Below are 104,043 nucleotides of genomic sequence, written 5' to 3' on the forward strand. Positions count from 1 at the left end.
ACCAGCCGCTGCAGTCGCTCGACGAGCTGCGCTATCTCTTCGCTTTCAAGGACCTGTTCTTCGACGAGAGAGGCGTGCCGCTACCCGTCTTCCACGAACTGGAGAACGCGGTCACGGTGTACGAGGTCAGCGAGTTGAACCTCAACGCCGCCTCTTCGCTCGCCTTGCGAGCGGTGGCCGATATGGACGAATTCGACAAGCAGGCCATCGACCAGTTTCTAGCAGGCCTGGATGGCGTGCTGGGCACCGCGGACGACGAGTATTTCTCCAGTTCCGAAGATCTATCCTCGGTGCTGGTGGATCTGCCGCAAGGAGCGCCCTTGGGCTACCAGATTTCGGTGCTCACCATCAAGGTCACGGTCAAGGAAGCTGGCTACAGCTACAGCCTGATCGGGACCGTGAACACCCGTTCGGAAGCCCCGGCCATGCAGGAGAGCGATGGGAACCTGAAGTATCCGTTTCATTTCCTCGAGTTGCGCGAGGAGCCGGGAGCTAATAATGCTCGACCCCTGTAATGTTTGCCTAGAGATTCTCGAAAGCTGTGTCCCTACTAACGAAACTTAAACCCAAACCCCAAGCCTACGCGCTCGACGCGCATTTCGTGCCCGGCCACTGGTTTTTCTGCCGGCGGATCGAGATCCCGGCCGACTTGGAAAAAGGCGAGGAAGAAGGCTTCCTGATGCTGGAGCTGGAAGGCATGTCGCCCTTTCCGCTGGAGCACCTCTATTGCGGTTACCGCCTTGATTCGGAGCGGCGCTACGCCTTTGTCTTCGCCGCCTACCGACGGCGGTTCGGAGGTGTGGATCAAGCCGCGTGGCGGCGCCTGGACGCGGTGCTGCCGGATTTCCTGATTGGGCTGAGTTCGGACGCGCGTGTGAGCGGCCCGCTGGTCCTTGAGACGGAGTCCTCGTACGTGGCTTTCCGATACGATGGAAATTCGGACTTGCCGGTCGCGTTCTTTGCCGAGCCCAAACCCAAGAACCAGGACGGCGAGGAGCAGCAGGGCGAAGAGGGGTTGAGCGCCTTCCTTCGCCGCGCGTCGGATTCGATCGGCGTGAAGGGGCCTTGTGTTTGGAAAGTGAATACAAGAAAGGAGTGGGTGGGCTCGCAGGCGTGGCTGGGAGTCGACGAGCCCAGCAAGGGATGCGAGCATGTGGTTTCCTTTTCCCGCGGAGACATATGGAAGGCGGACGTCCGGGACCCCGAAATGGTGGAGCAAGCTCGCAAGGACGAGCGTCAAAACGCCATCATCTGGAAAGGCGTGCTTGGCATCGCGGCCTTGGTCGGGCTGCTTTTCATCGGAGAAATCTATTGGGCGGGCAGCGAGGCCTATCTCGCTCTCCGGCGAAGCCAGAACGAAAAGCGAGCTCCGTTGGTGGAGGACTTCAACGAGCTGAACGACACTACGCGAGCGCTGCAGCTCTTCCAGGAGTCGAACTTGGTCCCGTTCCAGATGATCGAGTCCTTGGCTCCCTTGCAGAACTATCCCAAAGTCGTCTACCGGAAGTTCGAGACCAGCGATCCCAACGTGCTGGTCATCGAGGCGCGATCGCAGAACAGCTCCGAGGTGACGGCCTTCAAGAAGCGTTTGGAAGCCTTCGGCAAGATCAGTTCGGTGGAGCTTTCCAATCAGGTAAACAACCCCAGCGGCTCCACGTTCACGGCGACCATACGGTTCGTGCCGGGCGCGTTTTTCGAACTAGCGGAGGTATCCACAAATGAATGACTACAAGGATAGCCTGGATGTGAAGATCGCCGCGGGGCTGGTGAAAGCCCGGCGGGCCTTCTTCAAGCTGAGCTTGCGCGAGAAGGCCCTGCTTTCACTGTTTCTGCTGGCCTTGGTCGGGGTGTGGTTCTCCTGGCAGGTGGATCGCCATGGCGAGACCGGCGCCGCGCTGCGCAGCGCCAAATCCACGGCGGAGGAGCAGCAGCTCGCTCTCTCTTACCTCCCGGGAATCGAGGAGGACTACCGGCGCTTGATCTCGCAGATCAATCTCAGCGAACTGCCCAGCAAATACGAGGTGAGCAGCCGGGTGGACGCCTTGGTGCGCCAGGCGGGATTTTCGGACTTCGACCTCGGACAGGCCCGCACCGAAAGCGGTACCGGTTTCAACTTTCACACGATCCAGCTGTTGGTGGAACGAGCCACCTATAAGCAGATCAAGTCCTTCACCCAAACCCTGAAGCGGGAGCTTCCGTACGTGAGCCTGGAGCGCATCATCATACAGGCCCAGAATCGCGACGACCAGTTCTTGAATGTCAGATACGTTTTGAAATCAATCGAGAGTACCGGAAATGAGAATTCGTAAGCCTAACACAACGCTCTTCGCCGCAGTCCCGCTTCTGCTCGCCCTCGCGGGCGCTACGCTCTTCGCCCAGCAGCAGAGCCCTTCGGGACTGACGGCTCCAGACCCGGACGCGATCATCGACGACTACAAGATCATCGGCCAGAACATCGAAGGCGTGCTGGAGATCCTCTCCCAGCTCACCGGCCGCTCCATCCTGCGACCCCAGGCCTTGCCCACGCCGGAGATCACTTTCGACAGCGGAGGCCCCATCACCACCGGCGAGCTCATTCTGGCTCTCGAGACTTTGCTGAGTCTCAACGATATCGGTATCGCCCCGCATGGAGATCGCTTTCTGAAGGTGGTGCCCATCAATGAGATCCGCACAGAAGCCCCGGAGCTGGTCACGGAAAGCCTTTCCCAGCGCTCGCCCAGCGGGCAGGTGGTGAGCAAGCTCTTCCGCCTGCAGCATTTGGATTCGCAGACCTTCCAGCAGCAGATCCAGCCCTTTCTCAGCCCGGGCTTCAGTTCCATCATTCCCTTCAAGAACTCCAACGCGGTGATCGTCACCGACACCATCAGCAACCTGCAGCGCCTGGAGTATGTGGTGGGCGAGGTGGACAAGCCCTCGCGTCTGAACGTGGAGCCGTTTTTCTACACCCTGCAGTTCGCTCAGGCGGCGGAGGTCGCCCAGCAGATCCAGCAGATGATCGACGATGCCCGAAACCGCTTCGGAGACCAGACCGGAGGAAGCGGCAACAGCGGCAACCGGCGAAACGCCAGCAACAACACCGCCACCGACGTGGCTCCACCGCCGCCCAGCGGAGATGGCGAAGGCAGCATCTCGCAGATCCTCTTCGGCTCTAACACGGCCATCTCCTCGGACGATCGCACCAACCAGATCATCATCATGACGGCGCCCTCCAACCTGGAGTTTTTCGAAGGCATCATCCAGAAGCTCGACGTGAAGGCCGACCCGTCGACGCGCATCGACGTCATCCCTCTCAAGCACGCTGACGCGGCGGAAGTGGCGTCGCTGCTCAGCCAGTTCGTTTCCGGGAAGACCAAGCAGGACTCCAGCGATCGGTCAAACAGCAGCCAGCGCTCGAGCAACCGTCGCATCGGAGGCAATACGCCCACCTTTCCCAGCGCCGAGGAGCCCGTCACCCAGTCGCCTCGCGAAAACGCCATTTCGAACGTCTTGAACACGAGCGAGGAGCGCGACAGCCAGTTCAGCAATTTCATGACCATCCTGGCGGACGAGCGAAGCAATTCGCTGGTGATCTCCGGCACCCGCAACGACCTCGAGCTCATGAACGCCCTGGTCGACCGGATCGATGTATTGCTACCGCAAGTACGCATCGAAGTGATCATCGCCGACGTGAGCTTGAATCGTCGAAAGGGGCTCAACCGCGGCATGGACGCGTTCTCCGTCTCCTTCGAGGAACAGGAAGATGGCTCAGGCGACTACACGTTTCCTGGAGTCAACTTCCTCGGTCTGGGCTTGGAAGGAAGCTTCAACTACAACGATGGCGTGTACAGCAACCTGACGATCGACGCGGTGCTCAATCAAGCCCGCACCAATTCCGATGTGGAGCTGCTGTCAGTGCCCACCTTGGTGACGACGCACAACAAGGAAGCGACTATCATCGAAGCGAAGTCGTACCCCATCATCACCAGTTCTCAGACCTCGACCATATCTGATTCGGTGCGACAGTCCGTGCAGTACCAGAACATCGGTATCGAAATGACGGTGACACCGTTGATCGGTCCGAACGACGTGATCCAGCTGGAGATCGATCAGACTATCGACGACATCGCGGACTTCGTGCAGATCGGCGATGATTCGCAGCCGATCATCAGCAAGCGTCAGGCGACTTCCTACGTGAGCGTTGCGAACGGGGAACTCGTGGTGTTGGGAGGATTGCAGCGCAATCGGGTTCAGACGGACAAGGCCCGGGCTCACCTGTTGGGCAACATCCCGCTGCTCGGAAAGCTTTTCCGCACGCGCCAAGTCGACAATCAGAAGTCCGAACTGATGGTGTTCATTCGTCCCCAGATTATTAGGACAACGGACGAGGTGAACTTCGATGCCCAGCGAAAGCTCGATTCCTTGAAGACGCAGGAGTCGCTCAATCGGTTCCTGGAAACCGGCGAGCTTGAAGTGGAGGTATCGGAGGAAGAGCAGGAAGGCTCTCGCCCGAAGACGAAAGGAGCGAGGAACTAGCGATGAAGATGGGAAGGGCATTGGCTATGGTTTTTTCTCTGGGACTTGGCGTGTTTTCCTTGAGCGCTCAGGATTTCAATCCGTTCGAAACGCCAAAGGCGAATTCGGGAGGCGAGCCCACGCCACCTCCCCAGAGCACCACGCTGGATACCTATGAGTTCAACGGGATCATTAGCATCGATGGAGTGACTCGTATCAGCGTTTTCGATACGAAACAGAAACGGAACTTCTGGTTGGAGGTAGGGGAGCAGGCCGAAAACGGGGTGGTCCTTCGTCGCTACGACCCGCAGGCGGAAACGGTGGTGATCTCCATCGGCGGTACCAACAAGCAGCTTGCAATGAAGAGCGCCAAGATAACGCCTCTGAAGATCGCTTCGCCAGCGGTGGCGTCTGGCGACCAGACGGTGGCGCCTCAGGTGCCGGCGGACGTGCGAAATGGTCAAAACGAACGCGTGGGCGAGAGCGACGAGGAAGTACGCGAGCGCATGAAGCGCGTCGCTGAGGAAATCCGTCGTCGCCGAGCGGAGCGAAGAGCTCGATTGCAGGAGCGAACCACGAGCAACTAGAATGCGAGTACCATGCAGGTAGCTGACACTGATTTTTTGCAGATCTTCTCATTGGATGAGGAGCAACGTCGCGAGTTGCTGGCGTCCCGTCGATCCGAACGGCTGGTGACGCTGTCGCGATTCCTCAACCGTAGCCTGAACGAGCTGGTCGCCGAGTTGGGTCGTTTCAGCGGCAGCGACGTGGTCGATCCCAGCCGGTTCGACCTCAAAGGGCTGCAAGGCATTCCCCTGCGCATCTTGCACGAGTTTCACTGCGTGCCGATTCTGCCAGTGGCCGAGGCCTTGGATGACGAGAGCGAGTATCTCGAGGCTCTGCCGCCGATAGAGGAGCGGGAAGATCTGGTGCTCGCCACCGCATGGCCGGTGGATGTGGTGATGGAGGACTGGGTCTACGCGGCCTGCGGCAAGCGGGCCAGGTGGGTGATCGCTCATCCAGAGCGTATTTCGAATTTCATTACGCAAAATCTGGGCGTTGGGGCGGAGAGCCTCGACGACTCCTTCGATATGGAAGCGGAAGCGGCGGTGGCCACCGTCGAGGAAGAGGAGGACGAAGACGCGGCCATCATTCGTTTCGTGAACGAAGTCTTCAACCAGGCCATTTCAGGCGGGGCCACGGATATTCATTTCGAGCCGATGGAGGACCACTTGCGCATCCGCTATCGCATCGACGGATTGCTCGTGCCGGTTCCTGTACCCGAAAACCTGAGACGGTTTCAGGACGCCATCGTCTCGCGTCTCAAGATCATGGCGAAGCTCAATATTTCCGAGCGCCGCCTCCCTCAGGACGGCCGTATCAACCATCGGGTCGGCGACACCACGCTGGATATCCGACTTTCCACCATGCCGGTCATGTACGGCGAGAGCATTTCGCTGCGCTTGCTTAACAAGAAGAACAAGCCGCTCAGCATGGCGCAGCTCGGCATGTCCGATCGGGACGAGGCGGTGGTGGAGCGCGTGCTGAATCTCCCGCACGGAATCATTTTGGTCACGGGTCCGACGGGTTCGGGAAAGTCGACCTCGCTCAACGCTTTCATTCGGTCCATCAACTCAGAGGATCGCCGCATCATCACGGTGGAGGACCCTATCGAATACGAGGTTCCAGGGGTGAACCAGATCCAAGTGAAGCCCGATATCGGCTTCGGTTTTCCCGAGGCGTTGCGGCACGTGCTGCGTCAGGATCCGAACGTGATCATGGTGGGGGAAATCCGCGACAGCGAGACCGCCGACATCGCGGTGCGCGCTTCGCTCACGGGGCACCTGGTGTTCTCCACTTTGCACACCAACGACTCGGCCGGGGCCATCACGCGGCTGATCGACATGGGAATCGAGCCGTTTCTAATCGCCTCCAGCGTGGAGATGGTCATCGCCCAACGCCTCTTGCGCCGCTTGTGTCCAAGTTGCTTGCGGGTTCGGGCCACTGAGCCTCAGGAACTGCAGGATGCGCTGAAGGTTCTGGATCTGCCGAGCTCCCTGGCGAACGGGATAACGGAGCTGCCGGAGTCCCCGGGCTGCGAAACGTGTCGAGGTATTGGATACAAGGGTCGTATCGGCATCTACGAAATTCTTCGCGTCACCGAGAAAATGCACGATCCAATCGTGCGGCGCGAGGCCGCTCCGGTGATTCGCGACATCGGCCTGAAGGCGGGCATGGTGACGCTCGGCCGTTCCGGCTGGGATCTGGTGGGCAAGCGATTGACTACGCTGGAAGAGGTGGTTCGAACGATTTCCGTGAAGGAAGGGGAGTGAGATAACGTGAACATGAAGATGGAAAAATTGAAAGTTGGATACGCGTCCCCGCGTCGCGCGAGGCCGGTTCTTCGTCTTTTCCGTTCTGCCCCTTAAACGAGATAGCGGTGCCGGTTTATAGATACAACGCAAGGGACGAATCGGGAACGCCCCATCGTGGGGAGCTCGAGGCTGCCAATCGCAAGCTGGCTTTGAGCCGGCTGGCGGCCCAAGGGCTGAAGCCCATTTCGGTGAGCGAAAAGGGCGCGAAGGAATCGAGCGGCTTGAGCGATCGACCGTTCTCGGGAATATCCGGACTGTTCACCCGCCAGCGGAAGGTGGAGCTGGGCCGCAAGGTGACCTTGCCCTTTCTCAGCGCCCTGAAGGAGCTGCTCGCTTGCGGCATTCAGGCGGGCGACGCTCTCCAGCTGATGAGCGCCCGCCTGAACGATCCTATGCAGAAGCTGCTGGCGACTCGGCTTTGGGAGGACGTGCGGCAAGGGCGTTCGCTGTCCGAAGCCTTCGCCAAGCAGAGAAAAGTGTTCGACGACAGCGTGGTCAGCCTGATCGAAGCGGGTGAAGCCACGGGAAACCTCAACAACGTGCTGGGTCGATTGGTGACGAACATGGAGGAAAGCAAAGCGATTCGCTCGAAGCTGATCTCCGCTTTGGCCTATCCGGTCTTCTTGCTGGTGGTCGCGTTCGGGCTGGTGCTGCTGTTTCTGTTTTTCCTCATGCCGCGCATCGAAGGTCTGCTCACTTCGCTGGGAGGGGACCTGCCGGCCTCCACCCGCCTGCTGATCGCCTTCGCCGAATGGCTGCTCGCCTACGGCTGGCTGGCGGGGATCGGGGCGATCGCGGCTGTAGTGATGATCGTATCCTGGCGGCGCAGCGCAGCTGGCCGGCGCAGGTTTGACGAGCTGATCCTGAAGGTGCCTGGTCTGGGGGCCTTTTTGCGCGATTTGCAGGTGCTCAAGCTCTCCCAAGTGCTTTCGCTGCTGTTGGAAAACGGCATCACCATGGTGCAGTCTCTTGCCATGACGGAGCGCTCCTTGAGCAACCGCGCCATGAGAGAGCGGTTTGGGGAAGCTCGTTCCAAGGTGACGGAGGGAGCCACGCTTTCCAGCTCTTTCAAGGCCACTGGCTACTTCGATGGCATGGCCCTGGACATCTTTACGGTGGGCGAAAACACCGGAAACGTGGTGCCCGGCCTGAAGCAGCTGTCACGGCAGTACGGGGAGCGCGTGGACGCGGCGACCAAGGCCTTTCTCGGCTTCATGTCTATCGGCGTGCTGATTTTCGTGTTCGCTTTCGTCAGCCTGGTGGCGCTGGGCATCATCCAGGCCGTTTTCCAGTTGAGCAGCAGCCTTTCGGGGTAGGCGGCGATCGAAACGCGCCTGTCGACTGGCGGGCGAGGATTGGACCGCCGAGTTGCCCGGCTAGGGCTTGTCTCCTCTTGTTTCGCTGGCATTGAGGGTAGCTATCTAGGAAGTACCGCTAGGCGAGGGGTAGGGAATCGCTGCTAGGCGGTTCTTTTTCTAGATTCGAGAGGAATTGCAGCTACACTTCCGCCTTTCTCTTCATTCTTCGTTTTTCCCTTTCGAATGAATTCCTGTTTGCTTGGAGGCTCTCGAGCCCTGTGGATGCTGTCGATCGTCCTGTTCGCGCTTGGTCAGGCATGGGCGAAGATCGGCGATCGGGAGCTCGATCGGCTGAAGTTCAGTCCTTTGGAGGGGTTGAGCTCCGGGCCGAGCGGCCAGGTCAGCGCCATCGTCCAAGGATCGAATGGCTTCATCTGGTTCGGAACCCGCGAAGGGGCCCATCGGTACGACGGATACGATTTTCGAACCTATTCGAACCGAAAGGACGACCCGCTCTCGCTGGTCAACAGCGTGGTGCTGGCCTTTCAGATCGATCACTTGGACCGGATCTGGATCGGCACGGAAAAGGGAGTCTCTCGCTACGTGCCGGAGACCGATTCGTTCGAGAACTACCTGCTGGATCCGGAGGAGCGCAACAGCAACTTGGCCAATCATAGCAACGCCTTCGTGGTCGACAGCGAGAATCGGCTCTACGTGAGCTCCGAGTCTGGGTTCGTGTACCGCTACGAAGAGGCCCGCGATCGGTTCGAGCCTATCAACGCGGTTCCCTTGGGAATCATCAAATCGATGGTTATCGACGGAGAGGATCGCATATGGGTCGGAGCGGATAGCCGTCTCCATCGTTTTGATACGCGAGAGGGTGGGTTGGTGACTTACGAGGAGCCGTTTCGCTCGGACGATCCTTCGTTGGATAACTTTATCGAAAGCATCGCGTATGTCGACGACGAGACGATCTGGCTGGGTACGGCCGCCGACGGCGCCGTCCGGTTCAATAGCGTCAGCGAGGTCGCCGAATCCATGCCTCGGGCGTTCGAGGGAGAGTCTTACGCTCACACCTTGCTGATCGATGATCAGAAAAACCTTTGGATTGGCCACTCTTCAGGGATCACCTTGTATCCAAATGGTCAGGACGATCCTATTCGCTATCACTCGGACCTCAAGGAAGGGCCTCTTCCTCGCAGCGGGATCCACTCGCTGCTGATCGATTCGCAAAGCAACATCTGGGCTGGCTCGGCGTATCATGGGATCTTCGTTTCATCCAACAACAAGCGCTTTCATGCCTTGCCCCAGTACGCAGGGCTCAGTGGCAGCGACAAGGCGGTGATTTCGGCCCTGCTCGAGGATCGGGAGGGCAATCTCTGGATCGGTCGCAATTCGCAGGGTGTCGACATCCTGCCTGCGTCGGGCGGTGCGATGATCCGTTTGCGAAACGATCCGTCCGATCCGCGCAGCATACCGCTGAATACGGTTTTCGATCTGTTTCAGGATAGCTTTGGCGAGATTTGGCTCGGGATATATCGTGGCGGATTGAACAGGTACGATCCAGAAACTGGATACTTCGAACGCTTCGTGCACGATCCCGATGACCCGTCTAGCATTGGTTCGAACGACGTGAGAGGGATTCAGGAGGATGAGCTCGGAAACCTCTGGGTGCTCACCCATGGGCGTGGCGTTTCCTACTTCGATCGGGATTCGGAGACCTTTGCGCGCCTCAGGCAGGACCCGAGCGACCCTGACGGGTCGCTGATAGACGACTGGGCGAACGACATCCTCTATCTCGATGGCGACTTGTACGTGGGCACGTCGATCGGTTTTTCCATTTTGGATACCAGAACGGGCCAAGTGGAGAATTTCGATTCGGATCCCCAGGACCCGGAGTCGCTCTCCAATCCGGTTATCAACACCTTCTTTCTGGATTCCAAGAATCGGCTATGGATCGGCACCGGCGACGGAATCAATTTGTTCGATCCGCTGACCAAGCGGTTTCGCAGCTGGAGTGTGGAGGAGGGGCTGCCGTATCGCATCGTCAACGCCATCCAAGAGGACGACGCGGGGCAGTTATGGATCGGCACTGACAACGGACTTGCCCGCTTCGATCCCGAACGCGAAGGGATGGACACCTACGACAGCGGCGATGGCCTGTCGGACAACGCGTTCTACGCGCGCGCCGCCATCAAGAGCAGCGATGGCAGGTTGATGTTCGGGATGAAAAACGGCGTCACCTACTTCCGGCCGGAGGAAATCGAGGACAACACCTATGCTCCGCAGGTTTGGATCACGGACTTCAAGGTGTCGAATCAGTCCCTGAAGGTAGACCCTGATGGTGAGGGGAATGGGACCATCCAGCGCAGCATATGGGAGTTGGACAAGGTGACCTTGGACTACGATCAGAAAGTGATATCGATCCATTTCGTCGCTCTGAATTTCATCCAGTCTCATAAAAACGAATACGCATATCGTCTTCTGGGGTTCGACGATGATTGGAACCTCGTAGGGTCTCGGCGGGAGGCGACTTATACCAATTTGAATCCGGGGAACTACGTCTTCGAAGTGAAGGCCTCGAACAACGACGGGTATTGGAATGAAACGCCGAGGAGCTTAGGCATCGTCGTGACGCCGCCGTTCTGGGGCACGCTTTGGTTTCGCTTGTCATCTGGAATCATGGTGGTGGCGCTGCCGATCTTCCTCGCCATGCTGCGGCTTCATCGGGTCAAGCGTCAGCGCGCGAAGCTCGCTTCGATCGTGGAGGAGCGCACTCGGGACCTCCGATCCTCCAATGAAAAGCTTGAGAGCGCCTACCAGTTGCTGGAGAAGAACCAGCATCAGATCACGGTGCAGAACCAGGAGCTCATCACTCACCGGGAAAACCTGGAGCTGATGGTTTCGCAACGTACCCGCGAGCTGGAGGATGCGAAGGAGAAGGCGGAGCGGTCGGATCGCTTGAAGTCCGCCTTTTTGGCCAACATGTCGCATGAGATCCGAACGCCAATGAACGCGATAGTCGGTCTGCTGGAGATCCTGCGCCTGGAGAGCATCGATGACGAGGAGCGCCGCCGCTACAATGATGTGATCAAGCAGAGCAGCAATACCTTGCTGACCTTGATTGACGATATCCTCGACTTGTCGCGCATCGAGTCTGGGGAGGCTACCATACAGCTCAGAAACTGCGACATCGATGAAATATGCGACGAGCTGTATTCGCTATATAAATACGTAGCTGAAAAGGAGTCGGAAGGCGCCATCAGGCTGGAGCTCATCCGAAACGGAGAGTCCGGGCTCAGGAGGGACGAGGGCGAGCGATTGATCGCGAGCGGCTTTGATCCCGTGCGTCTGAAGCAGATCCTCACCAATCTGCTCTCAAACGCCATAAAGTTCACCGAGAAGGGCGTCGTTTCCTTTGGATACAATTCCCAGGTCGTTGACGGGACGCTTCGGCTGGAGTTTTTCGTGTCGGACACAGGTATTGGCATTCCGGATATGCACTTGGACAAGGTTTTCGATCGCTTCCACAAGGTGGAGGACTACGGGGACAAGGTTTATCGCGGGACGGGACTTGGACTCACCATTTCCCAGCGGCTTGTCGAGATGATGTCGGGACGAATTTTCGTCGCTTCCAAGCTCGGCAAGGGCACGCGTTTTTCCGTGCGTTTCGATCGAGCTCTAGAGGAGGGGCGACCCTTGGATTCCCCCGCGTCTACGAGCGTGGTCCGCCCGGCGTCCTTGAGGGAAGGCGGCGCAGAGTCGATCGACGGATCGCTGAGCGAGGTGTCGCTGCTGGTGGTGGAGGACGAGGAGCCGAACTACCTGGTGATTTCCAAGTTTCTGGAGCGTAGCGAAGCGAGACTGGACTGGGCTAGAGACGGGGAGGAGGCGAGGCGCCTTTTTTCGGAGCGCTCCTACGACCTGGTTCTTCTGGATGTCAAGATGCCGATCATGGACGGCTACGAGGTCCTGGAGTATATCAGATCCACGGATACTGAAATCCCGGTGGTGATGCAGACCGCCTACGCCATGGAGTCCGACCGGCAGAAAGCGTTTCGCGAGGGGGCGAGCGATTTCATCGCCAAGCCGTTTTCCGAGGACTCTCTCGTCGCGAGCATCCAGCGTTGCCTGAGACAGCGTTCCGCCTGAGAGGCAGGGCTTTCCGGTGGGCGAGATTTGTAAAGTTGTAGTTGAAGCGTGGGAACAAAATGGCCTAGCGTCTGCCATTTGGTTTCCTAGTCGATGCACCCGAACATTCAAATAGCGATCCGATTTCTTCTAGCCAAGAAGCGCTCGATGTTGATGAGCCTTTGCGGAATCGCGTTCGGCGTCGGATTCTTCATCGTCACCCAGGCCCAAGTGCGCGGCTTCGAGGAGTTCTTTATCAAGACCATTCTCGGCACCGACGGAGCGATCCGCATCGAGGACAAGTTTCAGAACACGCTGGCCCAAGTTGAGGCGGCGTCGAGCCGGGGAGCGTCGACCACATTCTTCGTCGCCGACCGATCGAATCGTCGCTACGTGGAGGGCGTGGAGTATCCTGATGAGGTGATCGAGGGGATTCGCCAGCTGTCCAATGTGGCGTCCACCTCCTCGGTTCTGAAAGGGCTGATTTCGGTGCAGAGCCCGCTGCGCACCGAGTCGGCCCAGGCCTACGGCATCGTTCTCAACGACCACCTTTCGGTCTCCGACCTGGAGGAGCAGATTCTGTTTGGGGATATCGAAACCTTTCGCGACACGCCGACGGGCTTGCTGATAGGACGCAAGCTGGCTGATCGATTGCAGGTGCGGGTAGGCGATTCCCTTATCATAGAGCGGCAAGGGGTGAAGAATCGGTTTCGCATCAGCGCGGTCTACGAGACTGGCGTCTCCGACATCGACCGGGTGCGCCTGTTCATGCACCTGGATCAGGCCCGTTCCATTTTGCGCAAGCCCCATGGAGTGAGTTTCTTACAGGTCTCGCTTTTCGATCGCGATCGCGCTCCCTACGATGCCGCTCGCATCGAAAGCATCACCCAGCACAGCGCCGCTCCGTGGCAGGAGCGCGAAAAGGTTTGGCTCGATGTCTTCAAGGCCCTGCAGGTCTCGGCGGTGATCACGGTCTCGACCATCATCTTCATCTCGGGCCTCGGCATGTTCAACACGCTGGTCATGATCGTGATGGAGAAGACGCGCGAAATCGCCATCCTGCGCTCCATGGGATACAGTCGCGCCGACATCTCCTCGGTCTTTCTTTGGCAGGGGGGCATCGTGCTTGTCCTAGGCGTTTTGATCGGCTTCGCCCTAGGCGCCGGAGTGACCTATGGCATCTCCAACCTGCCGCTGCGCATTCGCGGCATCTTCTCCACTGACAGCTACGTGGTCGAATGGTCGCTGGCCCACTATTTCTGGGCGGCGGTGACTGCGATCATCATCGTCATGTTCTCCAGCTTGGCTCCCGCCCGCCGAGCGGCGCGCTTGGTGCCTGGCGATGTTATTCGAGGGACCTCAGCATGAGCGCCACCAAAACGAGCGCCGAAATCGCGATGGAATGCCGATCGCTCCATAAGTACCTGGGCGAAGGCGAAACTCGAGTGCACGTGCTGCGTGGCGTGGACCTCTCTCTAGAGCGAGGGCAGGTGAGCGCGGTGGTCGGACCTTCGGGCTGCGGCAAGAGCACCTTGCTTTATCTGCTCGGACTGCTCGATCGGCAGGATGGGGGCACGATCCATGTGAACGGGCAGGAGGTTCCGCAGGACCGCGACGGCACCCATACGCGCCTTCGCTGCGAGCACATCGGCTTCGTTTTCCAGTTCCATTTCCTGCTTCCTGAATTCTCCGCTCTGGAAAACGTCATGCTGCCCATGCGCAAGCTCGGTCGGCTCTCGGAAGAGGAAATGGTCAGCCAGGCCCGCGAGCTGCTCAGCGAAGTCGGTCTGGGGCAGAAGACCCATCGCCGTCCTTCGCAGCTTTCCGGAGGGGAGCAGCAACGCGTGGCCATCGCTCGCTCCCTCGCCAACCGGCCCACCGTGCTGCTGGCGGACGAGCCCACCGGAAATCTCGACCTGAAGAACTCGCTCATGGTCTTCGACATGCTCACCCGGCTGGCCAAGGAGCACCAGCAAGCAGTGCTGATCGTTACGCATAATCCCGAACTCGCCAAGCTTTGTGACCGAATCCTCCGCATGGAGGATGGTCTTTTCGTTGAGTGAGTTGCGTAAGCTCGGATGTGGGGTATTAGAAAAGCAACTAGCCCGAAATACCGCGTCTTATAAAGCCCGACGGCGTTTTTGGTGAGGCTAACATTTTATTTGCTTTTCAAGGACGCAACCTTTCACTGCGAGTCTCCTAATCGTCTAACCTTCTGCTCAGTGAGTTCCGAAAATTCCCGCAAATCTTTCGTTTTTGCGATAGCCACGCTTGTTGCTGGCGTAGTCGCATTGCCTAAGCTGCTTACTCGAAGTAAGCCTAAGGACGGTACTCGCACGTCGAGTTCCGCGATTCAGCTCAGGCAGGATCCTCGCTCGGTGAGCCGAGAGGATTCGCGGTTCGCGTAACTCTGCGTCCGACAGTTAAACGGCAAACCCTTTCGCGCTATGTCAAAAGTGTTCCCTAAGTGGTCCAATGCGCTGCCACTGAAGATCGTTGTATTTCTCATCATCTTCGTGACGACGCTGCTTGCCGGCATCACCTATTATGTGACGCCTAAGTACACTCGGGTCGGGTACGAGCCGAGCCAGCCTGTGCCTTACGATCACAGCTTTCACGTCGGCGAGCTCGGCTTGGACTGTCGCTATTGCCATGACAAGGTCGACCAATCGGATGTGGCCAACATTCCAGCGGCGGACACCTGCATGAAGTGCCATAGCATGATCAAGACCGACAGCCCGTTGCTGGCGCCGGTGCGCGAGAGCTACGAGTCCGGTCTGCCTATCGCGTGGAAACGTATTCACGAGGTGCCGGACTACGTCTATTTCAGCCACCAGGCTCACGTGACGCGTGGCGTTTCCTGCGTGGAATGTCATGGTCAGGTCAACGAAATGGCGGTGGTGAAGCATGCCGAGCCCATGAGCATGGGCTGGTGTCTCGACTGTCACCGCCACCCGGAAGAAGTTCTTCGGCCCGTCGACAAGGTTTACGATCTCGATTGGGAGCATCCCGGCGGCAAGGTCGCCCAGATCAGGGACGGGCTCAAGCTCGTTGAAGAACGCAACATTACACCTCCTCAAAGCTGCACAGGCTGCCACCGATGAAACGCGCACCTTACACTCATCCTGAAACAGCGGAACTGTCAGGCCCGCGCTACTGGCGCAGCCTAGACGACCTGTCGCAAACCCCGGAATTCCTCGAGCAAGTCGAGCGCGAATTCGGACCGGAAGCTTCGGAAATGAACGAAGTGGATCGTCGCCACTTCTTTAAGATCATGGCGGCGTCCTTCGCTATCGGAGGCATCGGCTTCTCCGGATGTCGCCGCCCGGAGTCGCATATCCTGCCGTATTCCAAGATGCCGGAGCATCAGGTGCCTGGTCAGGCGCTTTATTACGCCACCGGCTTTCCACTGCGTGGGGAAACCTTGCCGCTTTTGGTGGAAACGCATACCGGGCGTCCGACTAAAATCGAAGGCAACGCCGATCACCCGGGCTACCGAGGGGGCACCACCCGCAAGGCCCAGGCGGCCATTCTCGACCTTTACGATCCCGACCGCGCCACGGCCCACGCCAAGGGAGCGGCCAAGCTCAGCAACGCGGACGTCTACGATCTGCTCGCCAAGCTGAACAAGGACTACGCCGCGAACGAAGGGCAGGGCCTGGCGGTGCTGACCGAAAGCGCCAACTCGCCGACGCGTCGCCGCTTGAAGAAGGCGTTTCTTCGGGCCTTCCCGAAGGCTCAGTGGGTCGAATACGACGCCGTCGAAGTCAAAAGCGGAGCCATCGCCGCGGCGCGCTTGACGGGCAACGCTGCCGCTCTGCCCAAGTACGACCTTTCCAAGGCCGAGCGCGTGCTTTCCGTCGATGCGGATTTCCTCGACGAGGAATTGGGCTCGGTCCAGTTCTCCAAGCAGTTCGCCGACGGGCGTCGTTTGCGCTCGAGCTCCGATCAGATGAACCGGCTCTACGCGGTGGAAAGCAACTTCTCCCTCACCGGTGGAATGGCCGATCACCGCAAGCGTCTGGCCTCCAGCCAGATGGTGGCCTTCCTCGCCGCTCTCGCTCTGGAGCTGGAGCTCGGAGTGGAAGGCAACGCGCTCACACCCGTTCTGGAGCCGCTTGCCGCTAAGCTCGACGCGGAAACCAAGGAATGGATCGCCAAGTGCGCCGAAGACCTGGCCGCCCACAAGGGCAAGAGCTTGGTCTTCCCCGGTCAGCACCTCGCTCCGGAAGCCCATGCCTTGGCCCTGCTGATCAATGAAAAGCTGGGCAATCTGCGCCAGACGGTATCCATCGCATTGGTGGACAATGGCCAAGCCGCCAGCATTCGCGATCTCGCCTCGTCCATCGAAGAAGGTGGCGTCAGCTCCCTGCTCATCTCTGGAGGCAATCCCGTTTACAACGCTCCTGCGGACCTCGATTTCGTCGGCTTGCTCGGCAAGGTGGATCAGGTGATTCGTCTCGGCTACTATTTCGACGAGACCTCCGAGGCGTCCACCTACCATATCGCGCAGGCCCACTTCCTCGAAGCTTGGGGCGACGGCGAGACCTACCATGGCGACGTCGTGGCCCAGCAGCCCATGATCCTGCCACTTTTCGACGGGCTTTCGGAAATCGAGACTTTGGCTCGACTCGTCGGCTCGGCCAACGCCGACGGCTACAGCCTGGTTTACGAAACCTTTCAGACCGCCAACGGAAGCGCCGGCAAGCGCGGCTTCGACAAGTTTCTCAACGAGGGATTCCTGACCCGCGGATTTCGCGCCTCGAACGCCAACATCTCAGGTGTTGAGCTGGCGGGCATGCTGCGCGGCTACCAGGCGCCAGCGGCGCCCACCGAAGACTCCTTGGAGGTTCGCTTCCTCAACGACGCTTCGGTGGACGATGGCCGCTACGCCAACAACGGCTGGCTGCAGGAATGCCCCGATCCCATGACCAAGCTGACCTGGGACAACGCCATCATCGTCAGCCCGCGTTTGGCCAAGAAGCTTGAGATCGTGGCCCCGGATTCCATGATTCAAGTGGCTCGCAAGAACCCGAACAAGGTTCGCGACGGACGTCAGTTCGCCCCCGTGGCCACCCTCAAGGTGGGCGGTCGCGAGATCACTGGCGCCATCCACATCCAGCCGGGTCTGGACAACTACACGGTCGTCTTGCCGCTTGGTTACGGACGCTCCAAGACCGGCCGTGTCGGCACGGGCTCCGGCTTCAGCGCCTACAAGCTGCGCACCGCTTCCGCCTTCGTTTCCGGAGCGAGCATGGACCTGACCGGTGACACCTACCAGTTGGCCGAAACGCAGGAGCACTGGTCCATGGAAGGTCGAGCCATCGTTCGCGAAGCCAACCTCGACACCTACGCGAAGGATAGCGAGTGGGTTTCCCACATGGGAATGGAATCCCATTCTCCTGCGGTTTACGGCGACGCGAAGGATGAATCCACGCAAAAGAAGGTAACCACCACCCCGCGTGGCGGCTCCATCTACGAGCATCCGAATCTCACTGGAATCCACCAGTGGGGCATGAGCATCGACCTCAACGTCTGCTCCGGCTGCAACGCTTGCGTGATCGCCTGTCAGAGCGAGAACAACATTCCCATCGTCGGCCGAGACCAGGTACGTCGCGGGCGCGAGATGCACTGGATCCGTCTCGACCGCTACTTCTCGTCCGGATCCTCCGACAATACGGAGATCCCCGAGGACCCGCAGGTTTCCCTCCAGCCCATCGCGTGCATGCAGTGCGAAACCGCGCCTTGCGAGACGGTTTGCCCGGTGAACGCTACGGTTCACGACGAAGAAGGCCTCAACGCCATGGCGTACAACCGTTGCATCGGCACCCGCTACTGCGCCAACAACTGCCCGTACAAGGTTCGCCGCTTCAACTTCTTCGATTACCAGCAACGTCAGCTCGACAAGCTCTATCTGGGGCCGCTCGCTCCCAAGGGCATGCCGGAGCTGGTGCAGATGGCTCAGAATCCGGACGTATCCGTGCGCATGCGCGGCGTGATGGAGAAGTGCACCTTCTGCGTGCAACGCATCAACCAGGCCAAGATCGCCCAGCAGGCCAAGGCCGGAGACAGCGGCGACGTTCGCGTTCGCGACGGAGCGATCAAGGTGGCATGCGAGCAAGCCTGCCCGACGGACGCTATCGTTTTCGGCGATCTGCTCGATACGGAAAGCCGCGTCTCGGTGCAGCGCGACAACGAGCGCACCTACTCGCTGCTCGGCTATTTGAACACTCGTCCGCGCACTACCTTTATGGCGCGAGTCCGCAATCCGAATCCGAAGATGCCAGACTACTTCGACCAGCCGCTTTCCAAGGTGGAGTACAAGAAGAAGGCCTACGGTGACAAGAAGCGCCCAGTGACGGGCATGGATGAAAGCTACGACGCCCATCAGGGCGGTATTTCCAATGATCAAGGCAATGACGGAGGACACCACTAATGGCTAGCGCTAGCTCCCATTCTCACGAAGCGAGACCCGCCATCCTCGAGGAGGTGAATCCGGTCGACATCCCGCGCCAACCGTGCGTGGCGAACGACCGCAGCTTCAACTGGATCACCGAAAAGGTCTGCGGTATCATCGAAGAAAAGACGCCGACTTGGTGGTGGGTGTGCTTTATCATCGCGTGCTGCATCGCCAGTTTCACGGTTGTCGGTCTCGTGTACCTGACCGCCACCGGCGTCGGCGTCTGGGGCTTGGCCAATCCGGTGAACTGGGGGTGGGCCATCGTGAACTTCGTTTTCTGGATCGGCATTGGTCACGCGGGAACGCTGATCTCGGCGATCCTCTGCTTGCTCAGACAGAAGTGGCGCACCTCGATCAATCGCGCCGCGGAGGCCATGACCATCTTCGCGGTGGTTTGCGCGGGCCTGTTTCCCGTCTTCCACGTGGGCCGCGTCTGGTTCGCTCTTTATCCGGGCTACCTGTTCCCATTCCCGAACGCCAACGCCATCTGGCCGAACTTCCGTTCGGCCCTGCTGTGGGACGTGTTCGCGGTCTCGACCTACGGTACCGTATCGGTGCTGTTCTGGTACATCGGTCTGATTCCCGACTTCGCCACCGTGCGCGACCGGGCGAAGAGCAAGATCCGCAAGATCGCCTATGGCATCGTGGCCATGGGCTGGCGCGGCTCGAATCGCCACTGGAGCAACTACGAAATGCTCTACCTGCTCTTGGCAGGTCTCTCCACGCCGCTGGTACTCTCGGTGCATACCATCGTATCCTTCGACTTCGCCATCTCTCTGGTCCCGGGCTGGCACACCACCATCTTCCCGCCTTACTTCGTGGCAGGGGCGATCTTCTCCGGTTTCGGCATGGTTTTGACGCTGATGCTGCCGCTGCGCGCCGTTTATGGCCTGCAGGATCTCATCACGCAGTACCACATCGATTGCATGACCAAGATCGTTTTGGCCACCGGCACCATGGTCGGCTACGCCTACGGGATGGAGTTCTTCATCGCGGCGTACGGGGCCAACGACTTCGAAATCTTCGCCTTCGTGAACCGCGCCTTCGGCAACTACGCCTGGGCTTATTGGATCATGATCTCCTGCAACGTCATCTCGCCGCAGTTCTTCTGGTTCAAGAAGATCCGCGAGAACACCACGCTGGTTTGGGTGATTTCCATCTTCGTGAACGTGGGCATGTGGTTTGAGCGCTTCGTCATCACCGTGACCTCGCTCTCTCGCGACTTCCTGCCATCCAGCTGGGGCTACTACAGCCCGACGGTGGTGGACATCTTCACCTATCTCGGAACCTTCGGTCTGTTCTCGGTGCTGTTCCTCCTGTTCCTACGTTTCGTGCCATTGATGGCCATGGCGGAAATCAAGGCGGTCACTCCTCAAGCTGACCCTCACCACCACTAATCTCTAACGTCGACTCCTCTATCAAATGGCGGACAAATTTGGAATACTCGCTAAGTTCGACACCCCGGCCGACATCATGCATGCGGCGGAAAAGGTGAGGGACGCCGGCTATAAATGCTGGGACGTGATCACGCCGTTTCCCATCCACGGGATGGATGCGGCCATGGGCTTGAAGCGCTCGCTGGTCCCGCGTTTCACCATCTGCGGCGGTACGCTCGGATTCATCACCGGGATGAGCATGATCTTCATCACTAACGCGTCTAGTCTGGAACTCCCGTTCTACATCAAGGGCTATGAGATCCTGGTTGGCGGCAAGCCGCTGTTCAGCCCCTTTTTCGCGTTTCCGGTTTCCTACGAACTCACCATCCTCTTCTCGGCATTCGCGTCCATCGCTGGCATGTTCATCCTGAACAAGCTTCCGATGCACTACCATCCGGCGCTGAAGATCGACAAAGTGGCCGAAGCCTCGGACGACAAGTTTTTCCTCTACATCGAGAAGAACGATCCGCAGTTCGACGACGCCAAGACGCGCGCCTTCATCGAAGGCCTGCATCCGGTGGAAATTTCCGACATGGAGGACTAACGCGATGCGCTACGTATACCTGACATTTATTCTCATCGTCGTGGCGGTGGTTTCCGTTCTCGGATTCCGCGGCACGAAGTTCACCAAGCCGCCGATCGAGGTCTTTGACGACATGGACCACATGCCGAAGTACCAGCCTCAAGCGGAAAGCGCTTTTTTCGCGGACGGACGCGTCGACCGTCTCCCAGTGCCGAACACGGTGGCTCGCGGAACCTTCATCGAAAACGAGTTCATGGCGACCGGAAAGGTCGACGGCGCGTTCGCCAACGGTTTCCCCATCGCGGTCGACAACGCGGCCATGGAGCGCGGGCAGGAACGCTACAACATCTACTGCACCGTCTGTCACGGGGCGACGGGCGATGGCGCCGGACGTACCGCGGACTATGGCATGACTGCGATCGCGAATCTCACTGCCGCTCCCTATACCGATATGAAGGACGGAGAGATCTTTCACTACATCGGGCATGGCAGCCGTAGCGGACGCATGTATGGCTACAAGGAAAAGCTTTCGGTCGAAGACCGCTGGAAGGTCGTTCTCTACGTTCGCGCATTGCAGCGGGCGGCGAACGGCTCGGTGAATGATTTAACTCCCGCGACTAAGGAGGAGCTAGGACTATGAGTGCAGTTCGCGACGATTCGCTTCCGAATCCCAAAAAATGGCTGATGGTCGGCGCCGTTGGCCTGATCGTAGCCCTGATCGGCTTTTTCGTCGATTCGCGCATGGCGGCTTTCTGCTACCTGATCGGCATGCTCTTCACTTCGTCGATCGTCATCGGCATGTTGTTTCTGGTGATGATCCACCACATCTTCGACGCCTATTGGTCGACGATCATTCGTCGTCAGGCGGAGAACTTCCTGGCTGCCCTGCCTTGGCTGGGGCTGCTGTTCATCCCTCTCTTCCTGATCACCTACCTTGGAGCTCAGGACACCGTATGGATCTGGATGAATCCGGACCACGTGCTGCACGGTCACGGAACCGTAGGGGAGGACATTCTCTACCAAAAGAAGACCTGGTGGTTGAGCGAACCTTTCTTCTGGGCCCGGGCGGTGCTTTGCTTCGCTGCCTGGATCTATCTGGCTCGCGTCTTCCGGCGCAACTCCATCTCCCAGGACGCTGACGGCTCTGCGGAGCACACCTTTTCCAGCCGCAAGCACGCGGCAGGCGGACTGGTAGTGGTCGCTTTGACTTGGTCGTCCTTCGGCTTCGACTGGATCATGAGCTTGGAGTACCATTGGTTCTCCACCATGTTCGGGGTATGGTTCTTCGCCAACGCCATGCGTGCGGCGCTCGCGGTTCTCGTGCTCGTGGCGGCGTTTCTGGTGGCGAAGGGACCGCTCAAGGGCATCTTCAACACCAAGCACCTGCATGACCTCAGCACCCTGTGTTTCGCCTTCACGGTATTCTGGGCGTACATCAGCTTCTCGCAGTACTTCCTGATCTGGAACGGCAACATCCCGGAAGAAACCTTCTGGTACAACTTCCGCGAGCAAGGCATGTGGTGGGAAGTTTCCATGTTCCTCATTTTCGGCCACTTCCTCTTTCCGTTCCTCTACATGCTGCAGTTTCCGCTGAAGACCAAGTACGGACCGATGGTATTCATGGCTTGCTGGATCCTTTTCATGCAGCTTTTCGACATCATTTTCAACGTGCTGCCATCCCTGAAGGACGCTCACGATCATCCGGTCGACTTCATTCACCACCCGCTCGGTCTGCTTTGGCTGGTCGCGGCGTTGGTGGGAGGCGCGGGCGTTCTCCTTTGGGCCTATTGGAGCAGCTTCCACAAGGTTAAGATCATTCCGATTCGCGATCCGCGCATCGGCGAGTGCCTGAATCACAACCACTAAGCGTTTACGAAATGAGTGCCCAAGCTCACACACCCTCTCGTAGTTCCTTTCCGGTCGTGGTAGCGATCGTCGGCAGTTTCCTGCTCTTCTGGTTCCTCACCAGCGAAGTGTATGTCGACGAGCCCGAAGCTGCCGCTCCGGCCGCTCTCGACATCCCGACCCTCGCGGAGCACCAAGGCAAGGCGGAGTCCGCTCTGGAAAGCTATTCGGTAACCGATGCGGCGAACGGCAAGGTTCGTCTCTCCATTGAGCGAGCTAAGGAACTCGTGATCGCGGAAAAGGCGAAGTAGGGCGACGCTTCGGTTTCGACTACGGCTTGCGACGTTTAGCTTATGAATTTGATCTGCAACCTCTTCTCATCGCTCTTTCCGACTTTGGAAGGCTCGGCCGCCGATCGCGACCGTGAGCAGGCGATCGATTCGTCGATACGGTTCGCGGTTCTTGGGTTGGTCAAAGGCTCGGTCTTCTGGCTGCTTATCAGTTCGGTGCTTGGTTTGGTCGTCTCCATCAAGCTGCACAGCCCGGACTACCTCGGCGACTCGGAGTTCCTCACCTACGGAAAGGTCTATCCAGCTTTTTGGAACGCCCTGGTTTTCGGTTGGCTCTTCAATGCGGGACTCGCCTGCTGCGCCTGGATTTTGGCCCGCCTTTCCGGCCGTCCCTCGGGCAATAGCGGATTGCTGGCGATTTCCAGCGGAGCTTGGAACGTCGCGGTGGTGATCGGTTTGATCGGCATTTTCCGCGGTGAACTGAGTCCCTACCGCATGTTGGAGTTCCCGTCCTATGCGGCGCCGTTTCTCTTCGCTGCCTTTGGAGGTATCGGCTTGTGGATCGTTCTCACCTTCAAAGCCCGCGCCTACCGGTCGGCCTTCGCTTCCCAGTGGTACGCGTTAGCGGGCGTGTTTTCCTTCGTCTGGATCTACACCGTGGCGCAAGTCATGATTTTCTGCCTGCCCGCGCAAGGGGTTTTCCAAGCGGTCGTGGCTAGCTGGTTCAAGGGGAATCTCTTCGGATTGGTGATCGCTCCGTTCGCCTTCGCGACGATCTACTACTTGATCCCCAAAGCTCTTGGGCAGCACATCGTCGGCTACCGTCAGGCGGGCATCGCTTTCTGGAGCTGGATCATCTTTTCCAGCTGCAGCGGCCTGGCTGCCTTGGTGAGTGGTCCGTTCCCGGCTTGGGTGGCGTCAGTCGGCGTGGTGGCAAGCTTTGGCCTGTTCCTGCCGATCACGATCTTCTCCATGCAGTTTCTTTCCAGCTTGCTGGCGAGCTTTTCCAAGATTTGGGATACCATATCCATCCGATACATCTTTTACGGGGTGGTGGCCCTCATCGCTTCCACGCTGTTGATCATCGTCGGTTCGCTGCGCAGCGTGCAGGACACGGTGCAATTCAGCCAGTTCGATGACGGAGTGCGCTTCCTGTTTCTAGCTGGATTCGCGGGCATGAGCTTCATGGGAGCGCTCTACTACATACTGCCGCGATTGCTGAACAAGGAGCTGGCGAGCGCCGGATTGGCCGACCTTCAGTTCTGGGTGCAGGGCCTGTCGATTTTCGTCATTGCGCTCTGCGCCATCACTGGCGGCATCGCTCATGGATCCTTGCTTAACGGCAGCACAGCCGATGCCGTAGCGATACTGCAGAGCACTCAGTCCTACCTTGTTCTCGCCACCATTGGCTACGCAATGTTCCTGTGCGGCAGCATGGCATATGTCGTATCCTTCACGTGGATGCTCCTAGCTCCACGCAGCGAAAAGGAAAAGTCCGCTGACCTGATCAAGTCGGCTCCAGAACTGGAGTACACTCCACTATGAACAGAGGTCCTTTCATATTTCTCGGAGTCCTCATCGTAGTCTCGCTCTCCTGGGCTTTGACTTTGGTGAAACCCATTTCCGAAGCTGGCAATCTCTCCGCCATCGGCTCGGGCGCTGATCGCATTCCCAGTCTGATGACGGGAGCGGAGCACCAAGGTCGGGAAACGTATCAGGAGCTGGGTTGCGTGGCCTGTCACACCCAGCAAGTGCGGGCGGTCTCCGGTTCGGATGTGGAACGCGGCTGGGGCGAGCGCCAGACCGTGGCGCTTGATTACATCGACCAATCGCCAGTCTTCACTGGCGACAATCGCTTTGGACCGGATTTGACCAATGTCGGGGCTCGTCGCCCTGACGTGGACTGGCACCTTTTGCATCTTTACAATCCCCAGATCACTTCGCCTGGCTCCAACATGCCGCCGTACGGTTTTCTTTTCGAGACCCGTCAGATCGTGGGCGAGGCTTCCGAGCGCGCTTTGGACCTCCCGCAGGCTTTCGCTGTCGCTCCAGGGTACGAAGTGGTTCCCACCCGACGAGCGGAAGCGCTCGCCGCTTACTTGGCTAGCCTGAATATCAGCTACGAGATCGAGACCGCGCCGTCTCCTGAAAAGCTCTCCTACAAGTAATGGAAGACAATCGCAACCAACAGGAACTGCCTGAGCTCGACGCCAGCCGTGCCAATGACGAGAGCGTCATTCGGGTGCACGCCCAGATCCGTCGCACTCCCATTGCCGGCTCGCCCATAGCGTTCTTCACGACCATCGCCCTGATCATCGTTTTCGTCTTTGGCTGGTTCTACTTCCGTCGTTATTTCGCGGGAGGGGATAGTCACGCCTACGTGGCGGACCGCGAACAGATCGCGGCCATGGAAGCGTACCTGAACCGACCGAAGGAACCTGCCGGACCGGTAGTCGTCGACGGGGGAGCTCTGTACGCTCAGCAGTGCTCGGCCTGCCACCAGGCGAACGGGCAGGGGCTCGCGGGCGCGTTTCCTCCTTTGGCCGGATCCGAGTGGGTGACCACGGGTGACGGCGAGCTGCCGATCAAGATCCTGCTCTCCGGTCTCGGCGGAGAGATCACCGTAAAGGGGCAGACCTACAACGGCGCCATGCCCGCTTTTGGAGCGGTCTTCGACGATGCTGAAATCGCGGCGGTGGTGAACTACATCCGCGGCTCCTGGGATAATGAGGCCAGTGAAGTGACGGCGGAGCAGGTGGCTGCGGTGCGAGCGGATACCGGATCGCGCGGGACTTGGACCGCTGCGGAGCTGCAGAGCCACTTCGAATAGCGAGAGCGAGGTCGCTCAACATCGAATTTGAAACTGCCGTGGGCTCGCCTCGGCAGTTTCTTTGTAGGTGGACAAATGCGTTCGAAGGTCGTCTCGCCCTAGGAAAAGGGAGTCGAGCTGTCCTTCGGCTACTTGCTTTGCGAGAGCTCTACGGAGCGACTGACTGCGTCGCCGGCTGAGGTGTCCATGATCTGGGGAAATCCGTTGCGGTCGAGACTGGTCAGCAGGGCGTGGGTCACGCCATTTGGCGAGACGACCTCATCGATGAGGTCCTGAGGGTCGCGTCCGCTGGCGTTGAAGAGCTCCATGGATCCGATCGCGGTTTCCGCGGCCAGCTTCATAGCGAGAGTCTTGTCGAGTCCGCGCTTTTCTGCCGCTTCGCCGAGCAGTTGCACGATGCGGAAATAGAAGGCGGGGCCGCAGCCGTTGATCACCGTGGCGATATGCAGCTGCTCTTCCGCCACTTCATAAGCGGTACCCAAGGAGGAGAGAATGGCTTCGACGGTCTCTTTCTCCTGGGCGCTGGGATCCTTGCTGAAGCAGTAGGTGGAGACGCCTTTTCCGATCTGCGACGGCGTATTGGGCATGACCCGGACCAGGTTGGCCGCGTCTGGCGCGACGGCCTGCATGGATTCGAGGGTGCGTCCGGCGAGCACGGAGATGACGAGTTTCCCCGCCAAGGCGTTCGCTTCCTCCTTGGTGATGGTTTCGAGGTGTTGCGGCTTGAAGGCGAGGATGACGACATCGGAATTCTCGATGAGTTCGCGCTTGCTGGCCGCCACGCTGCCGCCGGTTTTCTGCGCCATGATTTCGGCGCCCTTTCCGGAGGCGCTGACGCAGCGGAGGTCTGCGGGGGCGCAGATGCCTTTGGCGACGAGACCGCTCGCAATGGCGCGGCCCATGTTTCCAGCTCCAATGAATCCTATTTTAAAACTCATGCCATCGATGAGGAAGGGGAGTGCGGGAGAAGTCAACGAAAGGCAAAAAAGCCTCCGTCGCTGGGAGCGAGGAGGCTTTATCAAGCGATGCGTGGGCGGGCCAGCGCTCTAGTCATTTTCATCCCGATCGATGGGATGGCTGAAACGGACGGTGACGCCGGGAGCCCCCTCGGTATCGGCGATTTGGATTTCGCCGCCGAGCGTGCGGATGGCGTGGCGAGCGACGGTGAGTCCCATACCCACTCCGACCGTGTTCTTGGTGCTGATGAAGGGCTCGAACATGTTTTCCTCCACCTCTGGATCGATGCCGCGGCCTTGGTCGATGAGCAGGAATTCGATGTCGGGGCCTTTCTTGGCGATCTTTAGCTCGATGGGGCGGGCTCCGGCGTGGTCGGACCCGTAGCTTTCCCATGCGTTGATGATCAGTTTCGAAAGCGCGTCTTCAAAGGCCTCGATGTTGGTGCGTATAAAGATTTCGCCTAGATTGTTTTCGATGCTGATATCGTACTCGCGGTTGCTGTCTTCGCGTGCCCGACGGATGCTGCCGCTGATGAGGCGCTCCAGACTCATCTCGTGCAGCGGCAAGCGCGTGGTGAAGGCCACGGTGCTGAGCTGCTTGATGATGCCGACGATGCGGTTGGAAGCGGACTCCACTCGGGCGATGTTCTTGAGCACCTTGTCTGGGTCCTTGTAGTTGACTTTGGCCAGCTCGAGGTAGCCCATGACCACGCCCAGCAGGTTGTTGAGGTTGTGAGCGATGCCTTGAGTGAGGGCGCCGATGGCGGCGGAGCGCCGAGATTCGCCGAGGCGGCGGGTCAGCTCCACGTTGGCTTTGTTGATGGCCAGATAGTTGAGCTGGGTGCGCACGCGGGCGATGGTCTCGTCCAGATCGATCGGCTTGGTGATGTAGTCCACGGCGCCAGCTTCGAGACCTTCGAGCTTTCCCTTTTTGGAATTGTGGGCGGTGACGAAGATGACCGGGATGGCTTTGGTTCGCTTGTCCTCGCGCAGCTTTTGGCAGACCGCGAAGCCATCCATGCCGGGCATCATCACGTCGAGGAGGATCAAGTCGGGTCGTTCGCTGCGGGCGACCTCGAGACAGTCTTCGCCATTGTCAGCAGTCAGAACGTGGATCCCATCCCATTCGAGCTTTCGTTGGAGGAGTTGGATATTGATTGGCTCATCGTCGACGACGAGCACGCTGCGTTGGCTTTCTGAGATGTCGCTCATGCGGTCTTCTAGGTGGAAACAAGGAGTCGGAGCTAGGAACTTGACTGAAGTTTATAGGCTTTGAAAGTGTTTTTCATCAGCATTGCCACAGTCATGGGACCGACTCCCCCGGGCACCGGCGTGATGCGAGACGCCAGGGGCTCCACCGCGGCGAAGTCGACGTCGCCGACCAGCCGATAGCCGTTTTTCTTGCTCGGATCCTCCACGCGATTGATGCCCACGTCGATCACCACGGCTCCTTCCTTGACCATGTCGGCGGTGACGAAGTTCGGTCGGCCGATGGCGGCGACCACCACGTCGCCCGATTTGACCACCTCGGGAAGGTTCCGGGTGCGGGAGTGGCAAACGGTGACAGTCGCGTTGGCATGGGGGCCTTTTTGCATGGCCAGCAAGGCGAAGGTTTTTCCAACGATGAGACTGCGTCCGATGACCACCACGTGCTTGCCTTCGAGCGAAATGCCTTCGCGTTGGCAGATTTCGATGATGCCAGCAGGGGTGCAGGAGGCGAAGCCGTTGGGGTCCTCCTGGACCACTCGGCCGGCGTTTTGCACGTGGAATCCGTCCACGTCCTTGTTGGGGTGGATGCGGTTGAAAGCTTCCTGCTCGTCGAGCTGGGAAGGCAGGGGAGACTGGATGAGAATGCCGTGGACCTCGGGATCGGCGTTGAGCTCGTCCACCTTTTTGATCAGCTCCGCTTGCGTGATGCTTTCGGGCAGTTCGAAAAGCAGCGGCTTTATGCCAATCTTCTCGGCGGTGCGGTTCTTGGAGCGCACGTAGGAGACCGAGGCGGGATCCTCTCCTACGCGAATGAAGGCGATGCAGGGCTTTGGCCCTTCGATCTTGGCGACCTCTTCGGTCAGTTCGGTGACGATATCCTTGGCGATCTGTTTTCCGTCGATCAGTTTCATGGATGGATCAGGGCTTTGCTGGGAAGGGAGGGAGGGAGGGAGGGAGCGATCTAGTTGGAGGCCTTGGCCAAGCGTTGGGCGACGAGGATAAGGGTGTCGCCGTTTTCGTTCGGTTTCAACGTGCCGGTGATTTTTACGGTCAGTTCGACGAAGTCGCTTATTTGCACTCGGTCGGGGAGTTGGCTGAGATCGACGAAAGCCAAGGTCTTGCCGTCGGGGCCCACCAGCCTGTAGGCGTAGCCGCTGCGGTTCTTCAGCAGCATGCCAGACTTGAGCAGGCGTCCTTGAAACTCGCGCACCGCTTGCTCGCTGGCAGGCGTTTTCTTCGCCAGGCTGGGCGTTTGATCGGGGAGGTTGTTTACGATGCGCTTGGCGTCGACGCTCTGATCCTGGATGTAGGCGACGAGGATGGTCTCGAGCTGCAGATGGGAAATCCAGGTGTCCACGCTGAGGATGTCGGTCTTGTCCTTTTCGGTGGCGATGGAGAGTTGGTAGGCTCCGGGGTCAGGCGAAAGAAAATAAGGGGTGCCGGGTTCCACCGTCAGGTCCTTCTGGATAGCGTTGTTGTCGACGTAGACTTCGAAAACACCTTGGTAGTAAACGGGTTTCCAGCCTTCGACCGGTTGCTCTCCTTGCGGCCATTCGGCGGGCACGGCGAGCGACATGGCTTCCAGCTGGCCGATTTCCGGGGCGTCGGGGCTCGGGGCGAGTCGTACGGGGATGTTGGTCTGGGCGCTGGCGAGAGCAGCGAGCGCCAAGGCGAAGAAGGGGATGGCGATCTTCATGATTCGTGGGCGAATGGTTAAAGTGAGAGGTCCGGTTTGAAGAGCAGCTCGATCTCGCGGGGAGTGAGCTGGATGCCTGCCCCTTTGGGCATGCCTTTGATGCTGTATTTGCCGATCTGATACCGTTTGAGCTTTTTCACGTCGAAATGGAGGGCTTGAAAGAGGCGGCGGATCTCGCGTTTCTTGCCGTGATGCATAGCCACGTCGATCTCCGTGGAATCCTCCTTTTTCTTATCGCCGATAAAGACCGCTTTCTCAACCTTAAGTTTCTCTCCTTCAACGGTCACGCCGCGGGTGAGGCGAAAGAGCTTGGCCCGCGGAAACGGCTGCTTGAGCGAAACGTGGTAGCGCTTGGTCACCATGTTGGAGGGATGCATGAGCTGGTTGGCCAGTTCACCGTCGTTGGTGATGATGAGCAGGCCCTCGCTGTCTTTGTCCAGCCGGCCGGCGCAGAAAAGACGCTCGTCGGCCAGTTCCTTGGGCAGCAGATCGAACACGGTGCGTTCGTTGTGCGGATCGTCGTTGCTGCAGATGAAGCCCTTCGGCTTGTTGAGAGCGATGACCACCTGCTGCTTCTTGCTGGCCCGAATGCGGCGTCCGTTCAATCGCACGTCGTCCTGCTGCGGATCGACCTTGGAGCCCAGCTCGGCGACCTTGCCGTTGATGGTGACCTCGCCGTTCTTGATGTACTCCTCGGCCACGCGACGCGAGCAGATGCCCGCTTCGGAAAGGAGTTTCTGGGTTCTGATCAAATTGGGCGAGCTCATATAAGAGGCGGGAATCGTGCAGAGCGAAGGCTGGCTGGCAACGGTTTCTTTGCCAAGCAGCTATGTTTCTCGCCCGAAAAACTATCATTGCCAAGCGGCGACCGCCTTGTAGAGCTACTTCTTTCCCCAGCTCGGGCGTTCTCGGGCCGGCTCCGAACCCCCTTAACTTGCTTCGCATCATGAAACTCACTTTTGACAACAAAGTCGCCCTCGTCACGGGAGCAGGCCGCGGCATCGGCCGCGCCATCGCCGAATCGCTCGCCGCGGAAGGCGTCACCGTGATCTGCGTCTCGCGTTCCGAAAGCTCCTGTGGAGCGGCGGCCGAGGCCATCAACGCCGCGGGCGGCAAAGCCGTGGCCAAGGCGGTGGACGTGGCGGACGGTCCCGCGGTCGCCTCGCTTTGCGAGGAGCTGATCAAGGAGTACGGCAACATCGACATCCTGGTGAACAACGCTGGCATCACCAAGGACAACCTGCTTTTCCGCATGAGCGAAGAGGACTGGTCGGACGTGATCGAGACCAACTTGAATAGCGTTTTCCACTGGGTGAAAGGGCTGGCCCGTCCGATGACCCGCAAGCGTTTCGGCCGCATCATCAACATCACCTCGGTTTCCGGCATCATGGGCAACGCTGGGCAGACCAACTACTCCGCGGCCAAGGCCGGCATGATCGGTTTCACCAAGAGTTTGGCTCGCGAGCTCGCCTCGCGCAGCGTGACGGTCAACGCGGTGGCTCCCGGCTTCATCCAAACCGACATGACCGCCAAGCTCGCCGATGCAGCTTTGGACATGATTCTGCCGCAAATTCCCCTCAAACGCATGGGGGAAGCGAGCGATATCGCCAACATGGTCACGTACTTAGCTTCCGAGGAAGCGAATTATATCACGGGGCAGGTTTTTACCGTTGACGGCGGCATGGCGATGTGATCCCTCGTCACTTTATTTCTTATCTTTTGACCTAAAATGGCTGACGAAAAAACAATCGAACAACGAGTCTCTGAGATCATCGTAAACCAGCTCAACGTGAACGAAGAGCAGATCACTCCAGGCGCCTCCTTCCTGGACGACCTCGGCGCGGATTCCCTCGACACGGTCGAGCTGATCATGGCTTTCGAAGAAGAGTTCAAGGACGAGATCAACGGCGAGATCCCGGAATCTGACGCGGAAAAGCTGCAGACCGTTGGTGACGTCATCAGCTACATCAAGGAAAAGGCAGGCGCCTAAGCCGTAGCCATCCACAATTCAATTTCGACAAAGGTCGCTTGGTAGTTTTCGCTTCAAGCGACTTTTTCGTAGAAAGATAGCTTCTTCAGATATGAGTGATCTGCCCGACAACCAAAGAGTGGTCGTGACCGGACTCGGCGCTGTGACGCCGATCGGTCTCGATACCGAATCGTTCTTCCGCAGCCTGATGGAAGGCAAGAACGGCATTAGCCTGGTCGACGCCTTCGACACCGAAGCCTTCACCTGCAAGATAGGCGGTCAGGTGCGCGATTTCGACCCGACGGTGGCCATGGATCCGAAGGAGGCTCGTCGAAACGACCGTTTCGTGCAGTTCGCGGTAGCCGCGGCCAAACAGGCTATGGACAGTTCGGGTATCGACATGTCGAAGGAAGATCCGGATCGGGTGGGCGTCTTCGTAGGGTCTGGTATCGGTGGCATGGATACGATGGAGAAGAACTGCGAGAAGATGCTTACCAGCGGTCCGCGCAAGGTGTCTCCTTTCCTCATCCCGGCCCTCATCTCGAACATGGCTTCCGGAGTTTTGGCGATCCAGTACGGAGCCATGGGACCGAACTTTTCCATCGTCAGCGCCTGCGCCACGGGAGCGCACGCCATCGGCGAGTCCATGAAAACGCTGCGTCTCGGCGAAGCGGACGTCATGATCGCGGGCGGCAGCGAGGCTACCATCACTCCGCTTTCCTACGCCGGCTTCTGCTCGATGAAGGCCATGTCGACCAACAACGACGATCCGCAGCGGGCCAGCCGGCCTTTCGATGCCAATCGCGATGGCTTCGTGATGGGCGAAGGCGCGGGTATCCTCGTTTTGGAGACGCTTGAGCACGCCAAGAAGCGTGGGGCGAACATCATTTGCGAACTCGCGGGCTACGGCGCCTCTTGCGACGCCAATCACATCACCGCTCCGCATCCGGAAGGCAAGGGGCTGATTTCCGCCATGAAGCGAGCCATGAAGTCTGCCGGCGTGAACGCCGAAGAGGTGCAGTACATCAACGCTCATGGCACTTCGACTCCCTACAACGACAAGTTCGAAACCGCCGCGGTTCGCGGCCTGTTTGGCGATCACGCCAACAAGCTGATGATGAGCTCCACCAAGTCCATGACGGGCCATTTGCTGGGGGCTGCGGGCGGGGTCGAATCCGTAGCTTGCGCCAAGATGATCCAGGAGGGCAAGGTCGCCCCGACGATCAACCTGGAGACGCCGGACCCGGATTGCGATCTCGACTACGTGGCCAATGAAGGGCGCGAGGCGAAGATCTCCGTGGCCATGAGCAACAGTCTCGGCTTTGGCGGCCAGAACGCTTCGCTGCTTTTCAAGTCGGTGTAACCGGATTGTCGATACGAGCGAACTCCCATTTATCAAACCCTAATCTAAGATGGAAAAAACGTTTATCATCCTGAAGCCGGATTGCATGGACAAAGGCCTGGCGGGCCAAGTGCTGCAGCGCTTCGAGAAGGAAGGTTTCCAGATCGTCGCTTGCAAGATGGCGAAGCTGGACTCGGCGATCCTGCGCGAGCACTACGCTCACGTGGCGGACAAGCCGTTCTTCCCCGAAATCGAGGCGTTCATGAGCTCCCGTACGGTGATCTTCGTCGCCCTGCAAGGCGAGAAGGTGATCGCTCGCGTGCGTGAGCTGCTGGGTCCGACGGATTCCACCAAGGCTCCGAAGGGCACCATCCGCGGAGATTTCGGCACGGACATGATGCGCAACGTGGTGCACGCCTCCGATGGCCCGGACACCGCGGCTGCCGAGCTGAAGCGCTTTTACCAGGACGAGGAGATTTTCGCCTAGGCGAAGCGTATCCGTCCGTATCGAAACTTTGAAGACCGGCTCTCGCTAGAGAGCCGGTCTTTTCCTTTGCTTGAAGAGGTCGTCTAGTTCGCGTCTTCGATCGCTTCGAAGCGGTAGTCGAAGGAGAGGTGGAGCTCGGTCGCGGACGGGGCGTCGATGCCGAGTTTGCCTTTGAGCTCCGAGGCGAGGGAATCGATATGTCGCAGGTCGATGCCGGCCACGTTCTTGAGATTTCCTTGGCAGGCCACATCGAACTGGATCGACTCGGTTTGCAGGTCGACGCCGATGGTGATGGAGCCGTCGGAGACTTGGTCGACCGCGATTTCCACCAGTCCGTGAAGCAGGTTTAGCAGGGTGGAGTCGGTGAGTTCGACCTCTAGGTCCTCGTCGATGGCGTATTCGATTCTGGTGTTCTTCGCCAGGAGGGAGAACTCCCTGGTCAGGTTGTCCAGAATGCGAATCAGATCGTACTCCGAGCGTAGTGAAAACGACTTGTTCTTTTCGCTAGGCATCGGTTCGAGATCGAGGGCCGGCGGCTCCTCCACGAACAGGGCTGGAGGCTCCTCGACCTCTGCGTGCTCCGGCTGCTCGACGGTCTGGCTTTCAAGCGGGGTCTCGCGCAGCTCGGCTCGCTGGGATGCGGCTCCATGCTGTGGCTCAAAGGAGGTTTCCGAAGGGGTGGAGGCGCTGGAATTCGAAGCGACAGGAGGGCTTGGCGTGAGGGTGGTTTCGCGTTTCAGCAGCTCGTCCAGCAGTTTTATCTGTAGCTCGCTCTGCTCTTGGATTTCCAGAATATCGTCCTTCACTTTGGTGAAGGAGAGGGAGTCCCAGGTCTTGTGGAGTCGAGCGGCTTGCTGGTTGATCAGGGCGATGGGAGTGCGCAGCTGGTTGACCATGCTCGGGACCCAGACGGCTTTGAAGGAAGCGGCGGAGACGGCGTTTGATAGCTGGGCGTAGATCTCTTCGGTCCGCTTTTCGACTTCGACGCCGACCTTTGACTTGCGCTCGTTTTCGAGGGTCAGCTCCAGGGCGACCTTGGAGGACTGCAGGGTTTCGTTTTGGGACTTCAGCTTCCGGCTGGAGGCTTCCAGCTCTTCGATTCTGCCCGACAGCTCGGCGGCTTTTCGCTCGAGCTGATCTGCGCGTGCGTTCGCTCGGCTCAGTTCCTTCTCTAGGGTTTCGCTACGTTCCTTCGAAGCGGCCAGCTGCTGGCTTTGCTCAAGGATACGGCGCTTGAGCGCGTCCTCTTCGGCGCTTCGGCTTCTGGTTTGGAAAACGGGAGACAGCTTTCCGTCCGATTCCGGTTGGGCCAGCTGCTCGAAAGGACGTCCAGCCAAAGCGATCGACACGCGATAGATGAGAGCGATGCAGCCGAGAACCGTCCCGGTGACCAGCAGGGAGAGCACGGTCTCCGAAATGCCGATCGAGGCTGAAGCGGTCGCTCGCATCGCGGAAAGCGCCGGGAGCGTGGAGAGAAGGAGAAGGGGGGCCGCGATCGCGCTCGAGGCCACGAAGGCGGTTTTCAGTTTGGATTGTAGGCTTTTCATCGTTGGTGAAGTCGCTGGGGATCCGCATCGCGGATCGTGGCATCGCATATCGGAACGCTTGGCCTGGGATTAGGCGTTGTCCTCAGAATGAGTGAAACGCTCTATGCCGGACCTGCGTTCAAGCTGGGATGGGCCTGCTGAATGCTCGCTGTAGGGTGTGGATGGCATTCCGAGCGGACTCGGGAGTTCGGCCTCCAGCTCTCGGCGCTTTTTAGGAGGTGACTCGTCAGCCTCCAAGGAACGGCCCTCACGGGCTGGATTGTGTAAAGCGTTCCTCAAAATGCGCTTTCGGGGCCTTCGGAGTTAGGGCAGGACTTTGACGTGCCGTTGTGGCGACTGTATTTGTAGACGCTGAACAGTATGCCTACGCCCAAGAAAGATCAGATTGGCGCCGAATCGCGCGCCGCCCCGCGTTTGAACGGAGAACGAAGAAGCGTGGTGGACGAGCACGCGATCCTGTCCGAAACGGACTTGCAGGGCACGATCCTGATGGTGAGCGACCGTTTTTGCGAGGTGACCGGCTTCTCCCGCGAGGAGCTGGTCGGGCGAAACCACAAGATCGTATCTTCAGGCAAGCACTCCAAGGTTTTCTGGCGCGAGCTGTGGGAAACGATCACCCAAGGCCAAGTTTGGAGAGGAGAGATCTGCAACCGCCGCAAGAACGGCCAGATCTATTGGGTCTCGGCCACCCTGATCCCCATTCGCGACGAGTCGGGCGCCCTCGTTCGATTCGCCACCTACCAGACGGAGGTGACCCAGCGCAAGGAGGCCGAAGACCAGAAGATGCGAGCTTTCGAGTTGCTGGAGGAGACCAGTCGGGTCGCTCGAATCGGCGGCTGGGAGCATGACCTGCAGACCGGCGTCATCTACTGGTCAAAGATGACGCGGGAGATCTTCGGAGTGGACGAGCGCTACACGCCGACTTTCGAGAAGGTCTCGACGTTTTTCACCCATCAAGGAAACGAGAGCGGAATCTCCCGGGAGCTCGAGAAGATCGTGCAGAGCGGGGCGGAGTTCGATCGAGAATACGAAATCCTCAACGCCCAGGGAAAGCGGCTTTGGGTGCGGGTGATCGGAAAGTCCAGCTACCATGATGGCAGGTGCGTTCGCCTTTTTGGCACCATTCAGAATATCGACCAGCAAAAGCGTTCGCTGGTGAAGCTGGAGCAACAGAACTCCATGTACCATGGCGCTCTTTCGGCCGCGACGCAGACCTGCATCTTCGCCACCGACAAGCACGGCACCATTACGCTGTTCAACAAGGGAGCGGAGAACCTTCTCGGCTACGAAGCTTGGGAGCTGGTCAACAGGAGCACGCCTGCGGTCATTCATGTGGCCGAGGAAGTGGAGGAGCGGGCGAGGGAGCTCAGCGAGGAGCTGGGGTTGCCGGTTTCCGGGTTTGGCACCTTCGTGGAGATCGCCAAGCGGCGCGGATCGGAAAAGCGGGAGTGGTCCTATCGCAAGAAGAGCGGCGAGCTGGTTCCGGTTTCCCTCACCGTGACTCCGATCTACCAGGAGGATGGCAGCATCGATGGTTTTCTGGGGATCGCCCAGGATATCTCCGAATCGAAGCGATTGGAGAATTTGCAGCTGGAGAGCCAGCGACGTTTCCGCGGAGCGTTCGAGTCGAGCGGTTTCGGCATGGCGATCGTGGGACTCGATGGCACGTGGATCGACGCCAATCCTGCCCTGTGCAAAATCGTGGGGTATCCGGAGGAGACGCTGCTGAAGCTGACGTTTCAGGACATCACTCATCCGGATGATCTGGAGAAGGATCTTTCGCTGCTGCGCTCTACCATCGCGGGCGAGCGAAAGGGGTACAGCATGCTCAAGCGCTACCTGCATGCCGATGGGAGCGTCGTTTGGATTAACCTAAACGTTTCGCTGGTGCGCGATGCTCAGGGCGAGCCGCTGTATTTCGTTTCCGTCATCGAGGATTGCACCGAGCGCATGGCTCTGGAGGAGGACCTCAAGCTGGCGAAGGAGCGGCTCTCGCTCGCGACCAAGGCTGGAGGCGTGGGCATCTGGGATTGGAACGTGATGGACAACCAGCTGACCTGGGACGAGCAGATGTTCGCCCTCTACGGCATCGATTCCGGACGATTCGAGGGAGCCTACGAAACCTGGCAGCGCGGTCTGCATCCCGATGATCGGGAATTTGGGGAAAGGGCGGTTGAAAAGGCCTTGGAGGGTACGGAGGATTTCGATCTGGAGTTTCGCATCGTCACGCCTGCCGGGCAGGTGCGGCACTTGCACGCCATCGCCACGGTCCTGCGCGACGCCCAGGGCCGCCCGCAGCGCATGATCGGCACGAATTGGGACATATCCGAAGTGGTCCAGCAGCGCGAGACGCTCAAGAGACTGGCGGACGAGGCTCAGCAGGCGAACGAGACGAAGTCGCAGTTTTTGGCGAACATCAGCCACGAGATCCGCACTCCCATGAACGGGATCATCGGTCTGGTGTCGCTTCTCTTGGAAACGAAAGGGCTGAACGATCAGCAGGAGGAGTACGCTCTGCTGGTCAAGGACAGCGCCGTCTCGCTGCTCTCGTTGATCAACGACCTTCTGGACTTCTCCAAAGTCCAAGCAGGAAAGCTGGAGTTCGAGGAGCTCGATTTCGATCTTCAAGAGTGCCTGCTCCAGTTCGAACCTCTGGTGCAAGTGAAAGCCCGCGGCAAGGGGCTGAGCTTTTTCTGCAATCCTTGCTCCCACGTTCCCAACAGCTTGGTCGGCGATCCGGGACGTTTGAGACAGGTTCTATTCAATCTCGTCGGCAATGCGATTAAGTTCACCAAAAAAGGTAGTGTGAATCTGAATACGGAACTTGTTTGCGAGGATCTGGAATCCGCGACGCTTCGGTTTTCGGTCAAAGACACTGGCATCGGCATCAAGCCGGAATACCTCGGAATGCTCTTCGAGAAATTCACTCAAGCGGACGCATCGGTGAACCGGGTCTTCGGCGGCACCGGACTGGGTCTGGCCATCAGCAAGCAGCTCGTGGAGATGATGGGTGGCGAGATCGGCGTGGAGAGCGAAGTCGGAAATGGCTCCACCTTTTGGTTCACCGCCAGGTTCGCCAAGCAGAGTTCCGCTCGCGTATTGGAAGGTCGCATCGAAAAGCTGAGCGGAAGAAAAGTGCTGTTGGTGGACGATGACCCTTCGATTCGAGAGATGGTGAGCGAACAGGTTCAGCTTTGGAAAGCCGAGCCGGTGACGTGCTCGCACGCGGGCGAGGCCCTTCAGTATCTCGAAGAAGCGAAAGCGCGAGGGGAGATGATCTCCTGCGCTATCGTCGATCTGCACATGCCAGGCTTCAACGGAATCGATCTTTGCAAGAAGATCCGATCGGATAGCCACTGGAAGGATCTGCGGGTTGTGCTTTTGACCAGCGACGAAAATGCGGAGGTTCTCGATCCGTATTCAAATGTTGGATTCGATGCATGCTGCCCCAAGCCGTTTCGGCCATCGGAGCTCTTCAACTGCCTGGTTCGTTCCCTCTCACGTGAGTCCGAGTCGGGAATGGACTTCAACAAACGGTCCGAGGGGCGCCTGAAGCGAACTGGCGCCCGAATTCTCCTGGCGGAGGACAACGTGGTGAACCAAATGGTGGCGCGCGGCATCCTTGAACGTTTCGGCTTGAGCTGCGACGTCGCAGGCAACGGAGCCGAAGCGGTGCATGCCTTCGAATCGCTGCCCTACGACCTGATCCTTATGGATGTGCAGATGCCTGAGGTCGATGGTCTAACCGCTACCCGATCCATTCGAGAGATCGAGCGGATCCAGAGTCGTTCCCGCATCCCCATCGTAGCCATGACCGCTCATGCCCGCAATGAGGACCGTATGGAATGCATGGACGCCGGCATGGATGAGCACGTGCCGAAACCGGTTTCGCCGGAACTGCTTTTCTCCGTTCTGGAGAAGTTTCTCGATTCCGCTCCGACGAAGGACGCCCCGCAGGTGGACTCCTCCGTCGCCAGACGGAACGAGGAGACGCTGTTCAACCCGCAAGACTTGCTCGGACGCCTCTTGCAGGATACCGAGCTGATGCGGCAGGTGCTGGAAGCGAGCGTGCTGGACCTGCAAAAGAACTATGAGGACTTCATCGCGGCCGCCCGCGAGCAGCGCATCAAGGACGCGTTGCTGAAGATCCACTCCATCAAAGGGTCGGCGCGAAACGCTTCGCTGGTCCGGTTGGCCTCGTTGGCCGCGGAACTGGAAAGCGAACTCAAGACCAACGCCGCTTCGGCGACGCAGGATCGACTGGATCTCCTGCAACGGTACGTTTCCAGTACGGTTTCCGAGGTCGAGCGCTTTCTCGAAGCCAACTAGCATTGGATCTCTTTCTCGCCCATCCGTTTGGCCGCATTTGTATCGATGAGGTGAATACCTTTCAGGATAGGGTAGATCTATGCCGATTCCGTTAGGTTTTCGGAGACGGATCTAGACTGTTCGCTTGGGTCGGATCGGGAGAAACGAGCGACGTGCATAAAACCGGTGCTAAATTATACCGGCATTCAGTTTAGCTAATGGATCGGGGTAAGCAGGGAGAAAAACCTGACGATTATTAGGGCGTTCACGCGTTCGCGCGGGAGACGTTTTCCTCGTCTTTCCTTCGTATGCGCCACTCCTCCTGCAACGAATTCGCCCGCAGCTATGAAGACCGAAACACCTTTCAACTCTCCTGACTTGCAGACCGAACCCATTGCCGTGCTGGTAGTGGACGACAGCGTGCATGACTTTCGTTCTCTGACCGTCATGATCAATAGCCAGGCCGACAAGGACTACGCCTTCACTTGGGCGCGGAATTCGGAAGAGGCCGAGAGCAAGTTGGAGGAGTCGAATTTCGACCTGGTGGCCATGGACTACAATCTCGGTCTGGAGCTGGGGACGGAAGCGATCGAGCGTCTGGCTAAACGGTATCCAGAACCCGCCTACATCCTCGTGACCGGCAATCAGGATCCCGACGTTTACAAGGAAGGGATTCGAGTCGGAGCGGTGAATTTCGTGCAAAAGAACGCGCAGTGCGGCCAGGTGTTTGATCGCACCGCGCAATTTTCCATCGAGCGCCAGCGCTCGGAAAACGCGTTGAAGCTGGCCAACGCTTCGAAGGACTGGGTGATGTCGCTGCTGGAGACTGATCTCGCGTCGCCGCTGTTCTCGCTGAATCAGCTGCTTTCGACCATGATGAAGGAAGCGGAGAACATGCCTAAGGAGATGCTTATCGAAATGTTGGATACAGCGTACCAATCCTCTTGCGAAGCGGTTCTTGCCACCAATGAACTAATGGATTGGGGGCGGAGTCTGAATGGGGCGATGCACCCTGCGATGAAGGAAGTGAACATCGCTTCCTGTATCCAAAGCGCCATACGGCTTTTGACCACCTTGGCCGACGAGCGAGGGGTGTTCATCTCCCAATCGGGCATTTTCGAGGTCCAGGCCTTCTGCGACGAACGCATGGTAGGCACTGTCGCTCGAAACTTGATCGCCGCGGCGTTGAGCTTCACGGCAGAGGCCGGCACGGTCCGAGTGAGCTCGGCCGTATCCGGAGAGAAGATCGCCGTGTCGGTGGTAGGCGATGGCAGAAGCCTCAGGCCCAAGGAGATCGCCTATTTGCGCGAGGCTGCGGGAGCCGGGATCGAATTTTCATCCCCGGCAGAACGACAGGCCTTTTCCGCGGTTCGTATCGCGAGTCATATGCTGGATTCCATGGGAAGCAGCTTGGAGGTGAGAAACGTGGGCGATCGGCGGACCGCCTTTTCCTTTTCTCTGCCTATGGCGTCTTTAGAGAGCTAGTGGATGCCGATTCGAGCATGAGGGTAGTCCGATCTGAGGCTCAAAGTCTTGCTGCGGTTTGATCGCTGAACGAGTTGGGCGAGGGTAGTGTCGATGTCGTCAAGCGTCAGGAATTTCCAGCGTCCCATCCGCATCCTGCTGGTGGAGGATAGTCGTGACCATGCCATCCTTTTTCAGGGATCGTTGGGAAAGGCCTACAAGACCCCGCACACGATCGACGTGGCGGAGTCGTTGGGCGAAGCGTTCGATCGGCTCGGTCTGGAGCGCTACGACCTTATCGTGCTGGATTTGGGGCTTCCCGAGAGCCAGGGCATCGAAACCTTGGACGCGTTTTACGAGGCCATGGGAAGGGATCAGCCCGTTATCGTGCTCACGGCCACCGATGACGAATCCGTCGGGGAGGAGGCCCTGCGGCGTGGAGCGCTCGACTTTCTGACCAAAGGCTTTTTCGGAGCGGACCAGCTCGCTCGGGCGGTACGCTATGGTTTGGAACGCTGGCGTCAGCGCATCGCTCTCGACAAGGCCCAGCGGGACCTGAAGAGCTTCGCTCACATGGCGGCTCACGATTTGAAAGCGCCGCTGAAGTCGATCAGCATGTATGCGGGGCTGCTTCAGGACAAGGTAAACGGGCGCCAATCGGACCAGGAGGAAGTCGAGTTCGTGGGTTACGTTTCCGATTTCGCCAATCAAGCGGAGCGTCTCGTGGAGAGCTTGCTGCAGTTCAGCCTGATGGGCGAAAAATCGGTGACCCTCGCCCCGGTGGAGCTCGGCGAAGTCGTGTCCCAGGCCGTCGCAAGCGCTCGCTCGTCGATCGAGGAAAGCAAGGCGGAAGTGACGTTTGCGCCCCTCCCCAGGGTGCAGGCGGACCCAGACTTGCTGATGCATGTTTTGCAGAATCTGATCTCCAACGCGATCAAGTACCGCGGCGACACCGACCCGAGAATCCATGTGGGATGGCGGGATCTGGGAGGCGAAGTGGAGGTCGCGGTGACCGACAACGGTCAAGGCATCAAGGACGCGTACCTGGAGCGGATCTTCGAACCCTTTAGTCGACTGGCGGGGTCGGATAGCGAAGGTGTCGGCTTGGGACTGGCGATCTGCCGTCGGGTGGTCGAAGCCCACCATGGTCAGATTTGGGCGGTGTCCGAGCCTGGGGTAGGGTCGACCTTTCGCTTCACGCTCCTGAAATCGCCTCCAGACGATTCCCAGAAAGTCGTGTGATCCGACCTCAGGAACGAAAAAGCCCCGCTGAAATCGTTCAGCGAGGCTGGGGGATAAATCGAAGCTCGCGGCCGGGCGAAGCCGCTAGTCGGTATGGGCCAGACCGTAGCCACGCTCGCCGTGCACGGATTGGTCCAGTCCGGTGATTTCGCTTTGGGTGTCGATGCGGAAGCCGACCGTGCGGGTGACGAGGATGCAGATGACCCAAGTGGCGATAGCGGAAAGGGCTATGGTCACGCCCATGCCGAGAGCTTGGATGCCGAATTGATCCCACACGGTCCAGGTGCCCGACTCCGTATTGGCGGCGGCCTCAGCCATCCAGCTCGGGCGAATCAAAAAGGCCAGCATGAGCACGCCAAGTCCCGAGCCAACCCCGTGGATGCCAAAGCAGTCCAGACTGTCGTCGTAGCCGAGAATATCCTTCATCTTGAGAGCAAGGAAACAGACTGCTGACGAGGCGCAGCCCAGAAGGATGGCTCCGACCGGCTGCACCACGCCAGCTGCCGGCGTGATGACCACCAGTCCGGCCAGGATGCCGGAGACGAAGCCCAGCGAGGTGACCTTGCGGAATTTGATTGCTTCGATGGCGGTCCAGGCGAGGGCGCCGCTGGCGGCGGAAATCTGCGTCATGGTCAGGGCCCGAGCGGTGTCGAGTCCGCTACCCAAGGTGGAGCCGGCGTTGAAGCCGAACCAGCCTACCCAGAGAAAGCCCGCTCCCATCATAGTCATGACCAGGTTGTTGGGATTGATCAGTTCCTTGGCATTGCCACGGCGTTTTCCGAGGAAATAGGCCACGACCAAGGCGCTGGTGCCTGCGGAAACGTGGATCACCAAGCCGCCCGCCAAGTCGATGACTCCGTTCGCCCCGATGTTGAAGAGCCAGCCGTCGCTGGCCCAGACCCAGTGGCAGAGCGGGGAGTAGACGAACAGGAACCAGAGGGCGATGAACAGGCAGTAGCCGCGGAAGTAGACGCGCTCCGCCAACGCTCCACTGATCAAAGCGGGCGTGATGATGGCGAACTTGCCTTGGAACATTGCTAGGATGTACTCCGGAACGCCGTCCACGATATGGTCGTCGATGCCACTAAGCATGAAGTAGTCGGGATTCCAGCCAACGAAACCGCCGAGGATGTTTTCACCGAAGGTGAGGGAATAACCGCATATCACCCATAACACCCCGATGATGGCCATGGACACGAAGCTATGCATCATGGTGCTGAGCACGTTCTTGGTGCGGACCAAGCCGCCGTAGAACATAGCCAAGCCCGGCACCATGAAAAGGACCAGCGCGGTGGATATCATCATCCACGCGGTCGTGCCAGTGTCTACGGCCCCGTCCGCCATGCCGCTTTGGGCATGACTGAATTGAGGAAGGGTGAGTAGAGCGATTAGAGCGAGTGAGGAGGGTTTTAGTCGCTTCATCTAATCGAAGACAAAAGTGTCATTTTTATGACTTCTGCAAGGGAAATTAATACTATGCAATATCTCCGATAAGCTTAACTGCTTACTAGGGTTTCCCACGACGCCTTTCCGCTGCCACGCGGGCGGCTTCGCGCACCACTACCACGGCTCCGCTGACACACAGGGCTGCTGCTAGAAAGAAGGACCCTGGCGGCACGTCGGAGAAGATGATCCATCCCAGGATGCCTGCGAAAACGAACTGGTGCAGGTTCACTACGGCGAGGGTTTGGGCGGCGAAGTAGCGCAGGCTGCGGTTGAGGGCGACATGTCCAAGGGTGGTGGGCAAGACGGCCATGCCGAGCATCAGAGCCACCTCGCGCCAGCTGACGATGGACAGCGAATCGAGCGAGGCGGCGGAAAAAGCGAAGCAAAGCAGCGCGGCCATGGCGTAGATCGGCACCATGTAGAGCCAGATGGAGGGAAAGTCCTTGTTGATGCGACCGTAGGCGAGGTAGGCCGCGAAGGTGGTCATGGAGGCGAAGCAGACGATGTTTCCCTTCAAGTAGCTGGGATCGATGCGAAAGGCTCCGTAGGACAGGACGATCACCCCGGACAGCGCGATCAGCGTGCCCAGGATTTCGCGACGCGTGACTTGCTCGCGAATGAGAAAGTGAGCCAGAAACGGCATGACCATGGGGGTGAGGTTGATGATCAAGGTGGCGTTTGCCACGTAGGTCAGCCGAGCTCCCCATGCCCACGATATGAAATGCACCGCGAGCAAGCCCGCCGGGATGAGGCAGCGCTTGAGCTGAGTCGCCGCGAAGGTTTTTCTGTGTTTCCGCCAGGCCAGGAAAAAGACAGGGGAGAGCAGAATGCTGGCGAAGAGGAGCCGATAGGCCGCGACCAGAGCAGGCGGCAGCTCGCTCGAACGGATGATGATGACTGAGGTCGAGCAGAAGAAGACGCCGGATAGCAGGAGAAGGATTCGCAGCATGGTCAGGCTCAGACTTGCCGCGACGGGCGGGCCGTGTCACGAACGAACTTCGCCCGCCAGACGGTTCCGCCGCTTGCGTGATCGAGTAAGCGCTCGACTCCCGGAAGCCGATTCCCGATCTTGAATCCTCCTCGAAAAGCGACTCGCTGCAGGAAGAATGTATTCAAATCCCGGATTCGCTCGTTATTAGGGGCCTAGCGAAAATCAAAGTCACATTTAGTCGAAAGGAAACAAATGAAGGAAAATGCGATTCTCTACGTCAAGTCGGGCTGCCCTTGGTGCATCGACGCTGAGAGCTTCTTGAAACGAAACAAGATTCCCTACACCCGTCGCGAGGTGCTCTCCGATGCAGCGGCCATGAAGGAAATGGTGGAACTGTCCGGGCAACGAAAGGCCCCGACCATGAAGCTCGGAAACGACGTTTTGGCGGATTTCGGGGTCGACGAGCTGATTCCGTTTCTCAAGAAGCGCGGCGTCGTTTCCTAGGGCCATATCTAGCCGGGGCCGCGCGTCGGCTGCGCTCGGCGCGGAGAGGCCTTTTCCGCTTCTCCAACAAGTGAGAAGCAACGATTCGCTGCTTAGTCTCGGTACCTTGGAGACCGTCCTGCATGGAGGCGTGGCTTCGGCAGGGGGTCTTCGTCGCGGTCCGCGATGGGGATGACGAATTCCATCTGCGTTCCGCGTCCTATCTTGGATCGCATGCGAATGGATCCGCCTTGAAGTTCGACCAGCGACTTGCAAATGGAGAGCCCGAGTCCCGAACCGTCATGAAGCCGGTTTCGCTCCATGGTGCCTTGTCGGAAACGTTTGAATACGTTTTCGATTTCCGATTCATGCACGCCGATGCCGGTGTCGTGCACGAAGCCGTTCAGTTCGCCCTCCCGGATGCGGTAGCCGAACTGTATCTGCCCGGTGTCGGTGAATTTCAGGGCGTTGTCGATGAGATTGGAGTAGATCTGGGCGATGCGATCGCGATCGAGGGTGACGATGTCGCGCTGGTCCTCTCGGGTTCGAGAAGCGCTGAGAATGACGCCTTTTCGAGAGGCTTTCTCTCTGAAAAGGGCGAGCATCTCCTGCATCAGCTTGTTGAGCGAAAAGTCCCTAGGAAAGAAATCGACTTGGTTCGCTTCGATTTTCGAGATGTCGAGCAGGTCGTTGATGATGGTCAGCAGCCGGTTCCCGCTGGCCTGTATCAAGTCTCTGAATTCGCAGCGTTCCTTTTCGCTGAGGTTCGGCCCGCTGAGCAGCTGCGCGAATCCTAGGATCCCGTTCATCGGGGTGCGAATCTCATGGCTGATGTTGGCGAGAAATGCGGACTTCAGACGGTCGCTCTCCTCCGCTTTGCTTCTGGCGATCTCGAGGTCTGTATTCATTTTTTTGATCTCGATCAGGCTTTCGTTTAACTCGCGGGTTCGCTCCTCGACTTTCTGTTCCAGGGTGCGAAGCAGTTTTTGGTTGAGCTCTCTCTGGCGTCGTTCCTCGCAGACCACTCCTAGGATGGAAACGAAGTTTTGAATGTAGGGGAGGTAGGGATGAAACGCTTTTGGATCACGATAGAAGATTCGCAGGGTGGCGTAGTCGGTTTGCAGGAAGCTGATGGGGAAATCTTGAAAATGGGCGCTTGCGGAGTCGGGCTCGGACTCGCTGGCTGGCGCCACCTGGCCGACGACTTTGACCACGGATGGAAGATCGGAAAACCCTCGTTCAACGAACTGCAGGATCGACTTCAGGCTAGGAAGCTGAACCACCACGCTCTGCATCAAGGCGATGCTGCCGATGTGCTTCGCCAAAAGGCTTTCGTTTTCCTCACTCATCCTGACAGCAGTCTCGAAGGTAGTCTTCCGGCTCGATGTAGAAGGGATTTCTCACCACGGCTCCGTTGACCAGCATCATGGGATGCACCTTGAGGATCTCCATGATGGTGGCTCCATCGAAGACCCGCGCATCGTACTGGCACACCGCGGTGATGGGATGCTGCTTCACCAGAAGACTGACCCGCGATTCGTATTCCAGCAGCCGTTTTCCGCCGGTCACGCGCTCGACCTCCGGAGACATTTCGCCGATGATGCGGGCTCCCTGGAAATCGGCTTTGATCGCTTCCTCGTAGAAACGGAGTAGGTTGTCGAGCATGCGCTGGGGCTCGAAGCGGTCGCCTTCGAAATAGACCTCCGAGCCAGCGGACAGAGTGATCGCTCCAGAAGACTCTCTCTCGTCGTAGGAGATGCCGTTCTCCTGCATGAATTGACGGACCTCGTCTTCGGTTACATTATCGGAAAAGCAGGCGCAGCGATCGCCAGACTGCAGCCCAGACAGTAGGTAGGAAAGCAGGGCGTGCGTTCGCTCCTGATCGCTAGTGAAGATCAGGCATAGGTGAGTGCCTTCGGGAACGCGCTCGCGAGCGAAGCCGAGTGAAATCGTGCGCGGAGATGGAGCCATCGAAGCGAAAAGGTAGACCGCGCTCCAGGCTCGGTCAAACGAGCCACGAATTTAGGTTCAGGTATTAGCGCCTTAGATGCAGCCTATTTATCTACGGATAGGCATTTGTGTCATATCGCAGGCTGTACCCTTTCTCGCTTCACAATGTCGGTCCCTCTAAGACAGGGAGGCGGCGGCCGCCGGGCTCCGACCTGAGGACTCAGGTCGGAGCGGGCGAAACAGCGAGCTTCTAGCGAGCGATGTAGTAGTAGTTCTGGATATCGTGCTCCAGAGCGTGGCGGGTGACCTCTTCGAACCCGGCGTCGCGAATGAACTCCGTGGTGAGCTCCTCTCCCCACGCCGCCCCGAGCCCGAGACCTCCCTGGGCGAGCGAAACCGTCATGCAATGCATGCAGGAGATGGTATAGATGAGCGGCCCGAGCGGATGCTGCTTGTTTTTGTAGACGTTGGACGAGCCGGCGATGTCCTGCATCAGAAAAACGCCGTCGCTGCGCAGCGTTTTGCGAATGCCTTCCAGCACGTGGTCCGGGCGAGCCTGATCGTGGATGGCGTCGAAGGCGGTCACGATATCGAAGCGGTCGCTCTCCGCGTCCTCGTTGAAGCTGGTCAGGTCGCGGACCTCGAAACTCGCGTTTTTCAGCTGGTAGGCTTTCGCTTCCGCGGTGGCGAAGTCGATCGCTTCCTGGCTGAGATCGTATCCGGTGAAATTGCTATTTGGATACAACTGGGCGAGAGCGCGAACAGCGAAGCCTTGTCCGCATCCGATATCCAGCACTTCGGCGCCTTGTTCCAGCTTGGCGACGATCTCGGGATCGAGAGGGAGGATGTGTTCTTCCAGGGCGTTCACCACGCTCTGGCGGCTGTCCAAGGCCATGACTTCATGGAATCGTGGATACGCTGAGTAGGGAACGCCGCCGCCATGCTTGAAGCAGTCGACGATCTTGTCCTCCACGCTTCCTAGAACTGCGAAGTATTGAGCGAGGTGGGCGAGGCATTCCCCTTCGCCACCCTCGGTTAGCATGGCGGCATGCGAAGCGGGGAGGTGGAAGAAAAGGCCGCTTTCATCGACCTCCACAATCTCTCCCGCCACCATGCAGCCGAGCCATTCGCGCACATAGCGCTCGTCGAGATTTGCGGCGTCCGCGATGGCGTTGCTGCTGGCGGAGTGGGTAAGGCGTTTCATGGTTTCAAACAGGCCGGTTCGGTAGCCGATGGAAACCATCAGTCCGAGCGCGGACTGGTTCATGAGATTGACGAAGCGATCGCCGAAAGCGTTCATCTTGTCGGGATCGATCTGGGTTTGGCATGCGAGACACATAGGAGTTTTCTTTCTATTCAGTTGGTTGCTAGGCGTGGCAGCGAGGAAGAGCTGCCCGATTCGAAACGCATCCTAGCTGTTTCGCTGCAGAAAGGTAACTCGGCGAAATACGGTATCGCCGCCGCGTCACTACGGTAGCGAGATCCCTGGACCGTCTGCCCGTTGCGAGGGAATTACTTAAGAAGGCCGAGTTCGCTGGCTTTGCTGGCCGCCTCCGCTCGGGTGCGACAGCCGAGCCGCTCGATGAGAGCCGCGACATGCATCTCGACCGTGCGCGGGCTGATTTTCAGCTCCGCTGCAGCTTCCTTGTTGGAGCGTCCGGCGGCGATGAGCCGAGCGATTTCCAGCTGCCGTGGAGTGAGCAGATCCGTTCGAGCTCCGCTGGGCGAGCCTTGGTGGCGATCGCGAGCGATGGCTCTGGCTAGCGGTTTGAGCGAAAGTTTTTTAGCGATTTCATCGCTGGCTTTCCAGTGCGCCGTGGCCGCGGCCTCGTTGCCGGCTTGGCTCTCGATGTAGCCCAGGCGCCAGAGCGTCCAAGCTTCTTCGGGCAGCAGCTGCAGGGAGTGGTAGCCCTGGATCGATTCCCACAAACGTTCCGAAGCCAGCGCAGGATTGCCGCTCAACCACGCCTCTTCGGCGCTGGCGGCGAGAAAGGCGAAGCGCGGCTCGGGAGACTCGCTTTCGGAGCAGATGGTGGTGAGCAAGTCGAGGCAGCGTGAAAGGTTCGCCGCGTCGTTTTCCTGAGCGAAACAGCTCGCGGCGCAGAGCAGGCCAGGGATGACATCCTTCCGGTCGTCGGTTTCGTGCCAGAAGTCGATGAGTTCGATAAAGCTGGCAATCGCCACTTCGGTGTTCTGCTCGAGAAACGCATAAGCTCCCTTGGCCCATAGTACGTAAAATTCGAATACAGTGGCGCCATGAACGCGGTTTAGCCGACTGGCTTCATCCAGATCGTGTATGACCTGTGGCGAGCTTGTCCTAAACGCCTGGATACAAGCTTTGGTCGAAAGGGCTCCCGCTTTTAGCTCGCCCTCCGCGCTTAAGGTGTCGATCGCCTCGGCGATGGCGGCGAGACTTTCGTCGAATTGTCCGAGCCGAAAGAAAGCGTAGGAAACGCAGGTGAGGCAGGCTTGGGTGCCGCTTTTCTCGCCCAGCGAGCGACAGCGATTCAAGGCCTCTAGCTCCGTGTCGCGATAGGCTTGGTAGTTGGAGGCGTATTCGTTGATGTTGGCCTGTCGTCGATAGGCGTTTGTTATCTGGTCTGAAAGATCGTTTTCCAGGGCGATGGAGAGCGCCTCTTCGAGGAGTTTTCGGGCGTCGCTGATTCGGCCCGTCATGGCCGTCAGCATGGCGGAGTAGGCCAGCGAGTCGCTGAGCAGGGCCCAGTCGCATTCGCTGCGAGCGGTCTGCTTGACGCTTTCAAGCGTTTCCAAGGCATCGTGCAGTCTGAGCGCGTCGCCTTGCATTTGGGCCAAGCTGCGGCGGATGCGGGCCGCTTCCAGCTTCGCGTCGTTGCGATCGGCCAGCTCAGCGGCTTGCTGGAGGTGTTCTTGAGCCTGGAGGCGGTCGCCAAGGCTGAGAGCGGAACGAGCGAGCTTGCGATAGAGCTCGATGATTTCGGGCATGTCCTGCGAGCTGAGAGCCATCTCGAGAAGCTCGGACCAGACAAGATGGGCGGCGGAGTGGTCGGAGCAGTTGAGGGCGCAGCGAGCCATTTCCCGCAGCATATCTCGACGATGCTCTGGCTCTTCGTCGATAGGCCAGATTTCGAATGCGGCCCGCATGGACGCGAGCGCCTGCCGGTAGTTGTGGGCTTGGCAGGCTGAAAGGGCGTCGCGCAAAAAGTGCTTGCGGGCTTGGGGGTAGTCTTGTGCTCGTCGGTAGAGGCGAGCGATCAGCTCGGGCGGTTCCGAAAGGGCGAGGCAGGCCTCGGCGAGCGACTTGTTGAACGCTCTTTTCTTGGACCAAGCGATGGCGTCGATGGCCGCTTGTCGTTGCGATTCGGATACGAACTGGGCTTCGCCGTCGTCGCATTCTTCCAGAAGACCGAGATCGAAAAGCGGGTCGAGGCTTTCGGCGGGACTTCCGGATTCGAGCAGAACTTGCAGCCGAAAGGGAGTGTCCAGCAGGGCTGCTTTGCTCAGAGCGACCCCCGCGCTGGCAGGGAGTTCAGGAAGTGGATTGGGCATGAGAGAAGGATCAGGTTCGCGGCCGAGTTTGAACGAAACGCTCCGGAGGCCAAGTCAGTTTGCGTTGAGACTTGGATTCGACGGAAACGCGAACTGGGTTTCCCCTTCGCTCTGCTTTGCCCGAAGCAGATCCTTCTCTGGGTTGTTAGAGTTTGGCCAGCTCGCCTTCGATCCAGGCGATGCCCTGCGCGTCGTTGAGACGTTGGGCGGTGTCGAGCGCGGATTGCATGACCGCTTTGGCCTCTTCCGGCTGGTCGAGCGCGCTGAGGACTTTCGACCGCTCGACCGCTAGCCAATAGGCGTCGGGATTTTGCTCGAGGCTCAACCGGTACCACTCCGCGGCCTGTTCGAGGTCCATGTTTTCACGTACGAAGTAGCGAGCCGCTTCTCCCATGTTGGCCCAATGGGGATTGTCGGCTTCGATGACCTCTTTCCGAATGTCCGACATCATCTGCTGATGGTTGCTTTCTTCGGTCACGGAAATGGGAAATGCGACCACGGTTTCGTCCCAGCGAAGCTCGATTCGGGCGGCGTTGTCGGCGACTTGGGCGAAGGCGATTTCGAAGGTTTCGAAGCTCTCTTGCATCGACTTCGAAGGAGCGGTGAAACGGAGCACGTCCAGGGCATCGTCATAAGTGAATGCCCCGAACTGATCGGCATTGGCATTGATGATGATGGTCCATTGGTCCTTGTTCGGGATGGAGAAAAGTCCGTAGCGGCCGGCGGGCAGGGTTGAGCCGCCGATTTGGATTTCGGTGTCGGTGGAGAGCTTGGTACAGGCGTTCGCGCCGGTTCGCCAGACCTCGCCGTAGGGCACCAGGGCGCCGAAGATCTCGCGACCTTTCATGTTGGGACGTGAGTAGTCGACCGTCACGGTCGTCTTTCCGATTTGTTGGGTGACGGTAGAGCGCAGGCTCGCCGGGACGGGAAGAACATCTCCGAAAAGGGAGACAGCGAAGACGAGCGAAAGGGCGGCGAAGAGGCGGATTCGTTTCATAGAGCGGTAGTTGGTTGGGTTGGTATAGGCAGGTCGCGAAAGGAGGGGGGACGACGCGGCATCAGATTGGAATACCCCGGGACGAGCGCGACTCCTTCAAAGAGGTGGATTGAAAAAAAAGTCCGCCTGATTGAATATTCGTGGGGATGGCGGGTTAGAGAAGAAGAAGTCCGTTAGTACCATGAACGAAAGCAAAGCGATTGACCTGTGCCTGCGCCGCCGAGATCCGGCGGGGTTCAACTATCTGGTAGAGCATTTTCGCGAGCAGGCCTTTCGCCACGCTTACGGTTTTATGGGAAATCGGGAAGACGCCAAGGACGCTTGCCAGGACGCGTTTCGCAAGGCCTTCGTGGCCATGCCCAAACTCAAGGAGTTGGAGCGTTTCTATCCCTGGTTCTATAGCATCTTGCGCAACCAATGCTTGAATACGCTGTGTCGTCGAAAGACGGCCCTGAGCAAACGAAGCGAGGTCGAGCGTCAAATGACGGAACGAGGAAGCGGACGCTTGCCAAGCGGAGCGATGGAGCAGGAGGAGGACGCGGCGATGGTGCGAACGGTACTGGAATCGCTCAAGCCGGAGTTCAGGGAAATTCTGATATTGAAGTACTTTTCTGAATACAGCTACGAGGAGATAGCGACCACCCTTGGGATCTGTCGTGGCACGGTGATGAGTCGGCTGTATTATGCGCGAAGCGCTTTTCGAGATGCGCTCGACAAGCAGGAATTGAAGGAAAACGGGAGAATAATGGGATGAGTGAAGAGATGACTGAAATCAAGGTCCTGCTGATGGGATTCATGGATGGGGAGCTGGCTCCTGACGAGATGGCCAGAGTAAACGACGCTCTGATGCGGGACGCGTCGTTGCGAAACGAATACGAGTCGCTCTGCAGGGCTTGCGGAAAACTGGATCGACTCTCTTTCGACCTGCCGGACGAGGAGGAGATGAAACGGCTTTGGAAGAGCCCGTTTTCGCGCTCGGCGAGCTTGTTCGCCTGGAGCCTGATCGTAGCAGGACTGCTCGTCTTGAGCGCCTACACCCTCTACGCGATTTTGTTTTTAAGCGGCGAAGCTCCGCTTGTCACCGTATCGCTGGTGGCGGTCGGCGTCGGTTTTCTCGTGCTTTTCAGTCTCAAGGTTCGAGACCGGGTGAGCACTTATTCCAAAGATCCATACAAGGACATCGAAAAATGATATTATGCACGACTGATGAAATCCCGGGCAAGAAGATCGTAGCGACCTACGGGCTTGTAAGGGGAAATGCAATACGCGCTCGCCATGTGGGCAAGGACATCATGGCAGGGCTGCAAACGCTCGTTGGTGGAGAGATTCATGAATACACCAAGCTGATGGGCGAAGTGCGCGAGCAGTCTCTGGATCGCATGAGCTCCGAGGCCAAGCGCATGGGGGCCAACGCGGTCGTCGGCCTGCGCATGTCGACCTCCATGATCATGAACAACGCCGCGGAAATGGTGGCATACGGGACCGCGGTGAAGGTGGAAGAGGCGTAGCGTCTGATAAGTCTTTGCGACTCTTGGCCGCAGATTCAGGGCATCCGTTTAGGCGTTTTGTCTAGATAGAAACTCTTGAGCATGCGGCGGGTCGTGGCGCGTGCGATGCTATTTATGGAGTTGAATCCAACACTGATCGATCGACTGCTTATGGGGAACAAGTGGCTCGAATCGATTTCTAAATCCACGCATACCAACGGAATGAGAAGGGAAACGTACGATGGGAGGAACAACGAAACAAACTGAAGACCTACTGTATCGTAAGGCCAACAAAGGACTCAAACTCAGCTATCCCTTGGAGGATTGGATAGAAGGCTTGCTCGATCAATATCCCGAGGAGCTCAATTCCATCCGTCCCAAGTCGCCCAACCGAAGGCAACGGCAAAGCCGCAGCGTTCGTTTCTCCGGATAGCGGATCCGGAATCGATCCCGCAAAAAGAGGATGCCTGCGAAGGCATCCTTTTTTCATCGTTCATGGGCCGATACTCCGCCGTTTGCGGTGGTTTGCAGGTCGCGGCGTTGAGGCGAGAATCCAAGGTGGCGGGTCAGCGCCCCGCTCTGCAGGAGGTCTTGGATTGCCTTGAATGAGTTTTTCAATTCCACCCTCCTTGTGGCGGGGGCCGTTATTCGTCCTGACCCTTGGCGAATCGTAGTTCGCCACGAGGTGCCAACCGGTCCGAATCGCTTTTCGCGAAAACGCGGCTTCTCTCGCCTCAGTCGCGTGGCCAGGAGTCGTCGAAAGCCAGTCGAGCCATGCCGCCTTGCTCGTTTGTGATCAGCAAGGTGTTTTCATCGTCCCAGCAAATCGCTTCGCACTGCTTGAAGGACAGCGGATAGCGGTAGGCTTCGCCGGCCAGGTAGTCGTCGGAGTCGCTGGGTTTGAGAAAGACCCAGACCGATCCGTAGGTGAGCACGGCAAGCTTTTGGCCATCGGGCGTGCAGTCGGCTCCGGTCACTCGGTCCCCCGTTTCGAAGCGCGAGAGGTAGGTGGCTGGGTTGCTGACGAAGGGCTCGGTTTGGTCGAGTCGGTACAGTTTGGTGAAGTCATCGCTGCGGTGCTTGGTGAGCAGATAGATCTGGTCGTTTGCGTAGAAAAGGGCTTCGCAGTCGAAGTTCTTGTCAGCCTCGTCGGGGAAGCCGGTCTGGTCCGGATAGTGGAAATCGATGCGTCGCCGCACGCGGGTGGTGCGCTGCTCGCGTGGATTGGGCTCGGGCACGACGTAGATGGCCAGATCGCGGCGCGTGTTTCCGTTGTTTCCGAAGGCCCCGATCAGCAAGTTTCCTTGATCGTCGGCCGCGATGTCCTCCCAGTCGATGTTGACCGCCCCTGCGATGGTGATGCCGACGAATGGCGAATCATGATCCTCCGCCCATTCGGTTTTGATGCCGCGTCCGTTGGCGTCGATGGCGAAGATGCGAGCCTCGTCGCCGGAGTCATTGTGGGTCCAGTACACGCCTTGCCACAGGCGGCTTTTCACGATGCCGGAGGACTCGTTGATGGCTTTTTCGGAAATCTCAGCGTAGCGCTCGAGCTTTGGTCCGTTGGCGGCGCAGGCCGCGGCCGCGGCGAGAAAGGAAAAGGATGCAAGTCGGAATAAAGGCGTCATCGCTAGGAAGCGTGGCAGATCGCATGCCAAGTTCAACCAGCGAGTGGTGACGTTTCGAGGACGCCAGCGATTCGGTCGGAGTCGATGAGCAGTTCGCGCCTGTCGGTAGCGAATTTCTGGATACGAAGCTTGCTCGCTCAGCTGGCCTGCTGCTGGTCGTAGAGCGACTTGTACAGCGGGCAGCGAGGGTACAGCTCCTGGTGCGAGCCGCTGTCGATGATCTCGCCGTCCTGGAAGACGAGGATCTTGTTAGCGTTTTTGATGGTGCTGAAACGGTGGGCGATGATGAGCACCGTCTTGCCGACGACCAGCTTTTCGAGGGCTTGCTGCACCTTGGCCTCCGACTCGGAGTCCAGAGCCGACGTCGCTTCGTCGAGAATGAGGATCGGCGCGTCGCGCAGAAATGCCCGGGCGATGGCGATGCGCTGTTTTTGTCCGCCCGAGAGTCGAGCGCCACGTTCTCCTACCAGAGTGTTGTATCCATCCGGGCAGGTCGATGGCTCGGTGATGAAGTCGTGGGCGAAGGCTTGGCGGGCCGCTTCGCGAACCTCCGCATCGGTGGCGTCCTGCCGGCCGAGTCGGATGTTTTCCATAATGGTGTCGTCGAAGAGCACCGGCTCCTGGGAAACGATGGCTATGTGGTCGCGCAGGTCGGTGAGGCGAAAGCGACGCAGATCGTGCCCGTCCAGAAAGATGCCGCCGAAGCTGACGTCGTAGAAGCGCGGCACCAGGTTGGCGAAGGTGGACTTTCCGGCTCCGGAAGGGCCGACCAAAGCGCATACGTCGCCCTTTTCGATGCGGGCGTTGGCGGATTTGAGAGCGGGCGTATCGTCGTAGGAGAAGGAGACGTCGCGAAACTCGATTTCGCCGTTTACGCTCTCCACCTCGATCGGTTCCTCCGGATCGTCGATATCCACCGGAGAGTCCATGATTTCGGCGATGCGCTGGTAGGAGGCGACGCCTTTGGAGAGCTCCGAAGCGAAGGTGCCCAGCTTTTTCACCGCGGTGTAGGTCAGGTACAGGGCCAGGAAGATAGCGGTGAAGACCCCGCCTGGCACCCCATTGTAGTAGCCGATGATGAAGGCGATGGAGAGGCCGATGGATGAGCAGACTTCCACCACAGGACCGAGTCCGAAGGAGTATTTGACCACTTTCATCTGCGAGCGAAACAGGTCCGACAAGCGGGCCACGAAGCGACGGTTTTCCCGATCCTGCAGGTTGAAGGCTCTGATTTCGCGGGCGGCGGTGAGGTTTTGGGCCAGCGAGTTGGTCAAGCTGCCCAGCTCCTCCTGCTGCTCGCGGGCCTTGTACTCGATTTTGTGGCTGAAGGATCGGATCGGGAAGATGACGATGGGCAGGGCGACCAGACAGAGGTACACTTGATAAACGCCTTCGTTTTCGATCGCCAGCATGGTGAGACGATAGATGCAGCCGAGGATCACCGCGGGCTGAATGATGACGTTTTTCGCGATGAAGGTCAGGGTCTGCTGAAGGGCGCTCACATCGGAAGTGATGCGCGAAATGAGGTCGCCGGTTTTCGAACTCTGAAAGTAGGCCAGCGGCAGGCGCTGCACCTGGAAGAACACCTTGGCCCGCAGGTCCCGGATGGCGTCTAGCCCAGCGAGATTGAGCAGGTAGGCGCTGCCGAAAAGGCAAACGCCGATGACCAGAAAGATGGCGGGAAACCCAGCCGCGATGGCAATGACTTCGGAGCGGGAAAGCCCCCGGTCTCCGTTGAGGATCAAGGTGAAGAGCTGCTCGACGCCTTTGGTCAGAAACGCCCCCGTGACAGCTCCGGCGATGGAGCCCAGCAGGACCGCCAGCCCGAGGGTCTTCTTGTGGGCGGAAAGCAGCCGCAGAAAAATTTTCAGATCTTTTAGCACGAGTGGGAGAAAAGGAAGGTATTGGTCGTGTCGGGGAAAGGGTTAACCACAAACCCCGCTGAATGCACAAGGACAATGCGGAATCGCGGGCCGCCGGGTCGACTCGAAACTGCGCAACTCTTTTTTGCAACGTTGCAAAAAAGAGTTGCCCATCCGGCGGGACGCTAGCGGCGTTTGGGGTACCAGTAGGTGAGCAGGCGGCGGCTGAAGCGCCGGGCCAGGCGTCGCGGGAGCAGATAGAAAAGGGCGAAGGCGAGTAGGGCGGATAGGTTGGAAACGAACAGTCGGGCCAGCGAGCGCGGGGTGAGCTCGCCCTTGCGTCCGGAAGTGACCACCGGATGGCGGTGCAGGACGGGATAGCGTTTTCCTCGGCGGCGGCCATAGCGCTTGAGGCGCATCTGAAATTCGACCTCTTCCAGAGCGAAAAGGTCGTGAGTGAATCCGTCCAGATCGCGGAAGGCTTGTCCTTCGCACAACAGGCAGGCCCCGCCGCTCATTTTGATCAGCCGGTAGATGGGATTCATGCGCTCCAGGCGGAGACGATTGAAGGGGGTGCCGTCCGGTACGGTTATAGTAGTGCCGCATCCGATCACGTCGCCGCTCGCTATGGCGTCCAGCAGGTCGGAGAGCAGTTCCGTGCTCGGGTAGGAGTCTGCGTCGACAAAGAGCAGCCAGTCGCCTAGGGCCGCGGCGGCGCCTTTGTTGCGAGCCCGCGAGATCTGATTGATCGGTTCGAAGACGACTTTCGCCCCCAGCTCGCGTGCAACTTGGGCGGTGCGATCGTTGGAGTTGTTGTCGCAGACGATGAGTTCGAATGTGACACCGGGGCGGGTGTTTGCGGCGATAGCGGCTTGTATTCGTCGAATGGATTCGCCGATGCGTTGTTCCTCGTCGAAAGCCGGGATGACGATGGAAAGCAGCATGGCGAAATTTCGGACTGGCCGGGCTCCGTTAGTCCTTGGCCGATTTGACGTCGAGGGCGTCACGCAGGCCGTCGCCTAGGAAGTTCATGGAAAACAAGGTGGCGGAAAAAAAGAGACTGGGAGCGATAAGTTGCCAAGGGGCGGAGCGCATGGACTGCTGTCCCTCCTGGATCAGGCTCCCCCAGCTTTCGGTACCCGCTTGCATGCCAAGCCCCAGGAAACTCAGGATCGACTCGAGCAGAATGACTGCGGGCACTAGCAAGGTGGCGTAGACCACGACCGGTCCAAGTAGGTTGGGAGCGATGTGCCGGGTGATGATGTGAAATGTGGATACGCCGGTGGCTTTGGCGGCCGCGACGAAATCCTGATCCTTCAAGTGGATGACCTGCCCGCGTACGATACGGGCCATGGTGAGCCATTCGACGGCTCCGATTGCGATGAAGACTAGCAGGATTTTGTATTCGAAATCTTCGAACAGGACCATGAGCAGGATAACGAAGATCAGAAACGGCAAGGCGTAGAGGATGTCCACGCAGCGCATCATAAAAGCGTCCAAGCGCCCGCCGATATAACCCGAGATCGATCCGTAGGTCACACCAATGAGAAGCGCGGTGAGGGTTGCTAGAAATCCGACGCTAAGCGAAATGCGCCCGCCGCGCATCAGTCGAGCCAGCATGTCGCGTCCCTTGATATCGGTGCCGAGAAGATGAAAACTCGTTGTAGGGGTGAAGAGGATACCATTGATGAGTTGAGGCTCGCCAGTGGAGAGCGCCGCGACATCGCTCTGAGGATCAAGGGCGTAAACTTCGGCGAAGTCTTCCACGGTGGTGATCTCGTCCGGCGTTTCCTTTTCCGGATCGAATCGGACTTCCACCAGTTCGGCGGTGGTGAATGGTAGAGTGCTATCCAGAGCGAGCACCTGTCGATCGGGAGAAACGTGGTACACCAGCGGCCCCGCGAAGGAAAAGAGGGTGACGAAGATAAAGAAACCCAGGCCCATCATAGCGAGCCGGTTGTCCGCAAGTCGCCGCAGCGCTTCTCTCCACAGCGAGCGGGGAGCGGTTTGTTCGGTGGCGAGATTTGGCGAGAGGCGCATGAGTGAAAGTGGAAATGAAAGAAGGAAAAATTAAGAGCTTTGGGAGCTGGCAGGTGGCTAACGAACTGTGATAGGCGGCGCTTAGCTCAGGCGGAGCCGAGGGTTGAGCAGGACTTGCAGGACGTCGACCGCCAGGTTGGCAAGCATGATCAGAGTGGCGTAGAAGAGCACCGTGGAGAGGATGAGCGACTGGTCCTGGTTGAAGGCGGCTTGCACGAAGTGTCGACCAAGCCCCGAAACTTGGAAAATGGTTTCTACCACGAAGGAGCCAGTGATTAGGCCAGCGAGGGTGGGGCCGAGAAAGGAAACGACAGGAAGAATGCCGCCGCGCAAGGCATGCACTACCACGGCGCGAAATTCACTGGCGCCTTTGGCTCGAGCGGTGCGGACGAAGTCGGAGCTCAGGATTTCCAGCATGCCGCCGCGGGTCAGACGGGCGATGTAAGCAGCGTAGAACAGTCCAAGGGTGAGCGAGGGGAGAATCCGGTCCTGCACGGAGGACCAACCCGAAATGCTGGTCCATTGTAACCAAATGCCGAATACTAAAGCGAGAATTGGCCCGATGACGAAGGTCGGCAAGCAGATGCCGATCATGGCCAGGCTCATGGGGGCGTAGTCGAGGGCGGTGTTTTGGCGAGCGGCTGCGAGCACGCCCGCGGGAATGCCAAAGAGAAGGGCGATCAGGATCGCCCAAGCCGCGAGTTCCAAGGAAACGGGAAAGGCTTCGGAGATGATATCCGCCGAGGTAAGGCCCGGGTGGCTGGTAAGCGGCGGGAGGTCGAGCTTCAGGTGTCGAAAAAGGGTAGTGAAATACTGGATATGGACCGGCTGGTCGTAGCCGTAGTACGCCTTCTGGTTTTCGATGATATGGGCCGCGACTTTTCGCTCCTCCGAAAAGGGGCTTCCGGGCGAGAGCCGCACCATGAAGAAGGTGATGGTGTAGATCGCCAGCAGGACCGGAATGGCTTGTCCAAGTCGTATGAGGATGAATCGAAGCATTGACTGAAAGGAAGATGGAAGAAGGAGGGAAGGAGCGTTGCGGGGAGGCGGTTAGTTTTCCGTCGGTTCCAACGATATGTACTTGTAGTTGCGGTTGTCGGTGATTTTCGGATACCAGCCCTTTACTTCAGGCGCGATGCGGTAGATGCGATTGTAGAAGTAGAGCGGGATGATCGGGAGCTCGTCCATTAGAATCGACTCTGCCTCGTGCAGTAGCTCCAGACGGCGTTCCGCGTCGGGTTCGGTGATGGAGCGAGTGATCAGCTCGTCGTAGCGGGCGTTGCTCCAGCCGGTATTGTTGTTGCCGTCACCCGTGCGGAACATGGTCAGGAAGGTGTCGGGGAAAACGTAGTCGCCGATCCATCCCGATCGCGAGATTTCGTAGTCGAGGTTGTGCTGGGTTTCGAGAAAGGTTTTCCATTCCTGGTTTTGCAGTTCGCATTCGATGCCTAGGACGTTCTGCCACATTTGCTGGATGGCTTCGGCGATCTGCTTATGCTGTTCGGAGGAATTGAAAAGCAGGGTGAGTTTAGGAAAGCCTTTTCCCTGCGGATAGCCCGCCTCGGCTAGCAGGGCGCGGGCCTTATTGGGATTGAAGGAATCCTGTTTGGGCGGTTCGTAGCCTGCGATGCCGTCTGGGGTGAGAGATAGAGCGATGTGCTGGTCGCCCTTGGTGACGCGTTTCACGAGAGCCTTACGATTGATGGCGAGAAAGAGAGCTTGGCGCACGCGTTTGTCGGAGAGATGCGGCTCGGTAGTGTTTATCTTATAGTAGTAGGTGGCGATCCAGGGCTCCATGCGAAGGTAGGGATCGCCCTTCTTCTTGTAGAGGGGAATCATATCCGACGGAACTGTATTTTGGTAGTGGATACCGCCGGAATTGAAGACGCGATCCTCGGTGGAAATATCGTCGATGGGGAGGAAATGAATCTCTTTTATGGATACGTTTTCGGCATCCCAGTAGTAGGGATTTCGCTCCACGGAAACGATCTTGTTGATGACCCAGTTCTTGAGCTGGTAGGGGCCGTTGCTGACGTAGTTTTCCCGGGTCCAATTGGAGTCCGGCTTGCTCATGCCTCCTGCTGCTTCGATGGTCGGAGGGTGGACTGGGTACCAAGTCGGATGCTTGAGGAGGTTGAGAAAGTAAGGCGTGGGGCCTTCGAGGGTGATTTCCAGCGTGTAGTCGTCGAGGGCCTGGACGCCGACTTCTGAAAAGTCCTCCAGGACGCCTTCGTTGAAAGCCTTGGCATTTTTCAGCACCCAAAGCAGTTGGGCGTATTTGGCACCCAGTTTGGGGCTGAGCATGCGCTGGAAAGAGTAGACGAAATCGTGGGCGGTGACGGGGTCTCCGTTTGACCAGCGGGCGTCTTCGCGAAGGGAGAATGTCCAGACGGTGGCGTCGATGTCGCTCCAGGACTTGGCCACTCCCGGTTCGGGCAGATTGTCGTCCGTCGGGTGGTAGACGACCAGTCCTTCCATCAGGGCGGAAACGATGCGGTTTCCGTTGTTGGAGGTGTTGAGGTGCGGGTCGATGCTTGGAGGCTCGCCCTCGTTTCCGAAAAGCAGAATGCCTTCACGGGCGGCGATGTCGCGCTCGAGCGTATCGCCGTTTTGGCTGCAGGCGCTGAGCAGGCAGGTTAAGACAAGGATGAAGGCGTAGGCTGCGAATCGGTGAAGCACGGAGTGGATGGAAGGCTTGCTAGGTCTTGCAGATGAGAGCGGTGGCGTGGGCGGCGATGCCCTCGGCTCGGCCGAGCGAGCCCAGCTTTTCGTTGGTGGTGGCTTTGATGCCGATCTGAGCTTGGCTTATGCCAGCGCTGGCTGCGAGACGTGTTTTCATTTCTTCGACCCGCGGATAGATCTTCGGTTTCTCGGCGATGAGGGCGGAATCGATATTGACGATGGTCCAGCCTTGGTCGGCGAGGGTTTCGCAAACGTCGGCCAGCAGCTCCTGGGAATCGATGCCTTTGTACTTCGGATCCGTATTCGGAAAGTAATGACCGATGTCCGGAAGCCCCGCAGCGCCCAGCAGGGCGTCGCAGATGGCGTGCGTGAGCACGTCGGCGTCGGAATGACCGTCGAGGCCGTAGGGAGTGTCGAATGAGACGCCTCCCAGCACCATGGGGCGTCCGTCCTTGAAGGGGTGAATGTCGTAGCCGAGGCCGATGCGGATGTTGGGAAGCATTTTGGAGATTCTGATAGGTGACGCGTGAGGGATGGATGAAGGAAAATCAGACCGATTGGCTGAGCAGGAATTCGAGGTAGGGAAGGTCGGCGGGCGTGGTGAGTTTGGGATTGGGTCGCTGGTTGTCGATGAAGACGACGGGTTGGCCGAGGGACTCGATTGCGGAGAGATCGTCGGTGATGGGGCGATTTTCCGCGACGATTCGTTGATAGGCTTCGAGGATGAGGGCTCGGCGAAAGGTTTGAGGCGTTTCCATGGCCCAGAGCTTGGAGCGGTCGACCGTGGCAAGCTGGTAGGCAGTTTGCTGGGAGCTCGGGCTCGAAGAGCTGGAGCTGACGGACTTTAAGGTGTCGGTCACCGGGCGTGCCAGGCAAGCGGCTCCCGTTTCCGCGGCAGCGGCGATGGAAACGCGGATGGCTTGCGGAGTGACGCAGGGGCGAGCGCAGTCGTGGATGAGCACGATTTCGGTGGCGGGCGGGCAGGCTTGCAAGCCTGCCCAAACGGAGTCCTTGCGTTCGGCTCCGCCGCGAGTGAAAGAGGATGACAGGGTTGGCGGGATGAGCGGCTTGATGAGGGTTTCTTGCTCGTGGTCGCGACAAACGACAACCAGGCGCTGTACCGCGCCGCTGGCGACGAAGGCGGCGATGGAGTGGGCGATGACCGGTTTGCCTGCTAGGCAGGCGAGGATTTTGTCCGCGACGGCGCCGCGCATGCGGTTTCCCGAACCTCCCGCCAGGAGGATGGCGGCGGAGCGAAGGGAAGGAGTGGGCGGGGTGCTCATGGGGGGTGCGGCTGGCCCGGCGGTCCAGCCCTACCGTTGCAGTTCCGCGTTGATCGAAGCGACCACGGCGGCGGGGTCTTCGGCTCCGTAGATCGGGCGGCCCACCACGATGAAGTTCGAACCGACCTCGCGGGCTTGTGCGGGGGTCATGATGCGCTTCTGATCGCCCGCGGCGGAACCGGTGGGACGCACGCCAGGCGTGACCAAGGTGAAGTGGTTTCCAAACGCGGCTCGCAAGGTTTGCACCTCGTGGGTGGAGCAGACCAGGCCGGACATGCCGGCATCCTTGGCCAAGCTCGCCAGTTGGGCCACGCGGTCGGCGGGCGTCTGTTGGATGCCCAGCAGATCTAGGCTGCTTTGATCCATGGAGGTGAGCACCGTGACACCCAGCAACTGGAGGTTCGGGTTGATGTTTTCCTGGGCTTTGACGGCCCATTCCATCATCTCCTTGCCGCCGCAGGTGTGGATGGTGAGCATCTGTATTGGCAGTTTACCTACGGATTCCACGGCTTTGGCCACGGTGTTGGGGATGTCGTGCAGCTTGAGATCGAGAAAGACGTTCACGCCCAGATCGGCGATCTGGCGCACGTAGTCGGGGCCGTACTTGGTGAACATCTGCAGGCCGATCTTGGCCCATCTCAGCTCGGGACCCGCTTTTTCGAGGAGGTCGAGCGCGTCCGCGCGGTCTTCGATGTCCAGGGCGAGGATGAGCTCGCAGGCGTTTTTGCTTTGATTGGTATCCGACATGTAGGTTTTTGTTTGCGGCGACTATGGGACAAATCGAGGTTTTCAGTCCAGCAAAGATCAACCTGTTTCTATCGGTCGTCGGCCGCATGGAAACTGGCTTCCACCAGCTGGCGAGTTTGGTGGCTCCGCTGGAGTTTGGGGATCGACTGAAAATCGAAGCTCGGGAGGCCTCAGCTTCCTCGGTGGAGCTGAGCTGCTCGGACGCTACGCTGCCTACCGACGAGCGAAACCTGGCCTACGCGGCGGCGGTGGCGTTTCTGGCGCGGTTCGACTTGAGTTGGAAGGTTCGCATCGATCTGGAAAAACGCATCCCGCACGGGGCGGGCTTGGGGGGCGGGAGCAGCAACGCGTCCGCGGTTTTGGAAGGCTTAAACGCGCTTTCCGGCCAGCGGGCTTCCAAGCAGGAGCTGCAGGAACTCGCGGCGCGGCTGGGCTCGGATTGTCCGTTGTTTCTCGCTCGTCGGCCGGTGATCATGCGCGGACGCGGCGAGCTGCTGAGCGATCTGCCGGAGGGCCCGCGCCAGAGCCTGTCCGGTCAACGCGTGGTGCTGTTCAAACCCAGTTTTCCCATCGGAACCGCCTGGGCCTATGGCAGCTTGGCTAAGCGGGAAAACGGCTACGACGATCCGGCCTGGGCGGAGTCGCGCCTGTCGGCGTGGAGGGAAGGGGAACTCCAGTTGCGGGAGCTGCTGCACAACAGTTTTGCAGCGGTCGCATACCGCAAGTACCTCGCCTTGCCGGTCCTTGATAAGAAGCTCGAATCGGCCGGAATCGACATGCTAATGTCGGGTAGCGGCAGTTGCTGTTTCGCCTTGGTTAGCAAGGATAAGGAGGAATCGGCGATACGCGAGATAGTGACGAAGACCTGGGGTCCTCGGACCTTTTGGGGCATGTCAAAACTAATATAATGATATTGACGGGCCTATGAGGTATTTCATCTTGAGGCGTTCGCCGAACCAGTTTGCTATGGATGCTTCTTGCTCCTAGCCTTCCTTTCCCGTCTTCTTCACTCTGCAAATGGAACCCACTGATAAACAGGAATCTGTCTTCGAAGGGATCGCTGCCTCGCCAGGGATCGCTCACGGGCAGGCCTTTCTGTTGACGCATCGCGAAATCACCGTGCCGGAGTATTCGATAAGCGCGGACAAGATCGATGCAGAGGTGGATCGTTTGGACAATGCGATCGTCAAGACGCGCCAGCAGATTCAGAAGATCCAAAACGAGATTCGCGGAACGATCGGCGAGGATGAGGCCCGAATCTTCGACGCTCACCTTCTGGTTCTGGAAGATCAGGCTTTGATCGGCGAAGCCATTCGAGATATGCAGACCGAGCTCAGCAACATCGAGAGCTCGATCTGGAAAATCGGACATCGCTACGTCGAGGCTTTCGCTCAGATCGACGACGAGTATTTGAAGGAGCGGGCCAGCGACATTCGCGATGTGATGCGGCGCTTGCTCAGCAACCTGACCGGCGAGCAGCTGCAGCACTTGGGCGAGTTCGTGAACAACAAAGTTCTGGTGGCTCACGATGTGACGCCGTCCGACTCAGCCTCCATGGATCAGGCGAACCTGCTGGGCATCGTGACGGACGCTGGCAGCAAGACTAGCCACGCGGTGATCGTAGCTCGGTCCATGAACATCCCTGCGGTGGTTGGCTTGGGGGACATCACCTCCAAGATCAATCAGAACGCGGTGATTCTGGTGGATGGATACGACGGCAAGGTCGTCGTCAACCCCAGCGAGGCCACGCTGTTTCGTTACGGAAAGCTGAAGGACAAGAAGCGTTCGCTGGAGAAGCGAATGATCGAGTATTCGAAGGAGGCTTCGGCGACGCGCGACGGCCATCCGGTCAAGCTGATGGCCAACATAGAAAAGGCCGATGAAGCGGAGCGCGCCTTGGAGTTGGGAGCTGACGGCATCGGGCTTTTTCGCTCGGAGTATCTTTTTATGAACACGCACAAGCTGCCGACGGAGGAGGAGCAGTTTCAGGCGTACAGGAAGGCTGTGGAAAAGATGAACGGCCTGTCGGTAACCATTCGCACCTTGGATCTCGGCGGCGACAAGGTTTTCGATTCATCGGAGGTTTCGATGTACCGCGAGTCGAATCCGTTTCTTGGATACAGAGCGGTTCGGTTCTGCCTCGATCACGAAAACGTATTCAAAGCGCAATTGCGAGCAATCCTCCGGGCGAGCGCCTTCGGGGACGTGCGCATCATGTATCCGATGATCAGCGGCGCTTTGGAGCTGAGCCAGTGCAACGCTCTGCTAGAGACCACCAAGAACGAGCTTCGTACGGAGGGGATCGCGTTTGACGAAAAGATCAAGACTGGCGCCATGATCGAGATCCCTAGCGCTGCGATCGCGGCGGACACCTTGGTGGAAGGTTCGGATTTCTTCAGCATCGGCACGAACGACCTCATTCAGTACTTGATCGCGGTGGATCGTCTCAACGATCGCGTGGCCCATCTTTACGAGCCCACGCATCCCGCGGTGGTGCGCACGCTGAACATGATCGTCGAGGCGGCCCGAAAGGGTAAGATCGGTGTTAGCATTTGTGGCGAAGTGGCTGGTGATCCGGTGATGGTTCCGCTGTTGGTGGGGCTAGGGATGGAGTGCCTGAGCATGTCGTCCACCTTGCTGCCCAACGTGAAGTTCGTGGTGCAAAACATGGACATGAGCGAAGCCAAGGCCATCGCGAAAATGGCTTTGGAGGAGACCGACGGCTCGGTGATCCTGGAGCACCTGCTCGACTTCTATACCTCGCGCATGGATCAGCTTTATTAGGTCCGGGCCGGATGTGGCGCGACTTTGCCCAGCGTCGGTTGGGCTGTTGTTGCATGAAGCGCGTCCGGAGTTCCCGCTCCAGCTTCGGCTGGCGCAATCTAGGGGCGGATGCCGCTGGCCAGCAGCGTTTCGAACTGCGGTTCTTCGTCCTCCTTTGAGACCGAGGTGACTTCCACGTTTTCCAGCCCTGCTTCCTTCAGCCAGCGATGGAGCTGGTTTTCGGCGAAGCCGAGCCAGTGGTCGGCGTAGAGCTCGCGGGCCTTTTCGAAGGAGTGCTCCTTCAAGTCCAGCACCACCAGACGGCCGCCGGGCTTGAGGATGCGCGCCGCTTCCTGGATGGCCCGCTCAGGATGGATGGCGTGGTGCAGGGCCTGGCTTAGCAGGGCCAGGTGCACGCTTTGGTCGGGTAGAGGAACCTTTTCGATGTCGCCAAGCAGGTATTCGAGGTTTTCCAAGCTGTTTCGCTTCGCTAGATCGGTGCCGACCTCCACCATGCGCGGAGAGCTGTCGACGCAGTAGACGCGCTCCGCTCGGCGGGCCAGCAGCTGGGAGATCAGACCTTCGCCGGCGCCCAGATCGGCCACGCGGATTTCGGGAACGAGGTAGAGGAGGAAATGGCCGATGCCTTCCCAGGAGCGCCCTGGACAGTAGTTTTTTCCCAAGCGTCCCGCGATGAGGTTGAAATACTCCTCGGCCTGTCGACGCCGTTTGGCGATGACGCGTTCCAGGCTTTCCTGGTCCTCCACGATCTCCTGCGAATCGCCCACGGAATTCAGGGCGGCGTCGAGCAGGGACCGTTCGTGAGCAGGCAGCCGCGGGCTGAGCGAATAGAAGGATTTCTTTCCTTCGCGCCGATCGGCGACCAGCTCGTTTTGGCGAAGAATGGCCAGTTGCGACGAGATGCGGGATTGGGCCATGCCTAGGGCCTCCTGCAGTTCGGCTACGGAAAGTTCGTCCTGGTTGAGCAGATTCAGGATGCGGAGCCGTGTCTGGTCGGCGAGGGTCTTGAGGATATCCCAGGCAGGTTTCATTGGGTGTCGAGGGCTGAAGACTGGAGGCAGAACGCGGCGGGCGAAAGGAAAATGTTGGGCCGGACGGGTTTGGAGCGGGCTCGAGGCGTTGCGTGCGGGCAGGCGCAAAAAAAACGCCGTCCCTGATCGGGAACGGCGTTTGAAGGAAAAAGGGTTCGCGCCGGGAGGCGGCTTATCAGCTTTTGACCAGGTCCACGTAGCGAGCGATGCTGGCCACGGTGAGCTTGCTCTCGGTGTCCTCGATCTTCAAGACCACTTCGTCGCCCACGGTCTTGCCCAGCAAGCTCTTGCCGAGCGGCGTCTGGTAGGAGATGATCTGGTTGGCGGGATCGCTGTCCCAGGCCCCGAGAATGGTGTAGGTCACCTCGTTGCCGTCTTCGTCGTTGAGGGTGACCACGCTGCCGATGCCGGCGTTGGAGGTCGTTGCCGAAGTGAAGTCGGTGATTTGCGCCTTCTGAAGATCGGCTTCGAGCAGGTTTCGGCGTGACATGAGAACCTGCTGGTCCTGCTTGGCCATCTTGTACTCGGAGTTTTCCTTGAGGTCGCCCAGTTCGCGAGCTTCGGCGATGGCCTTGCTGTTTTCCGGGATCTTCTTCTGGACCAGGTCTTCCAGTTCCGATACGGCCTTTTCGTAGCTCTCTTTGGAAACCATGAGGCCCTGGCTTTGCTGGGTCTCGTCGGACTCCAACAGGGACTGAACGGTGGGGAAGAGTTTGATGAAGCGAGCCAGCAGAGACTTCTTGGTCAGTTCCTCGAAGCCTTGGTTAAGCAGAAGATTGTTCGCCAAGTCCTTGGCGGTCTCGGAGTCCGCGGTGCCGAGCAGGTCGGGGATGAGGTCGCGGTCTTCGCTGAGAATGTCCGCCAATGGAATGCGACGGGCGCTGGAGGACTGCAGGGCCTCGTAGTCGATAGCGAAGAAGATGGAGTTGAGCAGGCGAGGTTGGATCATGTCCTGAATGAGATCCGCGTACTTCTTGGAGTGGCGGTTCTTGACGATCCACAGCAGCACCGGCTCCTTGAGGTTCTGCTCGGTCTGCCAGCGGATGAGCGTCTCCTTGATCTCGTCGCCGAAGCCGTTTTCGATCAGGAAGTTGATGCAGTCGGTGGTGAACTTGCCGGAGCTGTTCTTGAGCAGGTTGAAACAGATTTCCTTCCAGTCGGCGGGGTGGGAGGCCTTGATGGCTTTCAGGGCGCGGCCCTGCTGGTTGGTAGGCAGTTCGTCGATCAATGCGTCGAGGCCTTGGATGTCGGAGAGGATCTGAACTACGGAGGGTTCGAAGTCTTCCACATTCACATCCAGCAAGCGGGCGAAGTCGTTTCGGATCCAGGCGCCCTTCAGCTTTTCGGCCGAGGTGAGCTGGTTGGACTCGCGCACTGCAGTCGCCAGCGTGTGAAGGATCAAGCCCAGCTGATCGCGCAATTCCTCCAGGTGATCGCCTGCGGTCTCGAGCAGCTTCTCCGCGAGCACCACGCGTCGCTTGGCGGATTGGGTGGCGTTGTAGTCCTCGATGATTTCCTCTTCCAGGGTGACCGGTTCCTCGCGCAGCACGTACATGCCAGTCTTGCGGGCGGGCACGGAGATGCGTGGGTCCTTGTTGAGCAGCTTCTTGGTGGCGGTCCACCATTTCTTGTACTTGATCGGTCCGATGACGCGTGCGAGCACGCTCTCGATCTCCGCGGTGCTGGCGGCGAAATTCTGGTACTGCTTGAGCAGCTCGACGATGAGCTCGGTGGGCTTGTTGGAAACGAGGTCTTCTACGGCGGCCGGTTCCAGCTCCTTGCGCACCAGCAGGTGGTCCGGCTTGAGGACCTGCATGGTGCCGACGCAGAATCCCGGGTCCATGCGGTGGCCCTGCTTGTCTTCGAAGTCGATGACCAACTTCTTGTCGGCTGCGTCGTAGTCCTTGATCTGACCGAAGCCCCAGCTCTGATGGATGCAGTAGTTTCCTGGCTGCATCGACTCGAGCTTGGCCTTTGCTGCTTTCAGCTCGGGCTTTCTTGATATGATTTCTGTTACGGCTTCTTCGTTCATCTTTGTGTAAAGAGACTAAAGATTTAACAGAGACGTCTTTTTTAGCAGTTGTCAATGAGACAGCTCGTTCATCAAGGTTCGCCCTAGTAGGATGAAGAACGATTCATGGAGTTTAGCGGTAGAGATGGTGTCGGAATTCCTTAGGAAACCTGCCCGCTTGTCGCACCTGATGGAGCGCCTGCCGCCGGATTTGGACCGCGGAACGAGAAGAACTTGTCAGTCGCTGCTTTATGGAACCGTCAGGCACTTGAGCTTGCTGCAAAAGGCCTTGGGCGAGTGTTTGCGCAAGCGTCCGAAACCGCCCGTGATGGCCTGTCTGCTGGTGGCTTCGCTGGAGCTGATGCAGCGCCCGGAAAACAAGGCGAAGATTGTTCATTTCGCGGTGGGAAAAATGGGGCGTCGTTTCGGTCCGCCCCAGAAATCACTGGCGAACGCGGTGCTGCGCAAGGTGTCGCTCCGCCTGCCGGAGCTCCTTTCGGGGGGAGCGGACACGGCGGAGGACATGAGCTGGCGGTACAGCCACCCGCAATGGCTGGTCCAGCGTTTCCTGGATCAGTTTGGAAAGGAGGATGCGCAGGCCTTGCTCCGCTGGAACCAGCGAGAGGCGGAGGTGTTCGCCCGTTGGCAAGGGGAGCCAGAGCCCAGCGGGGCTCTTGACGAAACGCAGTGGAGCGGATTTTTTCGCGTCCGTCGAGAGGGATGGGCCGAAGTGGAGCGCTTGCTTCAGGAGGGCAGGCTCTACGTGCAGAACCCGGGCGCTCGAATCGCTCCCGAGCTGCTGGCCCAAGGGTTCTCAGGCGGGCGCGTCCTGGACCTTTGCTCGGCGCCGGGGGGGAAGTCGCTCTTGATCGATTCGCTGCTTGGTCCGGAGCTCGAGGAAATCGTGGCTTTCGATTTGGCCGGCCCGCGTTTCGAAAAGATGCTGGAGAATCTTCGACGCTATCGATCCCGTCGGATCCGAGCGGTGGCGGGAGATGTGGAAAGCCTATCGCCTGAGGCCCTCGGGACCTTCGAAGCGGTTTTGCTCGATACGCCATGCAGCAATACGGGTGTGCTGCAGCACAAGGTGGATGCTCGCTGGCGCTTGAAGCCGGAAGACCTGCAGGCGCTGACCGAGCTGCAGCTCCGCTTTCTCAAACGAGCGGCGCCCTGCGTGGCGGACGGAGGCGCTCTTATCTACAGCACTTGCAGCATCGATCGAGAGGAGAACGAAGCGGTCGTCGAGCGATTTCTCGAATCCGCCGAGGGTCGAGGCTTCGTGATCGAAAGTGGCGTCGTATCGATGCCGTGGGTACACGGGCACGACGGATCCGGCGCGTTCCGAATGCGTCGCGAAGGTCCGGCCTAGTTCCAGAGATCGACCTCGCCGCCGGGGGACGACGCGCGCGTTGCGGTCTTGGCGGGCGCGCTTCGCCGAGCGGGCGGGGCGAAGGGCGAAGGAGCTGACTGAGACGAGCGGGCTCGGGAGGCTCTGGAGAAGGCTTGGGCGATGCCGGCCAGACCCATCAGTTCTCCCACCACTTGATCGAGCTTGTTCGATTGGACCTGCAGGTCCGAGCAGGAGGATACGGTTCGTTCGGCGAACTCCTTGCTCTGCTCCGTGTTGTGCGTGAGCTGGGCGATGGATGAAGTGATCTCCTCGATGCTTGCCGCTTGTCGGCTGGTATCCTGAGCGATGCTGCGGATGTGCTCGCTCACTTCTTTCATCATAGAGGAGACCTCGTCGAAGGCTTCGCAGGTTCGTCGCACGATCTCTGTGCCGGAATCGATCTTATGAGCCGAGTTTTCGATCAGCTGCGAGCTGTTGTTGGCGGCCTCTGCGGATCGACCGGCGAGATTGCGCACTTCGTCCGCCACGATGGCGAAACCGGACCCCGCTTCGCCCGCTCGGGCCGCTTCGACCGCGGCGTTGAGGGCGAGCAGGTTGGTCTGGAACGCGATATCGTTGATGGTTTGGATGATTTTCTTTGTTTCTTCGCCAGAGGTGGCGATCTGCTCCATGGATGCGTTCAGCTCCAAGATGGTTTCTCGGGTGCTCTCGAAGCGTTGGAAGCAGCGCTCGGTGATTTCGTCAGCGGATTGGGAATTCCCGGCGGTCGCCTGGGTCATTTCCGCCTGCTCCAGCATGGACTCGCGAGCGGTGTTGAGGGTTTGCACTGCGGTGGAGCTGGTATCGGCGGAGTCCTTGGCGGACCTCACGAGGTTGCCCGAGGTTTCTCCGACGCAGTCGGAGCTCTTGTTGAGCTGATCGAGCGCCTTGGAAAACACCTTGCCCATGCGGGTGGAAGCGAGCCCGCCAAAGACGGCGATCGCGACGGCGACCGCGAGGTTGAGGATGGAGAAGCTGGTGATGTTGGTGGCGAGCGAGCTGAACCCGTCGATGGTTTCGCCCAGCGATGCCTGATAGACGGCGGCCACTTCGGCCTCGCCTTTGGAGAGGGAGGATCGAAGCGCTTCGTTCAGTTTGGGGACTTCCCCGTCCCATAGCTCGATGGCTTCGAAGAACATGTCCTGCTTGAGCAAGTCGCGCACTTCGCTTGTCTTGGAGGCGTAGGCTTCGAAGGCGGAGCGGATGCTGGCGACGGTGCTGGCGTTCGAACTCGAGGAGATCTTCTCTTCGAGGGAATCGATGATGCTCACGGCCTCGCGAGCCAGGGCGAGCGACTCGTTTTCCTTGCTCCTTTTTATCTCTTCGCTCTGGCCGAAGATGTAACCAAGGTTTGCGATCTCGAAGCGCAGCGAAGTCTGCTTGAGGTCGTTGAGTAGTTGTTGGCTGGGTACGCTCTCCTGCTGGAACTGGTCTACGATGTTTTCGCCGTTTCGTATGGAGTTGAACATGTAGAGCCCCTCTCCGACGATGAGAAGGGCCAGCAAAGTGAGCATGCCAGTGATGAGTCTGAAACAGGTTCTCAGGTTGATTCGCAGCTTGGAATTCATCTTGTTCGAGTGTGGGTGACGTTGGTTCGCAAGGAAGCGCCCGAGCGGGATCGCTGGGCGCTGACGGTCGGGTCGCTAGTTGACCTTCTTCACCGAAGCGAGGTCTGCGGAGTCGTCGCAAATGCCGATCGCTCCTGGATTGCTTTGCACGAAAGCGACCACTTCGGCGCCGCTTTCGAGCTGCTCCGGCATGGTGCCGCGTCCGGAAAACGCCAGTCGCTGCCAATGGCTCTTGAAGCGCGACTGGTTCATGCGAGCGTAGCTTTCCAAAAGGGCGTCGGCGGTTTCGCTTCCTTTCAGTACGGCGATTTTGACCTGCTGGCCGTTTTCCCAGTGCTGTCGTTTTCCGACCAGCACGGAGGCGATCTTTTCCTGATCCAGCGAATCGTTGTTCGAGGCATTGACCACGACGGCTCCACCGGCGTGTAGCAAGCTTGCGAATACAGTCGTGGCGAGGACTGCGAATGCGGTTTTGAAAATCGTTTTCATATCGGTAGAGGGATTGTTCCGTTTTCGGCGATGAGGGCCCATTAGAACGTGAAGGTGCTCTTGGCGGCGAAGAGGGTCCAATCGTCGACTGGATTCGGATTCTGGCCGAGCTGGTTGAAGAGTCGGCTCATGCCGTCCATGAAGTGGACCTCGGCTTTTAGGGTCCAGTAGTCGGTGGCGTCGTAGCGGAGAGAGAATTGGATGTCCTTCTGGTATTTGAGCGGGTCGTCCTTCTGGTCCGTGTTGTCGTAGTAGGCTGCGTAGGTGACGGCGCCCTCGAACTTTTCGAGGAAGCGGCGAGCGCCGCTGACGTACCACGAGTTCGCTTTGGATTCGGAGAGTTCGGCGGGCAACGGATTGCCGGCGATCGATCGAAGCGATTCCGCTTCCACATCTTGTATGTGGTACTCGGTCGTCAGGGTCCAATCGCCGACGTAGTACTCGGCGGACAAGCGCGTTTCGGAGATATCGGCTTGGGTTTCGATGGTGATGGGGTAGTTGACCACTGGGATGAGCGCATCGGCCTTGAAGGCGAGACCGGAGTAGACGTTGTGGTTGGCGCCCAATCTCAATCCGGAAAGTGGCGTGTTCCACCAGAGTTGCAGCCCGGAGTTGGTGTCCACTTCCGCCTCGCTGAGTCTGGTGTTGTTCAGTTCTCTGCTCAGGGAGGTGAGCGCGGCGCCAGCGAAACCGCCTTCAGTGCCGAAATCCATCGCTCCGTGGTAGGCGATGTAGTCCACGCTGCTGAGGGCGCCGGTGGAGAGGGAGCCGTAGAGGGAAACGCCATCTACGGATGCGGAAAAGTCGCGGTAGCGCGAGTCGTACATGCCCACCGGCAGGAGGACGGAGGTACGGGCGATATCGATGTCCTGAATATCTGTATACAAGCCGACGGAGCGCTTGACCCGACCGACGCGAAGCCCGAGAGCCGGGTTCACGTTGTAGTCGACGAAGAGGTAGTCGATCAGCGGCTCGTAGTTTCCGTACTCGCCCAGTTCGAAGGCGAAGAGCTGCCCCTTGACCGAAGTGCGCTCGATCGGCGTCCAGGTAGCGTTGACGGCTGCTTCCACGAACTCGAAGGAGCCGTCCTCGCTATCCACGAAGTAGTTGTTTTCGTCGGAATGCAGGTATCCGTTGCTAATGAATCCACTGTAGGTGAAGTCGCCTGCCAGAGCGTTGGAGGCGGCTGCGGCGATGGTAGCGACCGCTAGTGCGTATGCGTTTTTCATAGGAATGTTCTGTTTGATCTGGAGCTGACTCGCGGAGGCTCGACGGCGTCGAGCAGTTCCCGGATCGGCCTCAAGGGCCCGAGCGGGGCTCCGCGCCGTCATCGGATCGTTTCAGGAAAACTTATGCCTGTATCTCCTCGCTGAATACGTAGGCTGGCCTTTTAAACTCTTTTAAGAAGCGATGGGAGCCATCCTGATGCGCAAAATGAGGATGACTCCTTTAGGCAGTCGGGATTTCTAAAAGCGGAGCCTTGTCCTATGGGGAGTGGCCGACGCCGCGCTCGCTACTGTGAAATGCGCGTTTTGTGGCTGAGCCTGTTTTCGAAGCTCAACAAGGAATCATTGGCTGCTTCGCTTGAAGACGCAGAGAAACTGCGTACGGTCGTAAGCGAATCCACTCGATTATCGGAAGATGCGCCTAAACCTGTTGCGAGTTTTTGTCCCTTTGCTGCCTCTTTTTCTCCTTCCCTTGGTTAGAGCCGACTCGGCTCTTCTGGATCTGAGCTTGGAGGAACTCCTGAATGTGAAGGTGTCCGGGGCGATTTTGGGAGAGAAGGAGCTTGCTCTGGCGCCATCGGCGGTGACGGTCTTTCAGCGCGGCGAGCTGGCTAGACTTGCGGTGGACGAGCTCGCGGAGCTGATGAATCTGGTGCCCGGCTTTCAGTCCTACCGTTCGTCGAACAACGCGCTGAGGTCGGTCTATTCCTCGCGAGGGCGGCGCATGAGCAACTCGGAAGGGGAGGTGCTGGTGCTGGTCGATGGAATGAGGATGGATATCGCTCGATCGAGCGGGGCGATCGATGCGGTCGCTGGGCTCCCCCTAGAGATGATCGAGCGAGTCGAGTTCGTCCGGGGGCCGGGTGGGGCGGTCTATGGCTCCAACGCCATGATGGGGGTGGTGAACATCGTGACGCGTCGGGACCGAAGCGAGGTGACTGCGGAAGCGGGGGCTTTCGGACACCAGGAGGTGACGGTGTTGGGCGGCGACGATATCGAGAGTTTTCGCGTCGACGCGTTCTTTCACTGGGAGAAGGACGAAGGGGATCGCTATTCTCTTTTCGTGCCGTCGGCGGGGGAAGAGGTCTCGTTCGAGGATCCTCAGGAGACGCTTCGTCTCCACCTGAAGGGAAGCTGGAAAAACACGCGCTTGATGTTCCAGCATCGCCGGAACCGGACTCGGGGATTCCTCACCAGCGGCCTGGCGTTTGGCGACCAGCAAAGCTCGTCGACGAACTTCAGTCTATTGGGAGTGGAGCAGACTGCGACCTTTGGGCCGATCGACGCCACCATGCTTCTGAGTTATTCGGAGGATTCGCTAAAGGACGTGGGACTGCTCTTAGGGGAGGGGCAGCTGGCTCAGATCAGCGTGCCGCCGAGCAACGAGCCGTTTCGATCCAAGGCTGAGTATCACGGGCACCATGAGGTTCGGGGAAAGGTGGTGGCGGACTGGGCTCTGGATCAGTCGAGCGACTTGCAGTTTGGGATGGAGTTCCGAAAGCTCGAGCTGGATGGAGTGTATATAAATAGCAACTACGACTTTGCCGCCTTCGTATCCGGTCAGACCCCGATCCCCTACTACGGTGGGTTCGAGGATACCTTTTTGTATCAGTATCCATCTCGCCGCGACATCTTGGGAGTCTTCTTCCAGTACCAGAAACGCTTCGAGGAGAAGCTTCATCTCACCGCGGGTCTGCGCTACGACTCCTTTTCCTCGATTGGCTCGGAACTGTCGCCTCGCTTGGGCTGCGTGTATCAGCTCGACAAGCGCAACAGTCTCAAGCTCCTCTACGGATCTGCCTTTCGGGCGCCTTCCGAGGAGGAAATGAACCTGAGCGAGAATCCCTTCTACGTCGGAAACCCGGACTTGAAATCCGAGGTGGCGGAAACTGCCGATCTCATCTGGGTAAGTCGTGGGAAGAGCCGCTATCTGAGCCTGGGAGTCTTCGTTTCCTCCTTTGAGGACGCCATCTCGCTGGTCAGCTATCCGGACGGACGAAACGTTCATCAGAATGTGGAGCTCGGAAGTTCAAAGGGATTTGAGCTTGAGGCGTCCCAGCAGATCGGAGAGCGATGGTTGGGGCGGCTGACCTACACTCACCTGATGGATACGCCGGACGCATTCTTTCGGGAAGCCGATGAAAAGGCGTCGTTTGCTCTTTGCTACAATACGAACGGTTGGATGGCCAATCTCACCAGTGTCTGGACGGGAGGCCGCCAGACGGCGATTCGTGGAGGCAGCTTGCTTAACCTCGACGACTACTGGGCGGTTCATGCCAAGGTCGAGTACAGAACGAGCGACGGTTGGAGCTACTTTTTACGAGCCAAGAATGTGGGAGATCAGCAATACCTGGTGCCTTCGCTCACGGTGGATTTTCTCGGCGGGATTCCCTCCCGCGGGCGCGAGCTTACGGTGGGGATTAGCCGACGCTTCTAGCGCTTCGCTCAATGGAGCGCTCAGGCGGTTTCCGATTTGTCGGGGCGGGGCAATCGCAGGCACAGGGCGGTGGCCACCACTACGATAGCCGCGCCGGCTAGATAGAGAGTATCTGAACCGAACCACCAGAAAATGAAGCTGGCCGCGACAGGGCCGATCGCGCGCCCGAGCGATCCGAGCGATCGGAAGACGCCAAGGGCGCGCCCTTGCTCTTCCGGTTTGGCGTAAAGGGAGACCAGCGACGTCAGGGTCGGGCTGCAGAGTCCGGCTCCCAGGGCCATGAAGCCCAGCCCGGTGTAGAGCAGCGGCTGCGTTTCGGCTCGCGATAGGAAGCCCAGCCCGATGGCCACCAGAGTGAGGCCGGCCAGAGCGGTGGCCTTTTCGCCGATCTTGGGCGCGAGACGCCGCACGATGCCGCCTTGGACCACGATCAGAATGAAGCCGATGAAGATCATCATCTTGGTGATGTCGCCCGGAGTGTATCCGAACCTCTCCACTCCGAGAAACGAAAGGGTGAACTCCATGCCGCTGAAGGCGAGGATGTAGACCAGGTATGCGAGGTTGGTGCGGCGCACGGCTCCGCTTTGCGGCTGGGTGAGGCGAGCGATGGGGTTGCGGGGCAGCTTGCTGGCCCCGCGATTCTCGGGCGGTAGCGACTCCACGAAACGGGCCCGGATCCAAAGAAAGTTAGCCAGCGAAAGCAGGACGGCCACGAAAGCCACGAAGGAGAACGGGTTGATGCCGAGCTCGGCCAGCTCCGGATACCAGTCGAGGGGATTGACCATCACGCAAAGACCGCCGATGGCGGGTCCGACCACGAAGCCCAGGCCGAAGGCGACTCCGATGAGCCCCATGCCCTTTGATCGGTTTTCCTTGGTGGTCACATCGGCCACCGCGGCGGTGGCTACGGAGAGATTGCCGCTCATGGCCCCTCCGATCAGGCGCGCCGCGATCAGCAGGGCGAAGTTTCCCGCAAAGAGCCACAGGACATAGCTCAAGCAGGTGCCCAAGGTGGTGATCAGCAGGATGGGGCGGCGGCCTTTCTGGTCGGAAACGCTGCCCCACAGAGGAGCGAAGAAGAACTGCAGGGTGGCGTAGAGCGAACCCAGCAGACCGCCGAAAAGCACCGGTGTGAAGCGCTCCCCGCCGCCGGTGGTGTGAGAAAAGGCGTCGAGGCGCTGCAGGATCCAGGCGAGCACGCCCGCGTCGCCATCGAGTTCCAGATAGTAGTCGAGGATCGATGGAAAGAGAGGAAAGATCACGCTGAACCCGACCAGATCGATGAAGATGGTCAGGAAAATGATACCCAGCGAGAGCTGCTTCCTTGGTGTGGACTGTGGCGTTGGCTGGCTCAAGGGCGACGTTTATTGACGGTCCCCTGCAGGGCAGGCAAGCGCAAAGGCGGGGCCATGGATCGCTAAAGGACGCGCGCTTATGACGCGCCATCGGATCAGTAGAACCCCTTCTCGGTCGCGTCGCTTGCGGGTCGATGAGGGCGCGCCCGCCTGCTCCTGGGGAGCGGGCCTTCGGTTTCCTTCAGCTGGGAAAGAAGGCCGATCGCCGTCAACGGGATGCGAATCGAAACTTTGCAAAAAATCTGCAGCAAAAGACAGGGCTGCGGAGTATATCCTAGCGTCGTATGGATTGGTTCAGCTCTGATCCATCCTTCGCTTGAACTCCTTGCTAATCGAAATGCTAGAAATGAAATCCCATCGTATCCTCGCGAAGCGTCTCGGCGCTTTCTTGTTAGCCAGCCTTGTCACCGTCTCTCTGCACGCCCAGTTGCGCACCCCAGCTGCCAGTCCGCACGCTCACGTGAAGCAGATGGTCGGATTGACGGAGGTGGAAATCGACTACTCGCGACCCAGCGTGAAAGGGCGCGAGATCTTCGGCGGCCTGGTCCCGTACGGAAACGTCTGGCGCACCGGAGCCAATCAACCGACTAAGATCACGTTCAGCGACGACGTGGTTCTTGGCGGAGAGTCCGTCGAGGCCGGAACCTACGCTCTCTACACCATCCCGGCAGAGGACGAGTGGACCATCATCGTCTACGGTTCCACGGAACTGTGGGGCTCGTTTGGATACGACTCGAAAAACGATGTCGCTCGCTTCACCGCCAAGCCGCAAAAGCTGCAGACTGCGGTGGAGAGCTTCACCATCGGCATCGACGACTTGAGAAACGACTCCGCCTCCATCTACTTGGATTGGGACCACACCCGCGTCGCCTTCAAGTTGGAGGTTCCGACCGAGTCGAAGGTCATGACGCAGATTGACGAGCTCAAGGGAACGCCGGAATTCGACAAGCCGAACGTGCTCTTTTCCGCCGGTACCTACTACCACGCAGCAGGCAAAGATCTCAAGCAGGCTCACGAGTGGGTGAGCGAGGCTTGCGAGAAATCGGAGTCGCCAGCGTTTTGGATGTACGCAGCCAAGGCTCGCATCGAGGTCGACCTGGGAAAGAAGAAGATGGCCAAGGCGTCTGCCGAGAAGACGCTGGAGCTCGCTACCGAGGCGGGCAACGGCGACTACCAGAAGATCGCCAAGGATATACTCGCCTCGTTGTAGCGAAGACTTGCATGCGCGGATTGGGCACGGAGCTCGATCCGTTTTTCGTTTCCACCCGAGCCTTCCTGATCCCATGCTGCGTTCCTTCCTGAAAACGACCTCACTCGGTGTCGCCTTGTCCGCTGCTGCGGTCGCGTGCGCGGAGCCGCCAATCGATATGCCAGAAGCAGTGCCAAGCTCCGAAATCTACTGGTCGCTCCAAAAACTGAATACGCTTGGCCGCGTGCTCTACGTAGCGGCTCATCCCGATGACGAAAATACCAGCCTGATCTCCTATCTGTCGTTGGGCCGCAAATACGACACCGCCTACCTCTCCCTCACTCGGGGCGATGGCGGGCAGAATCTGATCGGACCGGAGCTGCGCGACGAGTTGGGGGTGATTCGCACGCAGGAGCTCCTGGCCGCTCGACGCATCGACGGGGGACAGCAGTTTTTCAGCCGGGCAAAGGATTTCGGCTATTCGAAAACCGCCGAGGAAACCCTGCGCATCTGGGATGAGGACAAGGTTCTGGCGGATACGGTCTGGGTGATACGCTCCTTCCAGCCGGATGTGATCGTGACGCGCTTCAATCCCGAACCCGGTTTCACCCACGGTCATCACACCGCTTCTTGCTTGCTTGCGATGGAAGCCTTCGAAGCGGCGGCTGATCCTACGCGCTTTCCCGAGCAGTTGGAATGGGTGCAGCCATGGCAAGCCACCCGCGTCGTTTGGAACGCGAGCTGGTGGTTCTTCCGCAATCGCGATCAAGACTTCATCGAAAGCCAATACACCTCCGTGGAGGTGGGCGACTACGAGCCCTTGCTAGGCAAATCGTTCAACGAAATCGCCTCGCTTAGCCGCAGCCAGCATCGCAGCCAAGGCTTTGGCACCCGCGTCGAACGCGGAGCGCGAACCGAGTACTTTCAGCATCTGGTGGGCGAGCCCATGAAGGGGGATCTTTTCAGTGGCGTATCCACAGATTGGGGGCGAGTTCAGGGAGGAGCCGATGTCGAGAGATCCATCGCTCGCATTCTGGCTGGCTTTGACCTAGCGGATCCCGCGAAGTCGGTCGATGCCATGCTCGAGCTGCGCCAGGAAATGCAGGCGCTGCCGGATCCTTGGAAAACGCGCAAGCTCGCGGAGTTGGACACGATAGTGCTGCGTTGCTTGGGCATGGACCTGAAGGCATTGGCGGACCGGCAGTATGTTTTGGGAGGAGAGCGACTGCAGATCACCTTGGAGGCCATCAACCGTTCGGGTGTCGAGGTGAACGTGCTGGAGGCTTCGACGAATGTATCCGATTCCAACTACGTTTTAGGGCTGTCGCTGCCGGAGAATGAGCGAATCGAACGAACGGTGCAGCTCGACCTTCCTCAGCAGTTGCCTTTGCCGCAACCGTATTGGCTCGAAAAGGAAGGCGACTTGGGCATGTTCGAGGTCGAAGACCAACTGCTGATCGGCAAGCCTGAAAACGACCCGCCGTTTTACTTCGATATCGCTCTGGGCATCGCTGGGCAGACCGTGAAGACGCGCGTGCCACTGACTCATCGCGAGGTGGATCCCGCGTATGGCGAGCGAATGGTGGAAGTGGCCAACATGCCGTTGGCCAGCGTTAGCTTTAGCAACCCAGTGGCTTTGTTTCCCAACGGAGCGACCAAGGAGCTCGAAATCGAAGTTTCCGCGTTTACGCGGCCTGTATCCGGAACGCTGAGACTGGAGCTACCGAGTGGTTGGTCCGCGGAGCCCGACTCGCTGGATTTGCAAGACCTGTCGCCGGGCGAAAGTCGCTCCGTTCGCATGAGCGTCACGGCCCCGAAGACCACTCGAGTCAGCGCTATTAAGGCAGTCCTTGAAACGAGCGAAGGCGAGGTGAGCGATGGACTGAAACGCATTCGCTACGAACACATCCCGGAACAACGCGTTTTCTCCGACGCCAGCGTCAAGGCGGTGAGCCTCGATGTTCAAAAGCTGGGTCAGAGCGTTGCCTACCTCCCCGGCGCCGGGGATAGCGTAGCGGAGAGCATTCGGGAGATAGGATACGACGTGCAGATCCTTCAGCCGAGCGATGTGACTCTAGAGAATTTGTCTGAATACGACGCGTTGGTCATTGGTATCCGGGCTTACAATACGATTGATGAAATCGAGACGCTCATGCCTGCCATCTTCGAATACGCTGAATCCGGCGGCACCGTGATCGCGCAGTACAACACCAGCCGAGGCCTGAAAACGAGTCAGTTCGCTCCCTATCCGTTGTCGCTCTCGCGCGATCGGGTGACCGACGAATTCGCTCAAGTGCGCTTGCTGGCCGAAGATCACCCTGTTTTGAACCATCCCAACCGCATCACCCAAGAGGACTTCTCCGGTTGGACTCAGGAGAGAGGTCTGTATTTTCCCGATCAGTGGGACACCGCTTTCACGCCGATCCTATCGATCAACGATCCAGGAGAATCGCCCAAGGACGGCAGTTTGCTCGTCGCTCGTCATGGCGAGGGCTATTTCGTCTACACCGGTCTTTCTTGGTTTCGCCAATTGCCGGCAGGGGTGCCGGGAGCCTACCGCATTCTCGCTAACATGCTTTCGTTGGGGAGCGAGAACAGGTAGTCGGTAGCGAAACATGTTCGGTCAGACCGTTACTCCCTCATTTGAATCAGTGACATGAAGAAAAAGGTTTCGCAGATGGATTCGGATATCGGGGCGAACCCGCCGGTATTCGGAACTTGGAGTCGAGTGTATTGGTTTGTAGCGGTTTTCTTCTTTGCCGAAGTCGTACTGTTCTACTTCTTCACCCGCTACTACTCGTGAGCGTCATAGACTATATCGTACTGGTTGGGACGTTGCTGAGCATCGCTCTCTACGGCATGTGGAGAACGCGCTCCAGCGGAGGCTTGAACACCTACCTCAAAGGCGATGACACCATAAGGTGGGGAACGATAGGACTTTCCGTGATGGCTACCCAGGCCAGCGCCATCACCTTCCTGTCCACGCCAGGCAAGGCGTATGACGATGGCATGGGGTTTGTGCAGAACTACTTCGGCATGCCCTTCGCCATCATCTTCATTTGCATCTTCTTCATACCGATCTATCGGCGATTGAACGTGTATACGTCCTATGAATACTTAGGGCAGCGTTTCGATACCAAAACCCGCATCCTGGGAGCAGCGCTTTTTCTAGTGCAGCGAGGGCTGGCGGCTGGCATCACTATCTACGCTCCGGCTATTGTCGTATCCAGTCTGCTTGGATGGAATCTCGATCTGACCATCGTGCTGGTCGGGGCGCTTGTGATCGTCTACACGGTGTCCGGCGGCACCAAAGCCGTCAGCATCACGCAGCGCTACCAGATGGGCGTCATCATGCTCGGCATGTTCATCGCGTTTGGCATGATCATCGCGAACCTGCCGGAGGAGGTCTCTTTCGGCACGGCCCTTTCGGTGGCCGGAGCGATGGACAAGTTGGAGGTGGTGAATTTCTCCTTCGATATCAACGAGCGCTACACCTTCTGGTCCGGCTTGCTGGGAGGACTCTTCCTTTCCTTGTCGTATTTTGGCACGGATCAATCTCAAGTTCAGCGCTACCTAGCCGGAAATTCCGCCAGCGCCAGCCGGTTTGGGCTGCTCTTCAACGCCGTGGTTAAGGTACCGATGCAGTTCTTCATCCTCTTCGTCGGGGTGATGGTTTTCGTCTTCTACCTTTTCGTCGAGCCACCGGTGTTCTTCAACCAGGCAACCTTGGAAGCCGTCGCTGAAACCGAGCACGCAGATGCTCTGTTGTCCTTGGAGAGCGAATACAAGGAAGTGGTGGAGAGGAGATCCCACGCGGTGAGGGAGCTGGCTCAGGCCTTTCAATCGAACGCTGTCGGCAGCGAGGAACTGGAGGCCAGGAAGGCGTTGGCAGTCGGGCTCGAGCAGGAGTCCTTGCAGATCAGGGAGCGGGTGAAAGCCCTGATCAAGGGAGCGGGAGAGGATTTCGAGGCGAAGGATTCGGACTACGTTTTCATCACCTTCATCGTGAACTACCTGCCTCAGGGTTTGATTGGCTTGCTGGTCGCGGTGATTTTCGCGGCAGCGATGTCGTCGACCGCTTCGGAGCTCAACGCTCTTGGCTCGACCACCATGGTAGATTTCTACAGCAAGCTTAAGCGAACCGAGCACGACGACGACCACTACGTGCGCGTTTCCCGGATCCTCACGGCGGCCTGGGGGCTGCTGGCGGTCACGTTCGCTCTGTACGCGAACCTCGTGGAGAACCTGATCGAGGCGGTGAATATTCTGGGGTCCATATTCTACGGAGGAATTCTGGGGATCTTTCTGGTGGCCTTTTTCATCAAGTCGGTGCGTGGCACCGCGGTCTTTACGGCGGCGATCGTTTCGCAATTGGCGGTGATCGGCATGTATTTCGTATTGGAAATCAGCTATCTCTGGTATAACTTGATCGGCTGCGCTTTAGTGATGGGGCTATCGTTCCTATTGCAGCACAGCCTATTTCGGGAAAACAGGAAGGAGGAAGGACGCGTATGAATGAGGAACCGGTGATCGCTTTCGGACAGCAGCCCTGCGGCTTCTTCCCCAAACGTTTTCTTGTATCCAAGATCTGGACCGCCAAGCGACTGCAGAAGGAGATCGGCGGCAGGGTGGTTTTTTTCTACCACGACTGCGATCATGACCCGCGAGAGACGCAGACCATCCTCTTCGAGGCGGACGACAATACGCTTCACCGGCTGAACTTCGCTTTCGAAAACAAGCTGCAGAAGAAGTATTCGCCCTTGTATTTGAAGCGAGTGAGCCGGGAGTGGCAGGATAACATGGCTCGGCAGCTGCCTAAGTTCGTAAGACCGGAGCTCGTCGAGCTGTTTCGGTCCAACGAGGCTGAAAACGTCGCGGACTTCTGCCTCGAAATGTATCGTGGCATGGGCCTTCTGAATGAAGTGGAAGTGCTGCGCTCGGGAAGCTCGTCGCTGCGCGAGAAGGCCATCGAAGTCGACGACTTCTTCATCGATACCCCATACCAAGGCGAGGTGGTGCGAGCTCGCAAGAGCGGTGACCGCTTCGTATTGCATCAAGGCGGGGACTCGTTTCTGGAGGTGCCCGTCGAAGGGTACGAAAAGCGCCAGGTCACGCCCACGCGCGATACGCGCCTTCGTTGGATGCAGTCCGCTCTTCGCTGCACCCACTACGTCGCGGGAGCCAGCGAAATCAACTATTTGAATACGGAGGAAACGCCGGAGATCACCTTTGTGGAAAGGGATTTCATCGAGCGCGCGGACGAAGCTTATGTCGGAGGTTAAGACCATCCTAGCCATTGGAGCCCACCCGGACGACATCGAGTTCGGGGCAGGAGGCATCCTGTTGAAGGAGAAGGAAAGCGGCGCGCGATTGCAGCTGCTCGTTTGCAGCAAGGGAGAGTCCGGAAGCAATGGCACGCCGGACCAGCGCGAGGCGGAGTGCCGGGCAGCGTCGACGCAGCTGGGCGCCGAGCTGCAGTTTCTCGATCTGGGAGGCGATGGCCTGATGGAGCGGGGCAAAGAAGGCGCCCTAAGCATCGCCAGAGTGATACGCTCGTTGCGTCCGGACATCGTGCTGGCTCCGTCCCTGGTGGAAAACCAGCACCCGGACCACGCGGTGATTGGCAATCTGGTCCGCGATGCAGCTCGTTTGGCCCGCTACGCTGGCCTCGACGCTTTGAAGGATCTGGCGTCCCATTCGATCGAAAGCCTTTACTTCTACGCCATCACCCCTGGGGCCGAGCCTCAGGCGGAGACGCCGCTTTGCATCGACATCAGCTCCGTATTCGACTCCTGGTTGCAGCTTATGCGGTGCCACGCCTCGCAGATGAAGACGCGCCACTATGTGGATCTGCAGGTGGCTCGATCCCGTTCCATCGGTTTGCAGATGGGAACGGAGCACGCGCAGGCGATCTATGCCAACGATCGTTTGATCTTGGAGACTCTCTCGGAAAGTCCGAAGGGAGCGCGAACCTTCTAAATGAGCGACCTGGGCAAGCTAAAGATCGGCATTGCGTGCTACCCGCTGGTTGGGGGGAGCGGCATCCTCGCATCCGCCCTGGGCATGGAGCTGGCGGAGCGGGGGCATCAGGTGCATTTCTTTAGCTACGCGAAACCGGTTCGACTGCAGCTCGGTCACCCGAATCTACACTTTCACCCTGTATCCGTCAGCAAGTACAAACTCTTCGAGTATGCGGATTACACGCTCCCGCTAGCGGTGAAGATCGCCGAAGTGGCCGATCATGAGCATCTTGATATCATCCATGCGCATTATGCGGTACCGCATGCCACCGCAGCCTATATCGCGAAGCGAATGGCCAAGCAGGACAAGCTGCGCATCGTGACGACTTTGCACGGGACGGATACGACGCTCCTTGGCAGAGACCCGAACTATCGGCCCGCCATCGAGTACTCGCTGCAGCACTCCGATGTGGTGACTACCGTATCCGAAAGCTTGCGACGCGACTCTGAAAAGGTGTTCGATATCGGAAAGCCCATGCGCGTGGTGCACAATTTCTTCAAGGCGGGGAAAACCACCCGTAGCCGCGAGGAAATGCGGCTGGAACTGGGAATCGACGATCAGATGATGCTGTTTCACGCTTCCAATGTGCGCTCGGTGAAGCGGGTCGATCTGCTGCTCAAAGCCTTGAGCCTATGCAAGAGCAAGCCACGTTTGAAGCTGCTCGTGCTGGCGGGCGACAGTTTCGATGAACACCGAGAGACCGTGCGTGAACTCGGATTGGAGGACATGGTCATGGTGCGAACGAACGGGTATCCGATCGAAAACTACATCGCGGCATCGGACTTGGGAATCTACACTTCGCAATCGGAAAGCTTCTGCCTCAGCATTCTCGAAGGCATGTTTTTAGGCAGAGCGTCGCTGGCGTTTCGGGTGGGTGGGATTCCCGAGGTCATGGAGGACGGCGTGTCCGGCTTGCTGCACACGTTTGGCGACTGCCAAGCCTTGGCGGACTCGATCGATGCTCTGGAAGCGGATCGCGATCGGGTGGCGCAGATGGGAGAGGCGGGCAAGACGCGGGCCAACACCCATTTCACTGCAGACGCGATCGTGCCCAAATACGAAGCGGTGTATCGCGAAGCGCTGGAGCTGTAGCCGCCATGGCGGACGGGCCCCGTTTTCGGCATGCGTCGACTGAGCAGCTAGTTCACTCCGTGCAGATCGTCTACATGGCAATGCACGAAGCAGACCTGGTTGCGGCCTTGTTCCTTGGCCTTGTAAAGGCAGAGGTCCGCTTGACCCAGAATCTCGTCGGGGCTCAAGGCTCCATTGGGCACGGTGTTGTATCCGGCAGCGCCGAAGCTCATGGTTAGGTCGAGCGAAAGGGATGAGGAAACGGCGAAGGGTTCGCCTTCGATGGCTTGTCGCATGTTTTCCGCCATGATGAGAGCGCCATTGACGTCGGTCTCCGGCAGGACGATTACGAACTCCTCGCCGCCATAGCGTGCCACCCAGTCGATGTCCTTGCGGCAGTGGCTGCGAAGGCGCTGAGCGACCTCCTTCAGCACCTTATCGCCTGCGAGGTGACCGTGCGTGTCGTTGACCGCCTTGAAGTGATCGAGATCGCAGATGACCAGCGATAGCGGTTTCTGATAGCGATTGGCCCGTTTGATTTCAGATGGCAGGTCTTTTTGGATACGTCTACGATTGTAGACCTCGGTGAGGGCGTCCTTCATGAGCAAGTCCTGGCTTTGCATTTCGACCAGCTTGAGTTTGGCTTCGAGGTCGATGATGCGTTGAGCTAGGCAGAGGCGGGCCAGCAGAAGCGGTTTCATGATTGGCTTGTTCATGAATTCATCCGCCCCGCTGTCGAGCGCTGTCCTGAGATCCTTGATACTCGAGTTGCTCGATACCACGATGATGTAGGTGTAGCGAGGTAGGTCGGCAGCTCGTATGCGGGAGCAGAGCTCGCTGCCGGAAATGTCGTCCAGCACGAGTCCGGTGATAACGACATGGAAGTATTCGTTTTTCAAGCGCTCCATCGCTTCCGCCCCGCGGGACGCTTCCTCCACTTCGTAGCCTTGCTTGCGGAGAATGTTGCGCATCAGCTTTCGAGAGATGGGCGACATGTCCACAAGGAGGACCCGCATTTGGGCGTGTTCGTTGCTCGTCAGTTCCATGGCTAGGCGAGCGGTTTGAGGTTCTGACCCTGCTTTTTCGAAAGGTCGTTGAAATAGGAGAGAAGATCGGCTTGCGGCATCGGTCGGGCGAAGAAGTACCCTTGGCAGAAATCGACTTCGAGCTGCTCGAGAAGATCAGCCGTTTGTCGGTCCTCGACACCCTCTGCCACGAGGTGCATGTTGAGCGATTTGCCCATGGCGATGATGGAGCGCATGATGCATTGACCCGCTGGTTCGAAAATGCAGGACACCAGCGAACGATCGATCTTGAGCTCGCTGTAGGCCACGTGGGACATCTGCATGAACGAGGATTCGCCGGTGCCGAAGTCGTCCACTGCTAGCCTGAAGCCCGCATCGACGAAGTCGCGCATGAGCGAAAGGGCGAGGGTATAGTTGCTGAAGCTGGCAGTTTCCGTGACTTCGATGATGATCTGTTCTGGCGAGGCTCCTGCCTCGATGACCGCTTTCAGATAGGTCTCGACCAAGCGCGGGTTTTCGAACTGTCGGCGCGAAACGTTGATGGAGAAGGTGGGGGAGTGACCGGATTTCTGCAGCTCGACAAGCGACTGTAGGCTCTTTTTCAATACAAGAATTCCAAGGTTTTCCACTAGGCCTTCTCGCTCGGCGGTAGCGATGAACTCTCCGGGAGAAACGCTGCCTAGGTCGGCGTCGTTCCAGCGAGCGAGTGATTCGACGCGATCGCAATTCCAGTCGCCCGTGTTGACGATGGGTTGAAAGTACACTTCGATAGCTTCCCGTTCGATGGCTTGGCGGAGGTGATAGGACAGGGTTGCTTGGCGACGTTCCTCGACTGTTTTGAGGTTGTCCAAACCCTTTTCGTTTCGTCCCACATATTCGGATACCAAATCCTGCAGCTGCTGATTGCCATCGCTTAAGATGTGGCAGTTCAGGGCTCCCTGCCGGATGCAATCGATGATCCAGCGCGATTCGTCGCGGCGGGTGATGGCGATGCAGCCGATAGTGGGCTGCACGTGTTTCATAAGCGAGCGCCAGTGATGGGACTTGTTTGGGATCTCGGTCTGGTCCACGTCGACGATCAGCAGATCGATCAAGCCGGCGACGCGCTTCGCCGAAAGAAGGGAGGCTGGGTCTCCTGAACGGGCGAGCGAGTACCCGCCATGGCGCAAGCTGGACGCGATGCGTTCCGCGAGCATCGGCTCCTCGCTGCAGATGGCGATGCTGGCGTCGGCGGAGCCGGAGGTCGGGCCGCCTCTGAGGAAGGCGTTGTCCTGTGGGAAGTTTGTCATTCGTCCGAGATTCGAGGCGTGAGGATGATCACAAGCTCGTTGTTGACGGAGGTTTCGCGGGTGCCCTTGAAGGCTCGGCCGAGTACGGGAATATCTCCCAGAAAGGGGATTTTTCGATCGGTCTTGGCCGATTGGGTTTGAACTAGGCCGCCGAGGACTACCGTGCTGCCATCGCGGATACGCACGATCGAGGACGCCTGGCGTACGTCGATCACGGGCGCCGTCGCCCCGGTGACTGCAGAAACTTCGTTTCGTATCAGGCGGCTGACCGCAGGCGAAATATCGAGCGTGATCATGCCGTTTGACGAAATTTGAGGAGTGATGGAGAGCACCGTGCCGACGGTGATGTTTTCGATCTCCTCCTGGGTGGTCAGGATCGGAGGATTGCCTGGAGACTGGGTGACGGTTTGGCGAAAGATGGGAATGTCCTGACCGACGCGGATAACGGCGGGCTGATTGTTCAGCGTGCGCAGCTTTGGCTTCGAGAGCACTTTGACGTTGCCTTGCTGCGCCAGCGCTGCGATCACGAAACGGTTCGCGTTCGGCGTGTGCTCTATGTAGAGGGTGTTGCCTTCGAAACCGCTGCCGATGGATTCGCTGGGAATGACCAGACGTCCGGAAAAGTTGCTTGCCAGTTGGTTGGAAACCACATCCCAATCGATGCCGAGCTGCAAGGAGTCGTTGGTGGTGACCTCGTAGATCTCGACCTCGAGAATGACCTGACGAACGACACTTTCGCTGACTTGTTCGAGTACGGATGCGATCTGGTCCATGCGAGCGTAGCGCTCTGTGACGCTGACAACGCCAGCAAGGCTGTTGACGGTATAGTTTCCGTCTTCGGAAACCATCGTAGCGAGTTGGTCGTTGATGGATTTCCAGAAATCGATGGTGGAGTCGGCGCTGACGCGCATGGTCGAACCCTGTTCGGAAACGCCACCGCCTGAGCTGAACTGGATATCGTTAGAGCCCATCCCTGTTCTAATGGTATTGATATAGTCGATACTGAAGATGCGGGTTTGGAAATTCTTAACGCGGATCAAGGGACCGGCTTTGGTGAAGTAGTAGCCATGAGCGTCGAGCAGGGCGTCCATCGCAAGGTCGAGAGGCAGGTCATTGAAACTCACAGTGATCGAGCCTTCGATATCTCGGTCGGGCACGATGTTGAGTTCGTTCGATTCGGCAAACAATGCAAGTGCCTGGGTGAGTTCCATATTGACCGCTTTGAAACTGAAGAGTTTCTGCGGTTGCCCCGCATGCAGCTGGCTCGAACTGGTCTGCGTCTCGTTGGTCGAGGATGTGGCGGTCTGCCCGCTGAGCGATCGGGGAGCCGTCAGCGTTGCGAAAGTCATCGCGCAGAGGAGAAGGAGAACGGCGGATAGGTTGAGATTGAGTGTTGGCATGGGAAGGGCGGGTTAATTCCGAACGGCCTCCTGGAGGGCCGAAACTTGGTAGGTCCAGCTCTCGCCGGGCTTGATAAAATAGGATTCTCCTTGGTGGGCGAGCCAGACGCCGGAAGCGTCGATGCGCTCGATCTGGATGCGATCTACGCTTTGCCCAGGTTGGTAGCTTCGCTCGTCGATCAACGCCAGTCGAATGTTTCCCTGTATCCAGACACCTTTTACGTGAAGGGTTTTGGAACGATTCTCGAGTTCGCTCGATTCAGCTGAGCCGATGTCGCTCTCGGCGGTACGAGGACGATTGAACAAAGCGCGGGTCAGGGGCTGCTCGGCCAGTCGTAGGATCGCTTCGCGGTCGAAACGGGGTTGGACGGGGGCGATCGAAGCTTCGGTCGAATCTTCGTAGATGGCGGGATCGTCGTAGTCGATATCTTGAGACGAATACAAGTCGGAGGGCCGATGCTTCGGCTTTCCTCCTATGAGAGAATGGGCCACCAAAGCGATCGCTCCGAGGGCGAGAGCGCCAGAAACAAAGGGATTGTTGAGTAGCTTTCTCATGCTATTTTTCGGTTCTTGCGACCAGGTTGAGGAAGGCTTTGGTGGATCGACCTTCGTCGGAAACGACTTCGAAATGATCGATGTCGAAAGCTGATTCGGAGCGAGCCAGCGTCTGCAGGAAGGCGAGGATCTGCTCGGTGCTGAGATCGATTTCCCCTTGTCTTTGAAATTTCCCTACATCTCGACTTAGCTCGAGGCGATAGCGATGAGCGCGAAAGAGGGTTGCTCCTGTTTCGTCGCGCTCCACCGAAGCCACGATGGCGTTCCATCCGCGAGCTTTAGTCTGTTCGATGAGCGAGACTACGGCCGAGTCGACCGCTTTTTCGCTTGCGAAGAAGCGAGAGCGAATTGCATCGCTCTGTTCGCGAAGGGATTCGAGGTCCTGGCTTTGCTCCTTGGCCTGCAGGTAGCTGCGCTCCAGTTCGAAAAGCGAGTCTCCATGCAGCGCCAAATGACGAGTCTTTGGTTTGATGGCTAGATTGGCCCAAAGCGCAACGCCGCCGCTGGCGAGAAGCAGGAGGCAGATGCCGTAGCGCGCTCTGGCGCTGTCAAAGGGAAGGGCGTTCGCCAGGGCGCGCGAGAGGGCTTTGCGGCTAGTGGAAGCGGCGCTAGAGGGCATGGGCTACTCCTTTCGTGGCGATGACGCCTTCGATGGCGATGGTTTCGAGCTGATCGCCGGAGCGGTGTACGGAGATCTTTCGAACTCGGTCGAGAGCTGATTCTGAGGAGTGAAAAGCGAATGGAGAGCGCTCGAGGGTGGAGAGCAGCGTTTCTCGTCGACGTTCCGCGGTGGCCGTATCCGCTTCGCAATACAGAAGCAGGCGCAGAGACCAACTGCTCTGGGCAGCTTGCCAAGTGAGAGCGAGCTCCGAGATCCATGTGTCGGCAGGTAGCTCGTTGGAGAGGAAGGCGAGGAAGGCCCGTTCGATGGGCGGACGATCGAAGCCCGTCGTTTCCTGAAGAAACGCCTGCAGCTGCGCCGCCATTTGATCCCGCTGCTCAGCGGCTTCCACGACGGCCATCATTTCCGATTCCTTATCCGCTAGTCTGGTTAGCTGTTGACGCGTAGACTTGAGTTGGTCCTCGACCTGATAGGCGTAACCGAGCATGGAGGCTCCGAGGATGAGACAAACGCAGGTGGAAAGGATCTTGCGCAGGCGGCGTTTGCGGTCCTGCATGACGCTTTCGTGAGCGAGGTTGAAGGCGTGGGAGTTCGCCAGCTGGTCGAGCCACAAGGTTTTGGTGGTCTTGCGGTGTATGATGGGTATCTCGCCCTGTAGTTGGTTTCGGATGACGGTTTTGAAGCGAGCCGCTTGCAGGCCGACGGTGACGATCTGGGAAACCGGTTTTCCAAATTGCTGGCGAGTGAAGAGGATGCAGCGGTTGATTTCGACTGCGACCCGCTGCGGGTTGGTTCCGTTTTCCTTGTTCAGGTCCCGAGCGAATTGCAGATCGCCCGCGTGGTCGACGGCGAGGATTTTGTAGGTCGACCCGACCGGCGCCAGGATGATGCTCGCCGAATCCGAAGGCGTAGTGATGTCCTTAAATGGCTTTCCAGCGGTGCCGGTGAATGGGAGGGCCTTTTTCAGAGCCAGTCCGCGGCGGTCGAATTGGGCTTCCAGTTCGCTGAAGGCCTGCTTGCTGATGCTGTGGATCAGGGTGCGCTGGCCAGCCTTGGAGGCCGCGATGCGCTGGCTTTCCCAGATGAGACTGCCCTGGTCCAGCTGGAAGCGTTTGACCTTTTCGCGAATGAAGGCCTGTTGCTGACGGGTGGACGCTGGGGGAAGGGTGACGGTATTGGACTCCAGCAATCCGCCATCGATGAGCAGTTCGGCTTTGGTGCCGATAAAGTGGAAGGTCTCGACGGCTCGATCGAGCTGCTCTTCGAAACGGTCGCTGGTGAGACAGTCATCGTGTACGAGCAGTTCGGATACGACGGAACCTTTTCGAACGGCGGCGCATTCGAAGCGCGAACGGATCCAAGCCACCGCCAGCGTGTCTTTTTCGCTGGGCGTGTAGTCGACTCCCACTTGAAAGTCGAAGCGTGGGGCGGGCGGAGCGCTGCCTGCTAGTTTTTCCAGAGTCTCTTCCATGCGATTAGGGGCTGGCGATCCAATCGGAGAGATCGAAGGAGCGATCTTCTCCATTCGCGATGTAGGTGTAGACCAATGACGAGTAGCCAGCGTTGGCATGAATCAGCAAGCGGTCGCCCTTGGAGAGGTTGGAGATGAGGATGGAGGATCCGGCGGCGATGACGGAGCTGCTTTGTCTCGCCCCTGTTCGGTCGTAAATCTCGTAGCTGGCTGGAGCGCTGGTGGTGTTGTTGAGGGCGACGGCGCAGGTTTTAAGCTGCTCCAAGTAGACGGAGCGCAGGTTGATCCGTTCGATCACCAAGGAATCGGCGGCTCGATCCACGTTGTTCCAAGCGTTCCATCCGTTCCATGAGGCAGTGGAAGGGACCTCGCCGTGGGCGGTGTCCCAGAGGGCCTGGAAGCGGGCGGCGCTGTTTATGTTACCAGCGCTCGGCAGGGAGAGCCCGGCTCGCATGCAGGAGAGCAGAATGGCTCGCGGAGCGGGAGCGCTGGCCGGGTCGTAGATGAGGACGCGAGCGTTGTGGCGCGGATTGACCGAGACGGCGCCTGCTCCAAGGTCGCAAAAGTCGGCGAGGGCAGCGGGCCAGGTGGAGAGGGAGGGAAGGGCTTCGTTCTCGATCAGAAACCCGCGCAAGCTCTGGCCCAGTTCGGCCATGGTATCCTGCTCGACCTTCACCGCGGCCCGGTCGATGGCTCGGATGGCGTTGGGCATCAAGGCGGTGGCCAGGATGCCGATGATGGCCATGACTCCGATCATTTCCAGCAAGGTGAAGCCCTGGCGGCCGCGCGGGCGCGGCTGGCCGATTGGGGAACCTATGAACCCAAGGCTTGCAGCGTGTGGTTGTTTTTTCACTACATGTCCCATAGCTGCATGATTGGAAGCACCAGAGCGAGAGCTACGGTGCCGACGACGGAGGTGAGGGTGACGATGATGGCCGGTTCGAAGAAGGAGAAGAACGCCTTGATCTTGCGGGGCACGATGGTGTTGTAGTACTGGCCGACCTTTTGCAGGGTGATGTCCAGCTGCCCGGATCGCTCGCCGGTTTGCACCATGGTGATGAAGGTTTGGGTGAAGATCGGATGCTGGGCGAGCTCGTCGCTCATGGCCCGCCCCTCGGTGACGGCCGACTTGGCGGCGGAGCTGGCCTTGTTGATGAGGGCGTTTCCGCTTTGGCGAGAGCAAAGCTCCAATGCTCGAGCCAGAGGAATGCCCGCCTTGATCAGCATTTCGAGGGTGACGGAAAACTGGGAAAGAGAAAGGCATTGGGCGAGCTCGCCGAGAAATGGAACCTTGAGCATGGCGCGGTCCTTCAGTTCGGCGACTTGTGGAAACTTTCCCGGCAAGCTGAGCAGCAGCGGCAGGCAAACGCCCAACCCGCCCCAGAGGTACCAGGTCGTGGCGAAGAATTCGCTCAAGGCCAGCACCACCACAGTGACTTTGGGCAGGGGAGTGGAGAGCTGCTGAAAGATCTCTTCGAAACGCGGCACGACGACGGTGAAGAGCAGAATCACCAGGCCCACGGCGGCGGCGCAGATCGCCATGGGGTAGATCAGGGCCTGTCGCGCGGAGGCCACCAGGCCGTCCATCCATTCCAGATTGTTCGCGAGCGTCGCGAGGGATTCGGGAAGCTTGCCGCTCGCTTCCCCTGCTTCGATCAAAGCGACGGCCTGATTGGAGAAGGCTTTGGGAAATGCGGCCATGGCCTGTGGCAGCGGGGTGCCGGCTTCCACATGATAGGCGAGGCTGTGGATCACCGGTCCGATTCGCGAGTCGCGCAAGTCTTCGGAAAGCTTGGTCAGCGCCTTTGAAAGGGTGACTCCCGCGTCGAGCAGCAAACCCAACTGCGTGTAGAAGTTGATCAACTCCCAGCGCTTAAGCTTCGTGTTCGCCTTGGCTTTTCCTCGATTGACTGAGACTGATCCCGCTTTGGCTGGGCGCGCCTTGACGAGCCAGGAGCCTTGAGCTTGCAGCAGGGATTCTAGGGCTGACAGGTTGGTTGCCGACAGCGTATCCGAAAACTGGCGACCTTGGGCGTCGATGGCGGTGAAGCTATAGGTCGGCATGGCTAGTCCTGATTGGCGACGCGGAAGACTTCCTCGATGGAGGTATCGCCAGCGAGTGCCCGTCGCAGGCCGTCTTTGAAGAGGCTGTTCATGTCCTTCTGGCGCATCAGCTGCGCGATGGCCTGAATGTCGGCGCTGGGAATGAGTTTTTTTATGTCGTCGTCGATACCGAGGGTTTCAAAAATGGCGACGCGGCCGCGGTAGCCTTTCTGGTAGCATTCCGGGCAGCCGTTTGGCGTGTAGATGGTCGCGTCCGATGGAAGCTCGTCGTGGATGATGTCCTGGTAGTAGCTCAAGTCGTTCGCTTGCAGGCGGCAATGCGGACAGATGCGTCGGGCGAGCCGCTGCGCGATGATGAGCTTTAGGGTGGACGCCAGCATGGATGGCTCCGCTCCCAGGTCGAGCATGCGCGGGATGGCGCCCACCGCGTCGTTGGTGTGCATGGAGCTCAGCACCAAGTGGCCGGTCAGGGCGGCTCGAACGATGAGTTGAGCGGTTTCCGTATCGCGGGTCTCACCCACGAGAATGACGTCTGGATCCTGTCGCAGCAGGGTGCGTAGCCCGCTGTTGAAAGTGAGCCCGATCTTTTCGCTGACCTGGGTTTGGCGCGTGTAGTCGAGATGGTACTCGATAGGATCCTCCAAGGTGAAGACGCTGCGCTCGTGCTTGTCGACCTGTTTCAGGGCGGTGTACAGTGTAGTCGTTTTCCCACTACCTGTAGGTCCGGTGACGAGGATCATGCCGTAGGGAAGGCTGATGGCCTTCTCCAGCATAGAGGCGTCCTTGTCGCGCATGCCTAGGGCGTCGATATTCAGGCTGATGCTGGAGCGATCCAGTATGCGCATGACCACGCTTTCGCCGAAGCTGGTAGGCAAGGTGGAGACGCGCAGGTTGTAGGCTTTGCGTCCTGCGGTTAGGTTGGCCCGTCCGTCCTGCGGTAGTCTCGTTTCGGATACGTCGAGACCGGCCATCACTTTGACTCGGGCGATCACGTTGTCCTGCAGGTCCTTCGGGATCATGACGTAGGGTTGCAGGACGCCATCCACCCGGAAGCGGATGCGCAGGGTCTTCTCGTCCGGCTCGATGTGCACGTCGCTAGCGGCGCGCTCCGCGGCGTCGTGCAGGGTGACGTTCACCAAGCGGATAATGGGAGCTTCTTCGAGATCGCCGGAGGCATCCTGCCGCTCGGCCTTCATCAGCTCGGCGATGATCTTCTCGATGGTTTCCGACTTGTCGTGGGCTTTGGCCAGCAGGTCCTGGATTTCGCGGCCGGAGGCGGCGACCACGTTGACCATCAATTGGGTGAGGCGCTCCACACGGTCGATGGCTTCCACATCGAAGGGGTCGGCCATGGCCACGGTGATGGAGTTGAGGTCCTCCTTGATGGGGATGAGGGTGAGCTGCTTGGCGAGCGGGAAGGGCACGCGGGCGAGGGTCGCCGGTTCGATCTCCAGCTTGTGGAGGTCGACGGTTTCGGTTTCCGCAGCCTGAGCCAGCAGGGCGCTGATCTCCTGGTCGGTCACGAAGCCAAGCTCCGTGAGCACGTTGCCAAGCAGCTTGCCCGAGCGCTTCTGCTCGAGCAAGGCCAGGTCAAGCTGTTCGCTTGAGATGAGGCCAGCGTCCAAGAGCTGGTCTCCGAAGCGTTTTTTGGGTTGTGGGGAGCCCGGCATACGCTGAGTCGTTGGCCGATGTAAGCGGCGATGGAAGGTTCCCGGGGGCGGAAGCGCCCTCCATCGCGCATCGAATCGGCAGATCGGACTACTGGTGCATCATGTAGATGTACACGTCGGTGAGGCCGTTGCCGTTAGGGGCGCGGTAGACGACCTTTCCGAGGCCGTCCGCTCCGGTTTCCGTGGAGAGGCCTTCGCCGTCGACGCGTTCGCTGAGCTCTCGGGCCTCGGCTTCCGGCACGCCTTCCAGCCAAGCGGAAATGATACGGGCGCCGGAGGCCATGTTGTTGGTGCCGTCGAGGCGGAAGTTTCGTCCGCCCGCCGTTTCCGGGGCGTTGGCATTGGCTACGCCGCAGATGATGCGAGAGACCGCGGTCTGGTTGGAGCCGCCATTGGCGGTCCAGACTCCGTTGGTGCCACGTGTCCAAGTGGCGCCGGTCTGAGCGTAGACGTCTCCCTGCAGGCCGATCTTGGCCGAGAAACGTTCGTCCACCAATCCCGCTTCCATGAAGAGGTCGTCGAGTCGGCTGCGGTTGTTGGTGGTGGGGATGGTGCCGTACTTGCCGACGAATTCGGCGGCGGCCGTTTTGAAGGTGTCGATGGACACCAGGGTGCCGTTGATGCGTGAGGAGCGGATGGCTCCGAAGACTTTAGGAGCGATCACGACCGCAAGAACGGCGATGATGGCCAGAACCCCGATCATTTCGACTAGGGTGAAGGCTCGTTTACGTTGGGCAGTTAGGGATTTGTTCATAGGAGGTTTCGGTTAGAGTTGTCGATATAGCTGAGGTATCGTCACGCCGCTCTGGGGTTTTAGCTCTATAAGCGGATTGGAGGAAGATCCGCTGGGCTTTGCTATTTTTTTACAAACGGCGACAGGACAAGGGTCGCGCTCGTCCTCGAGGTCCTCGTTCCGAGGGAGGTTCTCGTTGACTTTCGGGGGAGGCTCGGTTTTCTACCGGGGCTATTGCGACTGGCGATGCTAAGGCGGGATTGACCGCCGGGAAGCGGTCCGATTCTATCGTTCGCCTGGGTAGAGTCTTTTAGAATAAATCCGCATAGAAACGCTTCCGAACAATGAGTGATGTAAGCACGAGTACGCCTTTGCAGGACTATTTGTCCTCACGTTCAGCCGAGTCCGTGGCGCCCGCCATGGTCAGCTATCTCGCCAACCTGCAGCAGGTGGCGGACGTCAATCCCGGGATCGCCAAGTCGATCGTCAAGGAGCTGGAGGACCAGCGCAGCAACCTGAAGCTGATCGCTTCGGAAAACTACACCTCCATCAATACGCAAGCCGCCATGGGCAACCTGTTGACGGACAAGTACGCCGAGGGCTTCGCGGGCTCTCGCTACTACGCAGGCTGCGACAACATCGACGACATCGAGTCCGAGGCCTGCCGCCTTGCGTGCGAGCTGTTCAAGGCGGAGCACGCCTACGTGCAGCCGCACTCCGGAGCGGACGCGAACATGATTGCTTTCTGGGCGATCCTGCAGGCCAAGGTGGGCGTGCCCACGCTCGAGCAGATCGGCGAGGCCAATCCGGCCAAGCTCTCCCGCGAGGACTGGAACAAGGTGCGGGCCGCGATGGGCAACCAGCGCATGCTCGGTCTCGACTACTATTCCGGCGGCCACTTGACCCACGGCTATCGCTTCAACGTGTCGGCTCAGTTCTTCGACGCCTACAGCTACTCGGTTAACGAGGAGACTGGCTTGCTCGATTACGACGCTTTGGAGAAGCAGGCTTTGGAAGTGAAGCCATTGATCTTGCTCGCTGGCTACAGCGCCTACCCGCGCAAGGTGAATTTCCGTCGCATGAAGGAGATCGCGGACAAGGTCGGCGCCGTGCTGATGGTGGACATGGCGCACTTCGCTGGTCTGGTCGCAGGCGATGTTTTCGAAGGCGATTTCAACCCCATGCCCTTCGCCGACGTGGTCACATCGACGACCCACAAGACCTTGCGCGGACCGCGCGGTGGCATCGTGCTCTGCAAGAAGGAGTTCGCGGAGTTCGTGGACAAGGGTTGCCCGCTGGTCATCGGCGGCCCGCTGCCGCACGTCATGGCGGCCAAGGCCATCGCATTCCAGGAGGCGCTCAAGCCGGAGTTTAAGGTCTACGCTGCCAAGGTGGTGGAAAACTCCCGGGCGCTCGCGGCGGCCATGATCGAGCAAGGCCTGACCATCGCGACTGAGGGCACGGACAACCACTTGCTGCTCATCAACGTGACCAGTTTCGGACTCAATGGCCGTCAGGCGGAAGCGGCGGTGCGCGAAGCCGGGGTCACGCTCAATCGCAACTCTCTGCCCTTCGATCCCAATGGACCGCACTACACCAGCGGCCTTCGCGTCGGCACTCCTGCCGTGACCTCTCTCGGCATGGGGGTGGAGCAGATGAAGGAGATCGCCTCCATCTTCAAGCTGATCCTTTCCAATACCAAGCCCGCCACCATCGCCAGCGGCAAGAATGCCGGCCAGCCCAGCAAGGTGAAGTACGAGCTTAGCGACGAGGTGATCGCGGAAGCGCGTGGCCGGGTGAAGGCCCTGCTGGACGAGTTCGTGCTCTACGCCGACCTCGATCTCGACTTCCTCAAGAAGCGCTTCGGCTAGGCTGCTGATCCACGGTAGGAAACCGTTTTCGCCCCCGCCGCATGGTGACGGCCGGGGGCTTTTTTTCGCCTGATCGCGCCGGGCGTTTGGCTCACGTTTGCAAGCGCTGGCGAATCAAGGAAACGATGTCCCGGGAACCGTGCGTCTTGGTGATGCGGTCCACCACCTCGCCGGTCTCGGCTTCGATCAGCAGCAGGAAACCGGTTTTCACCCCGGTCTCTTGGTAGACGCGCCCGATCCCGGCTGCTTGGGCTAGCAGTCCCGATCGGTACTGGGTCACCTTGTTGGATACGTCCAAGGTGATCATGAGAAACGGTTCGGTTTTCAGGGCTTCGAGAGCGGTTTGGAGTTCGGGCTCGAGCTGTTTGCAGGCGCTGCACCAATTGGCGTAGAAGTAGGCGCCGATCAGTTTCGGCGGGGTCGCTTCCAGTGGCTTGGCCTGCAGAAATGGGGCGAAGAGCGTCAGAGCGACTAGGGTAAGGTATTGGTTTCGCATAGAGGACGTTTGGGCTTGTCTAGGTGTCTATTGGGCTCGCTTCAGACCGCGACGGATGCCGGGTTCCGCGACCGTTTCGAAACTTATGAGGTTTTTACAATCCGACTTATTCCATTCTGGATGAGGGATTTTAATCGCAGGCGCCTCACTCCTAAGGGCTCTCCAGAGGGGAAATACGTGGCAGCGCAGAAATGCGATTTAAGAAAACGGGAGGTGAACCGATGACCAATGGAGCGCCATTTGCGCGCCCTTAGTAAAATCATCCTATTGCAACATCATGAAGACTCGAACCCTACGTTACCTCTCCCTCTTCCTTGCCGTAGCGACCCTCTGCGGCTCTTCCTCCATCGCTGATACGCTAACCACCAGCGCCGGCGCCTCCTACGACGGCCGCATCTACAAGATCCTCGAGCAAGTCGTCTATATGAAGGTTGGCGAGGAGACGGTGGAAGTCGCGCTGGCCGATCTCGATGCGGCGTCCAAGGCGGCAGCTCAGGCTTGGGCGGATGAAAACCCCCAGTCCGTCGACGTCTACACCAAGTGGGACACGCAGCCGCGCATCAAGTCCAGCGCCATGCCCTTTCTCCCCGAAGAGTTTCACAATCCCGAATTCAAGGGCATGGTCGCGGTCGACCTCGTGCTCAACGAAGCAGGGCAGGTTATTCACGCATCGGTCAAGAAGTCGACGCACGAAGGGCTGGAAGCGCCTTCGCTCGAAGCGGCCAAGACCTGGATCTTCGAACCCGCTCAAGTCGGCGGCAAGCCGGTAAAATCCAAACTCCGCGTTCCGTTCAAGTTCGTCTACACGCCGACCGACCAGCCAGCAGGCTGATCGCGGCGACGCCACTTCGGCGAGAGCAACCCACCTTTCACCTACTTACAATTCATCCCACCCTGTTATGAGTTCACTATCACTCGCAAAAAAAATCGGTTTCACCCTCGCGACCGCGCTCGTCTTTTTCGTCGTGCTGGCCGTGGTTTCCTGGGTCGCCGTATCCAACCTCAACAACTCGTTCGGGGAATTTTCCGAAAGTGTAGAGGAGGGAGATGCTGCCGCGGACAAGGTGTCGGTGGCGCTCTCCATGCGCTCCAACATCGCGGAGTATCTGACATCGACCGACCCGTCGAACGTCAGCGATCACCAGAAAATGTTCAGCCAGCTTGAGAAGGAGCTCGATCATGCGATCGATCTTGCTGAGGAAAACGGCCAGACCCGCGCCGCCAAGGCGTTGAAGGAAGGTCAGTCGTTGATGAGTGGATACAACAAGGCATTCCACAACATCGTTGACCTCAAGGCCAAGGAAGCTCAGCTGCTCGACGAAGTGGTCAAGCCTGGCGCTCAGGAGATAAAGGACCTGCTAAAGGAAATGCTGGCCGCCGATCAGAGCCGAGGCGACATCGCTGGGGCCTTCGCCGCATCCGGCGCTCTGCAAAGCATGTTTGAAGCGGATACGACCATCAATCGCGTCATCGTCAAGTACAACGACGAGGATATCGCCTACGCCAAGAAGATGGTCGCCGATCTGGACAAGAAGATTGGCACCCTGAAGAGTGACTACGAGATGAACGTCGACTTCGACGAAAGCCTCAAGGACGAGCTCAAGGAGCGCGTGCTGGCTCGTTGCTTGGTGGTGAACGCTTCCTTCGCCAAAGGTGTGGACGACCTCGCTTCCACTCTCAAGCGCATCAAGGAGATCAACGAGAACGAGCTGCTGCCCGTGGGCCCGCAGTTCGTGAAGAAGATCGAAGTTTTCCGAGACACCATATCAGATACGCAACTGGCCCTCAAGGAGGACGCTCGCTCGCTTCAGGCTTCGGTCAATTTCTGGGTCATCGTTATCAGCTTGGTCGGCCTCACGGTCGGCATCTGCGGCGGCTGGTTCATCGTTCGCGGCATCACTCGCAGCATCGACAAGATCGTCGGCCGCCTCGAGGAAAGCGCTCGCGAAACCCTGACCGCTTCCGAACAGGTTTCCACCAACAGTGACGTGCTCGCTCGAGACTCTTCCGAGCAGGCCGCTTCCATCGAAGAGACCAGCTCTTCCCTGGAGGAGGTCAACGCCATGACCGAGAAGAACGCTCAGAACGCGGAAAACGCCAAGAAGCTCGCCACCGAAGCCCGTGTCGCGGCCGAATCCGGCGCCGAGTCGATGAAGGACATGATCACTGCCATGCAGGACATCAAGGAGTCTTCCGACAATATCGCCAACATCATCAAGACCATCGACGAGATCGCCTTCCAGACCAACATCCTGGCCCTCAACGCCGCGGTGGAAGCCGCTCGAGCGGGCGAGTCGGGAGCTGGTTTCGCAGTGGTCGCTGACGAGGTTCGCAGCCTCGCTCACCGCAGCGCGGAAGCCGCTTCCATCACTGCCGAGAAGATCGAAAACTCCGTGCAGAAGTCCGAGCGCGGCGTGGCGATCAACCAGCGCGTGGCGGAAAACCTCAAGACCATCGTGGCCCACACCCAGAAGATGGACGAGATCGTGGGACAGATCTCCGACGCTTCCGCCGAACAGAATCGCGGCGTAGCCCTTATCCAGACCTCCATCTCCCAGATGGACAGCGTGACTCAGCGAAACGCTGCCGGAGCCGAAGAAACCGCTTCGTCCTGTCGCGTCTTGCTGGAGCAGTCCAACAGCATGCAGAAGACCATCGAGGACCTCGTCGCCGTGGTGAACGGAGGCGGAGTCGCCAAGCGTCATCACGAGCAGAATGTCGCTTCTCACAGCTCTTCGCAGAGTTTCGGTCCGTCCAAGTCGAGCCATCGTTCGCCGGCTCCTGCTCCGTCCTCGCGTGGAAAGAGCCAGCCGACTTCCGACGAGTCCTTCGTCGACCTTTGGGATAACTAAGGGCGAGGCATCGCACGTTCTTTCACAAAAGGCGCGTTCTTCGGAGCGCGTCTTTTTCGTATTCCCTGCGATCCGACTGCGCGCCGGCAGTGAAGTTCGGCCGGGCTCGACCGATTTAAGAGCTGGACCCCAGCCGTCGTATGAAAGCCCTCCTCTTGCTCGTATCCTGCTTCCTCTCCGTCGCTCTGCGCGCTGCGGACTACTTCGAGCAGCTCCAGGTGGGAGCGGAGACCTATCATCAGGTTTATGTGCTTTCGGCCAACGCCTCGGCGCTCTCCGTCCGTCATGCTGGCGGGCTGTCGCAAATACCGCTTTCGAGGCTGTCGCCGGAGGTGCAGAGCCGCTACGGCTACGACGCCCAAGCGGACGCCCTGCGAAGGGCGGAGTTGGAGCGTTCCAGAGACCAGCAGCAGCGCATCGCCCAAGATCGTTTTGCCTCGCAGAAGCGGGAAGCGGAACGCAGGGCCCAAGCGTATCGATCCGCCCAGATCCCGCTGGGCTTGGATTCCGCGTTCGCCGCCTTCGGACAGCCGCCACAGCTGGATCAGCTGCTCGATCTGAGACCGAGCTTTCGCTCTCATCAGATCGCGGTGCGTTCGCAGCGCGGGCCGAGCTGCTCCGTCCATGCCATCGTGGCGGCTCTCGAGTACCAGTACGCCGAAAAGCAAGGCATGCGGGTGGACATTTCCGAGACGCATCTGATTCGCGCCACTTCCCAGATGCTGCGCCGCCGACCGAAAAACCCCATCAAGGAGGACATCGTGGCTCTGGAGGATGAGGGCTACACCTTGGAGCAGGTTTTTCAAGCGATCCGAGCGTATGGGCTGCGTATCGAAAAAGCGGATGCGAGCCAATCCGATGCCGCGTTTGCGGAGCGATTTGAAACGGTTAACTTCAGGCCGTACCGGGTGCCGGGCGCAGGGAGTATGGAGTCGGTGCAAAACATGGTTCACGTGCTCAACGCGAAGATGCCGGTGGTGGTAGGCATCGGCTGGCCGGAGCATTGGCGTATCCAGCATACCAATCTGCTCTCCCAGCAGCCGCCAGCTCCAGGAGTCGGTCATGCCGTGGCGATCGTCGGCTACAAGAACCCTACGGGCAAGCTGGAGGACGCTCGCTTCATCTTCCGAAATTCATGGGGGATCGAATGGGGAGCGGGTGGATACGGCTTCATGACGGGGGAGTATTTGAAGAACAACCTGCTCAGCGCCTATGTCGTGGAGCTGCGCTGACGACCGGATCGAAAAAACGCCTCCCAGGCCGCTTCGCTCCTGGCATTTCGAGCGCTCGGCGGGGCGCCGACTAGGCCCCGAGGCGGCGGTCGTAGTCGGCGATCAGCTGTGACCAGTCGTAGCGCCGCATCGAATCCGAGAAAGGGCAGGGTAGGGTCCATTTGCCAGATTGGATCAAGCTAGCGACGCGGTCCGTCGCTTGATCGATGGTGGTGAAGTAGTTTTCTGGATACGTTTCGCTCGATACGTGATCTCGATAGGCGAGTCGATTGGGCAGGATCGGATGCGTATCGCAGTAGATGGCTTCCACCACGCTGCCGCCGAAGAAATCCTGTCGCGAGGTCACGGGCAGGATGTCGGCTCGCCAGAGCCAGCCAGCGTAGTCGGCGAAGCTTTCCGCTCGCCCGTAGGCCACGATGCGCGATCCCAGTTTTTGGCGTAGTTGAGCGAAGTAGGGCGGTTCCTCCTCAAATCGATCCCCCAGCAGGGCGACTTCGAAATCGATGCCCCGCTGGTGCAGCTTGAGCAGCAGCTTGCAGAAGCCCTTGGGGTTTTTGTCGTATTCCCAGCGGTGGTTCCAGAGGAGCAGCGGGACGCTGTTTGAGGATCGAGACTCGCCTGGACGAAAGGCGTCGAAAGCGCGAAGGTCTAGTCCTAGCCAAAGCGTCTCGCTCTTTTTCCGAATGGATTGGATCGATTCCTTGTTTTTGAAATCTGGATACGCGGAAAGGAAATCAGGCAATGCGTCGAGAAAGGCGTTTCGATGGTAGTCGGAATTGAAATACACGCGATCGGCAGCTAGAGCGCTGCTGTAGTTGATGAACGCGTAGTGCAGGTCTCGTTTTTTCGCAACGTCCTTGTCGCGTGGCGACCACGGATAGCAGAGCTGGTTTTCGTGAAAATAGAGAGCGGTCGGCGTTTGGGCGAAACGTCGACGTATCAAGCTCAGGAATACGGCGAGGTCCAGCATGTCTGAGGCTAGGATGAGGTCGTATCGCTCTCGGGAGGCGAGAACCTGCTCCGCTAGCGTGATGGCGGCCCCATGCATGCGCCATTTCCAATAGCGGCCAGGCAGCGTGTAGAGGTCGAAGGAGTGGCGAGAATGGGCGCGAAGCTCCTCGATCCAACGTTGGTGCGAGCCGGTGAAGAAGGGCTCGACGAGGGCTATTCGTTTTTTGAGCACGGAGGAAGGGTCTGGGGGGGGGCGTTTTTTGAACCGCAGATTTCA

87 protein-coding genes and 1 riboswitch (1 of these 88 only partly in view) are annotated in these 104,043 nt (G+C 58.8%); of the genes, 47 read left to right on the forward strand and 40 right to left on the reverse strand.

Features of this window, described 5'->3' with window-relative positions:
- The 20 genes from QEH54_RS08040 to QEH54_RS08135 form a co-directional block, all read left to right on the forward strand.
- Window positions 1-515, forward strand: partial view of a type II secretion system protein GspK gene (locus QEH54_RS08040; RefSeq protein ID WP_309018140.1) — the 3' portion only. The gene continues 523 nt to the left of window position 1, outside the view; only the last 515 of its 1,038 coding nucleotides appear in the window; its start codon lies off the left edge, out of view; it ends in the stop codon at window positions 513-515.
- 26 nt (window positions 516-541) lie between these two features.
- A complete protein-coding gene (locus tag QEH54_RS08045; RefSeq protein ID WP_309018141.1) occupies window positions 542-1,726 on the forward strand; it encodes a hypothetical protein in 1,185 nt (394 codons plus the stop codon).
- Window positions 1,719-2,309: a hypothetical protein gene (locus tag QEH54_RS08050; protein ID WP_309018142.1), complete on the forward strand. Its 591-nt coding sequence runs from the start codon at window positions 1,719-1,721 to the stop codon at window positions 2,307-2,309. The genes QEH54_RS08045 and QEH54_RS08050 overlap by 8 nt, the downstream gene beginning before the upstream one ends.
- Window positions 2,296-4,512 (forward strand): secretin N-terminal domain-containing protein, encoded by a 2,217-nt coding sequence (locus QEH54_RS08055; protein WP_309018143.1) that lies wholly within the window; start codon window positions 2,296-2,298, stop codon window positions 4,510-4,512. Before QEH54_RS08050 ends, QEH54_RS08055 begins: the two co-directional genes overlap by 14 nt.
- 2 nt (window positions 4,513-4,514) lie before the next feature.
- The gene (locus QEH54_RS08060) at window positions 4,515-5,078 is read left to right on the forward strand and encodes a hypothetical protein (protein WP_309018144.1); all 564 of its coding nucleotides are present in this window, start codon (window positions 4,515-4,517) and stop codon (window positions 5,076-5,078) included.
- 12 nt (window positions 5,079-5,090) lie between these two features.
- The gene (locus QEH54_RS08065) at window positions 5,091-6,824 is read left to right on the forward strand and encodes an ATPase, T2SS/T4P/T4SS family (RefSeq protein ID WP_309018145.1); all 1,734 of its coding nucleotides are present in this window, start codon (window positions 5,091-5,093) and stop codon (window positions 6,822-6,824) included.
- Window positions 6,825-6,931: 107 nt separating this feature from the next.
- Window positions 6,932-8,182: a type II secretion system F family protein gene (locus QEH54_RS08070; protein WP_309018146.1), complete on the forward strand. Its 1,251-nt coding sequence runs from the start codon at window positions 6,932-6,934 to the stop codon at window positions 8,180-8,182.
- Window positions 8,183-8,407: 225 nt separating this feature from the next.
- The gene (locus QEH54_RS08075) at window positions 8,408-12,316 is read left to right on the forward strand and encodes a two-component regulator propeller domain-containing protein (protein ID WP_309018147.1); all 3,909 of its coding nucleotides are present in this window, start codon (window positions 8,408-8,410) and stop codon (window positions 12,314-12,316) included.
- A 93-nt stretch (window positions 12,317-12,409) separates the two neighbouring features.
- Window positions 12,410-13,663: an FtsX-like permease family protein gene (locus tag QEH54_RS08080; RefSeq protein ID WP_309018148.1), complete on the forward strand. Its 1,254-nt coding sequence runs from the start codon at window positions 12,410-12,412 to the stop codon at window positions 13,661-13,663.
- Window positions 13,660-14,358: an ABC transporter ATP-binding protein gene (locus QEH54_RS08085; protein WP_309018149.1), complete on the forward strand. Its 699-nt coding sequence runs from the start codon at window positions 13,660-13,662 to the stop codon at window positions 14,356-14,358. The genes QEH54_RS08080 and QEH54_RS08085 overlap by 4 nt, the downstream gene beginning before the upstream one ends.
- A 384-nt stretch (window positions 14,359-14,742) precedes the next feature.
- A complete protein-coding gene (locus QEH54_RS08090) occupies window positions 14,743-15,399 on the forward strand; it encodes a cytochrome c3 family protein (RefSeq protein ID WP_309018150.1) in 657 nt (218 codons plus the stop codon).
- Window positions 15,396-18,731 carry a TAT-variant-translocated molybdopterin oxidoreductase gene (locus QEH54_RS08095; protein WP_309018151.1) on the forward strand — a complete coding sequence of 1,112 codons (3,336 nt, stop codon included), beginning with the start codon at window positions 15,396-15,398 and terminating at the stop codon, window positions 18,729-18,731. The genes QEH54_RS08090 and QEH54_RS08095 overlap by 4 nt, the downstream gene beginning before the upstream one ends.
- Window positions 18,731-20,152 (forward strand): NrfD/PsrC family molybdoenzyme membrane anchor subunit, encoded by a 1,422-nt coding sequence (gene nrfD, locus QEH54_RS08100; RefSeq protein WP_309018152.1) that lies wholly within the window; start codon window positions 18,731-18,733, stop codon window positions 20,150-20,152. Before QEH54_RS08095 ends, nrfD begins: the two co-directional genes overlap by 1 nt.
- A gap of 25 nt (window positions 20,153-20,177) precedes the next feature.
- On the forward strand, window positions 20,178-20,735 hold the full coding sequence (locus tag QEH54_RS08105; RefSeq protein ID WP_309018153.1) for a DUF3341 domain-containing protein: 558 nt from the start codon (window positions 20,178-20,180) through the stop codon (window positions 20,733-20,735).
- A 4-nt stretch (window positions 20,736-20,739) separates the two neighbouring features.
- A complete protein-coding gene (locus tag QEH54_RS08110) occupies window positions 20,740-21,354 on the forward strand; it encodes a c-type cytochrome (protein WP_309018154.1) in 615 nt (204 codons plus the stop codon).
- Window positions 21,351-22,580: a hypothetical protein gene (locus QEH54_RS08115; protein ID WP_309018155.1), complete on the forward strand. Its 1,230-nt coding sequence runs from the start codon at window positions 21,351-21,353 to the stop codon at window positions 22,578-22,580. The genes QEH54_RS08110 and QEH54_RS08115 overlap by 4 nt, the downstream gene beginning before the upstream one ends.
- A gap of 11 nt (window positions 22,581-22,591) precedes the next feature.
- Window positions 22,592-22,870 carry a hypothetical protein gene (locus tag QEH54_RS08120; protein WP_309018156.1) on the forward strand — a complete coding sequence of 93 codons (279 nt, stop codon included), beginning with the start codon at window positions 22,592-22,594 and terminating at the stop codon, window positions 22,868-22,870.
- Between the two features lie 42 nt (window positions 22,871-22,912).
- Window positions 22,913-24,394, forward strand: a complete 1,482-nt coding sequence (locus QEH54_RS08125; RefSeq protein WP_309018157.1) for a cbb3-type cytochrome c oxidase subunit I — start codon at window positions 22,913-22,915, stop codon at window positions 24,392-24,394.
- Window positions 24,391-25,017 carry a cbb3-type cytochrome c oxidase subunit II gene (locus QEH54_RS08130; protein ID WP_309018158.1) on the forward strand — a complete coding sequence of 209 codons (627 nt, stop codon included), beginning with the start codon at window positions 24,391-24,393 and terminating at the stop codon, window positions 25,015-25,017. The genes QEH54_RS08125 and QEH54_RS08130 overlap by 4 nt, the downstream gene beginning before the upstream one ends.
- Complete coding sequence (locus QEH54_RS08135) at window positions 25,017-25,679, forward strand: cytochrome c (protein WP_309018159.1); 663 nt, start codon at window positions 25,017-25,019, stop codon at window positions 25,677-25,679. The genes QEH54_RS08130 and QEH54_RS08135 overlap by 1 nt, the downstream gene beginning before the upstream one ends.
- Before the next feature lie 128 nt (window positions 25,680-25,807).
- Here the strand turns inward: QEH54_RS08135 and proC are convergent, their stop codons facing one another.
- The 5 genes from proC to QEH54_RS08160 all read right to left on the reverse strand — a co-directional run bounded on the left by proC (window position 25,808) and on the right by QEH54_RS08160 (window position 30,307).
- On the reverse strand, window positions 25,808-26,617 hold the full coding sequence (proC, locus tag QEH54_RS08140; RefSeq protein ID WP_309018160.1) for a pyrroline-5-carboxylate reductase: 810 nt from the start codon (window positions 26,615-26,617) through the stop codon (window positions 25,808-25,810).
- 108 nt (window positions 26,618-26,725) lie between these two features.
- The gene (locus QEH54_RS08145; protein WP_309018161.1) at window positions 26,726-27,847 is read right to left on the reverse strand and encodes a hybrid sensor histidine kinase/response regulator; all 1,122 of its coding nucleotides are present in this window, start codon (window positions 27,845-27,847) and stop codon (window positions 26,726-26,728) included.
- 32 nt (window positions 27,848-27,879) lie between these two features.
- A complete protein-coding gene (gene folD / locus QEH54_RS08150) occupies window positions 27,880-28,755 on the reverse strand; it encodes a bifunctional methylenetetrahydrofolate dehydrogenase/methenyltetrahydrofolate cyclohydrolase FolD (RefSeq protein ID WP_309018162.1) in 876 nt (291 codons plus the stop codon).
- Between the two features lie 50 nt (window positions 28,756-28,805).
- Window positions 28,806-29,540, reverse strand: a complete 735-nt coding sequence (locus QEH54_RS08155; protein ID WP_309018163.1) for a hypothetical protein — start codon at window positions 29,538-29,540, stop codon at window positions 28,806-28,808.
- A gap of 17 nt (window positions 29,541-29,557) precedes the next feature.
- Window positions 29,558-30,307 carry a pseudouridine synthase gene (locus tag QEH54_RS08160; protein ID WP_309018164.1) on the reverse strand — a complete coding sequence of 250 codons (750 nt, stop codon included), beginning with the start codon at window positions 30,305-30,307 and terminating at the stop codon, window positions 29,558-29,560.
- Window positions 30,308-30,486: 179 nt separating this feature from the next.
- Here QEH54_RS08160 and fabG point away from each other — a divergent pair, with 179 nt between their 5' ends.
- From fabG to ndk, 4 genes are all read left to right on the forward strand, one after another.
- Window positions 30,487-31,233, forward strand: a complete 747-nt coding sequence (gene fabG, locus QEH54_RS08165) for a 3-oxoacyl-[acyl-carrier-protein] reductase (protein WP_309018165.1) — start codon at window positions 30,487-30,489, stop codon at window positions 31,231-31,233.
- Window positions 31,234-31,269: 36 nt separating this feature from the next.
- The gene (gene acpP, locus QEH54_RS08170; protein ID WP_309018166.1) at window positions 31,270-31,530 is read left to right on the forward strand and encodes an acyl carrier protein; all 261 of its coding nucleotides are present in this window, start codon (window positions 31,270-31,272) and stop codon (window positions 31,528-31,530) included.
- Between the two features lie 91 nt (window positions 31,531-31,621).
- Entirely contained in the window at window positions 31,622-32,872 is a 1,251-nt protein-coding gene (fabF, locus tag QEH54_RS08175; protein ID WP_309018167.1) for a beta-ketoacyl-ACP synthase II, read from the forward strand.
- A 49-nt stretch (window positions 32,873-32,921) separates the two neighbouring features.
- Window positions 32,922-33,338: a nucleoside-diphosphate kinase gene (ndk, locus tag QEH54_RS08180; RefSeq protein WP_309018168.1), complete on the forward strand. Its 417-nt coding sequence runs from the start codon at window positions 32,922-32,924 to the stop codon at window positions 33,336-33,338.
- A gap of 83 nt (window positions 33,339-33,421) precedes the next feature.
- On the opposite strand, the gene QEH54_RS08185 is transcribed toward ndk, so the two are convergent.
- On the reverse strand, window positions 33,422-34,885 hold the full coding sequence (locus QEH54_RS08185; RefSeq protein ID WP_309018169.1) for a hypothetical protein: 1,464 nt from the start codon (window positions 34,883-34,885) through the stop codon (window positions 33,422-33,424).
- 360 nt (window positions 34,886-35,245) lie between these two features.
- Between QEH54_RS08185 and QEH54_RS08190 the strand changes: the two genes are divergently transcribed.
- The 3 genes from QEH54_RS08190 (at window position 35,246) to QEH54_RS08200 (ending at window position 41,899) form a co-directional block, all read left to right on the forward strand.
- Window positions 35,246-39,214, forward strand: coding sequence for a PAS domain S-box protein (locus QEH54_RS08190; RefSeq protein WP_309018170.1), 3,969 nt, complete (start codon window positions 35,246-35,248; stop codon window positions 39,212-39,214).
- A 324-nt stretch (window positions 39,215-39,538) separates the two neighbouring features.
- Window positions 39,539-40,678: a response regulator gene (locus QEH54_RS08195; RefSeq protein WP_309018171.1), complete on the forward strand. Its 1,140-nt coding sequence runs from the start codon at window positions 39,539-39,541 to the stop codon at window positions 40,676-40,678.
- A 93-nt stretch (window positions 40,679-40,771) separates the two neighbouring features.
- Entirely contained in the window at window positions 40,772-41,899 is a 1,128-nt protein-coding gene (locus QEH54_RS08200; protein ID WP_309018172.1) for an ATP-binding protein, read from the forward strand.
- Window positions 41,900-41,983: 84 nt separating this feature from the next.
- Here the strand turns inward: QEH54_RS08200 and QEH54_RS08205 are convergent, their stop codons facing one another.
- Both QEH54_RS08205 and QEH54_RS08210 read right to left on the reverse strand, forming a co-directional pair.
- The gene (locus tag QEH54_RS08205) at window positions 41,984-43,321 is read right to left on the reverse strand and encodes an ammonium transporter (RefSeq protein ID WP_309018173.1); all 1,338 of its coding nucleotides are present in this window, start codon (window positions 43,319-43,321) and stop codon (window positions 41,984-41,986) included.
- Window positions 43,322-43,406: 85 nt separating this feature from the next.
- Window positions 43,407-44,294: a DMT family transporter gene (locus tag QEH54_RS08210; RefSeq protein ID WP_309018174.1), complete on the reverse strand. Its 888-nt coding sequence runs from the start codon at window positions 44,292-44,294 to the stop codon at window positions 43,407-43,409.
- 234 nt (window positions 44,295-44,528) lie between these two features.
- Between QEH54_RS08210 and QEH54_RS08215 the strand changes: the two genes are divergently transcribed.
- A complete protein-coding gene (locus tag QEH54_RS08215; protein ID WP_309018175.1) occupies window positions 44,529-44,780 on the forward strand; it encodes a glutaredoxin family protein in 252 nt (83 codons plus the stop codon).
- Window positions 44,781-44,872: 92 nt separating this feature from the next.
- On the opposite strand, the gene QEH54_RS08220 is transcribed toward QEH54_RS08215, so the two are convergent.
- From QEH54_RS08220 to QEH54_RS08240, 5 genes are all read right to left on the reverse strand, one after another.
- Window positions 44,873-46,108 carry an ATP-binding protein gene (locus QEH54_RS08220; protein WP_309018176.1) on the reverse strand — a complete coding sequence of 412 codons (1,236 nt, stop codon included), beginning with the start codon at window positions 46,106-46,108 and terminating at the stop codon, window positions 44,873-44,875.
- On the reverse strand, window positions 46,101-46,730 hold the full coding sequence (locus QEH54_RS08225) for an MEDS domain-containing protein (protein ID WP_309018177.1): 630 nt from the start codon (window positions 46,728-46,730) through the stop codon (window positions 46,101-46,103). The genes QEH54_RS08220 and QEH54_RS08225 overlap by 8 nt, the downstream gene beginning before the upstream one ends.
- Before the next feature lie 229 nt (window positions 46,731-46,959).
- A complete protein-coding gene (locus QEH54_RS08230; RefSeq protein WP_309018178.1) occupies window positions 46,960-48,048 on the reverse strand; it encodes a class I SAM-dependent methyltransferase in 1,089 nt (362 codons plus the stop codon).
- A 173-nt stretch (window positions 48,049-48,221) separates the two neighbouring features.
- Window positions 48,222-50,237, reverse strand: a complete 2,016-nt coding sequence (locus QEH54_RS08235; RefSeq protein WP_309018179.1) for a LuxR C-terminal-related transcriptional regulator — start codon at window positions 50,235-50,237, stop codon at window positions 48,222-48,224.
- Between the two features lie 145 nt (window positions 50,238-50,382).
- Entirely contained in the window at window positions 50,383-51,234 is an 852-nt protein-coding gene (locus QEH54_RS08240) for a DUF2911 domain-containing protein (protein WP_309018180.1), read from the reverse strand.
- A gap of 181 nt (window positions 51,235-51,415) precedes the next feature.
- Between QEH54_RS08240 and QEH54_RS08245 the strand changes: the two genes are divergently transcribed.
- From QEH54_RS08245 to QEH54_RS08260, 4 genes are all read left to right on the forward strand, one after another.
- Window positions 51,416-51,988 carry an RNA polymerase sigma factor gene (locus tag QEH54_RS08245; RefSeq protein WP_309018181.1) on the forward strand — a complete coding sequence of 191 codons (573 nt, stop codon included), beginning with the start codon at window positions 51,416-51,418 and terminating at the stop codon, window positions 51,986-51,988.
- A complete protein-coding gene (locus tag QEH54_RS08250) occupies window positions 51,985-52,425 on the forward strand; it encodes a hypothetical protein (protein WP_309018182.1) in 441 nt (146 codons plus the stop codon). The genes QEH54_RS08245 and QEH54_RS08250 overlap by 4 nt, the downstream gene beginning before the upstream one ends.
- Window positions 52,422-52,742, forward strand: a complete 321-nt coding sequence (locus tag QEH54_RS08255; RefSeq protein WP_309018183.1) for a YbjQ family protein — start codon at window positions 52,422-52,424, stop codon at window positions 52,740-52,742. Before QEH54_RS08250 ends, QEH54_RS08255 begins: the two co-directional genes overlap by 4 nt.
- Before the next feature lie 220 nt (window positions 52,743-52,962).
- Window positions 52,963-53,154, forward strand: a complete 192-nt coding sequence (locus QEH54_RS08260; RefSeq protein WP_309018184.1) for a hypothetical protein — start codon at window positions 52,963-52,965, stop codon at window positions 53,152-53,154.
- Window positions 53,155-53,455: 301 nt separating this feature from the next.
- Here the strand turns inward: QEH54_RS08260 and QEH54_RS08265 are convergent, their stop codons facing one another.
- The 9 genes from QEH54_RS08265 to pyrF all read right to left on the reverse strand — a co-directional run bounded on the left by QEH54_RS08265 (window position 53,456) and on the right by pyrF (window position 62,963).
- Window positions 53,456-54,349, reverse strand: a complete 894-nt coding sequence (locus QEH54_RS08265; RefSeq protein WP_309018185.1) for a hypothetical protein — start codon at window positions 54,347-54,349, stop codon at window positions 53,456-53,458.
- Between the two features lie 137 nt (window positions 54,350-54,486).
- Window positions 54,487-56,232 (reverse strand): ABC transporter ATP-binding protein, encoded by a 1,746-nt coding sequence (locus QEH54_RS08270; protein WP_309018186.1) that lies wholly within the window; start codon window positions 56,230-56,232, stop codon window positions 54,487-54,489.
- A gap of 164 nt (window positions 56,233-56,396) precedes the next feature.
- Window positions 56,397-57,155 carry a glycosyltransferase gene (locus QEH54_RS08275; RefSeq protein WP_309018187.1) on the reverse strand — a complete coding sequence of 253 codons (759 nt, stop codon included), beginning with the start codon at window positions 57,153-57,155 and terminating at the stop codon, window positions 56,397-56,399.
- 28 nt (window positions 57,156-57,183) lie between these two features.
- A complete protein-coding gene (locus QEH54_RS08280) occupies window positions 57,184-58,251 on the reverse strand; it encodes an ABC transporter permease (RefSeq protein WP_309018188.1) in 1,068 nt (355 codons plus the stop codon).
- A gap of 81 nt (window positions 58,252-58,332) precedes the next feature.
- Window positions 58,333-59,250 carry an ABC transporter permease gene (locus QEH54_RS08285; RefSeq protein ID WP_309018189.1) on the reverse strand — a complete coding sequence of 306 codons (918 nt, stop codon included), beginning with the start codon at window positions 59,248-59,250 and terminating at the stop codon, window positions 58,333-58,335.
- 51 nt (window positions 59,251-59,301) lie between these two features.
- Window positions 59,302-60,930, reverse strand: a complete 1,629-nt coding sequence (locus QEH54_RS08290; protein ID WP_309018190.1) for a peptide ABC transporter substrate-binding protein — start codon at window positions 60,928-60,930, stop codon at window positions 59,302-59,304.
- Between the two features lie 19 nt (window positions 60,931-60,949).
- Window positions 60,950-61,435 (reverse strand): 2-C-methyl-D-erythritol 2,4-cyclodiphosphate synthase, encoded by a 486-nt coding sequence (ispF, locus tag QEH54_RS08295; protein WP_309018191.1) that lies wholly within the window; start codon window positions 61,433-61,435, stop codon window positions 60,950-60,952.
- Window positions 61,436-61,481: 46 nt separating this feature from the next.
- Window positions 61,482-62,216, reverse strand: coding sequence for a 2-C-methyl-D-erythritol 4-phosphate cytidylyltransferase (gene ispD / locus QEH54_RS08300; RefSeq protein WP_309018192.1), 735 nt, complete (start codon window positions 62,214-62,216; stop codon window positions 61,482-61,484).
- A 30-nt stretch (window positions 62,217-62,246) separates the two neighbouring features.
- Window positions 62,247-62,963, reverse strand: coding sequence for an orotidine-5'-phosphate decarboxylase (gene pyrF, locus QEH54_RS08305; protein ID WP_309018193.1), 717 nt, complete (start codon window positions 62,961-62,963; stop codon window positions 62,247-62,249).
- Between the two features lie 23 nt (window positions 62,964-62,986).
- Between pyrF and ispE the strand changes: the two genes are divergently transcribed.
- Window positions 62,987-63,871, forward strand: coding sequence for a 4-(cytidine 5'-diphospho)-2-C-methyl-D-erythritol kinase (ispE, locus tag QEH54_RS08310; protein WP_309018194.1), 885 nt, complete (start codon window positions 62,987-62,989; stop codon window positions 63,869-63,871).
- Window positions 63,872-63,980: 109 nt separating this feature from the next.
- The gene (ptsP, locus tag QEH54_RS08315; RefSeq protein WP_309018195.1) at window positions 63,981-65,747 is read left to right on the forward strand and encodes a phosphoenolpyruvate--protein phosphotransferase; all 1,767 of its coding nucleotides are present in this window, start codon (window positions 63,981-63,983) and stop codon (window positions 65,745-65,747) included.
- 98 nt (window positions 65,748-65,845) lie between these two features.
- Here ptsP and QEH54_RS08320 read toward each other — a convergent pair whose 3' ends face one another.
- Window positions 65,846-66,778 (reverse strand): metalloregulator ArsR/SmtB family transcription factor, encoded by a 933-nt coding sequence (locus tag QEH54_RS08320; protein ID WP_309018196.1) that lies wholly within the window; start codon window positions 66,776-66,778, stop codon window positions 65,846-65,848.
- A 175-nt stretch (window positions 66,779-66,953) separates the two neighbouring features.
- A complete protein-coding gene (greA, locus tag QEH54_RS08325; RefSeq protein WP_309018197.1) occupies window positions 66,954-68,810 on the reverse strand; it encodes a transcription elongation factor GreA in 1,857 nt (618 codons plus the stop codon).
- A 91-nt stretch (window positions 68,811-68,901) separates the two neighbouring features.
- Here greA and QEH54_RS08330 point away from each other — a divergent pair, with 91 nt between their 5' ends.
- Window positions 68,902-70,158, forward strand: a complete 1,257-nt coding sequence (locus QEH54_RS08330; protein WP_309018198.1) for an RsmB/NOP family class I SAM-dependent RNA methyltransferase — start codon at window positions 68,902-68,904, stop codon at window positions 70,156-70,158.
- Here the strand turns inward: QEH54_RS08330 and QEH54_RS08335 are convergent.
- The 3 genes from QEH54_RS08335 to QEH54_RS08345 all read right to left on the reverse strand — a co-directional run bounded on the left by QEH54_RS08335 (window position 70,155) and on the right by QEH54_RS08345 (window position 73,465).
- Complete coding sequence (locus QEH54_RS08335) at window positions 70,155-71,747, reverse strand: methyl-accepting chemotaxis protein (protein ID WP_309018199.1); 1,593 nt, start codon at window positions 71,745-71,747, stop codon at window positions 70,155-70,157. The two genes, QEH54_RS08330 and QEH54_RS08335, sit on opposite strands and share 4 nt — an antisense overlap.
- A 75-nt stretch (window positions 71,748-71,822) precedes the next feature.
- Window positions 71,823-72,236 (reverse strand): hypothetical protein, encoded by a 414-nt coding sequence (locus QEH54_RS08340; protein WP_309018200.1) that lies wholly within the window; start codon window positions 72,234-72,236, stop codon window positions 71,823-71,825.
- 41 nt (window positions 72,237-72,277) lie between these two features.
- Window positions 72,278-73,465 carry a hypothetical protein gene (locus QEH54_RS08345; RefSeq protein ID WP_309018201.1) on the reverse strand — a complete coding sequence of 396 codons (1,188 nt, stop codon included), beginning with the start codon at window positions 73,463-73,465 and terminating at the stop codon, window positions 72,278-72,280.
- Window positions 73,466-73,934: 469 nt separating this feature from the next.
- On the opposite strand from QEH54_RS08345, the gene QEH54_RS08350 reads away from it, so the two are divergent.
- Window positions 73,935-75,899, forward strand: a complete 1,965-nt coding sequence (locus tag QEH54_RS08350; RefSeq protein ID WP_309018202.1) for a TonB-dependent receptor — start codon at window positions 73,935-73,937, stop codon at window positions 75,897-75,899.
- A 20-nt stretch (window positions 75,900-75,919) separates the two neighbouring features.
- On the opposite strand, the gene QEH54_RS08355 is transcribed toward QEH54_RS08350, so the two are convergent.
- Window positions 75,920-77,254: an MFS transporter gene (locus QEH54_RS08355; RefSeq protein ID WP_309018203.1), complete on the reverse strand. Its 1,335-nt coding sequence runs from the start codon at window positions 77,252-77,254 to the stop codon at window positions 75,920-75,922.
- 346 nt (window positions 77,255-77,600) lie between these two features.
- On the opposite strand from QEH54_RS08355, the gene QEH54_RS08360 reads away from it, so the two are divergent.
- From QEH54_RS08360 to bshA, 7 genes are all read left to right on the forward strand, one after another.
- On the forward strand, window positions 77,601-78,464 hold the full coding sequence (locus QEH54_RS08360) for a DUF2911 domain-containing protein (protein WP_309018204.1): 864 nt from the start codon (window positions 77,601-77,603) through the stop codon (window positions 78,462-78,464).
- Window positions 78,465-78,537: 73 nt separating this feature from the next.
- Entirely contained in the window at window positions 78,538-81,045 is a 2,508-nt protein-coding gene (locus QEH54_RS08365; protein WP_309018205.1) for a PIG-L family deacetylase, read from the forward strand.
- Window positions 81,046-81,099: 54 nt separating this feature from the next.
- Window positions 81,100-81,246: a hypothetical protein gene (locus QEH54_RS08370; protein ID WP_309018206.1), complete on the forward strand. Its 147-nt coding sequence runs from the start codon at window positions 81,100-81,102 to the stop codon at window positions 81,244-81,246.
- Complete coding sequence (locus QEH54_RS08375) at window positions 81,243-82,958, forward strand: sodium:solute symporter (RefSeq protein WP_309018207.1); 1,716 nt, start codon at window positions 81,243-81,245, stop codon at window positions 82,956-82,958. The genes QEH54_RS08370 and QEH54_RS08375 overlap by 4 nt, the downstream gene beginning before the upstream one ends.
- The gene (locus tag QEH54_RS08380; protein ID WP_309018208.1) at window positions 82,955-83,725 is read left to right on the forward strand and encodes a hypothetical protein; all 771 of its coding nucleotides are present in this window, start codon (window positions 82,955-82,957) and stop codon (window positions 83,723-83,725) included. The genes QEH54_RS08375 and QEH54_RS08380 overlap by 4 nt, the downstream gene beginning before the upstream one ends.
- Entirely contained in the window at window positions 83,712-84,422 is a 711-nt protein-coding gene (locus QEH54_RS08385) for a PIG-L family deacetylase (RefSeq protein ID WP_309018209.1), read from the forward strand. Before QEH54_RS08380 ends, QEH54_RS08385 begins: the two co-directional genes overlap by 14 nt.
- Window positions 84,423-85,556 (forward strand): N-acetyl-alpha-D-glucosaminyl L-malate synthase BshA, encoded by a 1,134-nt coding sequence (gene bshA, locus QEH54_RS08390; RefSeq protein WP_309018210.1) that lies wholly within the window; start codon window positions 84,423-84,425, stop codon window positions 85,554-85,556.
- Window positions 85,557-85,603: 47 nt separating this feature from the next.
- Here bshA and QEH54_RS08395 read toward each other — a convergent pair whose 3' ends face one another.
- The 10 genes from QEH54_RS08395 to QEH54_RS08440 all read right to left on the reverse strand — a co-directional run bounded on the left by QEH54_RS08395 (window position 85,604) and on the right by QEH54_RS08440 (window position 96,385).
- Window positions 85,604-86,581, reverse strand: a complete 978-nt coding sequence (locus tag QEH54_RS08395) for a diguanylate cyclase (protein WP_309018211.1) — start codon at window positions 86,579-86,581, stop codon at window positions 85,604-85,606.
- 2 nt (window positions 86,582-86,583) lie between these two features.
- Complete coding sequence (locus QEH54_RS08400; RefSeq protein ID WP_309018212.1) at window positions 86,584-87,849, reverse strand: EAL domain-containing protein; 1,266 nt, start codon at window positions 87,847-87,849, stop codon at window positions 86,584-86,586.
- Window positions 87,846-89,249, reverse strand: a complete 1,404-nt coding sequence (locus QEH54_RS08405; protein ID WP_309018213.1) for a hypothetical protein — start codon at window positions 89,247-89,249, stop codon at window positions 87,846-87,848. The genes QEH54_RS08400 and QEH54_RS08405 overlap by 4 nt, the downstream gene beginning before the upstream one ends.
- A gap of 12 nt (window positions 89,250-89,261) precedes the next feature.
- Window positions 89,262-89,804, reverse strand: a complete 543-nt coding sequence (locus tag QEH54_RS08410) for a hypothetical protein (protein ID WP_309018214.1) — start codon at window positions 89,802-89,804, stop codon at window positions 89,262-89,264.
- A 1-nt stretch (window position 89,805) separates the two neighbouring features.
- A complete protein-coding gene (locus QEH54_RS08415) occupies window positions 89,806-90,423 on the reverse strand; it encodes a hypothetical protein (protein ID WP_309018215.1) in 618 nt (205 codons plus the stop codon).
- A complete protein-coding gene (locus QEH54_RS08420; protein ID WP_309018216.1) occupies window positions 90,413-91,897 on the reverse strand; it encodes a hypothetical protein in 1,485 nt (494 codons plus the stop codon). The genes QEH54_RS08415 and QEH54_RS08420 overlap by 11 nt, the downstream gene beginning before the upstream one ends.
- 4 nt (window positions 91,898-91,901) lie before the next feature.
- Complete coding sequence (locus tag QEH54_RS08425; protein ID WP_309018217.1) at window positions 91,902-92,750, reverse strand: type II secretion system protein; 849 nt, start codon at window positions 92,748-92,750, stop codon at window positions 91,902-91,904.
- Window positions 92,750-93,961, reverse strand: coding sequence for a type II secretion system F family protein (locus tag QEH54_RS08430; protein WP_309018218.1), 1,212 nt, complete (start codon window positions 93,959-93,961; stop codon window positions 92,750-92,752). Before QEH54_RS08430 ends, QEH54_RS08425 begins: the two co-directional genes overlap by 1 nt.
- 2 nt (window positions 93,962-93,963) lie before the next feature.
- Window positions 93,964-95,631 carry a GspE/PulE family protein gene (locus QEH54_RS08435; protein WP_309018219.1) on the reverse strand — a complete coding sequence of 556 codons (1,668 nt, stop codon included), beginning with the start codon at window positions 95,629-95,631 and terminating at the stop codon, window positions 93,964-93,966.
- An 88-nt stretch (window positions 95,632-95,719) separates the two neighbouring features.
- The gene (locus tag QEH54_RS08440) at window positions 95,720-96,385 is read right to left on the reverse strand and encodes a type II secretion system protein (protein ID WP_309018220.1); all 666 of its coding nucleotides are present in this window, start codon (window positions 96,383-96,385) and stop codon (window positions 95,720-95,722) included.
- 205 nt (window positions 96,386-96,590) lie between these two features.
- Window positions 96,591-96,673: riboswitch (ZMP/ZTP riboswitch) on the forward strand.
- Between the two features lie 35 nt (window positions 96,674-96,708).
- On the opposite strand from QEH54_RS08440, the gene QEH54_RS08445 reads away from it, so the two are divergent.
- On the forward strand, window positions 96,709-98,235 hold the full coding sequence (locus tag QEH54_RS08445) for a glycine hydroxymethyltransferase (protein WP_309018221.1): 1,527 nt from the start codon (window positions 96,709-96,711) through the stop codon (window positions 98,233-98,235).
- 91 nt (window positions 98,236-98,326) lie between these two features.
- Here the strand turns inward: QEH54_RS08445 and QEH54_RS08450 are convergent, their stop codons facing one another.
- Window positions 98,327-98,731, reverse strand: a complete 405-nt coding sequence (locus QEH54_RS08450) for a thioredoxin domain-containing protein (RefSeq protein ID WP_309018222.1) — start codon at window positions 98,729-98,731, stop codon at window positions 98,327-98,329.
- A gap of 277 nt (window positions 98,732-99,008) precedes the next feature.
- Between QEH54_RS08450 and QEH54_RS08455 the strand changes: the two genes are divergently transcribed.
- The 3 genes from QEH54_RS08455 (at window position 99,009) to QEH54_RS08465 (ending at window position 102,815) form a co-directional block, all read left to right on the forward strand.
- Entirely contained in the window at window positions 99,009-99,563 is a 555-nt protein-coding gene (locus QEH54_RS08455; protein WP_309018223.1) for an energy transducer TonB, read from the forward strand.
- A gap of 67 nt (window positions 99,564-99,630) precedes the next feature.
- Entirely contained in the window at window positions 99,631-101,583 is a 1,953-nt protein-coding gene (locus QEH54_RS08460) for a methyl-accepting chemotaxis protein (RefSeq protein WP_309018224.1), read from the forward strand.
- A 140-nt stretch (window positions 101,584-101,723) separates the two neighbouring features.
- On the forward strand, window positions 101,724-102,815 hold the full coding sequence (locus QEH54_RS08465; protein ID WP_309018225.1) for a C1 family peptidase: 1,092 nt from the start codon (window positions 101,724-101,726) through the stop codon (window positions 102,813-102,815).
- Window positions 102,816-102,885: 70 nt separating this feature from the next.
- Here QEH54_RS08465 and QEH54_RS08470 read toward each other — a convergent pair whose 3' ends face one another.
- On the reverse strand, window positions 102,886-103,998 hold the full coding sequence (locus QEH54_RS08470) for a DUF3524 domain-containing protein (protein WP_309018226.1): 1,113 nt from the start codon (window positions 103,996-103,998) through the stop codon (window positions 102,886-102,888).
- Between the last annotated feature and the right edge of the window lie 45 nt (window positions 103,999-104,043).

Origin of the sequence: Pelagicoccus sp. SDUM812003, from assembly GCF_031127815.1 — a bacterium.
Classification (GTDB): Bacteria; Verrucomicrobiota; Verrucomicrobiia; order Opitutales; family Opitutaceae; genus Pelagicoccus.

Excerpts from the sequence above, each read along its gene's own strand:
- QEH54_RS08050 (WP_309018142.1), top strand. The coding sequence starts at position 1,719 with ATGAATGACTACAAGGATAGCCTGGATGTGAAGATCGCCGCGGGGCTG.
- QEH54_RS08055 (WP_309018143.1), top strand. The coding sequence starts at position 2,296 with ATGAGAATTCGTAAGCCTAACACAACGCTCTTCGCCGCAGTCCCGCTT.
- QEH54_RS08060 (WP_309018144.1), top strand. The coding sequence starts at position 4,515 with ATGAAGATGGGAAGGGCATTGGCTATGGTTTTTTCTCTGGGACTTGGC.
- QEH54_RS08065 (WP_309018145.1), top strand. The coding sequence starts at position 5,091 with ATGCAGGTAGCTGACACTGATTTTTTGCAGATCTTCTCATTGGATGAG.
- QEH54_RS08075 (WP_309018147.1), top strand. The coding sequence starts at position 8,408 with ATGAATTCCTGTTTGCTTGGAGGCTCTCGAGCCCTGTGGATGCTGTCG.
- QEH54_RS08080 (WP_309018148.1), top strand. The coding sequence starts at position 12,410 with ATGCACCCGAACATTCAAATAGCGATCCGATTTCTTCTAGCCAAGAAG.
- QEH54_RS08085 (WP_309018149.1), top strand. The coding sequence starts at position 13,660 with ATGAGCGCCACCAAAACGAGCGCCGAAATCGCGATGGAATGCCGATCG.
- QEH54_RS08090 (WP_309018150.1), top strand. The coding sequence starts at position 14,743 with ATGTCAAAAGTGTTCCCTAAGTGGTCCAATGCGCTGCCACTGAAGATC.
- QEH54_RS08095 (WP_309018151.1), top strand. The coding sequence starts at position 15,396 with ATGAAACGCGCACCTTACACTCATCCTGAAACAGCGGAACTGTCAGGC.
- nrfD (WP_309018152.1), top strand. The coding sequence starts at position 18,731 with ATGGCTAGCGCTAGCTCCCATTCTCACGAAGCGAGACCCGCCATCCTC.
- QEH54_RS08105 (WP_309018153.1), top strand. The coding sequence starts at position 20,178 with ATGGCGGACAAATTTGGAATACTCGCTAAGTTCGACACCCCGGCCGAC.
- QEH54_RS08110 (WP_309018154.1), top strand. The coding sequence starts at position 20,740 with ATGCGCTACGTATACCTGACATTTATTCTCATCGTCGTGGCGGTGGTT.
- QEH54_RS08115 (WP_309018155.1), top strand. The coding sequence starts at position 21,351 with ATGAGTGCAGTTCGCGACGATTCGCTTCCGAATCCCAAAAAATGGCTG.
- QEH54_RS08120 (WP_309018156.1), top strand. The coding sequence starts at position 22,592 with ATGAGTGCCCAAGCTCACACACCCTCTCGTAGTTCCTTTCCGGTCGTG.
- QEH54_RS08125 (WP_309018157.1), top strand. The coding sequence starts at position 22,913 with ATGAATTTGATCTGCAACCTCTTCTCATCGCTCTTTCCGACTTTGGAA.
- QEH54_RS08130 (WP_309018158.1), top strand. The coding sequence starts at position 24,391 with ATGAACAGAGGTCCTTTCATATTTCTCGGAGTCCTCATCGTAGTCTCG.
- QEH54_RS08135 (WP_309018159.1), top strand. The coding sequence starts at position 25,017 with ATGGAAGACAATCGCAACCAACAGGAACTGCCTGAGCTCGACGCCAGC.
- proC (WP_309018160.1), bottom strand. The coding sequence starts at position 26,617 with ATGAGTTTTAAAATAGGATTCATTGGAGCTGGAAACATGGGCCGCGCC.
- QEH54_RS08145 (WP_309018161.1), bottom strand. The coding sequence starts at position 27,847 with ATGAGCGACATCTCAGAAAGCCAACGCAGCGTGCTCGTCGTCGACGAT.
- folD (WP_309018162.1), bottom strand. The coding sequence starts at position 28,755 with ATGAAACTGATCGACGGAAAACAGATCGCCAAGGATATCGTCACCGAA.
- QEH54_RS08155 (WP_309018163.1), bottom strand. The coding sequence starts at position 29,540 with ATGAAGATCGCCATCCCCTTCTTCGCCTTGGCGCTCGCTGCTCTCGCC.
- QEH54_RS08160 (WP_309018164.1), bottom strand. The coding sequence starts at position 30,307 with ATGAGCTCGCCCAATTTGATCAGAACCCAGAAACTCCTTTCCGAAGCG.
- fabG (WP_309018165.1), top strand. The coding sequence starts at position 30,487 with ATGAAACTCACTTTTGACAACAAAGTCGCCCTCGTCACGGGAGCAGGC.
- acpP (WP_309018166.1), top strand. The coding sequence starts at position 31,270 with ATGGCTGACGAAAAAACAATCGAACAACGAGTCTCTGAGATCATCGTA.
- fabF (WP_309018167.1), top strand. The coding sequence starts at position 31,622 with ATGAGTGATCTGCCCGACAACCAAAGAGTGGTCGTGACCGGACTCGGC.
- ndk (WP_309018168.1), top strand. The coding sequence starts at position 32,922 with ATGGAAAAAACGTTTATCATCCTGAAGCCGGATTGCATGGACAAAGGC.
- QEH54_RS08185 (WP_309018169.1), bottom strand. The coding sequence starts at position 34,885 with ATGAAAAGCCTACAATCCAAACTGAAAACCGCCTTCGTGGCCTCGAGC.
- QEH54_RS08190 (WP_309018170.1), top strand. The coding sequence starts at position 35,246 with ATGCCTACGCCCAAGAAAGATCAGATTGGCGCCGAATCGCGCGCCGCC.
- QEH54_RS08195 (WP_309018171.1), top strand. The coding sequence starts at position 39,539 with ATGAAGACCGAAACACCTTTCAACTCTCCTGACTTGCAGACCGAACCC.
- QEH54_RS08200 (WP_309018172.1), top strand. The coding sequence starts at position 40,772 with ATGTCGTCAAGCGTCAGGAATTTCCAGCGTCCCATCCGCATCCTGCTG.
- QEH54_RS08205 (WP_309018173.1), bottom strand. The coding sequence starts at position 43,321 with ATGAAGCGACTAAAACCCTCCTCACTCGCTCTAATCGCTCTACTCACC.
- QEH54_RS08210 (WP_309018174.1), bottom strand. The coding sequence starts at position 44,294 with ATGCTGCGAATCCTTCTCCTGCTATCCGGCGTCTTCTTCTGCTCGACC.
- QEH54_RS08215 (WP_309018175.1), top strand. The coding sequence starts at position 44,529 with ATGAAGGAAAATGCGATTCTCTACGTCAAGTCGGGCTGCCCTTGGTGC.
- QEH54_RS08220 (WP_309018176.1), bottom strand. The coding sequence starts at position 46,108 with ATGAGTGAGGAAAACGAAAGCCTTTTGGCGAAGCACATCGGCAGCATC.
- QEH54_RS08225 (WP_309018177.1), bottom strand. The coding sequence starts at position 46,730 with ATGGCTCCATCTCCGCGCACGATTTCACTCGGCTTCGCTCGCGAGCGC.
- QEH54_RS08230 (WP_309018178.1), bottom strand. The coding sequence starts at position 48,048 with ATGTGTCTCGCATGCCAAACCCAGATCGATCCCGACAAGATGAACGCT.
- QEH54_RS08235 (WP_309018179.1), bottom strand. The coding sequence starts at position 50,237 with ATGCCCAATCCACTTCCTGAACTCCCTGCCAGCGCGGGGGTCGCTCTG.
- QEH54_RS08240 (WP_309018180.1), bottom strand. The coding sequence starts at position 51,234 with ATGAAACGAATCCGCCTCTTCGCCGCCCTTTCGCTCGTCTTCGCTGTC.
- QEH54_RS08245 (WP_309018181.1), top strand. The coding sequence starts at position 51,416 with ATGAACGAAAGCAAAGCGATTGACCTGTGCCTGCGCCGCCGAGATCCG.
- QEH54_RS08250 (WP_309018182.1), top strand. The coding sequence starts at position 51,985 with ATGAGTGAAGAGATGACTGAAATCAAGGTCCTGCTGATGGGATTCATG.
- QEH54_RS08255 (WP_309018183.1), top strand. The coding sequence starts at position 52,422 with ATGATATTATGCACGACTGATGAAATCCCGGGCAAGAAGATCGTAGCG.
- QEH54_RS08260 (WP_309018184.1), top strand. The coding sequence starts at position 52,963 with ATGGGAGGAACAACGAAACAAACTGAAGACCTACTGTATCGTAAGGCC.
- QEH54_RS08265 (WP_309018185.1), bottom strand. The coding sequence starts at position 54,349 with ATGACGCCTTTATTCCGACTTGCATCCTTTTCCTTTCTCGCCGCGGCC.
- QEH54_RS08275 (WP_309018187.1), bottom strand. The coding sequence starts at position 57,155 with ATGCTGCTTTCCATCGTCATCCCGGCTTTCGACGAGGAACAACGCATC.
- QEH54_RS08280 (WP_309018188.1), bottom strand. The coding sequence starts at position 58,251 with ATGCGCCTCTCGCCAAATCTCGCCACCGAACAAACCGCTCCCCGCTCG.
- QEH54_RS08285 (WP_309018189.1), bottom strand. The coding sequence starts at position 59,250 with ATGCTTCGATTCATCCTCATACGACTTGGACAAGCCATTCCGGTCCTG.
- ispF (WP_309018191.1), bottom strand. The coding sequence starts at position 61,435 with ATGCTTCCCAACATCCGCATCGGCCTCGGCTACGACATTCACCCCTTC.
- ispD (WP_309018192.1), bottom strand. The coding sequence starts at position 62,216 with ATGAGCACCCCGCCCACTCCTTCCCTTCGCTCCGCCGCCATCCTCCTG.
- pyrF (WP_309018193.1), bottom strand. The coding sequence starts at position 62,963 with ATGTCGGATACCAATCAAAGCAAAAACGCCTGCGAGCTCATCCTCGCC.
- ispE (WP_309018194.1), top strand. The coding sequence starts at position 62,987 with ATGGGACAAATCGAGGTTTTCAGTCCAGCAAAGATCAACCTGTTTCTA.
- ptsP (WP_309018195.1), top strand. The coding sequence starts at position 63,981 with ATGGAACCCACTGATAAACAGGAATCTGTCTTCGAAGGGATCGCTGCC.
- QEH54_RS08320 (WP_309018196.1), bottom strand. The coding sequence starts at position 66,778 with ATGAAACCTGCCTGGGATATCCTCAAGACCCTCGCCGACCAGACACGG.
- greA (WP_309018197.1), bottom strand. The coding sequence starts at position 68,810 with ATGAACGAAGAAGCCGTAACAGAAATCATATCAAGAAAGCCCGAGCTG.
- QEH54_RS08330 (WP_309018198.1), top strand. The coding sequence starts at position 68,902 with ATGAAGAACGATTCATGGAGTTTAGCGGTAGAGATGGTGTCGGAATTC.
- QEH54_RS08335 (WP_309018199.1), bottom strand. The coding sequence starts at position 71,747 with ATGAATTCCAAGCTGCGAATCAACCTGAGAACCTGTTTCAGACTCATC.
- QEH54_RS08340 (WP_309018200.1), bottom strand. The coding sequence starts at position 72,236 with ATGAAAACGATTTTCAAAACCGCATTCGCAGTCCTCGCCACGACTGTA.
- QEH54_RS08345 (WP_309018201.1), bottom strand. The coding sequence starts at position 73,465 with ATGAAAAACGCATACGCACTAGCGGTCGCTACCATCGCCGCAGCCGCC.
- QEH54_RS08360 (WP_309018204.1), top strand. The coding sequence starts at position 77,601 with ATGAAATCCCATCGTATCCTCGCGAAGCGTCTCGGCGCTTTCTTGTTA.
- QEH54_RS08365 (WP_309018205.1), top strand. The coding sequence starts at position 78,538 with ATGCTGCGTTCCTTCCTGAAAACGACCTCACTCGGTGTCGCCTTGTCC.
- QEH54_RS08370 (WP_309018206.1), top strand. The coding sequence starts at position 81,100 with ATGAAGAAAAAGGTTTCGCAGATGGATTCGGATATCGGGGCGAACCCG.
- QEH54_RS08380 (WP_309018208.1), top strand. The coding sequence starts at position 82,955 with ATGAATGAGGAACCGGTGATCGCTTTCGGACAGCAGCCCTGCGGCTTC.
- QEH54_RS08385 (WP_309018209.1), top strand. The coding sequence starts at position 83,712 with ATGTCGGAGGTTAAGACCATCCTAGCCATTGGAGCCCACCCGGACGAC.
- bshA (WP_309018210.1), top strand. The coding sequence starts at position 84,423 with ATGAGCGACCTGGGCAAGCTAAAGATCGGCATTGCGTGCTACCCGCTG.
- QEH54_RS08395 (WP_309018211.1), bottom strand. The coding sequence starts at position 86,581 with ATGGAACTGACGAGCAACGAACACGCCCAAATGCGGGTCCTCCTTGTG.
- QEH54_RS08400 (WP_309018212.1), bottom strand. The coding sequence starts at position 87,849 with ATGACAAACTTCCCACAGGACAACGCCTTCCTCAGAGGCGGCCCGACC.
- QEH54_RS08405 (WP_309018213.1), bottom strand. The coding sequence starts at position 89,249 with ATGCCAACACTCAATCTCAACCTATCCGCCGTTCTCCTTCTCCTCTGC.
- QEH54_RS08410 (WP_309018214.1), bottom strand. The coding sequence starts at position 89,804 with ATGAGAAAGCTACTCAACAATCCCTTTGTTTCTGGCGCTCTCGCCCTC.
- QEH54_RS08415 (WP_309018215.1), bottom strand. The coding sequence starts at position 90,423 with ATGCCCTCTAGCGCCGCTTCCACTAGCCGCAAAGCCCTCTCGCGCGCC.
- QEH54_RS08420 (WP_309018216.1), bottom strand. The coding sequence starts at position 91,897 with ATGGAAGAGACTCTGGAAAAACTAGCAGGCAGCGCTCCGCCCGCCCCA.
- QEH54_RS08430 (WP_309018218.1), bottom strand. The coding sequence starts at position 93,961 with ATGCCGACCTATAGCTTCACCGCCATCGACGCCCAAGGTCGCCAGTTT.
- QEH54_RS08435 (WP_309018219.1), bottom strand. The coding sequence starts at position 95,631 with ATGCCGGGCTCCCCACAACCCAAAAAACGCTTCGGAGACCAGCTCTTG.
- QEH54_RS08440 (WP_309018220.1), bottom strand. The coding sequence starts at position 96,385 with ATGAACAAATCCCTAACTGCCCAACGTAAACGAGCCTTCACCCTAGTC.
- QEH54_RS08445 (WP_309018221.1), top strand. The coding sequence starts at position 96,709 with ATGAGTGATGTAAGCACGAGTACGCCTTTGCAGGACTATTTGTCCTCA.
- QEH54_RS08450 (WP_309018222.1), bottom strand. The coding sequence starts at position 98,731 with ATGCGAAACCAATACCTTACCCTAGTCGCTCTGACGCTCTTCGCCCCA.
- QEH54_RS08455 (WP_309018223.1), top strand. The coding sequence starts at position 99,009 with ATGAAGACTCGAACCCTACGTTACCTCTCCCTCTTCCTTGCCGTAGCG.
- QEH54_RS08460 (WP_309018224.1), top strand. The coding sequence starts at position 99,631 with ATGAGTTCACTATCACTCGCAAAAAAAATCGGTTTCACCCTCGCGACC.
- QEH54_RS08465 (WP_309018225.1), top strand. The coding sequence starts at position 101,724 with ATGAAAGCCCTCCTCTTGCTCGTATCCTGCTTCCTCTCCGTCGCTCTG.